Below are 110,354 nucleotides of genomic sequence, written 5' to 3' on the forward strand. Positions count from 1 at the left end.
GGTGTCGTACGTGTTCAGGGCGGTGCGTTCGCCGTTGATGTCGACGACGGCGGTGCCCTTGATGACCATGACGGACTCGGCCACGTTGTGGATGTGGTGTCCGATGGCCGCGCCGGGCTCGAATATGGTCACGCCGTTGAGGTAGGTCGTGCCGCCCCGGGAGGCGGTGACCAGTGGAACCGTCTTCGCCCCTCCTCCACGGTTCTTCGAGGGGAGCTCGTCCGGGCGGAAGACGTGCGTGGGCTGGGAGGTGATGTCGTTCGTAGCGGTCATCGGGTCACTCGCCGATCTTCTCGGCGACCGTCGGAGCCGGGGTCTTCGCCGGTCCGATCCACACCGTCTTGATGTTCACGAACTCGCGCAGCCCGTAGTCGCCGAGCTCGCGGCCGTATCCCGATGCCTTGATGCCACCGAAAGGCAGGCGGGCGTCGGAGGCCACCATGCCGTTGACGAACACGGCGCCGGCGTCGATCTGTCGCGTCAGCTTACGAGCAAGGTCGAGGTCCTGGGTCCACAGCGCCGCGCCCAGACCAAACTCGGTGTCGTTTGCCAGTTCGACGGCGTGGTCCGCGTTCTTCGCGCGGATGATGGCGGCGACGGGGCCGAAGGTCTCCTCTTCGAACGCGGTGTCCCCCGGCTCAACGTAGTCGATGACGGTCGGCGGGTAGAAGTAGCCGGGGCCGTCAAGCGGTGCGCCACCGAGCTTGAGGACGGTGCGTCCGTGCTCGAGTGTGCGCAGAACCTGGTCGTGGAGCTCGTCGCGGAGGTTGCCGCGGGCCATCGGCCCGATGTTGGTGTCATCCTCGAACGGGTCACCGATCTTCAGCGCTGCGGCGTGCTCGACGAATGCTGCCACGAACTCGTCGGCAACAGCGTCCTCGACGATGAAGCGCTTGGCGTTCACGCAGCTCTGTCCGACGTTGGTGAAGCGCGCCTTGACCGCAACCTTCGCAGCCTCGGCGATGTCGGCGCCTTCGAGAACGATGAACGGGTCGGACCCGCCGAGCTCGAGCACCTGCTTCTTCAGGGCCTTGCCCGCCTGGGAGGCGACGATGCGACCGACCTCGGTCGAACCGGTGAGGGTCACGGCGGCGATGCGGTCGTCTTCAATGAGGGCGGCGACGCGGTTCGACTCGATGAGCACCGTGGTGCAGAGGCCCTCAGGCGCGCCGGCTTTGCGCACGATCTCTTCCACGGCGACAGCGGCCGCCGGCACGTTGTTCGCGTGTTTCAGGAACGGTGCGTTACCGGCAGCGAGGGCGGGAGCGGCGAACCGGAAGAACTGCCAGAACGGGTAGTTCCACGGCATGATGGCGAGGACCACACCGAGCGGGTCGAAGACGACCGCGCTCTCAGTGGCGTTCGAGGCGATGCGCTCGTTCGCGAGGAACTTCGGCGCCTGCTCGGCGTAGTAGTCGAGGGTGACGGCGCACTTCTCGACCTCGGCGCGGGCCTCGACGATGGGCTTGCCCATCTCCCGGGTGATGATCTGCGCGTACTCTTCCTTGCCTTCGCGCAGCACCTCTGCGATGCGACGGAGCAGCGCGGTGCGGTCCTCGATGGACGTGCGACGCCAGCTCTTCTGCGCGGCGACGGCCGCGTCGAGCTTCTGCTCGAGCTGCTCGGGCGTGTGAAGCTCGAACGTGGCGACAGTCTCTTCCGTTGCCGGGTTGACCGAACTGATGACCATGATTGTGCCTTTCTTAGAACGAGCGTCAGAACAGGGGGTAAGCGAACAGGCCGCCGACGACGAGCATCACCAGGGCGACGATGGTGCCGCGCCAGATGACCTTCTTGAAGTGCTCGCCGAGGTTGACGTTGGCCAGACCGATGAGAAGAAGGAACGACGCCACCAGGGGGCTCGACTGGTGCAGTGCCTGACCCACCAGAGATGCGCGTGCCATCTCGACCGGCTCAATGCCGAAGTGGGTCGCCGTCTCAGCGAGAATCGGCAGAACACCGAAGTAGTACGCGTCGTTGGTCATGATGAAGGTCAGTGGAATACTGAGGATTCCAGCGATAGTCGCCATGAACGGCCCCAGCGCCGGCGGGATGATGTCAACGAGCCAACCGGCCATCGCCTCGACCATTCCGGTGCCGCTCATGATGCCGGTGAGGACCGAGGCCGCGAACACCATGCCGACGACGGAGATGACCGACGAGGCGTGCGCCTTGAGCTGTGCGGACTGCTCCTGCACACGGGGGAAGTTCACGACCAGCGCGGTTGCCGCGGCAATCATGAAGATGACGACGGGCTCGGTGACATCCATCACGAGGACGGTCATGACTGCAAGGGTGAGGATCAGGTTGAACCAGATCAGACGCGGACGTGCGTTCGGTCGGTCAAGCAGCTGCGTCCCGTCCTCGTTGGTCGGAACGGCGAAGTTGTTGGTCAGCACGACGGACGAGTCCCAGTCGCCACCGTTCGCCGCGGCCTTGCGCGTTGCGCGGTCGGCCGAGGAGTGCTTCAGCTCCACCCCGATATCCGCCTTCTTGAGGAAGCCGGGCGACTCGGTCAGCACGAGCTCGCCGATGCGCTTCGTCTCACGCCGTCCGAGGAAGTAGGCGATGATGATCACCGTTGCGAGACCCGCGATGATGGACGGGATCATCGGAACGAAGATGTCGATGGGCGACACGTTCAGTGCTGCTGCGGCGCGCGCGGTGGATCCACCCCACGGGACGGTGTTGAGGACACCATTGGACATCGCCGCCACCACTGTGAGGATCACCGGGCTCATACCGAGTCGCAGGTAGATCGGCAAGAACGCCGAGGTCACGATGATGAAGGTCGTCGAACCGTCCCCGTCCAGCGACACGATGGAAGTCAGCAGCGCCGTGCCCACAACGAGGCGGGTGGGGTGATTGCCGACGAACTTCAGAATCAGTTTGATGAGCGGGTCGAACAGCCCGACGTCAATCATTGTGCCGAAGAAGATGATGGCGAAGAACAGAAGCCCTGCGGTCGGTGCGAGCTTGAGGAACGACTCGACGATCATGTCGCTGAGGCCGAGGCCAGCTCCCGTGAAGAGGCCAAAGATGATGGGAACCAGGATCAGGGTTGCAACCGGCGTGGCCTTCTTGGCCATCACCAGGTACATGAACACGGCGATCATCAGGAAGCCGAGTATCACGAGCATCGTCGCTCCTTTTGCATAGAGGGGAACCTTGCGCAGTCGAGCGCGTCCATACAGTTATACATGCAGGTATACCTGTTTGTAAACTAGGATGGATTCATGAGCTCCGAGGACAGCGTCTGGCGCGGCAAAGCAGAGCGCGCGTATGCGCAGTTGCGCTCCGACATCGAGACCGGCGTGCTCGCGCCAGGTCAGACGCTGTCGGAGATCGAACTGGTCGCGTACACCGGAGCGTCTCGCACGCCTGTCCGCGAGGCGATCCGGCGCCTCGCCGCTGAGGGGCTCGTGGACCTCGCTCCCCGTCGAGCACCTACGGTGTCCCGCATTTCCCTGCGGAGCGCACGGGCGCTTTTCGACTTCCGTCGCATCGTCGAGCCCATCGCGGTGCGGATGGTCACTCAGAAGGCTGCGGATAACCCCTCGCTCCGAGAGGCCTTCCTCCGCGTGCTCGATGCGTTCGCTTCCATCCGAGGCGTCGAGTACTCCCCCGAGTTCGCGGCGCGTTTCCGCGACGCTGCGGCGGAGTTCGACCGGCTCATCGCGGTGAATACGCCGAACGAGTACCTCGGACGCTCCATCGTGGACCTGCGGCCTCATAGCGCGAGACTGCGATATATCGCGCATGGAGACCTCTCGCGCCTGCAGGAATCCGTCGCCGAGCACATGAATATGTGCCATGCCATCGTCGACGGCAACGCCGACGCCGCGGCTGAGGCGATGACCACTCACCTCAACCACGTCGACCAGGCAATCTTCCGTCAGCTGATGACCGGCGACGCCGGCGAGCTCCTCGTCACCTAGACGGAACAGTCTCCGAGGCGCCGAACAAACGTCGCCCTTCAGTGATGGTCTGAGACCCAGGAACGATGGTCTCAGCGACCGCCTGCTTCCACGCCGCGTAGTGCGCCGCGGACCGGTGCTCGACGACGAACGCGTCCCTGTCGCGGTAGATCTCATAGAAGGCGAACCGCTGCTCGGCTGCGTCGAGCTCGATGACGTCGAAGTAGTAGCAGCCCGGCTCATCGCGGACGGTGGCATCCGCGTTCGCAGCGATTGCAGCACGGAACTCATCGAGCTTCCCCTCGATGACCTGTACTTCCACCCAAACCGAGTGCATGGCAACTCCTCAAACCTCGTGATGCGAACTTTCCGTAGGTAGTGTATACCTGTAGGTGTACACATCTCATCCTGACTGATCGGACGGGCAGACCAATGGACGCTCAGCCTTCCCTCGACGCGGCACCCACTCAGTTGGTGTCCCCGTCTTCGCTTCGGACCTTCGCAACGCGAATCCTCACGTCGCAGGGCGTACCCGATGCCGATGCCGCTTTGGTCGCAGATAGCTTGGTCGCGGCCGACGAGTGGGGCCATCAGTCGCACGGCGTGCTGCGTCTGCCCTGGTATCTCGAGCGATTGCGCACCGGAGCGATGAAGACGGTGACCGCACCGTCCACCGTTATTGACACCGGAGCCCTCGCCATCTACGACGGCCACGACGGCATCGGACAGGTGCTGACCGAGCACGCGCGGATCGAAGCGGTGCGCCGCGCTCGAGAGCACGGCATCGGTGCGGTCGGCGTGCGAAACTCCAACCACTTCGGCACCGCGATGTACTTCACCCGCCGCGCCGCCGCCGACGGCTGCGCAGCGATCCTCACGACGAACGCCTCGCCTGCCATGGCCCCATGGGGCGGTCGCGAGAAGCGTCTGGGCACCAACCCCTGGTCTATCGCAGCGCCCTACGGTGACCGCGTCGTCGCCGTAGACATCGCCAACACCGCTGTGGCGCGCGGGAAGATCTACCTCGCCCGCCAGAAGGGCGAACTCATCCCCGACAGTTGGGCACTCACCGAGGACGGCGCACGGACCACCGATGCGGCCGAGGCAGTCCACGGTGTCATCTTGCCGATGGCCGCGCACAAGGGTTACGCCATCACCTTCATGATGGATGTGCTGTCGGGCGCCCTGACGGGCAGCGCCGTCGGCACCGGAGTGCACGGCCCGTACGAGGCGGACAAGGCCAGCGGCGCCGGCCACCTCTTCCTCGCCATCGACGTGAACGCTACCGGTGACCCCGAGGGATATGCAGAGCGCGTCTCCCACCTCGTCGACGAGGTGAAGAGCACTCCGCTCGCGCAGGACGCGAACGAGATCTTCTACCCCGGCGAAGTGGAGGACCGCTCTGCTGCTCGGGTGGCAGAGGCCGGCGGTCTGCAGCTTCCGGAGCAGACGATCCTGGACCTGCAGCTCATTGCGGACGAGCAGGGAGTGGAGTTCACCCTGTAGTTCTCCGCACCCACACTCGTGGGCCCCTCGCACTCCCTGGCGAGGGGCCCACGTTATGTTCGGAGTGGTCAACGGTGCGACAACGCCTCGACGACATGGCGGGTGAACTCCGCAGTACCGAGTGCTCCGCCGATGTCGCCCGTACGCGTCTGCGGGTTGCTGAGCACACGATCCACAGCGGCCTCAATGGCCCCCGCGGCATCCTGCAGTGCAACCGAGCCGTCCTGTCTGCCGCGCCAGTCCAGAAGCATCGCCGCGGACAGGATGAGCGAAGTCGGGTTGGCGATTCCGCGACCCGCGATATCGGGCGCGGAGCCGTGCTGCGCCTGCGCGACGGCGATGTCGTCGCCCACGTTCAGGGAACCACCCAGGCCCAGGCTGCCGGACAGTTCGGACGCTTCATCCGAGAGAATGTCGCCGAACATGTTCGTCGTCACGATGACGTCGAAGTGGTCGGGCCGCTTGATGAGCGCCGCGGCCGCCGCATCGACGATGAGTTCAGTGAGCTCGACGTCCGGGTACTCCTCAGCGACCTTGCGAACCTCGCGGAGGAACAGCCCGTCGGAGAGCTTCACGACGTTGGCCTTGTGGACGGCCGTGACCTTGTTGTTGCGGCGTTGAGCGATCTCGAACGCCGCACGTGCAACGCGTGACGATGCACGCGCCGTCACCTTCCGGATGCTGAAGGCGCTGTCGGGATCGGGCATGAATTCGCCGGATCCGGCGAACATGTTCCTGTCGGAGTAGAACCCCTCGGTGTTCTCGCGCACGAGGACTAGGTCCATCGGCGTCCGCAGAATGCTCATGTCCGCTCGCGACCGGCACGGCCGGACATTGGCGAACAGATCGAACTGCACGCGGAGTTCCGCCGAGGGGTTGAATCCGCCCTCGTGCTTGGCCGGGTACTCGTAGTGCGATACCGGGCCGAGGATGACTCCGTCCGCTTGGGGAACTCGCTTGAGGACGTCGGCCGGCAACGTCGTGCCGACCTCCGCGAGGCTCTTCAGGCCGATGTCGGCGCTTTCGATCTCGAAGGTCACGTCGTGGGTGCGCTCGACGGCGCGGAGCACTTCGAGGGTGGACTCGGTGATCTCTGGCCCGATGCCGTCTCCGGGCAGTACAAGGATGTGCATGGGGTCCTCTCAGGGGGTGGTCTTGTCGCCGGCGGACGCCTTGGCAGCCACCTTCGCCTCGCGGCGGGCGGTGCGCTTGTCGACGGTGCGAAGCGTGGAGGTGGCGAAGCCCGCGTCGACCTCATCCAGACCGACCTCGGCCGCGGTGCGGCGCTCCCAGCGCTTCAGGAAGAAGGGAACGATGGCGACGAGGATGACGAGCACGTAGCAGGCGATGGAGAACGGCGAGTGGATGAGCGCGAGTGCGTCGCCGTCCGAGATCGCCAATGCACGTCGAAGCTGCTGCTCAGCGACCGGGCCGAGGATCACACCGATGATGAGTGGTGCGATGGGGAAGCCATACTGCCGCATGAAGTAGCCCAGGATGCCGACGACCAAGAGGACGAAGACGTCGAACACGGACCCTTTGAGGCTGTACGCACCGAGCAGGGCGAAGATGATGATCCCCGCGTAGAGGTACGGAGTCGGGATCCGGAGCACCTTCACCCAGAGCCCGACGAGCGGGAGGTTGATGATGAGGAGCATCAGGTTTCCGATGAGGAGCGCTGCGACAAGACCCCAGACGAGCTCGGGCTGCGTCTCCAGCAGTCGCGGCCCCGGCTGGATGCCGTACTGCTGGAACGCAACGAGGATCACCGCGGCCGTGGCTGTTGTCGGCAGCCCGAGCGCGAGCAGCGGCATGAGAGCACCTGCGGCATTGGCATTGTTGGCCGCCTCGGGGCCGGCGACACCCTCGATGGCACCGTGTCCGAACTCCTCCTTGTGCCGGGAAAGGCGCTTCTCTGCCGCGTACGACAGGAAGGTCGGGACCTCGGACCCTCCGACCGGGACTGCGCCGAGGGGCCAGCCGATGAGCGTGCCGCGGAGCCACGCAGGCCAGGAGCGCTTCCAGTCTTCGCGGGTCATCCAGTGCTTGCCCTTGTTGATGGCCATGATCTGCGGCTTGCCCTTGCGCATCTTGGCCGCGAGGTAGACCGCTTCACCGAGCGCGAAGAGTCCGACGATGATGACGATGGAGCTGACGCCATCGAGTAGGCGAGGGATCCCGAAGGTGAACCGTGCGACGCCGCTCTGAGCGTCGAAGCCGATGAGGCCGATGACCAGACCGATGCTGACACTGACAAATCCGCGGGCGGGCGAGGCTCCCAGGAGCGCTCCGACCGTCATGAACGCGACCACGATGAGGGCGAGATAGTCCGCTGGGCCGAGGAGGATCGCGACATCGACGACGTAGGGGGCGACGAACGCGAGCAAAACGGTGGCGATGGTTCCAGCGACGAACGATCCGATGGCGGCAGTCGCGAGGGCTGCTGCCGCGCGCCCGGTCCTTGCCATCTTGTTGCCTTCGACGGCTGTCATCATCGACCCGGACTCGCCTGGAGTGTTCAGGAGGATGGATGTGGTTGAGCCACCGTACATCGCGCCGTAATAGATGCCAGCGAACATGATGAACGCCGCTTCCGGGGCGACCGTATAGGTCAGGGGCAGGAGCAGAGCGATGGTGAGCGCGGGTCCGATGCCGGGGAGAACACCGACGAAGGTTCCCGCGAGGACGCCGAGGAATGCGAAGAGCAGGTTCCCCGGAGTCAGCGCGACGGCGAAGCCGTCGATGAGTCCTTGCAAGCCTTCCATGATGGGACTTTCAGAAGAGGCCTTCGAACGGTCCGAGGGGTAGGTAGATACCCAGCACCTCGGTGAACAGAAGGAAGATGAGCACGGGGAGAACGACGGAGACGACGGTCATGAGCCACCAGCGCCGAGCACCGAAGGTCAGCAGCAGGCCGAACATGCACAGCGGCGCAGCGATGAGGTAGCCGAGCGGGTCCAGCAGGACGCCGAAGGCGATGACCGAGGCGACCAGGAGCGCGACGCGACCGAAGTGGAACTTCTGCGTCGGGTCGGCGAGCTCGGACTCTTCCGGGGACGCGGAGCGGCCACGCAGGATCCCGAGCAGAGTCCAGGCTGCAGCGACCGTGAGCAGGCCGCCGGCGAAGTACGGCATGAACCGGGGGCCGACGTTGCTCGCGGCAACAGGGATCGGAATCGCCGCCGTCTCGATGAGAACGAAGATGCCGAGGACAAGGAGGAGCCCGGCGAACGCGAGCTCCCCCTTGCTCTGAATCGAGAGCTTCATACCAGCCCGAGGTCCGCCAGCAGCTGCTGTGTCTGCTCCTGGACGGACGTCAGCTCGGTACCGAAGTCGTCACTGCCCAGCCACTCGTCGCTCCAGCCGTTGGTCTCGAGGACCTCTTTCCAGCTGTCGGACTTCACGACGTCTTCGAACAGCGCCTCGAGCGTCGCGCGGTCCTCGTCGCTGATCCCAGGAGGGGCGAAGACTCCACGCCAGTTCACAAGGGCGGAGTCGGGGTAACCGGCGTCAGCGATGGTGGGAGCGTCAGGTGCGATCTCCAGCGGCTCGGCGGACGCCGTCGCGAGGATGCGAAGGTCGCCATTCTCGATGGCGTCGGCGAACTCGCCGTAACCGGAGATGCCCGCCGCGACCTGGTTCCCGAGAAGAGCGATGAGCGCTTCCCCGCCACCGGAGAACGTGACGAAGTTCACGTCCGTGGCCTCGAGGCCTGCGTCCTGAGCGAGCATGCCGCCCCACATGTGGTCATACCCGCCCTGGTTGCCGATGGCGATGGGGTTCTTGCCCGGGTCGTCCGCCAGCGCGTCGAAGAAGTCTTGAAGCGTCTCGTGCGGGCTTGCGGCCGGCACGACGATGACGTCGTACTCGCCGATGAGGCGGGCGATGGGCGTCAGCTCTTCGAGCGTGTTCGGGGCGTTGTTCGTGATGGTGGCGCCGACGAGCGACAGTCCGCCGATCATCAGTTCATCCGGATCGGTCTTGGTCACGAACTCCGCCAGTGCCACGGTGCCGCCGGCGCCTTCCGTGTTGGAGACCTGGACGCGGGAGACGAGGTCTTCGCCCTTGAGCGTGGCCTCGATGGCGCGGGCGGTCTGGTCGTAGCCGCTGCCAGGACCGGACGGCGCGTCGATGGATACGCCTTGGCGCAGGATGTCGGGGGCTCCCCCGCCTCCCGCGCCGCCGCTGTTGCTGGCCGAGCAGGCGGTTGCGCCAAGGACGGCGGTAAGGGCGACTGCCGCGAGGGCGAGACGGACACTTCTCTTTCGGGTGAGCATCATCATTGATCTCCGCTGTGTGCGCAGTGCGTGCCGCTACTTTGCGGCGCCGACGCGATCTGCGTTGTCGGAAACGTAGCACTTCGTACATCTGTATACAACTATGCAACTGGTACAAGTATGCTGACGGCGGAGGTGGACATGGCGAACGCAACGATGCGGGGCTCGGGTAGTCATCTGGCGTACTCGGAGCTTCGTCGCAAGGTGCTCACACTCGAATTGCAGCCCGGCTCCCGACTCTCGGAGGAGAGCCTGGCGACGTCTTTGGGGGTGAGTCGCACGCCGCTGCGTGAGGCCGTGAGGCAACTCGTGTCGGAGAGCCTGCTCGAACGCCTCCCCACTGGCGGGCTCGTGGTGCCGCAGCTGAACCAGACCGAGATCTCAGAGCTGTATGACGTTCGCGCATCCCTCGAGTTGTTGATGGCTGGCGAAGCAGCGTCCCGTGCGACGGCTGCCGATATCGAAGAGTTGGAAGGGATCGTTGCCCGTAACGCCGCGATGGTCGATTTTCCGGACGACGCCATGCGATACGGCCAGGCGCTGCACAGTGCCCTTGCCGACATCGCCGGCAATGACTGGGCGGTGCGCCTTCACGCCCAGGTCTCCAGCCAGATGGAGCGTTATCGCCGGTTCACCAACCACAGCGCAGCCCGACGGCAGTCCGCTCTTGAACAGCATCGTGCACTGGTACGGCTTGTAGCTGACGGCGATGTCGAAGGCGCCCGCCGAATGGCCTTCCAGCACGTGATTGACGCGCGGGACGAGGCGCTGCGCGCTATCGGCGCGAATCTGGATTGATGAAGCCGTTCGGGCGTCTGTCGCTCGCGTCGCTTCTGCTGCATTCGGCGCTGATCCAGGCCGCCATCTTCCTCATCCGTCCTACCGCGTCGTATCGAGCGCTGGAGCTGGGGGCGCCGCCAGCGGCGCTCGGCGCGATCGGGGCAGCGTTCGCCGTGCTCCCTCTCCTCTTGGCCGTACCCGCGGGCCTTCTCGCTGACCGCATCGGCTCTCGGCCGATGATCCTCATGGGATCCGTCATCACACTTGGTGCGGCAGTGACATTCCTCTTCTGGGGCGGCGACCTCGTTGGCCTGATAGTCGCGACAGCGGTCCTCGGCGCCGGCCACCTGGCGTGTATCGTCGGCCAGCAGAGCGCGGTTGCCCACACCTCGCGAGGTGGGCGACTGGACTCGATGTTCGGCTACTACACGTTCATGGCTTCGCTTGGTCAGGCCGCCGGACCGTTGCTGATCCCGCTTGTCGGGGGCCACGGGCTTACGCCTTCGACGAACGCCCTGTTCAGCGCGGGAGTGTGCATCGCGGGTGCGCTCGTCGTCTTCGGTGCGCTGATGCGTAACGCGAAGTCCGAGAAGCCCTTGAACCGTGCCACCGACGGCAACACGTGGTCGATCCTCCGAACCCCAGGCGTCGCCCGTGCTATTGGCACGAGCGCGCTCATCGTCGCAGCCGTGGACCTCACCCTGGTCTACATCCCGGCGCTGGGCGTCGAACGGGAGATGACCGCCGCATCCGTCGGCGCGTTGCTCACCATCCGGGCGGTCGCGTCGATGGCGTCCAGACTGTTCCTCGGTCGTGCGGCCGCGCGCATCGGGCGAGCCCGGCTGATGGGGGTAAGCATCGCCATGGCCGCCATCTCGTTCCTGATCCTCGCCACCCCCGTGCCCGAGTGGGCGATCTTCGCCACGATGGTCACCCTCGGCCTCGGCCTCGGGGTCGGACAGCCGCTGACCATGTCCTGGGTGACGGAGCAGGTCCCACCCGGGCGTCGGGGAACAGCCCTTGCGGTGCGCCTCGCCGGGAACCGGTTGAGCCAGGTCGTGCTCCCGTCCGCAGTCGGATCTCTCGGCAGCATCGCGAGCGCCGGCGCCGTGCTGGGAGTGACGGGCTTGCTGTTGGTCGGCACTTTGGTGCTGATCGGGACCGTGCGTTTCGATGAAGACCCCTAGCTCCGCCAGCGTGATGCGTATGCCGCCGGTCAGGGGACGAGGTTGGCCCTCACCCACTCGCGGAGCGTTGTCGTCCTGATTTCCTGACGGGCATTGTAGGTAGTTGCCTTATCCCAGGCAACACCGCGCCCCTGCGCGAAGGCGGCACGATACTTCCGCGTCATATCATGAGGGTCGTCGGCGAGTTCCTCCATGAGCTGAGATTCCGACCACACCCTCAGCGCGAACGGATGTCCGAGCGCGTCCCCGAGCGTCTCGGCGACCTCTCCGTAGGTTACGGTGTCGCCGGCGACGTAGACGATCTCATTCTGAATTCGAGGTTCAGCGAAGAGGATCTCTGCGGTGAGCGCACCGATATCCTCCGGCGTCGTCACGGTGACGGCGGTCTCTGCTGACCCGAGCGCGTTGACGGTACGACTGGGTAGATCAACCATCCCCGAGCCGGGCTCAAAGAGGTAGTTCATGAACATGCCGGTCGAAATGATCACCCACTCGGTCTCTTCCTGCGACCGCAGGAGGTCTCGGACATCGAGCTGCGAGTCGAAGATATCCTGTGGGCTGCCGCGACCGATGACATCGAAGTCCACGCCGAACTGCCAAGGGAAGTACCGGGGTACTTTCGCCGCCAGTGCCGCGCGGGCGACCTTCATGGGAGCGTCAAGGCCCGCGGTGATCCCCGTGCATCCGATGACGGTGTCGTACCGGGTGAAGATGCTCACAAGCTCGTCGATCGTGTTCTGCACGAGGTCGCCGGGAACAATGCCTATCCCCAGATCGCGAATCTCGGCGAGATCGCGCTGCTTCGCCGGTGCCCCGGAATCGATGGTGGCGGAGCGGAGCAGAACGTCCACCGAGGAGCCTGGGACACCCATGGCGCGGCGCATGACGTTCCGCAGCACGGGCATGCCTAGCTCTCCTGCTCCGATTACGAGAATTTTCCTGGACTGGCCGTCCCACTCATGTCCTGACATCAATGCTCCTTTCCTTGCGTCTCGTGTGTCGAGGCGCCTGCATCCACAGAGCGTAAACTTTGACACTAGTGTCAAGGTCAAATCGGGATCGGTAGAGGAGAGTGAGCATGAAGATCAGCGAAGCCGCGGCCAAGGTCGGGGCACCTGCAAGGATGCTCCGGTACTACGAGCAGCAAGGCCTCATCGCGGCCTCGCGCTCAGGGAATGGATATCGCGACTACTCGGAGGAGCAGGTCGAGCATGCCCGCCACGTCCGGGCTCTGGTTGAAGCCGGTCTTTCGACACGCATGATCAAGATCGTCCTGGATATCGAGGCACCGCTCGAACGACAGCAGGCGGTTTCGTGCAGCCGTGCGTCAGCCGAGGACCTGGCCCGGGAGTTGCGTGTGGTCGAGAACCGCATCTCGTGCTTGGAGAAGAGCCGCGATGCCGTGATCCGCTACCTTCGAAGCTCGGAACATTCTGACGTGCTAGCCTCCTTCGCGCGATGAAGGAGATCATCCTGCAGATGCGAGCCGCATGATGCTCTCAGCAGATGTACACCTTGCGCAGGGTCTCGGTGACCGTCCACACGGTGCGTTGCCCTTCGGTCAGATACACGATCGATCCAGGACCGACTTCGATCGCGGTGAGCGGAGGCTCGACGAAGTCGATGCGCGCATGACCGGCCAGCACGACGAAAACTTCGTCGACCTCGATGTCCGATGCCGTGCCGGGCGTCATCTCCCAGATGCCGACCTCGATCTCACCGAGGGCAGCCAGCGCACGCGTGGCGGTCGTCGGCTGACCGAGCACTACCTCGTCGACAGGCAGCGGCTCGTGCACGAGCGGTAGTGCCGCGGCATCCACTCCCGCCCCGGCGGCGAGCAGGCTCACGAGTCGAATCCCATGCCGACGGCGTCGAGCGTCCGGAGGAAGAGGTTGCGCTTTCCCTCGTTGTGATCGGCGCGGTCCATCGCGGCGCGCACGAGGTTGATGCCGATCGCGGCGGCGGGCTCCGGAGGGAACGGGATGGGCTTCTCGCGCACCATCGCCAGCTCCGTGCGTTCGGTCTGCTCTCCCGAGAGTTCGTCGAGCATGACGTCGGCGGCGAACCGGGCGGCGCCGACGCCGAGCCCCGTGAAGCCGGTCGCGTAGGCGACCCGTCCCCGGCGGGCGGTGCCGAAGAAAGCGCAGAACCGGCTCGACGAGTCGATGGCGCCCGCCCAGCGGTGCGTGAAGCGCAGCCCTTCGAGCTGCGGGAACGTCGTGAAGAAGTGCGAGGCGAGTCTGCGGTGGCTCTCCATCCGGTCCTCGTACTCGGGGCGCACCTTGCCGCCGAAGTGGTACACGGCGTCGTAGCCGCCGAAGAGGATCCGGTTGTCGGCGGTGAGGCGGTAGTAGTGGAACTGGTTGGCGCTGTCTGCGAGGCCCTGGCGGTTCGACCAGCCGATCGACGTGAGCTGTTCGTCGCTCAGCGGTTCGCTCATCAGCACGTAGTCGTACACGGGGACGGTCATGAGCCGATTGCGCCTGAGGAGCGACGGGAAGACGTTCGTGGCGAGCGCGACGTCGTCGGCGATCACGCGTCCGCCGTCGCGGGTGACGACGGTCATCGGTCCCGTGCCGTCGCCCTCGATGCCTCGCACGAGCGAGTGCTCGAAGATCTCGACGCCCAGGTCGGCGGCGACCCGCGCGAGCTCGAGGCCGAGCTTCGCGGGATGCACGAGCGCCGTGGCATCGCGGTCCCACGCGCCGGCGAGGAAGGTCGGCGAATGCACTTCGGCCTGCACGGCCTCGCGGTCGAGGAAGCCGTCCTCCTCGCGGAGCCAGTCGACCTGATGAGGTTCGACGGCGAGCGTGATCGCGCCGGTGCGTTCGAAGTCGGCATCCATCCCGTATCGCTCCACGGTCCGGGCGATGCCGTCGAGGTTCTCGAGTCCGAGCTCCTCGAGTCGGTCAATCTCCTGCGGCCAGCGGGTCAGTCCGTTCTCGTGGCCGTGCGTGAGGCTCGCCTCGCAGAAGCCGCCGTTGCGGCCGGAGGCCGCCCACGCGATGCGCGACGCCTCGAGCAGCACGACCCGGCGCTGCGGGTCGCGCTCCTTCGCACGCACCGCGGTCCACAGTCCTGCGTACCCGCCGCCGACGATCACGAGATCGGCGGACACCGGGCCGGTGAGCGCCGGATGCGTCGGCCGCTCGACGTCGTCGAGCCAGAAGACGCTCAGCGCCGTCCCCTGCAGAGACGCGTCGATGACGGCATCCGAGGGGCGCTGGCGTTCGAAGACGGTGGTTCCCATGAATCTCTCCTTGTTTCCGGGCCGCGCGGTCAGCGCGTACCCCAGTTGTAGAGGTCTTTGTAGAGGCCGGCGTAGAGCAGGCTCTCGGTGTGGATGACGCCGGGGATGGTGCGGATGCGGGTGGCGATGAGGTCGAGCAGATGGGCGTCGCTCTCGCACACCGCTTCGACGAGGATGTCGTAGGTGCCGAGGGTCACGACCACGTAGGCGAGTTCGGTGATCTCCGTCAGCTGCTCTGCGACCGCACGGGGGTCGCCGGTGACGCGGATGCCGATCATCGACATGCGCTTGAAGCCGAGCTGCATCGGGTCGGTGACGGCGACGATCTGGATGATGCCCGCCTCCGTCATCCGCTGCACGCGCTGCCGGGCCGCGGCCTCGCTGAGCCCGACCTCGCGGCCGATCTCGGCGTAGGGGCGCCGGCCGTCCTCCTGCAGCAGCTCGACGATCCGCTTCGAGATGTCATCAAGGACTGGCTGTTTCGTTGCGGCACTCATGTGATGATATTGACAGCATCATCCAACATTCGCAACTGATTCCATTGCGTAGCCCCTGTAGAACTTCCGTATTCGCAATATTGTGGCTACTATGACCGTCATGGCCACAGAATCCCTGCAGAACTTCATCGGCGGTCGACGCGTTCCCGTGAACGGCGCAGGGCGGATGCCGCTGATCGACCCGGCGACGGAGGAGACGTACGGCGAGCTGCCCGTGTCGGACGCCTCCGACGTCGACGCCGCGTACGCCGCGGCCGCCGCCGCGTTTCCCGTCTGGCGCGACACGACCCCGGCCGACCGGCAGCTGGCCCTGTTCCGCATCGCCGACGAGATGCAGGCCCGCGCCGAGGAGTTCGCCGACCTGGAGTCGAAGGACACCGGCAAGCCGCGGGCCAGCCTCGTCGCCGACGAGATCCTGCAGTCCATCGACCAGCTGCGGTTCTTCGCCGGCGCCGCCCGCAGCCTCGAGGGCCGCGCCGCCGCCGAGTACCTCGCCGGCCACACCTCGTTCGTGCGCCGCGAGCCCATCGGCGTCATCGGCCAGGTCACGCCGTGGAACTACCCGCTCAACATGGCGGTGTGGAAGATCGCGCCAGCGCTCGCCGCCGGCAACACCGTGGTGCTGAAGCCCGCCGAATCGACCCCGCTGACCACGCTGTTGCTCGCCGAGATCGTGGCCGTGCACACGCCCGTCGGCACTCTGAACGTCGTGCTCGGCGACCGCGACACCGGGGTGGCGCTCGTCGAGCATCCGACGCCGCAGATGGTCGCGATCACCGGGTCGGTGCGGGCGGGCATGGCAGTGGCCCGCTCGGCCGCCGCCGACGTGAAGCGCGTGCACCTCGAACTCGGCGGCAAAGCGCCGGCGATCGTCTTCCCCGACGCCGACCTCGACAGGGCGGCCTCGGGCATCGTCACCGGCGCGTTCTTCAACGCCGGGCAGGACTGCACAGCCGCCACCCGCGTGCTCGTGCACTCCTCTGTGCACGACGAGTTCGTCGCGGCGCTGGTCGAGAAGACGAAAACGGATGCCCGCACCGGTGCACCGCATGAGGAGGGAGTCCTGTACGGGCCCCTCAGCAGCGCGGCCCAGCTCGCCCAGGTGCAGGGCTTCGTCGACCGGCTGCCGCCTCACGCCACGATCGAGACCGGCGGGCGTCACCAGGGAGACGCGGGCTACTTCTTCGAGGCCACCATCGTCTCGGGTCTGCACCAGGACGACGAGGCCGTGCAGAGCGAGATCTTCGGACCGGTGCTCACCGTGCAGGCCTTCGACACCGACGAGGAGGCGCTGGCGATGGCGAACGACGTCCCCTACGCTCTGGCCTCGTCGGTGTGGACGCGTGACCACACCAGGGCGATGCGCTTCTCCCGCGACCTCGACTTCGGGTGCGTGTGGATCAACACCCACATCCCGTTCGTGTCCGACATGCCGCACGGCGGCTTCAAGCACTCGGGCTACGGCAAGGACCTCTCGCAATACGGCTTCGACGACTACACCCGCATCAAGCACGTCATGACCGCGCTCGACTGAGCGCGACCCGCCGCCAGACGATCATGATTCGTTACGAGCCAGCCATCGACCTCGAGACGATCTCCGCGATCGACGTGCATGTGCACATCGAGGTCGACAGACACGGACGCACCTCGCTGCCTGATGACCTCTCGAGTGCCGCATCGGAGTACTTCTCTATTGACGGCCCGCGCCCGGACCTCGACTCGGTTGCGAAGTATTATCGGGAGCGCCGAATGGCAGCGGTCGTGTTCACGGTCGGCGCGACGACGCAGTTGGGACACACAGGCATCTTCAGCGAGGAAATCGCCGAGGGCGCAGCGCACAACAACGACGTCCTCATCCCTTTCGGATCGGTCGATCCACGCCTCGGCGCCGCGGCTGTGGATCGCGCACGCCGTTTGATCGACGACTACGGTGTGCGCGGCTTCAAGTTCCACCCCACTCTGCAGGGATTCGATCCGAGCGACGAAACGCATCACGCGCTTTACAGGCTCCTTGAGGGTGCCGGAGTGATCGCCCTCTTCCACACGGGACAAACCGGCATCGGCGCCGGACTCCGAGGAGGGCGCGGTCTGCGCCTGGGGCTCTCGAACCCGATGCTGCTCGACCCGGTGGCTGCGGACTTCCCCCGACCTACAGATCATCATGGCCCACCCGTCCGTGCCCTGGCAGGACGAGGCGCTGTCTGTAGCGACCCACAAGCCCAACACCTGGATCGACCTGTCCGGTTGGAGCCCCAAGTACTTCCCCGAGAACCTCGTGAGTCATGCCAACTCGCTTCTCCGTTCCCGCATCCTGTTCGGATCGGACTTCCCGCTCCTCACCCCCGAACGCTGGATGAGGGACGCCGAGAAGACCTCGCTCAAGCCCGAGGTGATGCCGGGGATCCTCAAGGACAACGCGGCGCGACTACTCGGTCTCGCAGACTGACACCGTCGGAAGGAGCACCATGACCACCACCGTCGCCTCCTGCTCTCCCTCGTCATCGGATTCCAGGCCTTCATCAAGCTGATGGCGAATTCTTCGACTGGCGATTCCGTCGTCGCCCGCGTACTCCGTGTCTTGGACACGTTCACACCCACTCGCACGGTCCAGACGCGCAGTGAGATCGGCCGTCGAGCGGGCCTCCCGAGCTCGACCGCCCATCGCATCGTGAACGACCTGGTCGAGAGCGGTGTGCTGGAACGCGACGAGCACAACGGCATGCGGGTGGGTGTGCGCCTGTGGGAGCTGGCGACTCGGTCGTCCGACGCGCTCCGTCTGCGTCAAGCTGCGTTGCCCTCGATGGAGCGGGTGCAGGCGCGGATCGGGGAGCACACCCAACTCGCCGTCAGGGAGGCCGACGAGGCGCTGTTCCTGGAACGCCTCAGTAGCCCCGAGTCCGGAGCGAACATCACCAAGATCGCCGGCCGCCTTCCCCTGCACGCATCATCCTCGGGATTGGTTCTGCTCGCGTTTGCAGATCGCGCGACTCGGGAGCGGGTTCTGAGCCTACCGATGAAGCGTCTGACGAAAAGCACGATCACGGAGAGTTCCGACCTGCGGAGGAAGCTCAATGAGGTCCGCAGTGTCGGGTTCAGCATCGCTCCCGGTTACGTCGAAGAGGTCTCCACAGGTGTCGCAGTGCCCATCCGCGGCGAGCGCGGTGTCATCGCTGCGCTTTCGGTGGTCCTGCCCCGCGACTCCCCTACGGAAGGCCCGTTGGTGGCGATCATTCAAGCCGCGCGAGACATCGAACGCGCGCTCGGCGCTCATCGGCAGCGATCGATCGGATCCCCATTGAATGGGAATCTCGGTGGTGTAGCGCCCCGCTGATTGGAGACTGAGACGGGCCCGCAGGCCTCGAGAATCACGTCAGAGGAGACGACATGCCCGCTCCCAGCCGCACCCGGGTCGCCATCATCGGCGCAGGCCCCGCAGGCCTCCTTCTCTCGCACCTGCTCTCGAGCGCCGGGATCGAGTCGATCGTCATCGATTCCCGCACCCGCGAGGAGATCGAGTCGACCATTCGCGCGGGGATCCTCGAGCAGGGCACTGTCGAGCTTTTCGAGCAGACCGGCGCCTCGACGCGGGCGCGCGCCGAGGGGCACCGTCACGAGGGCATCGAGCTCCGCTTCGCGGGCGAAGGACACCGCATCGACTTCGCGGGGCTGACCGGACGTGCCGTATGGCTGTATCCGCAGCACGAGGCACTGAAGGACCTCATCGCCGCGCGCCTCGCCGACGGTCAGGACCTCCGCTTCGGGGTCACGGCGAAGTCGGTGGAGGATGCCGAGGGCGACCGCCCTCGTGTCGTCGCCACGGACGCGGCCGGCGAGCGGTTCGAGATCGAGGCCGATTTCGTCGTGGGCGCGGATGGCTCGCGCAGCGTCGCACGCGCAGCCGTCACCGGCTCGCGCTCGGGCGGATACTTCCGCGAGTACCCGTTCGCCTGGTTCGGCATTCTCTGCGAGGCACCGCCGAGCGCGGACGAGCTGATCTACTCCAACTCCCCCGACGGCTTCGCGCTCATCAGCCAGCGCAGCGACACGGTGCAGCGCATGTACTTCCAGTGCGATCCCGACGACGACCCCATGGCCTACAGCGAAGCGCAGCTGTGGGAGGAGCTGCAGAAGCGGGTGCCCGGCACCACCCTCATCGAGGGCCGCATCTTCCAGCGCGACATCCTGCGGTTCCGCAGCTTCGTGGCACACCACCTGCTGAGGGGGCGCGTCGCCCTCATCGGCGACGCCGCCCACACCGTGCCGCCCAGCGGGGCGAAGGGCATGAACCTCGCGGTCGCCGACGTGGTCATCCTCGCGAAGGCGCTCCGCGCCCTGCTTCTCGAGAACGACTCCCGTCTCATCGAGGCGTTCCCCGAGACCGCGCGACAGCGCATCTGGAAAGCGCAGCAGTTCTCGTGGTGGATGACGAGCCTGCTGCATGTCGCCCCGGACGCGACCGACTTCGACCGCCTGCGCCAACTCGGCGAACTGCGCACGGTCGTGGAGTCCGAGGCCGGACGCACCTACCTCGCCGAGGCGTATACGGGATGGCCGCTCGCCGGTCTCTGAGCGGGTGCCTCTGCTGCGCCGGCCTCGGCCGGCGCAGCAGGCGGCGTCGTCACGAGGCGGATGCCGCGTGGAAGCTGTGCGCGATCGCGATCGCCGAGGCCTCCGGCGAGGCGAAGAACTCGAGGACCGCACGGGCCGCCCCCGGATCATTAGAGCTCCGCGAGACGGCACCCGAGAACACGGTGTCGATCGCGCAGTCGTCGGGGAGCACCCCGGTCACCCGGATGCCCGGCTGGCCCACGAGCTCGCTGAGCTGCTGGAAGCCCAGATCGACAGATCCCTGCGCCAGCAGCTGCGCCACCGGCACGCCGGGGTGGGCCTGCAGGAGCTTGGGGCCGACGGCATCCGTGAGACCCCATGCCCGGATCATCTCGAGCAGCGCCGTACCGCTCGGCCCTGTCGAGTACCCGACCCTCGCCGCTGAGCGCAGCGCGTCGCGCACGCCGGCCGCATCCGCGAAGGCGGCTTCGTCCGGCCGCTCGGCTCGACCGGCGCCGCCTGCGGTCACGGCGACCGCCACCTGCGAGATCACGAGCGGTGTGAGCGAGTCGTCGTCGACATGCCCCTGGGCGGCGAGGGCGGAAAGGGCTCCGGCGGCGAGGAAGACGAGGTCGAATCCCTCGCCCTCGGCGACGCGTCGGGCGGCCTCGACCCCTCCCGTCGACTCGATGTGCACGCGCGGGAGACCCACCTCGGCCGCGGCGACCGTGAGATCGGCGAGCAGATGCCGGGTGGCCATCGACGACACGGCTCTCATGCGGCCTCGAAGGTCTCGGTGTCGACGTCCGCAGCGGGACCCGGCGCGTACCGCGGTCCGGAGACGGTGTCGGTGCCGATGAGCCGTCCCGCCCTGCGCAGGATCTCCGGCGGCACCTCGACGTCGACGGCGGCGAGATCCTCGCGCAGATGCGTCGGATCCGTCGTGCCGGGGATCGCGACGACGTGCTCTCCGCGCGAGAGCACCCACGCGAGGGCGAGCTGCGCGGGAGTGCACCCGGCCTCGTCGGCGAGCGCGTGCCAGTCCGGAAGCAGCGCGGCGTTGATGGGCCAGTGCTCGGGCTGGAAGCGGGGCATGGAGCGACGGATGTCGTTCGACGCCAGGTGCGCCGGGTCCGACACCCCGCGGCTCAGGAAGCCGCGGGCGACGGGCGAGAAGGCGACGAACGCCACGCCGGACTCGCGGGTGGCGTCGAGCATGCCGAGTTCGGGGTTCCGACTCCAGAGCGAGTACTCGTTCTGCACGGCGGCGATCGGAGCAGTCCGCTGCGCCTCTCGAAGACGCGCGACCGACACCTCCGAGAGCCCGATCGCGCCGATCCTGCCGTCATCGACGAGCTCCGCCAGCGCGCCGACGCTCTCGCCGATCGGCACCGAGCGGTCCCAGCGGTGCAGATAGTAGAGGTCGATGCGGTCCACGCCGAGGCGACGCAGCGATTCGTCGACCTGGGTGCGCAGGGTGTCGGGGCGTCCGTCGATCGTGCGCACGCCGTCAACGAGCGCCATCCCGCCCTTGCTCGCGAGCAGCACCTCGTCGCGCCGACCGGCGACCGCCCTCCCGACGAGCTCCTCGTTGCGACCGCCGCCGTACAGGGTCGCGGTGTCGAGCATCCCCACTCCCGCGTCGAGCGCCGCACACAGCAGAGCCAGGCCGTCCGCGTCCGACGGGGGCACTCCGTAGGCGTGGCTCAGCGACATGCAGCCGAGGCCGATGCGGGGCAGGATCACGCGAGCTGCTCCTCCAGCGCGCCGAGCACGCGGTAGCAGTCGATGACCTGACGCAGCGACGAGTTCGGCTCGCGTCCTTCGCGGATCGCGGCGACGAACTCGCGGTCCTGCAGCTCGATGCCGTTGAAGCTCACGGCCACCTGCGACACGTCGATCTGCTGATCCCTGCCGTCGTAGAGGTCGTCGTAGCGGGCGACGTACGTGGCGGTGTCTCCGATGTAGCGGAAGAACGTGCCGAAGGGCCCGTCGTTGTTGAACGACAGCGACAGCGTGCAGATTGCCCCGGTCTCGCTCTTCAGCTGGATCGACATGTCCATCGCGATGCCGAGCTCGGGGTGGATCGGGCCCTGGATCGCGTGCGCCTGCACGATGCGCCCCGCCTGGTAAGCGAAGAGGTCGACGGTGTGGGCCGCGTGATGCCAGAGGAGGTGGTCGGTCCACGAGCGCGCCTCGCCCTTGGCGTTCGTGTTCGTGCGGCGGAAGAAGTACGTCTGCACGTCCATCTGCTGCACGGCGAACTCGCCGGCGGCGATGCGCTCGTGCACCAGCTGGTGGGAGGGGTTGAACCGCCGCGTGTGGCCGACCATTGCGACGCGGTCCGAGGCCTCGGCCACGGCGAGGGTGGCCTCGGCGTCGGCCAGCGAGTCCGCGAGCGGGATCTCGACCTGCACGTGCTTGCCGGCCGCGAGCACCGCCTGGGTCTGTGCGGCGTGCAGTCCGGTGGGAGTCGCGAGGATCACGGCGTCCACGTCGTCGCGCTCGAACACGGCATCCAGCCCCACGACGGCGGTCGCGACGCCGTACTGCGCGGCGACGGCATCCGCCTTCTCCTGCGAAGTCGCGCTGACGACCGTCACCTCCGCGTCCTCGATGTTCGCGAGGCCGTCGAGGTGCTTCATGCCGAAGGCGCCGTTGGCGCCGACAACCGCGATTCGGATCTTGTCTGTCATGCGGGTTTCCTCCCGGGGCTCCGGTTCAGGACGTCAGGCGTTCGACAGCGCTGCCGTCGCCTCGGGCTCGCTCGAGCCCTCGGGCGCGGAGCTGCGCGTCGGCACGGCCGCATCGGCGTCGTCTTCGGCGAGGGCGGGCGTGCGGACCGGGTTCGACAGGACGAGGTGTCCGACCGCGGTGTTCGACGCGGGGACGTGATAGAACCGGTGGCCCACCTCGGGAGCCTCGCCGCCGAACTGGTCGTCCATCGCGCCGCGGGCGATGAGCCAGTCGACGAGCTCGATCCCCTCAGAGCCCGCCTCGTCGACGTACTCCATGTGAGGCCACTCCGTGAGTCCGAGCGGGTCCGCGATCAGGTGGTCGAGGAACGCGTTGTCCCACTCCTTGTTGATGAGTCCGGCGCGCGGCCCCTGCAGCTGGTGGCTCATGCCGCCGGTTCCCCAGATCTGCACGTTCAGCTCTTCGCCGTCCCACTTGTCGATCGCGCGGCGCAGAGCCTTGCCCAGCTCGTAGCAGCGTCGGCCGGACGGCACCGGGTACTGCACGACGTTCACGGCGAGCGGGATGACTCGGACCGGCCACTCCTCGACCTCGCCGTACACGAGGGACAGCGGCACGGTCAGGCCGTGGTCGACGACCATCTCGTTGACGAGGGTGAGGTCGAAGTCGTCCTGGATGATCGACTGCGCGAGGTGCGCGGCGAACTCCGGGTAGCCCTTCACATCCGGAACGGGACGAGGACCATAACCCTCGTCGGCGACCGGGTACTCGTCACCCGTGCCGAGGACGAAGGTGGGGATGATCGAGGCGTCGAAGGCCGTGGCGTGGTCGTTGTACACGAGGATCACGACATCGGGGGTGTTCTCCTTCGCCCATGTGCGGGTCCACCGGTAGCCGTCGAAGACCTTCTTCCAGTACGGCTCCTCCGTCTTGCCGAGATCCATCGCCGCACCGATCGCCGGGACGTGCGACGTGAACAGCGCCGAGGTGTAGCGGGCGGGGGCGTCCGGCCGGACGGCGGTCGCCTTCTCGGTCGACCGGGGCGTCCATCCGTCGAGGTCCTTCAGGCGGTTGCCCTCGGGGCGACGGCCGCCGGCGACCATCATGTCCCGGTACGCGGCCTCCGACATCCCGGTCATCGAGCCCGCCATCTGCTGGAAGCTGAGTCCGTGGGTCGCGCCGATCTTGCTGAGGAAGTAGATGTTCCCTCCCTCGGCGATCATGGTGTTAAGGTCCATGTCGAGCACCGCCTGGCGCTGCACCGGGTTCAGCGGCCACTCGTCGAGGTACGCCTCCTGATCCGCGAGGAACCGCTCCCGGTTCTCGGGCTTCATCAGCGACATCGAGAACTGGTTGAGGTGGTATCCCTTGCGCGCCTGCTCGGCGTCGTAGATCGTCGTGCCGGGGACGTCCTTGTACGGCTTGTCGAGTGCCATGGTCATTCTCCTTCTGGCCAGTACAGCCGCCGCGGGTTGTCGACGAGCAGCTGCCGCTGCAGGTCGGCGGTCGGGGCGATCTGCGGGATGTAGTCGACCAGGAGCCCGTCGTCGGGCATGTGGTCCTTGAGATTGGGGTGGGGCCAGTCGGTGCCCCACAGCACGCGGTCGGGGAACTCCTCGACCACGCGACGGGCGAAGGGCACGACGTCGGTGTACGCGTGCTGCTCGCCGTGCAGAGCGCGTGGACCGTCGATGCTGAGCCGCTCGGGGCACGACACCTTGGTCCACACGCGGGGGTTCTCGCGCAGGAAGCTCAGGAACAGCTCGAACTCCGGGCCGTCCGGATCCTTCGAGACATCGGGGCGACCCATGTGGTCGACGACGATATCCGTCGGGATGCCGGAGAAGAAGTCGTACAGCTCGGGGAGGTCGTCGGCTTCGAAGTAGATCACGACGTGCCAGCCGAGCGGCGCGACCTTCGCGACGATGTCTTCGAGCGAGTCGGTCGGCACCCGGTCGACCAGGCGCTTGACGAAGTTGAAGCGCACGCCGCGCACACCCGCCTCGTGCAGCTCGGCGAGCTCTTCGTCGGTCACATCGCGCCGCACGGTCGCGACGCCCCGGGCGCGGCCCTCGCTGCGGCGGAGGGCATCGAGGAGTGCGCTGTTGTCGGCGCCGTGGCAGGTGGCCTGCACGATCACGTTGCGGTCGAAGCCGAGGTGGTCCCGCAGGGCGAACAGCTGCTCCGCCGACGCATCGCACGGTGTGTACTTGCGTTCCGGCGCGTAGGGGAACTCAGCCCCCGGCCCGAACACATGGCAATGCGCGTCCACCGCACCCTCCGGCACCTGGAACATCGGCGTGCTGGGGCCGTCGTACCAGTCCAGCCATCCGGCGGTCTTCTCGAAGCCGCCGCTCGTGTCTCCGTGCGACACGTCAGTCCTCCCGGTACTCGAGGCCGGCGGCGGCGAGCTTCTCGCGCATGCCGTAGATGTCGAGGCCGAGCATGCCCTCGCGGAACTTCTCGCGCTTGGCCTCTTCGTTGTCCTCGCGTGCGCGGCTCGCGTCGGCGACCGCTCCGACCAGCGCGCGCGGCACCACGACGACGCCGTCGACGTCGGCCACGACGACATCACCCGGGTTGACCAGGGCATTGGCGACCACCACCGGGACGTTCACCGAGCCGAGCGTCGCCTTGACCGTCCCCTTGGAGTGGATCGCCCGCGAGAACACGGGGAAGTTCATCCGCTCAAGGTCGGCGACGTCTCGAACTCCGCCGTCGATCACGAGCCCCTTGCACCCGCGCGCGGTGAGCGAGGTTGCGAGCAGCTCGCCGAAGAAGCCGTCCTCGCTCTCCGTCGTACAGCCCGCGACGAGGACATCACCCGCGCTCACATGCTCCGCCGCGACGTGGAACATCCAGTTGTCACCTGGCTGCAGGAGCACGGTCACCGCGACGCCGCACAGCTTCGCTTCGGGATATACCGGACGGATGTAGGGGCGGAGAAGCCCGACCCTGCCCATCGCCTCATGAATGGTGGCGACGCCGAACTGGGAGATCCGCTCGACGTCGTCAGGATCGGGTCGCTCGATGTTCGTGTGGACGATACCGAGGTCGTTCAGGCGCATGGCGTACCTTTCAGAGCCCGCGGGCGGTCAGTGCTCGGTCGAGCCGCGGGTAGACCCGGCGGGCGTTGCCCTCGAAGACGGCGAAGCGCTCGATATCGGTCAGATTCGGCGTCGCGTCGACATAGCGCCTCGTGTCATCGAAATAATGGCCGGTGCGCGGGTCGATGTCGCGCACGGCACCGATCATCTCGCTGGCAAACAGGATGTTCCTCGTCGGAATGACTTCGGCCAGCAGATCGATCCCCGACTGGTGGTAGACACACGTGTCGAAGAACACGTTGCCCAGAAGATGCTCCTCGAGCTCCGGCTTCCCCAGTGCCATGGCCAGTCCACGAAAGCGACCCCAGTGATACGGGACCGCTCCGCCGCCGTGCGGGATCACGAACTTGAGGTCGGGGAAGTCGCGGAACAGATCGCCTTTGAGTAGTTGCATGAAGGCAGTGGTATCGGCACCGAGATAGTGGTCGCCGGTTGTGTGGAATACCGGCTTGCAAGACGTGCTGACGTGGATCATGGCCGGCAGCTCGTACTCCACGAGCTTCTCGTAGATCGGGTACCAGGATCGATCCGTGAGCGCGGGAGCCGTCCACAGCCCGCCGGCCGGGTCGGGGTTGAGATTGACCGTGACGACGCCGAGCTCTTCGACCGCACGCGTAATCTCGGCGACGCTCGTCGCGGGATCAGCCCCTGGGGATTGCGGGAGCATCGCGCCGGGGAGGAACCGGTCAGGGAAAAGCTCGCTCACCCGGGCGCACAGGTCATTGCAGATGCGCGCCCAGGTCTCGCTCACATTCAGATCGCCGATGTGGTGCGCCATGAAGGACGCGCGAGGGCTGAACAGGGTGAGGTCGCTGCCGCGGTCGTTCATCAGGCGAAGCTGGTTCGCCTCGATCGTCTCGCGGATATCGTCGTCGTCGATGCGGAGAGCAGCCGGATCGGGGGATTCTCCGTCGCCGTTCGTGAATGCGATCTGCAGATCCCGCCACGCACCGAGTTGAGCGGGGGCTGTCGTGTAGTGCCCGTGTACATCGATGATCACGGCGTGTCGTCCTTCTCACTGGAGGTGTGAATACTTCGAACGTAGATCGCCGCCGCTCAGCAGTCCAATAGATGCGTGCCGCCACCCGCATAGATAGGGTCTATTCGTGGACATCGTCGATCTGAACCAGCTACGCACCTTCGTCGTGCTCTACGAAATGCGCAGCGTGACCGCCGCGGCCGCGCGGCTTCATGTGACGCAGCCGACGGTGAGCTATACGCTGCGCCGTCTGCGGGAGCGCTTCGAGGATGACCTCTTCCGACGCGAGGGGCACGACATGGTCCCGACAGCCAGGGCGACAGCCCTCTTCGTGCCGTTGCACGAAGCACTCGCGCAGATCGACTCCGCGGTGGGCGACCCCCGTACGTTCGAGCCCGCAGGCTTTCGCGGAGAGCTCGTCATGGGGCTCACGTCCATCGGCGAACAGACGTTTCTCCCGCCGGTGATGGCCGCCCTGGCTCGACAAGGGTCTCGCCCCCACCTGAAGGTCGAACGACTAGACGCGGACCACGTGGAAGATGGACTCACCCGAGGCAAGATCGACCTCGCCATGACCGTCTCGATGGTCGGCAGCCCACGGCTGTGGCGCACGCACGTGCGCGCCGTGGAGTACGTCGCGCTCTCCTCGACGCGCCACCCCTTACCACCGACTGCTCCTGACATGTTCGACGGCCGACACTTCATCCGAGTGTCCGCCCGCGGGGGTCATGTCTTCCCGCTGCAGGCGTTGATCGAGCACGGACTGATGTCGCAGGTATCGCTCACCGTGGAGGAATACGCCACCGTACCCGCCGTGGTTCAGACGACCGACCTGGTGGTTTTGCTGCCGCGGCACGTCGCCGAGGTCTTCCGCGGATGGTTCCCTGACCTCGACATCACTGACCTCCCGTGGCCAGGACAGAGCACACCGGTTTCGCTGTACACCAGACGGGAGGCAGCACTATCCCCCGCGCAGAAATGGTTCCGGGAGCTCGTACGCGAGGCAGTGAGCACAGAGGAGTATCGACGCGCGCCGGCGGACGCCCTCTAAGGCTGCCGCTTTCGACCCCAACTCGCCTTCGTGGGGGCGAACGGACTCCGCACGTGGATCGACCAGGTCGAGTGCGGGTGTATCGAGAGAATCGCCTGCTCGTACCACGCGCGGGCATCCGGGTCGAGAGCAGCCAGGACGGCGTCCTTATCCACGTCATCCTCTGGTCGTGGTCGAAGCGCCTTCCACACGAGCTGCACCTCGGGAGCACCGGTGGGAACGCCGCCGATGTCGCGGACGGCACGATCCCACGGCAGCTGGAGCCGGGGGTCGCGCTTGTATACCCAAGCACGCTCCCCGCCGTCCTCGACGTTCACCTGGAGCACCCATTCCGTCGAAGAGTCATTCAAGATCTTCACACGATGAACGTCAGCGTCTTCGGGGACATCCCGGAAGAGGAGATGATCACAGTCATCGCCGATCGCCGCCCACGCGCTGAAGCGATCCGGCAGAGCTCGCACCAAAGCGGGCAGATCGTCACGGATAACGCTGATGTCGACGTCACCGCGCTTTCTGATCTCGCGCCCGACCCACCGGTCGAGAGCCACCCCTCCTGACAGCCACCACCGGATTCCCGCCGCGGACAGCAGATCGACGATCTCGCCCGCTGCGAGCGGTCGCCAAGGGGCGTCGGAGTGCGGGGTGGAGTCAGCCATGCGTCGAGAATAGGGCAAGAGCGGTGCCTTGTGATGAGCGGTCGGCGTCTATTCTCGGCAGGTGGTCAGCGACCGGACACCCTGCCGAAGAGCTGCGCGATCCCCGCGATCACCACGGGTCGAGCGGCGACAACGCCACCGCCCATCACCGCGAGCGACGCCAAGAACAGCCCGAGGCCGAGCCAGCTCGCCGAGTCGTCGGCTGCGTAGATGTGGTTGAGGTTGCGCAGAGCCCCTGTCGCGAGGACGAGATCCCCGGGAATGATCTCGATTTCGAGGGCCCGGATCTCGGCGATGTCCTTCTGCTTCGACGACGATGCGGAACCGATGGCGGCTGGACGAAGCAGCACATTCACGGAGGCCCCGGGCACATCAGCCGCCCGGCGGGCGACGTTGCGCAGAACCGGCATCCCCAACTCCCCCGCTCCGATAACGAGGATCTTCCGCGATGATCCTTCCCGGTCTTGCGTGGTCATGTGCGTTCCATCCTCGGCGTCCCGCAGGTCGGTGCCGAGTTCAGATACGAGCGTAAACCTTGACATCATTGTCAAGGTTTAATCTCGTCGATAGAGTGCTTGTGGGGTTCTCGGGAGAGCGACGGCGAACCCCGCGCATCAGCCCGGGTGCAGCTCAGTCACCACTAGCTCCGTAGGCGCAGCGTCACGGTCCCAGAGGCCTGCGAAGGACTCCGCCAGAATGCCTTCGATGCCGGCTAGGGATCTGACGCGGAACACCGCGCCGAACGACCTGACCTCGCCGTGATCATTCAACCCGTGCGCTCGAAGACCATGGTCGACAGCAAGCATCCAGGTCTCCGCTGCCGACTTGAGGGCGGCGTAGTTCGCAGAACCGCCAGTCGGGCGGGAGACGACGACGGAAGAGACGATCGCCGTGCGACCGGCCGAGGACAGTCTCAGATCAGTGTCGAACGCTCGCGACACATGCCTCAGGGCACTGAGACTCGACTCCAACGATCTGTACGCCTCGTCGGTCTGCCCGGCAAGACCACCGCCCCCGCTCCAACCGCCGACGAGATGGAGCACCCCGTCGACCGGCCCCCACGTGTCGAAGACTCGCTTGCGTAGCTCTGCGACCGATTCCTCGTTCGTGAGGTCAGCCCGCTGTACGTGCGCGTGCGGGAGTTCGTCTCGGCATCGAGCCAGCTTCCCCGCATCCCGACCAACGATGATCACTTGTGCGCCGCGGTCGAGAAGCGCCTTCGCGGAGGCGAATCCCGAAGCGGAGGTGCCCCCGGCGAGCAGCACGAGCCTGCCGGAAACGGGATGTTCGAGAGCGGTCTTCATCTGAGTTCCTCGTTCGTTCAATGCGACCCGCTTCTGCGGAGCGTTCTAGGAATCAGCCGCGGCGCCTTGCCGAAGTGCAGGAACCTGTCGAAGCGCAGGAACGCCATCTCCGCTCCGCTCCTGTGCGACCAGCAACGCATCGACCACGAACGCGGCTCCCGTGGCCGGTTCGATGATCAGTGGGTTGAGGTCGCCCGCAGCGAGGGTGTCTTTCAGATCGTCTGCCATCCACGAGAGCTTCACGAGGAGGTTGACGACGGATCCGACGTCAACGACGGGATGAAGGTTCCGGAACCCATCAAGGAGCTGTGAGAGTCGAGTACCGTCGAGTAGTCGGTGCGCTGACTCCGGCGAGAGGGGCGCGATCGCGTACTCCACGTCGTCGAGTAGCTCGACCAGCACTCCGCCTATGCCGATTCCTACAGCCACGCCGATGTCAGGGTCCGAGACGAAGCCGAGGAACGCTTCGATGCCCGCAGGGATCTGTCTCTGCACCTCGATGCCGCGAATATCAGCATCGGGTCGATGGCGATGCACGGATTCGAGAATCGCCGCCCACGCATCGCGCAGTTGCCCCTCGTCCTGCAGGCCCAGCGCCACGCCACCGACATCTGAACGATGGGTGATGTCGGGAGAGTCGATCTTGGCCACGACCGGGTATCCGTTGCGCTCGCACCACCGGACCGCCTCGTCCACATCGCCGAACGAGTGCGAACTGACGGGACTGATCCCGTAGGCACCGAGAACCCGTCGCATGGAGTCCCGGTCGAGCACGCCCGAGGTGCGGGCGAGAGAGTCGCGGATCTCTTCAACGATCGCAATGCTGGGAACCGACGATGGGCGGTCGAGCAGGCGCGGGCCTTGTCCCGAAACCCGAGCGGCTGCGCGGACGGCCGTCAAGGCGTTGCGGAGACCCCGGAGCACCGGGATGCTCGCGTCGGTCGCCGGCACCCGCACTGGATGCACCGTCATCGAGGAGCTGGAGGCGAGGAGCACGGGCACGTCGGCCTCAGCATTCAGAAGCGTGAAGGCGTCGACGATGTCGTCTTCGTACTCCAACTCGATCGCAGACAGGCTCGACTGCGCGTCGATGACGCCGAGTACGACGTCCACGCCATCGTCCTCACTGACGATCTGCAGGGTACGGCGGAACGTCTCGTCGTCCGCGTCCGCGCTCCCCCACGCATCGAGCGGGTTGATCGCGTGCATGTCCGGAAGGACTTCCTCGAGTCGCCGCTGCGTCTCCGGCGAGAACCGCGCCAAAGTCGCGCCCACCTGTTCCGCCAGATCGGCTGCCAGGGCCGCCTGCCCCCCGGAGAGAGTGACAATCGCGGTCCGCCCTGCTCCGATGGCTTGCCAGTCGACGCGGGCGAGCAGATCGATTGCGGCTGCCAACTCGTCATAGTCCGCCAGGAGGGGCACGCCGATCTGCTCCATGTAGGCGTCGATGACCGTTCGGTTGCTGAGCATCGCTCCGGTGTGCGCGAGAGTCGCCGCCCGCCCTGAGTCGGACGAACCCACCTTCAACGCCACGACCGGCTTACCGGCCTCCCGTGCGGCTTCGACGGCCCGCGCCAGGCCGTCGGAGTCGTACACCGACTCCAGGATGAGTGCGATGACGCCTGTTCTGGAGTCCTCTGCGAGATATCGCACGTAGTCGGCGGTGGTCAGGGCCGCTTCGTTTCCGGTCGACACGATGTGGGAGAAGCCGACGCCGCTCGTCGACCGCGCGACGAAGATCGCCCCCGACCCCGACTGCGAGACGATGGCGACGTTTCCGGCGGGAAGGTCAGCCAGGATCCCCTCGTCCGCCCACAGCATCGTACGGTCGTGCACGTTGATCAGTCCCATGCAGTTCGGCCCATGGATGTGCATGCCGGAGTCGCGCGAGAAGTCTTTGATCGCCCGGATCTCGTCGGGGGTGAAGCCCACACTCATCACGAGTCCTGCCGTGACACCGACAGCGGCGAGGTCATGCAACGCAGGGAGCACGGCGCCTGCGCGAAGAGTCACGACGGCGAGGTCGGCGCCGGCCGCCTCGCTCACGTCTGAAAGCGCCTCGATCCCCTCGATCGTGCCACCAGTCCGGCTGAGGACATCGATCCGGCCCGTGAACCCCCCATTACGGAGGTTGCGGAGCACCTGGTTCCCGGTCGCGTCGGTCCGGGTCGAAGACGCGCCGACGACAACGACTCGCCTCGGGGAGACGAGTGTGATCAGCGGGATGAGATCGGCGAGCGACATGAGAACTCCTTTTATGTAGCACTAACTATATAAAAAACGCGAGGACGCGTCCAGCGACGGTGCCAAAGACCGAGCGGTGGTCAGCCCGGCCGCTCCGGGCCGACCACCGCTCAACTCACAGGCGCCTAGTCGGCGCTCCCGATGAAGGACAGTGAAGGAAGGTTGACGTACACCGAAGAGGTGATCACGCCGCCCAGACGATCGCTGACGAAGTTCACCTGGTAGGGATTGACGATGGAGATCGTCGCGGCACGCTCCTCGAAGCGATCCTGGATGTCGAGGGTGATCTCGGTGCGGCGCTTCTCGTCAAGTTCGCCGACGGCCTCACCGAACAGTCCCGCGAGCTTCTCGTCCACGTAGCCATCCCAGTTGTAGAGGCCGTCGGGCAGGTAGTAGTAGCGGATCGAGGCGAGCGGCTCCTGCACGATGTCGCCACTGCTGCTCAGAAGCAGGTCGCTGTCCCCACGCACGGACGGGTCGTACATCGCCTGGGCGTACTCAAGCGGCTGGAGCGCCCTGATCGAGACGCTAAGGCCCGCGGCCTCCGCCTGGGCCTGAACGAGCTGGCCGAGCTGAGAAGCCGTCTCGTCTCCGCTCGCCACGATCAACTCGATCTTCTGCCCCTCGGCTCCGGCCTCCTGCACCAGCCGCTTCGCCTTCTCCGGGTCGTAGCCGCGTTCGTCCGCGATCACGGACGTCCGCTTCTGCGTGCTCTCACGCACGGAGGCCGGCCACGAGTTGGGGCTGATCGCGGTGCTCCACGACCGGGCGGCACCGTGGAAGACCGTCTTCGCGATCGCGTCCCTGTCGATCATCTGTTGGAACGCCTGCCGCAGCGTGGCGTCGGTCGCGAGGATGCTGTCGGGGCTCGCAACACGGAGAGACCAGATCGTCGTGGTGTCGCCGTAGTACAGAGACCCGGTGTCGACGGCCTCCAAGGCAGGGATCGACGACGCGGGAATCTCCCATCCGCCATCGACTTCGCCGGTCGCCATCGCCTGAGTGAGCGCACTCGTATCGGTGATGAAGGTGAGGCGGACGTCGTCCACCTTTGCCGCTCGTTCTTCGTTCCAGTAGTTCTCATTCTTGACGAGCTGGATGTCGGTGCCGACGTTCCACTGGGAGATCTCGAACGGGCCGGAACACATCAAGCCGCCGTCGGGGGTGCCGAGCGCCTCCCCGGCCTTCTCGCTGAACGCCTTCTCCATGACGACACCCCCGACGCCGACCATCGTTGGCAGGAAGGTGGCATCGGGGGCACTGAAGTCGATCGCGACCTCCGTGTCGGAGATGGCCGAGATCGACGCCACGTTGGCGAACGTCGGCGCGAGGTAGGACGGCGGCGACGCCGCCCGGTTGAGGCTGTAAGCGATGTCCTCGGTCGTCAGCGGCGTCCCATCCCAGAACGTCGCGTCCGCACGGAGGGTGAACACCGCCCTCAGCGGGGACTCCTGGGTCACGGACGCGAGGCCGGGCACGATCGCCCCCGACTCGTCCACGGAGAGCAGGGAGTCGCAGACGCTGGTGACGACGGCCATCGCCGAATAGGTCGGGACGTTCGGCGGGTCCAGAGTGGCGGGCTCTCCGGACCCGAGGTTCCAGGTGATCGAGTCGACAGGCCCGTCCCCTCCCGGGGATCTGAGCACCGTCTTCACAGCGGCGTCCGGCGTCGTGTCCGGCGTCACCGCCGTACATCCGACCACCGAGCTCGCGGTCGCGATGCTGACGGCGGCGGCGAGTGCGGCCCTGCGCAGGGTCCGGCGCGATCGGTTCATATCGTGCTTCCTCTCGACGTTCATCGCAGAGCCCTCGGGACGGACTCCGGTTCCGTCATTGAACCGCAGATCGACCTTAATGTGGTGACTTTTATATAACGATCGCTCCGTCACGCGCATCCATGGCAATTTGAAAAATCTTCTTGCAAATGTCCATCTATTGATACACACTGTGACTACTCGTACCAATTATGTGACAGGAGATGTTGTGAACACCATCGTCAGCACTGCAGAGACCACCCTCCTCGAGCGCGTGACCGAGATCTTCCCCCTGGTCCGCGATGCCGAGGAGATCATCGAGAACGAGCGGAGGATGCCTGCAGAGATCACCGACGCCCTCTACGAGTGCGGGATGTACCGCGCGTTCCTCCCGAAAGAGCTGGGTGGGTTGGAAGCGCACCCCGTCGAATGGCTCGAAGCCGTCGAGGCTCTCTCCCACGTGAACGGCTCCGCCGGTTGGCTCTGCATGCTGCACACGGGGCAGACCTGGGCCGGGAAGGATGCGATGCGACGCATCCTCGAGGACGAACGATGGATCATCGCAGGCAACGGAGGCCGCGCCGGCGGGGTTGCGCGCGCCGTGGAAGGAGGCTACTGGGTATCAGGACGCTGGCCGTTCTCGAGTGGTTCCCCGGAAGCTACCCATCTCTTCGGCCTGTGCGTGCTCCACGACGACAACGGCGAGGTCGTGCTCTCTCCGAAGGACGGCACTCCGTGGTTCGTCGTTCCCTACTTCCGCAGGGAGGACGTGACTCTTCACGACACCTGGGACGGTCTGGGTCTGCGCGGAACAGGAAGTGGCGACTTCTCGGTCGACGAAGAGGTCTTCGTTCCCGCCGACATGGTGGACGAGCGCGGCATCTGGGGGATCACCTACGGCACGCCGCATGAGAAGGGGCCATTCATCCAGGCCGCACACTCCGCCCATGCGCTCGGACTGGCAACCGCCGCGCTGGAGGAGCTGATCAAGCAGACACACCTCAAAGCCCGTCGCGGCTCCTACCGTCAGCTTCGCTTCGCGACCGACGAGAACCTGCACATCGCCATCGCCCGGTCGGACGCGCGGATCCGCGCATCGCGGCTGCTGCAGAACGATGTGATCTCCCGCGCGTTCGAGAGTGCACAGAACAACCGCTTCATCGACTACGAGCTCCGCGTGCTCATGGCGGAGATCAACACGTTCATCGTTCACGAGTGCCGAGACATCGTGAACACCCTGTTCGTCGAGAGCGGCGTGGGCGGTGTCGGGGCGAAGTCCCGTCTCGCACGGATCTTCCGCGACATGGCGGTGGCAGCGAACCACATCATCATCGCTCAGAACCAGCTTCCCTCCGTCGGCGCCTACTGGATGACGCGCGACATGGAAGGCGGACCCTTCATCGACAACATCGAGATGTCCGCCATCTACCCCCCTCACCCGCAGTTCGCCGATCGCGCGAACATCCGGGTCGACCTCCCCACCCGGAAGCGGTCGTGATGAGCGCGCCGACACTGTCTGCCCTGCCCCTACTCGATGCGCAGGCACTGCGTGGCGCGTTCTCGCGTTTCGCCACGGGCGTCACGATCGTCGGCTTCGAGGACCAGGACGGCATCCACGGACTCACCGTCAACGCCTTCACCTCTGTGTCACTGGATCCCCCTCTCCTTCTCGTGTCGATCCAGAAGACGTCTCGGTCACACGAGCGGCTCCTGCAGCAGTCGTTCTCTGTGAGCATCCTCGCGGACACGCACGCGGCGGCTGCGCGGTCCTTCGCCTCGAAGGACCGCGCAGGGGCACCGGACTGGGATCGTTCCGGTCGAGTGCCTCGAATCGCTGACGCGATCGGATGGTTCGAATGCGAGCACTGGGCGCAGTACGATGCCGGCGATCACACCCTCGTGATCGGGAAGATCACGGCCTTCGGGACGACCGAAGGAGAGCCGTTGCTATTCTTCAATGGTGCGCTCACCGGACTCAACTGACGACCATGGCTATGCCGGCCTTCTTCGTCATGTCCCGCGGGAAGCGACACGCTGAGTTGGCGACATCCGATTCTTCGACGACCGTGGAGCGGTCGATCGCCCTGCTCTGGGAGCTCTACGCGAATCCAGAGGGGCTCTCCGCATCCGACCTCGCGCGCCGGCTCGACACGCAGCGCACGGCTCTCTACCGTCTCTTGCGACCGTTCCTGCGGACGCAGTTCATCCGCAGGGACGATCGCAAGCGCTACTACCTCGGGTTCGGCATCACGGCGCTTGCTCGAGCGGTCGCCGAGCCCATCGAGAACCTCGTCCGAGATTCGCTCCAGAAGCTCGCTGATGACACGGACTGCTCGGCGATGATCATCGCCGACACGGACGGCATCCTGGTCACCGTCGCGAGCGCCGGACCGCAGCGTCCCGGCATGCATGTCGCCGCGCCGCCAGGATTCGTGCATGAGAACAACGACGTCGCTCTCAGAGCGATCGACGCAGGCAGGGGGGTGGCGGCGACCGAACCGCTCGCGGATGCCGCAGGATTCAGCAATGCGATCGGTGGACTGGCGACGACGATCGCGCTCCCCCTTCACGTGCCGATCATCGGATCGGACGCGTGCATACTACTGGCCTCCGTCACTCCTTTCCGGCTCGACGACGTGCTCCCCCTTCTCTCACGAGCCGTCGAAGAGGTCGCTCGCTCACAGCGTTCCTGATCTCTCTCACCGACGTTTGCGCTGCGGCGGTGTCCAGCCCGGTACCGGCACGGACTCTATGAGCCTGCGGGTATAGGCGGCCTGAGGATCGTCCAGCACCTTGTCGATGGGGCCTTCCTCGACCACGGTTCCGTCCCGCATCACCAGAACGCGATCGCAGATCTGACGGACGACGGCCAGGTCGTGCGAGACGAACAGATACGCCAGCTGAGTCTCCTCGCGGAGGTCACTGAGCAATCTGAGCACCTGCGCCTGGACGCTGACGTCGAGCGCCGACACCGCCTCGTCCAGGATCAGCAGGTGCGGCTGCGGCGCCAAGGCCCGCGCGATCGCGAATCGCTGCCGCTGACCTCCGGACAGATGCCGGGGATAGGAATCGGCGTGGTGCCCCTCCAGCCCGACACGCTCCAGCAGCGTGCGTGCGAACTCGTTCGTCGATTGACCAGCCGGTGTGCCATGGATGGCGAAGATCTCCGCGAGACACGCTCCGAGCTTCTGGCGAGGGTCCAAGGATCCGAACGGGTCCTGGAAGACCATCTGCACTCGTCGGGCCTGGGCGCGGCGAGCGACCGCTGTCCGGGCGGGTCTCGTCTGCTCGCCCCAGAAGGTGATCCGCCCCTCTGTGGTCCGCTCGAGTCCCGCGATCATTCGCGCGGTGGTGGACTTCCCCGAACCCGACTCACCGACGATTCCGACGGATTCACCGGGCATCAGGTCGAAACTCACGTCGTCCACGGCTCGAAACTCACCCCCGGGGGAGGGGAAGACCTTCGTCACGTGTTCCAGTGAGACAAGAGATGCGGTCACTGTGCGGTCCTCTCCAGCAGGGTACGAATCTCTTGAGTCCGCACGCACGCCGACACGCTGTCTTCACCCACCGGCCGCAAGCGCGGTTCGCTCCCGGCGCATTCGGGCTCGACGAAGCGGCATCGATCCGCGAAGGCGCAGCGATCATGCACGGATGATGCGAGCGTCGGGACTCCCGGGATGCTGGCGGGGAGCTCGCGTCTCGTCAGGGAGGGGCGCGCGGCCAGCAACGCCGAGGTGTAGGGGTGGGTCGGAGTGCTCGTCACCGAGCGCGCCGGCCCCGCCTCGATGATGCGCCCCGCGTACATCACCACCAGTCGATCGGTCGTGGCCGCGGCGAGATCGAGATCATGGGTCACGAAGAGGAGCCCGACATCGTGAGCCCGGATCACATCTCCGAAGATAGACATGACCTCCGCCTGAACGGTGACGTCGAGCGCCGTGGTCGGCTCGTCGGCGAGCAGGAGCTGAGGTTCGGGCATCAGGGCGGCGACGATCATCACGCGCTGCAGCAGACCCCCCGAGAGCTGCGCGGGGTACTGCTTCATCTGCCGCGCGGGATCGCGGAATCCCACCTCTTCGAGAAGTCGCGCCGCGCGATCCCGCGCCTCGCGGCGGGACAGGCGGCGATCGGCCACGACCGCCTCCGTAAGGAAGTCGCCGATGGTCCACAGCGGGTTGATGTGCGCTCGAGGGTCCTGGTAGATCATCCCCACCCGACGAGACCGAAACCTCGCGAGGTGCGAAGGTCGCATCGAGAGGATGTCCTCGCCGTCGAACTCGATGCGGCCCTCACTGCTGAACCCCTTGGGCAGTTGTCCCATCACCGCTCGCAACGTCATCGACTTGCCCGAGCCGGACTCGCCGACGACGCCGACGGCTTCGCCAGGGCGCACGTCGAGGTCGACTCCGCTGAGGACCGGGACGAGCTCACGTCCGATCCGATTGCGCACGTGCAGGCCCCGGATCGAGAGCAGTGGCGGCCGAGATGCTTCTGTGTGTGTCATCGACTCGCTCCCAGCATCCTCTGCAGACGTTCCCCCAAGAGAGTGAAAGAGATCACGGTGAGGACGATCATGACTCCGGCCGCGGTCGTCTGTTGGGGGTTCCCCGCGAGGAGCTCGGTACGGCCGGCGATGACCATGGCCCCCCACTCCGCGGTCGGCGGCTGGACTCCAAGTCCGATGAACGACAGCGCACCGAACTCGAGCAGCGCGACACTGAAGCCGAAAGTGGCCTGAGCGAGCACGATCGGCAGGACACCGCGCAGAATATGCGCATTGATTCGCACGGTGGACACTCCGGAGAGCGCAAGCGCCTCGACGTAGGGGCGGTGACGCTCCTGCAGCGCGGTTCCCCTGATCACTCGCGCTACGTAGGGCGAGCTCGCGAATGCCATGGCCAGCACAGGCGCCCAGAATCCGGCACCGAGAACCGTGACCGCGATGATCGCCACGATCATCCCGGGTATGGCGATGAACACGTTGAGAACCGAGGACGTCGCACTGTCCACGAACCCGCCGTACCAGGACGACAGCAGAGCGAGGAAGGTGCCGATGACGACGCTGATGCAGACGATGAGCACCGCTGCCGCGTAGCTGATCTGTGCGCCCCAGAGAATCCGGGAGAGCAGGTCTCGTCCGAGCGAATCCGTGCCGAGGAGGTGCGCCGGACTCGGACCTTGGTTGGCGGCGAGGAGATCAGTGGAATCCGGGGCGTACGGTGCGACCAGCGGCCCGATCGCGGCCATCACGATCAGCGCCCCGCAGAGGACGATGAGGAAGATCGTGTACGGATCCAGGGTACGCAGGCGTGTCCGGCTCCATCGAGGAATGCGCAGAGCTGAGGTGATCCCGGCGAGTGTCATGCTTTCTCCTTTCGGGATCGGAGCGACGGATCCAGGAGCACATGGATCACATCGACCAGTGCCATGACGATCACGTACACGGCGACGACGATGACGGAGACCGCCGCGACCACAGGGACATCCTTGGTCCCCACGCTGCGGACGAGCAGGGATCCGATCCCGTCGAGGGTGAAGGCCGTCTCGACGATCACGCTGCCCGCGACGAGTGCGGCGAGAGTGAGACCTGTCGCTGTGACGATCGGGACCCCGGCATTGCGCAGCACATGCTTCCCGATCACCAGATGCCGCGGCAGTCCCCTGCCGACCGCCGTACGGACATGCTCCTTCGACCGCTGATCGTCGATGGACGCCATCGAGATCTGCGCCATGTAAGCGATCCACGACACCGAGAGCGCGATCGCCGGGAGAGTCAGATGCCAGAGCCGATCCACGCCAGGCGCGCCCGCGCCGAAGCTCGGAAACCACCGCAGGTTCACTGCGAAGAGCCCGAGGAGCGCCGTCGCCGCAACATAGCTCGGTATCGAGATCAACAGGGCGATCAGTCCTGCGATCGCAGGTCTGATGCGCTCGGTGAGCCCGCCGATCAGACCGAGCGCGATACCGAGCAGCACGATCAGGACGGCGGCGTAGAGGACGAGCTGCAGAGTGACCTCTGCGCGAGGCGCGAGCACGGAGATGACAGAGTCCCGGTAGGTGTACGAGGTGCCGAGGTCTCCACGCAGCAGACCTCCGATCCACTCGACATAGCGCACGATCAGCGGCTTGTCCAGGCCCAGCTGCTCTCGCATGGCCGCGCGGGCCTCCTCGGTCGCCTTCCCTCCGAGGATCTGAGCGATCGGGTCTCCCGGCGTGAGGGACAGCGCCGAGAAGACGAGGAACGACGTCACGAGTATCGTCGCCACGGGGAGCACGATCCAGCGCACGAGCCGTTGGCGCACTCTGGTCGCCGCAGAGGCGCGCCTTCCGATCGCCCGCACGCTCACGGTCGATGGCCCCAGATCGATCCCCGCCGTCACTGCCGGAACTCCGGGCGCAGGTGAGCCCACGGTTGCAGAGTCTCCCAGACGGCGGCCATCTGCAGAAGCCGCGCGTCGTGATGCTGAGGCATGTGCAGCTGCATGCCGACGGGCATCCCGTCGGAATCGAACCCCGCCGGCACCGTGATCGCGGGGATCCCGGCATGAGATGCGGGTTCGGTGTACCGATGAAAGTCGATAGCCGGGTGCGCGACGGGCACCCCGTCTATCTCGGTGTTGCCCCCTGCTGCGCCCGGATGCGGGAACGCCGCCACCGGGCTCGTGGGAGTGATGAGCAGATCGAACTCCTCGAACACGCGGTTGTAGGTCCGGGTGATCTCGGCTCGAGTCTCGGAAGCCGTGTGAAGGTATCTCTCCAGCGTGAGACGCTGCGCTGCCTCGCTGACGCTGCGCATGGCGGGATGCGGCAGCGGGGCGTTCGGATCGAGGAAGGCGGGCCCCCAGAAATCGATGAAGTACTCCACCGGGTCCGGCAGAGGCAGCTCGATGAGATTGACCTCGGCTCCTGCACCTGCCAGCACGTCGATGGCCCGACGGACGACGGCGGCCACCTCCGCACTCGGGGCCGCACCGGACGGGCTCTGCGCGTAGGCGATGCGGACACCGGCGAGGTCGGCGGGAAGGGCGCGCACGACGCTGACGAAGTCTCGGGCGGGCAGCGGCGTCGAGAACGGAGCCGATGGGTGATGCCCTGCCGTGACCTCCAGCAGAAGAGCCTGATCGACGACGGTACGGGTGAGCGGACCGTCGGTCACCGCCGAGTCCCAGGGGTGCTCACCCGGGATCCAACGCAGCGAGGCCTTGAGTCCGACCACACCGCAGTAGGACGCGGGGATGCGCACCGACCCGCCGCCGTCTGAGCCCCAGGCGAGCTGTCCCATGCCGGATGCGCTCGCCACTGCTGCACCGCCGCTGGATCCGCCGGCGGTGCGCGACAGCCGCCAAGGGTTGTTGGTGACTCCGGTGAGCGCGCTCTCGGTGACTCCGAGCATCCCGAACTCCGGGGTGGTCGTCTTGCCGATGAGGATAGCCCCAGCGCCTCGAAGACGGCCCACTGCGAGAGAATCCGCATCGGGGACGTGCTCGGCGAACTGCGTGCTGCCGAAGGTCGTTCTGATCCCCGCTGTGGCCGAGAGGTCCTTGACGGTGAGCGGCACGCCGAACAGCGGAGGCAGGTCTGCGGGATCTGCTCGCATCACCTCGTCGTCCGCACGCGCCGCGTGCTCCATGGCCTGCTCTGCGAGAACAGTGACGAAGGCGTTCGTCGCCTCCTCGTGCGCATCGATCTGACGAAGCGCCGCAGCCACCGCTTCGGATGGCTTGACGCTGCGAGAGCGGATGAGGGACGCCACGTCTGCACCGGACATCCAGGCCAGCTCGTCGGAGGGCGGGGTCGTCAGCATCACGCCTCGTCCTCCTCGTCCACGCTCCACAGCGCCTTCCACGTCGCGACCATCGCCGGTCGCTCGGCTCCCTCGAGCTCCATGACGCAGTCGTACGTGACGAGGTAGCCATCGGTCCGCGGCTGCAGCTGCGTGATCTCGCCCGCGACTCGCACACGGTCGGAGCTGGTCACCGGAGAGGTGAATCGAACTCGATCGAGTCCGTAGTTCCACCCCGTCCACGCGTCCGCCTCGACGTAAGACACCTGGCCGACGAGGTGATCCAGGAGCGCGAGCAGATGGAACCCCTCGACCAGGCCTTCCGGATACGCCGCAGGATCGAAAGGGCTCTCGGTGTGATCCAGGTAGGACGCCTTATCGAAATGGGTTCTGGCTTCGTCGGATATCTCGAGCCACTCGCTGACGAACCGTCGTCCTACGAGACTTTCGATCTCGTTCCACGGTGCCACGGCGCTCTCGGCGCCGGATGGGATAGTGCTCACGGTGCTCCTCGGGTACTCGCCCTCAAGGTCGGGTGAAAGCACTCTACGAAAAAACCCGCCGTTTGTATAGAGCTCGTCACAAAATAAAAATCGTCAGCCGTTCGCGCTCTGCGCGCTCACCAAGCCAAGCGCCGCCAAGCCGCGCTCCACTGTCCTTCGCTGACGCTCTTCCGTCCAGTACTGCGGGTGCTCGACCGCGGAGAGCACGGCGCCGTTGACCAGCATGCGAAGGAAATCGACCGCCTCCTCCATCACGTCCTCATCGATCAGACCGTCGAGTCTCGTCCGGAACGCCGAGCGGGCCCTGCCCTCCATCGAGTCGAAGAAGCTCGCGATCGTGCTGTTCTCCGCAGAGTGGACGAGCGCCACCCTGCAGCGCTCGATATCGATCTCCTCAGGTGTCAGCGGAACCATCCACAGCAGGTATGCACGCAGGTCGTCGACGCGATCGCCGGTCAGGGAGAGCGTCGCGAGATCGTCGTCGTAGTTCGTGGACAACTCATCGATGATGCCGGCCAGAAGCGTCTGACGATCCGCATAGAAGTGCGTCACCAACGTGATGGAGCCGTTGAGTTCGCGCGCCAGCGCCCGAAGGGTCAGCCCGTCTGGGCCGCTGCGCGCGAGCACGCGCATCGCCGCCACACTGATCTCGTGCCTGCGCTCCGCGTGGTCGACGATCTTCGGCATGATTACTCCTCTGCGTACGGGCCACCGCCCCGTCAGAGCAGCTGGAAGACGCGGATCCGGATCCGCTCGCCCTCATCGCTTGCCACCCCGATGAACTGATTCTCGGCCAACCATCGGTACGTGGGCGAATCCGTGCGGAAGGTGAAGGCCGTACGGAAATAGTACGAGCCATCCTCGACGGGCCCCCCCGCTTCGAGGAGCTCTTCGACCTCGAGAGTCGCGCGGAAGTAGCCGACGTTGGTCACATCCACCACGACGCCATCGCTCGTCTTGATGAGGTATCGCGCCTCGACGCGCGTCGTGTCCTGGCGCTTCACCGACCAGTCGCCGCCGCCCGGGAGCACCTCGCCGACGAGCCGTGGCCCTTCGAGGCTCCCTCCCGTGATGGGGGTGAACCACAGCTTCTCGTCTTCTCCGACGCCGATGTGCCACCCCTCGGCGATATCCACGAGGAGGTCGAAGGCAAACTCGAAGGTCGGCATGGTCAGGTCGGTCATGGGGGTTCCTTTTGTCGTGGTCCTTCAGGTGTGTTCCTCGGCGGTCATGCGCAGACCCGAGCGGAATCATCGGGGCGCCGGCAGATGTCCCGACACGACCGCCCCCCGGTAGACGACCGCGGACGGACGAACGGCGGCGAGATCCTGACCGGGAGTCGTGAACGGGTCGACGTTGAGCACGACGAGGTTCGCGAGCTTTCCCGGCGACACGTTGCCGTAGTCCTTCTCGATGCGCAGCTGGACCGCGGCATCGATCGTGTATCCCCGGAGCAGCCTGGACAGCGACAGCGACGCTGCGGCGGCAGGGCGCCTGCTCTCGACGAATCGTTCAGCATCCAGCGGCACCTCCGGATCGATCCGGGTGACGGCGATCTGCATGCCGAAGAAGGGCGCCGCCCGGTGCAGTTCAGCGGCCGACACCACATCACTCGAGAACGTGACCCGCGCACCGGCGTCGGCGATCGCGGCCACGTCGTACATACGCTCCCAGCGATGCGTACCGAGATGGCGCGCGGCCTCCTCCCCGAAGTATCCGCCGGACCAATGATTGGTCCAGTTGACGATCACTCCGAGCTCAGCGGGTCGAGCCAGATCGGCCGGATCCACGAGCTCGCAGTGAGCGAATGTGACCTGGACGTTCCATGCGATGCCCTCTGCCTCCACCTGAGACCGTGCACGCTCTACCGCGTCGCACGCCGTGCGGAAGGCCCTGTCGCCGACCATGTGGATGTGAAGGTCCACGGCTGCTCCGTTGCACAGACGCAGGCACTCGACGAGATCGTCGAGCTCCATCTGGATCGCCCCCAGCGGGCCCGCATTGTCTTCGCTGAGCAGCGGATCGATGACGGCCCCGCTGCCGAGTTCGTTCGTGCCGTCGAGGAACAGCTTGACGGTGCGCACCCGCACCTTGCTCGAGTCGGAGTCATCATCGAGCGCAGCCACCATCTCGAGCGCCTCTGGCAGATCGTCCAGGGTGCGGAACCGAATCGCTCCCTCGTAGTGCATGTGGAGGTCTCCGCGGCTGTCGAGCTCTCGCATCGCAGTGATGACCTCCGGCGACTCGATGAGCGCGTCGAACACGGCCACCACTCCGGTGCTCCCGAGGAAGTCCAGGACCGGCCGGATGATCTCCGGCGTCGGCCGCTCCGGCGGTGTCCAGCCCAACGCTTCATACATTCGCGGAAGGAACCCCGCGTGCGCATTCTCGAAGATGTACCCGGTCGGGCGTCCACCGGCATCCCTCGCGAATCGCTCAAGTCCTGGCACAGGGTCCGGAGTGTTCTCGTCGACACCGAGGAGCTCGAGCATCCGGGTGTTGACCCAGCTCGCATGATCGCCGGAGTCCTGTACGAGCACCGGACGATCGGAGATAGCGCTATCGAGCAGCTCCTTCGTCGCGCCGGCTTCGCCGAGGAGCGCAGTCGGGAAGTACTCGAAATACAGGTACGGTGCCTCCTCTTTCGGATGCGCTGCGCCGTGGTCGCGAATGGCATCGAGGACCTCGTCCACACTGTGCGTCTCCGGCAGCTGTACATGCCATCTGCTCATCGCCACGAGGGCGGGGTGGGAGTGGGCATCGATCAGACCGGGGATCACCGTCCTCCCATCGAGATCCACCGTCGGGAGATCGTGATCCACGGGGAGATCGGAGGCACGACCCACCCACTCGAAGCGGCCGTCTCGGATCACGACGGTGTCCGCCACGGGACACTGGTCGTCGGAGGTGTGGATCACCGCATTCGTCAGGATCATGCCGGACATCACCCTTTCGCGGGGCAGGACTCCCCGATTCATTCACCACCACCGGTGCCGCCGAGGTAGGCGACGGAGGGCATCGACATGTACGCGAAAGAAGTGATCGCGCCGCCGAGACGGCTGTTGAGGAACGTCGTGGTGTGCAGGCTCAGCAGCGGGATCGCGGCCGACGTCGCCTCCCCGATCTCCTGCGCCTGGATCACGAGGCGCGCACGGTCCTCCGGATCGACGGCCGCTCGCGCCCGCTCGAGGAGAGTGGCGAGCTCGGGATCGGCGATCTGCGTGTAGTTGTAAGGGGCGCCTTCCGTCAGGGTGAATCCGAGGGGCTCCAGCGGCTCCGCCGTCGCGTTGAAGGACTCGCCGAGCAGCAGGTCCAAGCCGAAGCGCTCCCTGGTCACCGTGTCGTAGGAGGCGGTCGAATAGTCGAGGGGCTGGAGATCCTTGATCTCGATCTGCACACCGACCGTCTCTGCCTGCTGCTGCACCAGCTGCGCCACCCTCGAGAGGGTGGCCTGCCCCGCGGGCACGCCCAGCACCAGCGTCTCGCCGCCATAGCCTGAACCTTCGACGAGCTTCTTCGCGGCCTCGGGATCGAACGTCCGCTCAGCCGCCCACTTCTCATATGCGTCCTGGTACAGTTCGCGCTGCGCGGTCGGCCACGTGCGCGGGGTCACCGTGGCGTAGAGAGGGGCCGCCGCTCCGGAGTAGACGGTCGTCGCGAGCGCTTCTCTGTCGATGGCCTTCTGCAAGCCATCCCGGAGGGCGACGTCGGCCAGCGGCCCGTCCGCCCTGGCCACATACAGCTGCAGGCTCTCCATCGACGGACCGAAGAAGAGCTGCCCGTTCGAGGCTGCCCCGAGAGTAGGCACTGCGGAGGGATCGATGCGGTATGCGCCGTCGATCTCGCCGGTCGACAGCGCCTGGGATGCGGCCGTGCTGTCCGTGATGAAGGTGAACTTCGCGCGCTCGACGAGCAGAGGGAGCTCCTTGTTCCAGTAGTCGGGGTTGCGCTCGATGGTGATGTCGCTTCCCGGGCGCCACTGGTCGAGCGTGTACGGCCCGCTGCACATGATCCCTCCTGCCGCAGTTCCGAACGACGCACCGGCCGTCTCGGCGAAGGAGCGTTCCACGACGGCACCGGCGAAAGTCGCCATCTGCGCGTTGAACATCGCGTCAGGCTGGGCGAACCGAACCGTCACCGTGTCATCATCCGTCTTCTCGACGTCGGCGACGTTCGCGAACAGGAACGCGGTGATCGCAGCCGGGTCCGCGGCACGGTCCAGGCTGTAGACGATGTCGTCGGCGGTCACCGGCTGACCGTCCCAGAATGCCGCCTTCGCTTCGATCGTGTAGACGAGCGTCAGCGGATCCGGCGTCTCGAAGCTGACGAGGTTCGGGTGCAGGTTGTATTCCTCGTCGATCGCCAGGAGCGGGTCGCAGAGGTTCGCGACCACCGTCGCGCTCGAGTACGTCGCGGAGTCCCTGGGATCGAGTGTCGCAGGCTCACCATCGGGGAGGTTCCAGGTGATCTCCGACACCGGCGCTGCACCAGACGGTGCGCGGTCGGTCAGCTCGACCTCGATCTCGGCTGATCCTGTCGAGGGAGAGCATGCGGTCACCGCCAGGAGAGCGACGATGACCCCCGCGGTCATCGAAGCCTTGCGGCGCTGAGGGGACGTGCGTTCTGCCATGGAGTCCTCCAGGTGAGCAACTGTTCAGACTTTTATAGAACAGTTGCTATTAAAAAAGCAAGGAACGATCCGGGAAGAGACCCCCGACTTCGAGAGCACGCGCATCAGCCGCGCGGCGAGAAGGCGACCTCACGCAGAATCTCGGCCAGCCGACCTTGCGCCTCCTCGTCGAGCACCGAGTACAACCGCTCCTCCGCCGCGCGCGCCGCGTGGTGGGCGACCCGGTGCAGGCGCACTCCGGCATCCGTCGCGACGACGACGTTCGCCCGGCGATCTCGAGGGTCAGGCTGCCGCTCGACAAGACCATCGGCCTGCAGTTCGTCGATGAGCGCCACGACCTGACTGGGATCGAGCCGGAGGAAGTCGGCGAGCTCGCGCTGCGACGGACGCTCGCCGGAGACGGCGAGTGCGAGCACCGAATAGGACCTCACACGCAGTCCGTGCGCCGCGAGCGCCACGTTTCCTGCGGCGAGCGACAGCGCGTTCGTCCGGGCGAGCAGGAAACTGAGCTCGTCGGCGAGGTCGCTCTCGCGCAGCCGGTCCACAGCCACGCTCACATCGTCGGTCGGAATCGGGGAGGTCACGACGCAACGATAACAAATGATGAGATAAGACAATGATTGACTTTCTCAATCATTGTGTGATTCGATCATCGTGATTCGAAAGGACATCATGTCGCTCAACGGAAAAGTCGCCATCGTCACCGGCTCCGGCCGCGGACTGGGCCTCGCCTACGCGCAGGAACTCGCACGCCAGGGAGCCTCCGTCGTGATCAACGACGTCGACGCCGCCATCGCCGACTCAGCGGTCGACAGCATCCGCGCCACCGGTGGAGAGGCCGTCGCCGTCGCGGCGCCGGTCGGGTCGTCCGACACCGCGCAGGCTCTGGTCGACGCGGCCGTCTCCAGTTTCGGACGCCTCGACATCCTTGTGACGAATGCGGGAGTCCTGCGCGACACAGTGCTCTGGAAGATGAGCGACGACGACTTCGACACCGTGATCGACGTCCACCTGCGCGGAACGTTCACGACGGTCCGCGCCGCCGCGACCTACATGCGTGAGAACGAGATCGCCGGCCGCATCGTCTGCATCGGATCGCCGACCGGACAGCGCGGCAACTTCGGTCAGACCAACTATGCCGCCGCGAAGGCTGGAATCGTCGGGATGGTGCGCACGTGGGCGCTCGAGCTCCGTCGCGCGGGGATCACTGCCAACGCGGTCATCCCCGTCGCCGCCACCGCCATGACCGCGACGGTGCCGTACTTCGCCGCCGCCGTCGAGGCGGATGCCGCAGGAAAGCCGATGCCCGACTTCTTCCGGCACGACCTCGGCTTCGGCACCGCTGACGACGTCAGCGGGCTCATCGCCTATTTGGCTTCGGACGACGCGTCCGGCGTGACCGGACAGGCGATCGGCATCGGCGGCGACCGCATCCAGCTCTGGTCACACCCCGAGCCCGTGGTCACCGAGTACCGCACAGGCGGTTGGACGACCGCCGACCTCGAGGAGCGCTTCCCCGCTCTCATCGGCGAGAGGTTGCAGGAGGTCGGCGAGAAATTCCCGGCGCTTCCCGCAGAGCTCCAGCGCCCTGCACCCCAGGACCAATGAGCGTGGCACGGTACGAATCGGCCATCGATCTCGCGTCGATCACCGCCATCGACATGCACGTGCACATCGAGGTCGACGAACACGGACACACCTCGTTGCCGTCCGACCTCGCTGACGCCGCCTCCGCCTACTTCTCGACAGAGGGGCCGCGCCCCGATCTCGACTCGGTGGCGGCCTACTATCGCGCTCACCGCATGGCCGCGGTCGTCTTCACGGTCGACGCCTCGACGCAGCTGGGCCACAGGGGCATCGCGAGCGAGGAAGTCGCCGAAGGCGCGGCGCGCAACAACGACGTGCTCATCCCCTTCGGTTCGGTGGACCCGCGCCTCGGGGACGAGGCTGTCGATCGCGCACGGCGCCTCATCGACCGGCACGGCGTTCTCGGGTTCAAGTTCCACCCCACCGTGCAGGGGTTCGATCCCAGCGATCAGACCCACTACCCGCTCTACGAGGTGCTGCAGGATGCCGGGGTGGTCGCGCTCTTCCACACAGGCCAGACGGGCATCGGCGCCGGGCTCCCGGGCGGGCGTGGCCTGCGTCTCGGACTGTCGAACCCGATATTGCTCGACCCGGTGGCCGCGGACTTCCCCGACCTGCAGATCGTCATGGCACACCCGTCGGTGCCCTGGCAGGACGAGGCACTGTCCGTGGCCACCCATAAGCACAACACCTGGATCGACCTGTCGGGCTGGAGCCCGAAGTACTTCCCCGAGAACCTCGTCCGACACGCGAACACGCTCCTCCGATCGCGCGTGCTCTTCGGCTCCGACTTCCCCCTCCTCACCCCCGAACGCTGGATGAGAGACGTCGAAACGACGGCGCTCAAGCCTGAGGTGATGCCAGGCATCCTCAAGGACAACGCCGCACGCCTGCTCGGACTCGCACGCTGAACCCATCGAAAGGAACATCATGACCACCACCGTCGCCTATGCCGACGTCAACGGCCTCGCCGGCACCGATCTCGGCTGGTCCGAGTGGCTCGAGGTCACGCAGGACCGTGTGAACCTCTTCGCCGACGCCACCGACGACCACCAGTGGATCCACACCGACCCCGAGCGCGCGAAGGACGGCCCCTTCGGAGGACCGATCGCGCATGGCTTCCTGTCCCTCTCGCTCGTCATCAAGTTCTGGACCGAGCTGTTCGACGTCGACGGCGTCTCCACCAAAGTCAACTACGGCCTCGACAAGGTCCGCTTCATCTCCCCCGTGACCGTCGGCGCTCAGGTCCGCGGCAATGCCGTGATCGCCGAGGTCACCGAGATCCCCGGTGGCTACCAGCTCGCCGTCGATCACGCCATCGAGATCCAGGGCGCGGCCAAGCCAGCCGTCGCCGCGAGGAGCCTCTATCGCTTCTACGCGTGACACCCCGGCGCCCGGCATCCGCCGGGCGCCGACATCACTTCGGGCGCATCGATGCGCCCCGCCTCAATGAAGAGAATGATGCACACACAAGGACTGGGAGCCTGGCTCCCTCGACGCCGTCTGCGCAACCCCAGCAAGGCGGCGATCGTCTTCGGAGACGGTCAGCAGCTCTCCTATGCGCAGCTCGCACACTCGGCGGAGCGCATGTCCGCGGTTCTCGTCGAACGCGGCGTGCGCCAGGGCGACAGCGTCGCCTACCTCGGCGAGAACAGCCCGGACTTCCTCATCACGCTGTTCGCCACGGCGCGGATCGGCGCCGTGTTCGTCCCCGTCAACACCCGCCTCGCGGTACCCGAGATCGCGCATGTCCTCACGGACAGCGGCGCTCGCATGCTGATCCACGATCCGGATTTCGCCCATCGGCTCGAGCGCATGCTCGCCTCGCCCGGCGCCCCGGCCCTTGCCATCCGCACCGGATCGTCAGGACGCGACGGCTCCCTCGGGCTCACCCGTCTGATCGATCAGGCCACGGACGTCCCGCCATTGCAGGCGGCCGACGACGACACTCCTGCGGCCATCGTCTACACCTCGGGGACCACGGGTCGGGCCAAGGGCGCCGTCCTCACGCACGCGAACCTGACCGCGGTGGCCGTCAACAACCTCATCGACTATGACATCTGCTCCGACGACGTCGCACTGATGATCTCCCCCCTGTTCCACGTCGCGGCTCTGGGCATGGGAGCGCTGCCGGTGCTCCTCAAGGGCGGCACCCTCGTTCTCGAGAGGGGCTTCGATGCCGGCACAGCGCTGGATCTGATCGAACGCCACCGCGTAACCATGCTCTCCGGCGTCCCCACCACATTCCAGCTGCTTGCCGATCACCCGGCGTGGGCTTCGACCGACCTGTCGAGTCTCCGCACACTGACCTGCGGAGGGTCCGCGGTGCCCTCGCGTATCCTTGCAGCCTACGAGGAACGCGGGATGTCGTTCTCCCAGGGGTATGGGATGACCGAAACATCGCCTGGCGCGACCTCGCTATCCCCCGAGATGACCGTGCACAAGCACGGCAGCGTCGGCCTTCCGCACTTCTTCACCGATGTCCGCGTGGCCGATGAGCACGGCAGGGAGGTCACGGCGGGAACCGTCGGCGAGATCCAGATCACGGGGCCCAACGTCTTCGCGGGCTATCACGGCCTTCCCGATGCGACGGCCGCTTCGCTCACTTCGGATGGCTGGTTCCGCTCGGGTGACCTCGGATACGTCGACGACCACGGCTACCTCTACATCGCCGACCGGTTGAAGGACATGATCATCTCCGGCGGGGAGAACATCTATCCCGCCGAGGTCGAATCACTCATCGCGGACATCGACGGGGTGACCGGAGCCGCCGTGATCGGCGTCCCCGACGATCGGTGGGGCGAGGTGCCGATCGCGGTCCTCACGGTTCGAGACGGCTTCGAGATCACGCTCGAAACCGTTCGCGGCGCGCTGGAAGGACGTATCGCCCGCTACAAGCTGCCCACCCGCGTCGAGATCGTCGGCTCACTGCCTCGAACCGCCTCGGGCAAAGTGCGAAAGCACGAACTGCGCGGGCTGTTTCCGCGGTAACGGCAGGGGTCTCAGGGCCCTATTCGTCGACGGCACCCAAGCACGCGGGTCTCAGCCGGACAAGGCGCATCATGTCGGCGATGAGAATCGCCTCATGATCACCCTTCGCCCACCGGAGCGTGAGCACGGAGTCGTCGGCATCGCCGTCTCCTCGTCGGAGAGCAGCCCCGCCACATCCACGACGCCGATTCCATCATGCATGTCGAGCGTCGTGAACTGCTTGCGGGGGCAGATCTCCAGCCAGCTGCGCAACCGATCGGTTCTTCCGGCCATGAGCGCGTGCAACATCAGCATCGGAAGCGCGACACCGTACCCCCAGTGTCCGCGTACGGACATCGCGAGCTGGACGCGGAAGTTCTCGTGGATCTCGGGGAGCATCTGCGTGCCCCGTTCACGGAGCGGCTCCATGCCGATGTCCAACACGTCCCACACATCGGGTTCGATGAAGAAGAAACTCGTTTTCGGGCTTTTGGCGGCGTTTGTGTTCGGCGTTGAGATCGTCGACTTGCTGTCAGCGACCGGACACCTTGCCGAAGAGCTGCGCGATCCCCGCGATCACCACGGGTCGAGCGGCGTGAACGCCACCGCCCATCACCGCGAGCGACGCCAGGAACAGCCCGAGGCCGAGCCAGCTCGCCGAGTCGTCGGCTGCGTAGATGTGGTTGAGGTTGCGCAGAGCCCCTGTCGCGAGGACGAGAACGACGTGGACGAGAATGAACAGCGCGAAGTAGATCATCACGGGGAAGTGCACGGCTCGAGCGAACCTGATGGGGTACACCCGATTCAGCCAGCGGGAACCGCCGGGCCGGAGATGCGACAGTCGGAATCCCGTCAGCGCGGCGAGGGGAGTGCAAACGCTGCGCGCGTCATTCCCCACATCTATTCCGCCGTCACGAGCGCAGCTGCCGCTAGCGCGATGCGATCAGACTGAACTCTCACCCGCAACTTCAACAGTCGTAACCATCCCGCAACAACCCCTGATAGACCCTCGCCGAAAATCTTGGGATCTTCGCCGTCATCTTGGTCGAGCCGCCTCGTCTTTACTGGGTTTGCCCCGAGGCACGGCGTCGTCGATGGCGGCATACGTAGCGATTGAGCCGACCCGGGCGGATCCGCGGCGAGAACCCCACCCTGGCTCGCGTTACTGCTGCGTTACCGCACGCCCCGATCGGAGCAGGACAAAGGCCCCGCATCCCAGTCTTTTCAACGGGATTCGGGGCCTTCGTGGTGGCGGTGACGGTGGGATTTGAACCCACGGTAGGGGGTTACCCTACACAACTTTTCGAGAGTTGCACCTTCGGCCGCTCGGACACGTCACCGCGGACTAGCTTACGACAACGTGCGCCACGGCGCGAATCGAGCGGTCGGAGAAGGCCGTGGCGACCTTTTGTCCGGTCGCGCGCCCGGTCGGCCATCGATCCCGCTGGTTAGGATGGCCTAAGGGATCCGCACGGAGGGGACGCAATGGGCTTCATCACATCAGAGTCGCTGGCCGAGACCGGATACGTCGTGCTCGACGACCACGACCAGGCATCCGACCCCGCCGAGTGGCTCGACCTGGAGTACATCGGCTGGCGCTCGTCGGGCGTCACGCGTTTCGCCCCGCTCGCAAGCTACGCCGGCGCGATCGAGTGCAACGGCTTCTGGAATCACACCCCGCCCCGCACCGACAAGGACGGCGTGTGGGTGCCGTCGCAGGTCGCGATCGCGCCGACCCTGCAGCGCCGTGCCCTCGAGCCCGGCGCCGGCGTCGGCCGCTGCCGCGTGATCGAACTGCAGCCCAACACCTACGCGGACGCTGTCTACAACCTGCACCAGGACGACAACAACCGGCTCAACGACGACGGCACCGGGTGGGTCGTGCGCGGCTACTACAACCTCACCGACGACACAGAGTCGCTGCTGCTCCTGCGCTCCGACCGATTCGATCCGGCGACGGAGATCCGACTGCCGCTGCGCGAGGGATCGCGAATCATCGTCGACACGCAGCGCTTCTGGCACGCGGTCTGGCACCGCGGCACGACTCCTCGCTACGCCCTGATCACGTCATGGACGTCCGGCCCCGAACTCGATGCCTACATCGAGGCGAACCACGGCGACCCGCATCCGGTGACCGTCGATCTCGACCCACGCCTGGTCGACGACGCCCAGGTCGAGCTGCACCGCCGCATCGAAGAGCGCCGTCGCGTCTTCGAGGCCCAGGGCATCGTCATGGAACCGCGCGCCGACCTCAGCGTCTGACCTCGGCCGGCCCGGCGTCAGACCCCCGGTCCGTGCCCCTCGTCGCACTCCCGTCGTCGCTCCTTCGGCGGGAACAACTTCGGAGCCCAGACCCGACACACCGGACGGAACGACGGATGCCACCGCGCGCCGCCCCGGCATCCGAAACTGTGCCCGGGTGCCGGAGGGGCCGGGGGCGCACGACTCTGAACTCCACAGCCGCCGCGCCTACGCCGAGACGGTGCGCCCGTCTTCCAGCCGGACGGCCCGGTCGACGGTTCCGACCGGAGGGGCGACGTGCGAGATCAGCAGCACCGACTGCTCCCCCGCCGCCTGCAGCAGGTCGCGCAGCAGGGCATCGGATGCGTCGGGATCGACCCCCGCGGTCGGCTCGTCGAGCACGAGCACCGGGAAGCCGCGCAGCAGCGCTCGCGCCAGGGCGATGCGCTGCGCCTGACCGCCCGACACGAGTCCTCCACGATCGCCGACGCGGGCGTCGAGTCCGCCGCGGTCGCGCACCCACGTCCCGAGTCCGACCCGGTCGAGCACGGCGAGCAGCTCATCATCGGTCGCATCGTCGCGGGCGAACAACAGGTTCTGCCGGATGTCCTCGTCGAACAGCTGCGGACTCTGCTCGCACAGCCCGATCGTGCGGCGGAGCCCGGGACCCGACAGCGCCGCAGCATCCATGCCGCCCACGGAATACTCGCCGTCGACCCGCAGGAATCCGACGAGCGCGGCAGCCAGAGAGCTCTTGCCCGCCCCGCTCGGCCCCGACACCAGCACGCGCTCGCCGGGATGCAGATCGAGATCCACTCCTCGCAACGCCGGCGCCCCACCGGGCCACCACGCCCGCGCGCCACGCAGTCGCAGAGTCGGAACGCCGACGATCTCGGCATCCTCGCCGTCGTCCGACCGCAGTTCGCCCGGCACCTCGGAGGGCAGCACGTCGACGATGCGCTCGGCACTCGACCGCACGCTCCGCCAGGATGCCGCCGCGATCGGCACCGCGCCGAAGACCTCGAACACGATCATGGGCACCAGCACAGCGACAGCCAACCAGGGCCCGTCGATCACACCGGTCTGCAGACCCGGCGCGGCCACCGCCAGTGCCCACACCGATGCAGCACCCGCCACCGCAGACACGACCCCGGCGGCGATCGCCTGCGCGAGCGAGGCGCGGCTCACCGCGCGCCGCAATTCGGCATCCGCCTGTCGCACGCGCTCGCGGGCCTGCGGCTCTGCTCCGTAGGCGAGCAGCACGTCGAGCGAGCCGAAGTAGTCGGTGAGCGCGGCGGACAGATCTCCGCGGCGACTCGACACGACTGCCTCGGCGCGGGAGCCGAACAACCAGCCGAGACCGATCGCCGCAGCGGCCGCGATGACCAGACATGCCGCGAGGGTGAGAGCCGCGGGCACCGACACGAACGCGAGGAACCCCACCGCGCCGAGCGCCACGAGCCCCGACACCGCGAGCGGCTGCACCACCCGTAGCGGCAGATTCTGCAGATTCTCGACGTCGTCGACCAGAGCCGACAGCACCCGTCCGTGGTCGGTGCGTCCGAGCCCGGCAGGCGACAGCGGAGTCAACCGCCGCACCATGTCGGCACGGGTCGACGCGAGCTGACGCAGGGCCGCATCATGCCCGCTCAGCCGCTCGAGATAGCGGGTGACGGCGCGCGACACCGCGAAGAACCGCACGCCCACCACGGCGATCGACAGAGGTACGAGCGAATCCACGATCGACGCGCTGACGATCAGCCAGCCGCTGACCGCGAGCAGGCTGACCGCGGCACCAGCCGAGAGGAAGCCCCAGATCAGGCCAGGGAGGAAGCGACGAACAGGCGGCTGCGCCAGGCGAAGGATGCCGCGGATGCGAGCGGAGTCGGCGCTCACGCGCTCACCCCCAGCTCCACGACGTGGTCGGAGATGTCTCTCGCCGATCGGCGGTGCGACACGAGCAGCACCGTCGCGCCGGCATCCGCGCGCGCACGCAGCGACGCCCAGAGCCGCGCTTCGGTCTCGGGATCCAGCGCGCTCGACGGCTCGTCGAGCGCCAGCACCTCGTCGGGGCGATCGGCCTGCCGATACAGCGCCCGTGCGACCGCGACACGCTGCGCCTGGCCACCCGACAGCCCGCTGCCCTGCACGCCGAGTTCAAACGTCGGATCCAGTTCCTGCGCGCACGCATCGTCGAGTGCGCGGCGGATGCGGTCAGCATCCGGGTCCGCATCCCCCAGCGCCACGTTCGCCGCGATCGTGCCACGGCTCAGCTGGGGCCGCTGTCCGCTCCACGCCAGCCATGCCGACGGGGCGAGGTCGCGCACATCGACGCCGCCGACCGTGGCAACCCCCTCGAACTCGACCGCCCCGCGCAGGGCCGCGAGCAGACTCGACTTGCCCGCGCCGCTCGGGCCCTCGATCAGGGTGACGGTTCCGGGCGTCGCAGTGAACGAGACCGGCGGCAGATCGCGCACGCGCAGATCCGAGACGACGAGGTCTCGCGCATTCGCCGTTCGCAATTCAGCATGAACACGGCCGAAACCAGCGCTCAGCTCTTCTTCCGGCACCGTGCCACGGTTCCGTGCTGAATTGTGAACGCCGACGACGCGAGCCTCCGCCGCATCCAGCACCTCGAACACGTCCTCCGTCGCCGCGACACCCTCGGACGCGGCGTGGAACTGCACGCCGACCTGTCGGATCGGCAGGAACGCCTCGGGTGCGAGCAGCAGCACGAACAGCCCGACCTCGAGCGACAGGTCGCCCGACAGCAGCCGGAACCCGACCGCCACAGCGATCAGCGCCACCGCGATCGAGGCCAGCAGCTCCATCGCGAAGCCCGAGAGGAACGAGAACCGCAGCACCTTCATGGTCTCGCGGCGGTACTCGTCGGCCGTGGCCTCGATCTGGGCGGCCGCCCGGCGCTCCCGCCCGAACAGACGCAGCGTCGAGAGCCCCTGCACCGTGTCGGCAAACCGGGCCGCGAGGCGCTGCAGCGTCTGCCACTGCGTGCGCTGCACGGTGCGGGTGGCGATGCCGATCAGGATCAGGAACAGCGGGATGAGCGGCAGCGTGATGAGCGCCGTCAGGCCGCTCGGCCAGTCCTGCCACCACATCACCGCGACGAGCACGGGCGTCGCGATGACCGTGAGCACCAGCTGCGGGATGTAGCGGGCGAAGTACGCATCGAGCGCTTCGAGCCCGTGGCCTGCAGTGACAGCGAGCTGCGCCTGGTTGCGCTGCGCGAGCCAGCCCGGCCCGAGGCGGCCGACGGCGGCGATCAGCGCGACACGCAGCTGCATCCCGGTCTTCGCCGCAGCGCGGGTTCCGGCGGCATCGGACGCGGCGATCAGCACCCCGCGAAGGGCTGCGAGACCGAGCAGCCAGAGCAGCGTCGTCGTGACATCGCGTCCGGAGAGAGCGCCGGTGACGGCATCCGTCAGCATCCAGGCGAACGCGATCGTCACCGCCGTCTGCACGACGCCGATCGCACCCGACAGCAGCAGGAATCCGCGCGCGGCGCTCGCGTAGCGCAGCAGACGGATGTCGACCGGCTTCACCGTTCCACCCCCTCAGCCGTGATCAGACAGGTCGCTGCGGTCGCAGTTCGTGCCGCTCCCCGATCAGGAAGGCGGCACGAACTGCGACCGGACCAGAAGCCGTGTCTCACGCGTGCGCCGGAGCCCCCTCGATCGAGCTGCGGGTGACCCGCTTGCGGAAGATCCAGTAGGTCCACGTCTGGTACGCCAGCACGAGCGGCAGGGCGATCAGGGCGGTCCAACTCATGATCGTCAGCGTATACGGCGTGCTCGAGGCGTTCTCGATCGTGAGGCTGAACGCCGGGTCGATCGTCGACGGCATCACGTAGGGGAACAGCGCCGCGAACAGCATCACCACGGCGGATGCCACGGTCACAGCGCCCGCGGTGAAGGCCCGTCCGTCGCGGCCTCGCAGCGAGAACAGCACCGATGCGATGAGAGCGAGCGCGGCGACGAGACCGCAGCCGATCACCATGAGCATCAGTGGAGACTGGCGCCCCCAGGCGATGCCGATGGTCCAGATCACGGTTCCGGCTGCGGCGAGCACCGTGGGCCCTGCGGCGAGCTTCACCAGGCGACGAGCATCCGCGTGCACCTGTCCGTCTGTCTTGAGCGAGACGAACAGCACGCCGTGCAGGAAGAACAGCAGCAGCGTCGTCACGCCGACGAGCAGCGAGTACGGGTTCAGGAGCGCGAAGAAGCCGCCGACGTAGATGTGGCTCTCATCGATCGCCACCCCCTGCACGATGTTGCCGAAGGCGACGCCCCAGAGCAGCGCCGGCACGGCCGATCCGATCACGATCATCCGGTCGAAGCCGCGCTTCCACTTCGCCGACTCGCGCTGGTGCCGGTACTCGAACGACACCCCGCGCAGGATGAGCGCGAGCAGGATCAGCAGCAGCGGCAGATAGAACCCGCTGAACAGCGTCGCGTACCACTCGGGGAACGACGCGAACAGGCACGCGCCGGCGACGATGACCCAGGTCTCGTTGAGATCCCAGATCGGACCGATCGTGTTGATCACCTGACGACGCGAGACGTCGTTCTTGCCGAGGAACGGCAGCGACATGCCCACGCCGAAGTCGAACCCGTCGAGCACGAAGTAGCCGACGAAGAGGAAGGCGACGATCCAGAACCACATGTATTCCATGACTGATCCCTCTCTCAGTACACGACGGACGGCAGCTGGGCCGTCTCCTCGTGGGGCTGCTCTTCGGTGTCAGGGCCCTTCTGGGCCGCTTTGATGATGAGGCGGATCTCGACCACCGCGAGTGCCGCGTAGATGGCAGTGAAGGCGATCAGCGAGATGAGCACCTCGAGCCCGCTGACACCCGGCGAGACGCCGTCTTGAGTCGTCATGAGCCCGAAGACGATCCAGGGCTGCCTGCCCATCTCGGTGAAGACCCAGCCCATGATGTTGGCGGCGAGCGCGAGGGGGAACGACCAGATCGCGAGCTTCCACATCCAGGGCGCCGGGGGCTTCTTGGCGCCCTTGCGGGTCAGCCACAGGCCGACGACCGCGACGAGGGCTGCGGCGATGCCGAGGCCGATCATCCAGCGGAACGCCCAGTACGTGACCCAGAGGATCGGGGCGAACTCGGTGAGTCCGGTGTCGGCGAACGTGGTGCTGTACTCGGCGTTGAGGTCGTTGATGCCGTGCACGCAGGCGTCGAACGAGTGGGTCGACAGCAGCGAGAGCAGATACGGCACCCGGATCGAGAACAGCTCGGAGCTGCCGTCCGGGGTGCCCAGCGTGAAGATGCTGAACGAGGCGTCGTAGCCGCAGACGGTGTTGAACGTGGCTTCCGCCGCCGCCATCTTCATCGGCTGCGCCGCGTACATCGCAAGGCCCAGCTGGTCACCGGTGAGAACGACGCCGGCGGTCGAGATGATCATCGCCCAGAGTCCGAACTTCAGCGAGATGCGCATCGTGTCGAAGTGCTGGCCGCGAGCGAGATGCCAGGCCGACACCGAGATCACGACACCGGCGGCGAACATCAGCGCCCCGAAGATCGTGTGCGGGAAGGCGGCGAGCGCGACGGGGTTCGTCAGCAACGCCCAGAAGTCGGTGAGCTCCGCGCGGTTCGTCTCGGGGTTGTAGACGTACCCGACCGGGTTCTGCATGAACGCGTTCGCGGCGATGATGAAGTACGCCGACAGGATGCTGCCGATCGAGACGCACCAGATCGTGGCGAGATGCAGTTTCTGCGGGAGCTTGTCCCAGCCGAAGATCCAGAGGCCGATGAACGTCGCCTCGAAGAAGAACGCGAGCAGCCCCTCGAAGGCCAGCGGGGCGCCGAAGACGTCGCCGACGAAGCGGGAGTAGTCCGACCAGTTCATGCCGAACTGGAACTCCTGCACGATGCCGGTCACGACACCCATGGCGAAGTTGATCAGGAAGATCTTGCCGAAGAAGCGCGTGAGGTGCAGGTACTGCACCTTGCCGGTGCGCACCCACGCGGTCTGGAAGATCGCGGCGACCAGAGCCATGCCGATCGTCAGCGGCACGAACAGGTAGTGGTAGACGGTCGTCAGACCGAACTGCCATCGAGACAGGACCAGCGGGTCTAGCCATTCCATGAGCCACTCCTTCTTCGTGCCCGTGTTCTTCTGTGCGCCGGGTGCCACGCTAACGACGAGTCCGCTGCCCCCGCGGGGCCGCAGACCGTGAATAAGACAGATGCTCGCCTAGGCGGCGGTCATCTCCGTCAGGCGCAGCTGTACGGTGCAATCCGCCGGGAGGGCGGTGGCGCGCACGGCCTCGGCAGCGAGCGGCCCACCGGCTTCGGTGAGCACCCCCTGCATGAGACCGAGGTGCACGGTGCACAGCATCGGACGGTCTTCGGCGCGACCCGCGGCGTGCGGGCACGGGCTGAGATCGACGGTGAGCTGCTCGTCATCGACGACGGGCTCGAAGCCGCTCTCTTCCAAGTGTTCGATCAGGGCATCCAGCTGGTAGGTCGCCTCACGACCCAGAGCGGATGCGGATGCGGATGCCGGCAGCACGCGGCGCAGCAGGTCGCCGCGTTCGGCTGCGGCCTTGGCCTTGTTGCGGGCGATGGGACTGGATGCGTCTGCGGTGCCGGTCGCGGCGCTGTAGAGCGTGCGCGGACGGCCGCGGGTGGTGCGGTGCTCGCTGGCCTGGATGACGTAGCCGCCCTCGATCAGGCGCTGCAGGTGCTCGCGCACGGTGTTGGGATGCAGTCCCGTGGCGTCGCACAGCTCGCCGATGGTGCGATTCGACCGCGTCTGCACGAGGTGCAGGAGCTGCACCCGTGAGAACGTCGAGATCGGCCCGCAGACGGGCCCGCCATTGGCCATGACTCCAGTATTCCGTGGCCGCTGCGCGACATCGAGCCATTCGGCCGTGAATAATGCCCGAGGCGATAGGGATGTCTGATCCCGGCGATAGCCTGGCTGCATGGCCACCCGAAAACCTGCCCCTCCCGCGTACGTCTGCACCGAATGCGGGTGGACGACGGCGAAGTGGGTGGGTCGCTGCGCCGAATGCCAGCAGTGGGGCACGGTGCAGGAGCAGGGCACGCAGACCGGCATCCTCAGCCGCATCACGCCGCTCGCGCCGACCGCGGCGAAGGCCGCACGGCCGATCACGCAGATCACCACCGAAGATGCTCCCCGCCGCACGAGCGGTGTGGGCGAGTTCGACCGCGTGCTGGGTGGTGGCATCGTGCCGGGGGCTGCGATCCTGCTGAGCGGTGAGCCCGGAGTCGGCAAGTCGACGCTGCTGCTCGAGGTCGCTGCTCAAGCCGCGCGCTCCGGCCGCCGGGTGCTCTACGCCAGTGCCGAGGAGTCCCCCGCCCAGGTGCGTCTGCGTGCCGAGCGCACCGGAGCACTGCACGACGAGCTCTACCTCGCGAGCGAGACCGACCTCGCGACGATCCTCGGGCACATCGACGAGGTGGCCCCGCAGCTCGTGATCGTCGACTCGGTGCAGACCGTGTCGTCATCGCTGATCGACGGCGCGGCGGGCCAGCCGAGCCAGGTCCGCGAGGTCGCGGCGACGCTGATCCGGGTCGCGAAAGACCGCGGGCTCCCCGTCATCCTCGTCGGCCACGTGACGAAAGACGGCACCGTGGCCGGGCCCCGTGTGCTCGAGCACCTGGTCGACGTGGTGTGCCACTTCGAGGGCGACCGGCAGACGTCACTGCGTTTCATCCGCGCTTTGAAGAACCGATTCGGCCCCACCGACGAGGTCGGATGCTTCGAGATGACCGGTGCGGGCATCTCCGAGGTCCCCGACCCCTCTGGCCTCTTCCTGTCGCAGGGCGAGACGGAACCGGGCACGTGCGTCGCCATCTCGCTCGAGGGCCGCAGGGCGCTCCCGGTCGAGGTGCAGGCGCTGACGATCAACACCACCGCACCGAATCCCCGTCGCGTGGTTCACGGACTCGACTCGTCTCGTGTGGCGATGGTGCTGGCGATCCTCGAACGACGGGCGCACATCAAGACGAGCAATCTCGACGTCTACGTGTCGACCGTCGGCGGGGTGCGTTTCACGGAGCCGGCCGCCGACCTCGCGATCGCGATCGCCGTGGCAGGGTCGATCCAGCAGATCTCCGTGCCGCGCACGGTCGCGGCGGTCGGCGAACTCAGCCTCGCCGGTGAGATCCGGCCGGTCACGCAGTCGGCGCAGCGCCGCTCGGAGGCGTCGCGACTCGGTTACGAGCAGGTGGTCGACGACCGTTCGAAGACGCTGCGCGCGGCACTCAACGACGTCCGCTCCCGCAACACGACTCGGCGCAGCGAAGCCGACATCCCGCCGTTCTGAGCAGGCGGCGCAGAGCGCCGGTCCGCATTCAGCCCGGGTCGAGAAGGTGCCCGAAACCCACTGCGCCCTCGAGCGGGGCCAGTTCTGCACCCGGATCGGGCGACGGGGGTGCGAAAGCGACCCCGCACCGGCCGGGGGTGCGAAAGCGACCCCGCACGTCTCCGCGAGCTCAGGCCTCGACCGCCACTGAGCTCAGGCGTCGAGCGCCTTGAGCAGCTCGTCGGGCGAGGCCTGCATCGGATGCGGGCCTGCGATGTCGAGGAAGACGGTGGTGATCGGATGCGCGGCGAGGAACTTGCGCAACCAGTCCGCTGTGTAGATGCCCACCCCCGGCGGAAGGTTGTCGGGTTTGTTCTTCGCGTCGCTGAAGAGCAGAAGCGCCAGGTCACCCGACTTCGGATCGCGGTAGGTCCACACCTCACCGCTGTCGAGCGGGTTGTCGCGGGCGCCGGGCTTCACAAGCGGCACGACCGTGGTGCCGTGTCTCAGCGCCAGCGCGACTGCGGCGATGTCCTGCTTCTCGAGAGCCTGGGCGAGAGCATCCGAGCGGAAGTCCTCGGGCGCGGGCTTGTTCTTCGCGGACTTCGCCTTCTTCGATGCCATGCACCCAGCATATTCAGCCCACGCCGAGGTCTCGCCCGAACGTGGGCGAAGAAAAGGGCCCTCTCGAGTCATCCATTGGGGACTGGGGTACTCGAGAGGGCCCGCGGACCCTCGGGGCGGCATGTCGAAGCGCTGGGGACGCTGTGTTCGACGCCACTGGGGATGGCATGCGCCGCAAGTCTGCGAGGGTCACCCCAATGGTATCCCAAAGAACGAGTGCTGTCAGCATCGAAACTGAGTGCAGGTCTGTATTCAAGACCTTTGGCCAAGGCGGACTCGACCGGCGACGCATCGAGCGACGCACCGAATCTCAGTAGAGCAGGATCTGCTTGGTGGTCGCGCCCTTGAAGCCGCCGATCTCGACGGCCACGTGATACGACGCTCCCCCACCGGGAGCACGCGCGCGGTTCTCCTGAGCACAGGTTTCAACGCTCGACCGCGTACGATCCCAGGTCACCGGAACCTTGCTCGTGACCGTCGCACCGGCGGCCAGCGTGGCGATCATGCTGCTCGGGTTCTCCTGGCAGTCGGTGGAGCGCCACCACACGTCGGATCCGCTTGACACCGTGAGCACCTGGGTCGTCGACCCGACATCGATCGTGCAGTCGGTGGCTCCACGATTCGTCAGCGAGATCGACAGCTGCGGCAGGACTCCTGCCTGATACGTGTCGGCGTCCGTCACGGCTGCGACCTCGACGTCCTGCGCTTCGCACGCCACGATGCCCGGCGTCTCTTCGCTGGACGGCTCGGGGGCGGGAGACTCGGCGGCGGTCGGATCGGGCGTCGTCGACGTCGTGGGGGCCACGGGAGTCGACGACGCCGAGGGCGTCGGTGACGGGGTCGCATCCGTCGCGCTCGCCCACGGCCGGGCCACGAGAAGCCACACAGCCGTCACGATGAACGCGACGAACACGATCAGTGCGACGAGGGTCACCAGTCGCCGACGACGATAGACGGCGGCGGAGTGACGGGGCATGAGTCCAGGTTAGTTGAGCCTTTTCAGCATCCTGGTGTTGCCGAGCGTGTTCGGCTTGACGTGCGCGAGGTCCAGGAACTCCTCGACACCGGCGTCACCGCTGCGCAGCAGCTGCGAGTACACATCGGGGTCGACGACCTGCTCGCCGATCGTCGTGTAGCCCCGGCGCCCGAAGAAGTCGATCTCGAACGTGAGGCAGAACAGTCGGCTGAGCCCGAGCTCGCGAGCCTGCTCCTCGAGGGCACCCACGATCGCGCCGCCGACGCCGTGGTGCAGCCAGTCCCCGCGGACCATGAGGGTGCGCACCTCGCCGAGGTCCTCCCAGAAGACGTGCAGCGCGCCGCATCCGATCAGCTCGCCGTCGGCCTCGGCCACCACGAACTCCTGCACGGCACCGTAGAGCACAGCGAGATCCTTGCCGAGCAGGATGCGCTGCTCGACCATCGGCTGCAGGAGATTCCGGATGCCGATGATGTCGGCGCTGCGCGCCGGCCGGACGATGTACTCGCTCACATCGTCAAGCCTAGAACCCGTCACCTCCCCAGACCCTGAGATCCGGGCACAGAATCGGATCCGACGGCCGACACACCGACGGATGCGCCGCCACGTCTCGCGCGTCGCTCCTGATCTCCGAAGCTGTGCCCGTGACAGAACCAGAGGCGCCCCGGGCACAGAGAAGGGGCGGATGCCTCAGCATCCGCCCCTTCTCCGATCAGGTCACTCTCCGCTGGCGATGGCCAGGTCGGGGGTGCCGGGGATCGCGCCGCCGGTGTTGACGCCGACCGCGACCTGCTCGCCGCGCGGGCCGTGCTCGAAGAGGAACTCGCCGTCCTTCGAGTCGACCTTGACGTGGTCGCCGGGGTTCAGCTCACCGTGAAGGATCTTCTCGGACAGACGGTCCTCGACCTCGTGCTGCATCGCGCGACGCAGCGGTCGGGCACCGAGTGCCGGGTCGAAGCCGATCTCGATGAGGCGCTCCTTGGCGGACTGCGAGAGCTCGATCGTCATGTCGCGGTCGAGCAGACGCTCGCCGAGGCGCTTCGTGAACAGATCGACGATCTGCACGAGCTCGTCCTTCGACAGCTGCGGGAACACGATGATGTCGTCGACACGGTTGAGGAACTCGGGCTTGAAGTTGCGCTTGAGCTCTTCGTTGACCTTGCCCTTCATCCGCTCGTAGTTCGTCGAGTTGACGCCCTCGATCTGGAATCCGACCGGACCACCGGCGATGTCACGAGCACCGAGGTTGGTGGTCATGATGATGACGGTGTTCTTGAAGTCGATCACGCGGCCCTGACCATCGGTCAGACGACCCTCTTCGAGGATCTGCAGCAGCGAGTTGAAGATGTCCGGGTGGGCCTTCTCGATCTCGTCGAACAGCACCACGCTGAACGGCTTGCGACGCACCTTCTCGGTGAGCTGGCCGCCCTCTTCGAATCCGACGAATCCGGGAGGGGCACCGAACAGACGAGACACGGTGTGCTTCTCGCCGAACTCGCTCATGTCGAGCGAGATGAGAGCGGCTTCGTCATCGAACAGGAACTCGGCGAGCGCCTTGGCGAGCTCGGTCTTTCCGACCCCCGTGGGGCCGGCGAAGATGAACGAGCCCGAGGGACGCTTCGGGTCCTTGAGCCCGGCGCGCTGACGACGGATCGTCTTGGAGAGCGCCGCTATGGCCTCTTCCTGACCGATGACGCGCTGGTGCAGCGCCTTCTCCATGAAGACGAGTCGCGAGGACTCCTCTTCCGTCAGCTTGAAGACCGGGATGCCGGTGGCCTGTGCGAGCACCTCGGCGATCAGGCCCTCGTCGACGACCGCCTGGGTCGCGACGTCACCCGAACGCCACTGCTTCTCGAGACGCAGACGCTCTGCGAGGAGGCTCTTCTCCTCGTCGCGCAGCGATGCGGCCTTCTCGAAGTCCTGGTCCTCGGACGCGACCTCTTTCTGCTCGCGGACCTTGGCGATCTTCTCGTCGAATTCGCGCAGCTCGGGCGGGCTCGACAGGATGCTGAGGCGCAGGCGTGCGCCGGCCTCGTCGATCAGGTCGATGGCCTTGTCGGGCAGGAACCGGTCGGAGACGTAGCGGTCGGCGAGGTTCGATGCCGCGACGATCGCGCCGTCGGTGATCTGCACCTTGTGGTGCGCCTCGTACCGGTCGCGCAGTCCCTTGAGGATGTTGATCGTGTGAGGGAGGCTCGGCTCGTTCACCTGGATCGACTGGAAGCGGCGCTCGAGCGCGGCATCCTTCTCGAAGTGCTTGCGGTACTCGTCGAGCGTGGTCGCGCCGATGGTCTGGAGCTCGCCACGAGCGAGGAGGGGCTTCAGGATACTGGCCGCATCGATCGCGCCCTCTGCGGCTCCCGCACCCACGAGGGTGTGGATCTCGTCGATGAAGACGATGATGTCGCCGCGCGTGCGGATCTCCTTGGTGACCTTCTTCAGGCGCTCCTCGAAGTCGCCGCGGTAGCGGGAACCGGCGATGAGAGAGCCGAGGTCGAGCGAGTAGAGCTGCTTGTCCTTCAGCGTCTCGGGCACATCGCCCTTGACGATCGCCTGGGCCAGGCCCTCGACGACGGCGGTCTTGCCGACGCCGGGCTCACCGATCAGCACGGGGTTGTTCTTGGAGCGACGAGACAGGATCTGCATGACCCGCTCGATCTCCTTCTCGCGCCCGATGACCGGGTCGAGCTTGTTGTCGCGTGCGGCCTGCGTCAGGTTGCGGCCGAACTGGTCGAGCACCTGCGAGCCGCCCTGGGCGCTCGGGGTGTCGTTCGACTGCGCGCCGACGGCTGCCGGCTCGCGTCCGGGTGCACCGGACAGGAGCTGGATGACCTGCTGGCGGACCTTGTTCAGGTCGGCGCCGAGCTTGACGAGCACCTGGGCTGCGACACCCTCACCCTCGCGGATGAGGCCGAGCAGGATGTGCTCGGTGCCGATGTAGTTGTGGCCGAGCTGGAGGGCCTCGCGGAGGCTCAGCTCGAGGACCTTCTTGGCGCGCGGCGTGAACGGGATGTGCCCGGTCGGCTGCTGCTGGCCCTGGCCGATGATGTCCTGCACCTGCTCGCGCACGGCGTCGAGCGAGATGCCGAGGCTCTCGAGCGCCTTGGCTGCGACACCCTCACCCTCGTGGATGAGGCCGAGCAGGATGTGCTCGGTGCCGATGTAGTTGTGGTTGAGCATCTTCGCCTCTTCTTGGGCGAGGACGACCACTCGACGGGCTCGGTCCGTGAATCTCTCGAACATGCTGTGACTCCTTATTCGCACGTGTTGTTCGACACTGGCGAAGACGCGTGAAGCGCTTGTACATCGAGAGTAACCACCGCACGGGAGAGGTATGCCCGTGTTCGCCGTCGGCATAGTGCCGTGACGGGCCGTGACACCGCTCTCCTGCCGTGAGGGTTGACGAACATATCGACAGTCGTTATGTTAACGATTATCGGTAATAACGAAGATCGATAAGGAGTGGATGATGACCTCGACGAAGAACCGCACGCTCTCCCGCGGCGACACCGGAGCCCTGATCGGGTTCTGCATCGCCGGGGTCGCGATCGCCGCGTACATCACGGTGTTCTCGATCATCCGGATCGTCGAGCTCGCCCGCGGCGTCGACGTCCCGGTGCTCGCCGAGTTCATCGGATCGAAGACTCCGGTCGACCTGCCACTCACCACGGGCGACAGCATCTCCGTCGGACTCGACAGCGCCGTGATCACGGCACCTCAGCTGCCGACGGTCGCGGCCGTACCCGGCATCATGGGGCAGATCGCGCAGATCCTGACGATCGTCGTCGTGATCGGATGCCTCATCGTGCTGGCCCGCAGCGTTCTCGCCGGCCGCGTCTTCAGCCGCCGCAACACCGCTCTTGCGTCGACCGCGGGCATCACCGGACTCGTCGGCTTCGCCGCCGTCCGCTTCTTCGACAACATGCTCGCCAATGCGACGATCGCCCACATCACCGACAACGGAGTCGAGAACGCCGTCATCAGCGTCGAGCCCTTCACCTTCGTGCTCGCGGCGTTCGTCCTCGCGCTCATCGGCACGGTCTTCGTGGTCGGCGATCGCCTGCAGCGCGACAAGGCCACTCTCGAGGATGAAACACGGGGTCTCGTGTGAGCCCGGCGGAGAACGACGACGAGCTCACCGGCATCCACTGCCGTCTCGACGAACTGCTCGCCGCGCGAGGGATGACGCTGACCGAGCTGAGCGCCCGCGTGGGCGTGAGCATCGTGAATCTGTCGGTGCTGAAGAACGACAGGGCCAGGGCCATCCGGTACTCGACCCTGCGCGCGATCTGCGACGCGCTCGACTGCGAGGTCGGCGACCTGCTCGTACTCGCCTGATCGCCTGATCCCCCGTCAGGCGACCGGAGGCTGCGGCGGCTGAGACTGCGCGACCGGCGCGAGCGGTTCGACCACCACGGCCGTGCCGTAGGCGCAGATCTCGGTGAAGTTCGCGATCGAGCCTGCATCGAAGCGCATCGCCACGATCGCGTTGCCGCCGCGCTGCTGAGCCTCGGCCCACATGCGCTGCATCACGACCTGCCGCGCCTCGTACATGACCTGCGTGAACTCGGGGATCTCACCGCCGCCGAGCGAGCGGAACCCGGCGGTGAACCCCTGCCCGAAGTCGGTCGAGCGCACCGTCAGTCCCATGACCTCCCCCAGCACCTGAGTGATGCGATAACCCGGGATGTCGTTCGTCGTCACCATGAACATGAGGACATCGTGCCATGCCCCGGCACCGATGCGGAGTACCAGCGCGAGACGAATCGGCACAACCCCTTCTATGCATTCGCTGTGAGCCGATAGCGTTGAGCGCATGAAGCTCAACGACCGGAACCTGCGCACCTCCTCCCGCCTCCTCATGGCGCTGCCCATCGCAGCACTCGCCTTCTCGCTCGCCGCGTGCGGTGGATCCACTCGCCCGACCGCCGATATGGTCGCCGACGGGCTCGACGAGTTCTTCACCTCGCAGGGCCAGGAGCTGCCCGACGGCGCCTCCGAGTGCTTCGCCGGCTACCTGGTGGACTCCGAGCTCAGCAACGAGACCCTCACGTTCCTCGCCAACGGCGAGGACAAGCAGTCCAGCGAGGCGGACAAGGCCCTGACGACGAAGATCCTCCAGGACAACCTCCAGGAGTGCGCGGGCTGACCCGCACCATTCCGATCGACGAAGGATGACGGATGCTTCGGCATCCGTCATCCTTCGTCATCTCGGCCTCGGGACTCCGGCACGGCTCATAGCGTGGACGGAAGCGCGCACACGGCGCGCATCGATTCTGGAGTCCCCAATCCAATGAGCACCACCGTCCGCGCCACGAAGGCGCCAGACACCCGCGGACCCGTCCGGAAGCTGCTGACGTCATTCGGCTTCCAGATCCTCGCAGCCCTCGTCCTCGGCATCGCCGCAGGTCTCATCGCCCGCCAGCTGGGCGCCACGGCAGACAGCCCCAACGGCCTCTCGGCCACGCTCGACACGATCGGCAGCTCGTACGTCACGCTGCTGCGCACCGCCGTCGTGCCGCTGATCTTCACCGCGATCGTCGCCAGCATCTCGAACCTGCGACGCGTGCAGAACGCCGCGCGTCTCGCCGGTCAGACCCTGCTCTGGTTCGCCATCACCGCGTTCATCGCCGTGACCATCGGCATCGTCCTGGGCCTCGTCATCCAGCCCGGTTCGCGCGCCGGCGACGGACTCGAGCCGAGCGACCCCTACACGGTGGGCACGTGGTGGAACTTCCTCCTCGGCCTGATCCCGCAGAACTTCCTCGGACTCAGCGTCAGCACCAACCCCGGCGCCGCCGAGGGCACGTTCTCGTCGAGCGTGAACTTCAACATCCTGCAGATCATCGTGATCGCGGTCGCCGTGGGCATCGCGGCGCTCAAGGCCGGCAAGAAGGCCGAGCCGTTCCTCGCGTTCACCGAGTCGCTGCTCAAGGTCATCCAGCGGGTGCTGTGGTGGATCATCCGCATCGCCCCGCTCGGCACCTTCGGCCTGATCGGTGCGGCGGTCGTCAAGTACGGCTGGGAGAAGCTCGCGTCGCTCGGCTGGTTCGCGATCGCCGTCTACATCGGCCTCGCTCTCGTGCTCTTCGTCGTCTACCCGATCCTCGTCAAGACGAACGGCCTCTCGATCACGCAGTACTTCTCGGGCGTGTGGCCCGCCGTGCAGCTGGCCTTCGTCAGCCGCTCGTCGATCGGCACCCTGCCCCTCACCGAGCGCGTCACCGAGCGCAACCTGGGCGTGCCCCGCTCGTACGCCTCGTTCGCCGTGCCGTTCGGCGCGACGACCAAGATGGACGGCTGCGCCGCGATCTACCCTGCCATCGCCGCGATCTTCGTCGCGCAGTTCTTCGGCATCGAGCTGAACCTCGTGCAGTACCTGCTGATCGTGCTCGTCTCGGTCGTCGGCTCCGCCGCCACCGCAGGCACCACGGGCGCGACGGTCATGCTCACGCTGACGCTGTCGACGCTGGGCCTGCCGCTCGAGGGCGTCGGCCTGCTGCTCGCGATCGACCCGATCCTCGACATGGGCCGCACCGCGGTCAACGTCGCGGGCCAGGCGCTCGTGCCGACGATCGTCGCCAAGCGCGAGGGCATCCTCGACGAGGAGCTCTACAACGCCCCGCGCGAGGGCCTGCCCTTCGCCGACGACTCCGACGACGACGAGGCACCCGAGGCGGATGCCTCAGCATCCGAGAAGGAGCCGGCCGGCACTCGCTGACCCTTCGCCGCACAGATCGAGCGCCTCGCCCCACTCGGGGGCGGGGCGCTCGTCTATCTCCCGCTACGCGCGACCCTGCAGACGCGTGGCGGCGCGGGTGTCGAGGGCGAGCTCCTCGGCATCCATCGCGGCCATCAGCTCGCGCATGACCTCCTCGTCGAGGTTGCCGGCGTCTCGCTCTGCGAGGAGGATGTCACGGCGCACCTGCAGCCACCCGCGGGTGAGCGCTGCGAGGTCTTCGTACGAGGGGCGGGTCACCGCCTCCTCGACCTCCTGCGCCTCGTCTGCGGCCTTCTCGACCCGGGTCATGCGCTTGGTGAAGGCATCGAAGACGCCGATGTCGACGCTGCCGTACTTGTCGACCCACTCATCGCGCTTCGCCGCGAGGAAGGCCTTGCCCGCCTCGCGGCTCTTGGCCTTGACATCGGCGATCGCGCGCTCGTCCTCTTCGTCATCGACGTCGCTGGCGATGCCGAGACTGCGGATCAGCAGCGGCAGGGTCAGGCCCTGCAGGAGCAGCGTGCCGAGGGTCACGACGTAGGCGACGACGACGATCGCGTGCGACGGCTCGGTGTCGAGCGCAGCGAGATCGGCTGCGGCGAGCGCGGTCGCCAGCGTCACCACACCGCGCATGCCCGCCCACGAGATGACGGCGTTGTCCTTCCAGGTCAGCTGCAGTCCTGCCATGCGGTCGCGCACGATCTTGGAGCGCAGCTCTTCGGCGCTGTACTGCTTCCAGCGTTTCGAGTCGCGGCGGCGCTCGTCGAAGGCTCCGGACTCGACCGTTCGATCCCAGCGTTCCAACCGTTTGCGGTCTTGGAAGTTCGCCCACCCGTTCGCCGGGTACACGTAGAGCGGCCGTACGAGCAAGACGACGAGCAGCACGACACCCGACAGCATCAGGATGCGACCGACCTCCTCGCCGCCGAGGTCGCTGAGCACGCGCGGGAACTGCAGGCCGATGTAGGCGAACACGAAGCTCTCGAGCAGCAGGTCGGCCGAGAGCCAGAGGGGCGCCTCCTGCTGACGGGTCGTGTAGTCGGTGCGGGGCGAGTTGTATCCGACGTACAGGCCCATCGCGACGACCGCGAGCACGCCCGAGCCGAGCAGGTGCTCGGCGATCGCATATGCGCCGAACGGTGCGAGCAGCCCGAAGGTGCCGATCACGACCGGGTCGCTGATGCGCATGCGCAGCTGGTGCAGCACGATGCCGAAGACGAGTCCGACCGCGACGCCGACGCCGACCGCGAGCAGGAACTGCCAGATGCCGTCCCAGACGGTCAGGGTCGCCCCGGCGATGATCGCCGCGAACACGCGATAGAGGGTCAGCGAGGTCGCATCGTTGATCAGGCTCTCTCCCGACAGCACCGTCATGATGCGGCGCGGAAGCCCGAGCTTGCGGCCGATGGCCGCGGCCGAGACCGCATCGGGCGGTGCCACGATGGCACCGAGCAGCAGCGCGCCCGGCAGGGTCAGCGACGGCAGGATCCACCACGCCACCAGGCCCACGGCGACAGCCGTGAGCAGCACGAGGGTGACGCCGAGGCGCCGGATCTGCGGCAGGCTGCGCTTGAAGCCCACGAACGACACGTCGAGCGCCGCCGAATACAGCAGCGGCGGCAGCACGAGGTTCAGCAGCAGGTGCCCGTCGATCTCGACCTCGGGAACGAACGGCAGGAAGGATGCCGCGAGCGCGACCACCGTGACGAGCAGCGGAGCCGGCCATCCGCGCCATCGGGCGATCGCCGCCACGACGACAGCACCGACGAGCACGTAGAAGATCTCGGCATCCATGCCTTTTAAAGTACTGCCCGTCGGCCCGGGAACGGGGTCGCGGGCGCGGGGTCGCCGGTGCGAGCGTGCGGGGTCGCCGGGTCAGTCCCCGCCGTCGGCGAGTTCGTCGCGGAGCCCGGCGTTCTCGTCCTCGAGATCGAGCACGCGCCGGATGCCGACGATGTTGATCCCCTCGACGCGCAGACCCGTCACACGGCGGATGCGTTCGAGGTCATCGTCGCTGTAGCGACGGGTACCCCCGTCGCTGCGCGCAGGAGTGACGAGACCCTTCGCCTCGAACAGACGCAGGCTGGCCTCGGGGACGCCGCTCAGCTGGGCGGCGACGGCGATGCCGTACACCGGCATGCTCGGATCACGACCAGCCATCGCAGACTTCCTTTCGCAGTGCTTGCATTCTATCCCGACTTGTTCTATAAAAAATCTATAGCAACGGTTGCAGATAATCTGCATCCACAACGCCCACCCGGGCCACACGAAAGGAGACACTCATGGCCATGTCCTTCGATCCGTTCAGTCAGCTCGACCGCTTCGCTGCGAGCGTGCTGGACTCCGTCCGCGCACCGCGTCTCATGCCGGTGGACCTCTACCGCGACGGCGACAGGTACGTCCTGCACGCCGATCTTCCCGGCATCGATCCGGGCTCGATCGACGTCGACCTCGACGGCGGCCAGCTCACCATCCGCGCGCAGCGCACTGCCGACGGCCGCGAAGGCGTCCGCTGGCTCGCCCGCGAGCGTGGATCAGGCTCGTTCCTCCGTCAGTTCTCGCTCGGCGATGGAGTGGACCTCGACGCGATCAGCGCCTCGTATGAGAGCGGCGTGCTCTCGGTGATCATCCCGGTCAGCGAGCGCGCGAAGCCCCGCAAGATCGAGGTCGAGTCGAGCGACAACCGACAGTCGATCGCTGCCTGACAGCACGGGGGCCGGGGCACACCCGGCCCCCACTTCCTCTTCTGGAAAGGACGACCCATGCACAACCCCGCTGCACTCGACCGCTTCCTGCGCGGGATGGAGTACCCGGCGACGCGCGACGACCTGCTGCGCGAAGCAGCCCGTGACGGTCTCGGCTCCGACGATCGAGCGGTGCTCGCTCGGCTTCCCGAGCAGAGCTTCAGCGCGGCCTGGCACATCCGCTACCACCTCGCACGCCACGCTCTGGCCGAGGAGTTCTCGCCGTCGGCATCCTCCTCCCTCGCCGCAGCGTGACGACCCACCGGGCACGATGGGGCGGGCGGGAATGCCCCGCCCGCCCCCGCCGTTGCATTCGGGGATGACTTCCACCGCGCTCTCCGTCCTCGACCTCGTCCCTGTTCGCACCGGCCAGACCAGTGCCGAGGCGATCTCCTCCTCCCTCGATCTCGCCGCGACCGCCGACCGCCTCGGCTATCGCCGCTACTGGTTCGCCGAGCACCACAACATGCCGGCCGTGGCATCCACCACTCCCCCGGTGCTGATCGCCGCCGCCGCGATGCGCACGACGAAGATCCGTCTGGGATCCGGCGGTGTCATGCTGCCCAACCACGCTCCGCTGATCGTCGCCGAGCAGTTCGCCGCGCTCGAGGCGATCGCGCCCGGACGCATCGACCTCGGCCTCGGACGCGCTCCCGGCAGCGACCCGGTCATCACTCAGCTGCTGCGCGGGTCGGGAACGACGAGCGACGTCGAGCAGTTCCCCCGCAACGTCCAGGACATCGCTGCTCTCCTCTCTGGCGACGGCGCGACCGTGCGCTTCACGTCGGGTGGGGAGTACACGGTGAACGCGACGCCCGCCGCCACCGGCAGCCCCGAGGTCTGGCTGCTCGGATCGAGCGACTACTCCGCCCAGCTCGCGGCATCGCACGGGCTGCCCTACGTCTTCGCGAACCACTTCTCGGGCCAGGGCCTCGAGCGCGCGCTCGACCTGTACCGCACCGGCTACCAGCCGAGCGAGGAGCACCCCGAGCCCCGCACCTTCCTGACGGTCAACGTCGTGGCCTCGCCCACCCAGGAGGAGGCCGAGGCCCGCGCGCTCCCCCAGCTGCGCATGATGTCGCGCCTGCGTCTGAACAAGCCACTGACCGCACTCGAGACGGTCGAAGAGGCACTGGCCGCCGAGCCGAATGCCGCGACCGACCAGGTCGTCGAAGCCGCACGCTCCCGCTGGTTCGTCGGAACGGGCGAATCCGTCGCCGAAGAGGTGCGCGCGTTCGCGACGAAGTGGGGCGTCGACGAGGTCATGCTGTCGCCCGTCGCGGGAGCCTACGAATCCGAGCCGCGCGACTCCGCCGCCGGCCGCGCCCAGACGCTGGAGCTCGTCGCCGCGGCGCTCTGATCGACCGCGACGCGTCCCGCCCGCGGGCGTGGATGGTCAAAAGCGCACGCCTGAGGGCCGCGTGGGATGCGTTTTTGACCACGCTCCTCCGCACCGATGCTCTTTCGACCATCCATCGGCGTACGGGCGACGTCGCTGACGCGACGACGACCTGAATCACTCCTCCACCACTGCGGCGGGTGAGACCGACTTATGCACAGCTCCCGGTCCGCAACGCGCAACTCTCCGAATCGCGCTTCCCGGACGCGGATGCTGGGGAGATGCGTCGTCGATCTGTGCTGCCGCCCACACTCGGAGCCACCTTCACCGTTCGAGCGGCAACGGCAGCGGGGGTGGGACGCGGACGTGCGGCAGCCGCCGACCTGCACCGCCCCTTCCACGGTGTGCGATCGCTCACGCCTCAGACGACACCTCTGCACAGAGTGTTCGCGCTCGCCTCGCGACTGAGACCGGGACAGCTGATCGGGGGCGCGACCGCGATGCGCGTCTGGGGCTATCCCGTTCCGGGCTCTTGGAAGGTCACCGACGATATCGACGTCGTCGTGGCGACGGATGCCGTCCGGCCGCGCACGCGGGGTGTGAGGAGTCGAAGGCTCGCAACCGGCAGAGCACAGCTGTGGTGGATCGGCCGCGTCCCCGTCGTCGACCCTATAACCGCACTCTTCCTCTGCGTCGCGTCGTTCACCGACGACGAGCTCGTGGTGGCCCTCGACGCTCTCGTCACGACCGCAGACAACTACCCGGGGCTGCGCGCCGACCGCCCCCTGCACACGGTCGAGGAGATCGATCAACGCCTGCGCCACTGGGGGCGCTTCGCCGGGTGCGCGCGCGTGCGAGCTGCGCTGCCCGCGGTGCGTGCGGCCGTCGAGTCCCCGAAGGAGACCGAGACGCGTCTGCTGCTCGTCGCGGCAGGCCTTCCCGAGCCGGTGGTCCAGCACGAGATCCGTCGCGACGGGGTGATCATCGCGAGAAGCGACCTCGCGTATCCCGAGCTCCGAATCGCCGTCGAATACGAGGGCGACGGACACCGAACCGACCGCGACCAGTGGCGCCGTGACATTCAGCGGCAGCGAGAACTCGAGGACACCGGCTGGATCGTCATCCGAGTGACGCAACTCGACCTCGACGACGGAGGACGGATGCTGCTCGACCGCATCCGCCGTGCGATCGCGTCTCGCTCCTGACATCGCCCCCGCTGCCCCTGCGCCCGTGCCTGCGCCCGTGCCGGCGCCTGCCCGCCGCTCTCCTCACGTGCGCACGACCGCCCCGCACGACCGACGCGCTGAGTGGTCAATAACGCATCCCCACCAGCCCGTAGCCGTGACTTTTCGACCACCCACCGACCGGATGCTGCGCTTGTGACCACGCGCCGCCGCACCGGCGCCCGCGCCCCCAGCGTCAGGGGCTGGTATTCCGGTGCGCCGGGGCGTACCCTCACCAGCAACGGAAGGGGTTCGATGATGAGCACGACCAAGACTCTGTCCCTCTGGGTGGCGTACGGCACGAACGGAGTCGTCGGCAGCATCCGACACGATGACGGGGGATACACCGTCGTCATGGCCGGAGCGGATGCCGCGACGGGCACGTACCCGAACCTGGAATCGGCCAAGGGTGCGCTGCATTCGCACATGCTGCCAGGCAGCGGCTGGCCGATGTTCCGCGAGCACTGACTCGAGAGCGCTGACACCGGAACGGGGAACAAGGGGAAGAGGGGCGACGCGGTCGCGGGGCACCCCCGCGACCGTCGTACGCTGACTGCATGCGCCACGCCACCTCCCTCGCTCCTGCTGCCATGCTGACGGTCGAGGAGCAGCAGGCGAAGGTGTTGGCCGCCACCCGACCGCTCGGCGCAGAGTCGGTGCCGATCGCGCTGGCCGCCGGCCGCACCCTCGCGGACGACGTGCGCGCCCGGGTCGATGTGCCGCTGTTCGACAACTCCGCGATGGACGGATACGTCGTCATCTTCGCCGACGTCGAGGCAGCGACGGCCGAGCACCCCGCCGAATTACGCGTCATCGCCGACCTGCCAGCGGGTTCGTCCGAGGAGCCCGAGCTGCGTCCGGGGCTGGCCGCTCGGATCATGACCGGCGCTCCCGTGCCCCGCACGGCGACCGTCGTCGTGCCCTTCGAACACACCCGTGACGGGCTGCAGACCTGGAACGCCCCGGCCATCGTGACCACGGCCCCTGCCCGCGAGGGCGCTCACATCCGCCGCCGCGGAGAGGAACTGCGCGCCGGTGCAGTCGTCGCTCCGGCGGGCACCGTGCTCGGGCCGCTGCAGCTGACGGCCATCGCGGCCACGGGCATCGACACCGTGCAAGTGCGTCGCCGCCCCCGGGTCGCCGTGATCTCGACGGGCACCGAGCTCGCCGCCCCCGGCGCAGACCTGGCCCGAGGGCAGATCCCCGAGTCGAACTCGGTGCTGCTCGCGTCGATGTGCGCCGAGGCGGGCGCCGACGTCATCTCTGTCGACACGGTGACCGACGAGGATGCCGCCTTCACAGCCCTCGTCGACCGTGCGCTGCGCGCCGGCCGCGTCGATGTCGTGGTCACCTCGGGCGGCGTCAGCGCCGGCGCCCACGAGGTCGTCAAGAACGTGCTGCGCGATCGCATCGAGTTCGTCGCGGTCGCCATGCAGCCCGGCAGACCGCAGGCGTTCGGACGAATAGACGACGCGCTGATCTTCGGCCTGCCGGGCAATCCGGCGAGCGTCGCCGCCTCGTTCGAGGCGTTCGTGCGCCCGGCACTGCTCGCTCTCCAGGGGCGTGAGCCGGTGCAGCGCCCGATGCTGCGTCTCGCGACCACGGCCGGGTGGCGCAGCCCGGCAGGGCGACAGCAGTATGTGCCGGTGACCCTCGACCGATCCGACCCCGCCGCCTGGGCGGTGCACCCGGCAGCCGCCGACGGGTCGTCCGGCGCGCACCTCGCCGCAGGACTCGCCAGAGCGGATGCCTACGCCGTCGTGCCCGCCGAGGTCTCGACGGTGGTCGCCGGTGACCACGTCGACGTGATGCTGCTCTCGTGACCGCAGCAAGCGCCGCAGCAAGCGCCGCAGCAAGCGCCGCAGCAAGCGCCGCAGCAAGCGCCGCCGACGCGAGCGCCGCCGACATGAGCCGCGCAACCGCGGCGATCATCCTCGCGGGCGGGCGGGCGTCTCGACTCGACGGTGCCGCCAAGCCGCTGCTCGAAGTCGGCGGTCGCACGCTGCTCGATCGGGTGGTCGCGGCCGTCACAGGCTGCGACCCCATCATCATCGTCGGTCCGCCGACACCCGTGCACGGCGAAGTCGTCTGGACCCGCGAGACCCCCGAGTTCGGCGGCCCGGTCGCCGGCATCGCGGCCGGACTCGCACGCACCGAGAGCGCTGACGTGTTCGTGCTGGCGGCCGACCTGCCGAACGCCGAAGAGGCGGTCGCGCTGCTGCGTCGGCATCCGCCCCTCGCCAGCGGCGAAGACGGCGTCTGCCTGACCGACGACTCCGGACGGATGCAGTGGCTGATCGGGCTCTATCGCACCGACGCGCTGCGCCGAGCTGTCGCCGCCCTCCCCGACGGCGGCCGAGACGCATCCATCCGTTCGCTGCTCGCGGGCCTCACCATCGTCGCGGTGCCGGCGGGAGGCCTGGCGACGGACGTCGACACGTGGGACGATCTCGAACGAGCCCGCGCCACGGCCCAGGCGCTCACCCGCAACGGCACCGACGCCGACGCAGACGCCGACCACGACAACGGCACCGACGCCCCGCGTGGCAGCGCACCGAACGAGGAGACGACATGACAGACAGCCCGCAGCACCTTCCGGTCGAGGCCCTCGAGGAGTGGACCACCGCTGCCTGCGCAGCCCTCGAGATCGACCGCGAGTCGGTCGACATCGCCCTTCTCCTCGACCTCGCCCGTGACGTCGCGCACGGCGTCGCCCGCCCCGCCGCACCACTCAGCGCCTACCTCGCCGGCCTCGCCGCAGGGCGTGCCGGCGGCAGCCGTGAGGACACCGCCGCAGCAGCCGCAGCGATCACCGCACTCGCCGCGACCTGGCGCGCCGACGACCGGGTTTCCTGAAGTTCTCTCATCCACGACCTTCCCGATGTGATGGAGAAGTAATCGTCCGGTAATCGCATTCGTGCGGCCCTGCAACATCCGCCGCCTACGTTCAGAGCATTCACCTCTCGAACGCAGGAGCCGCGATGTCCCAGATCACCGGAAGAAGCAGCGTCGACACCCACGCCGTGACCCTCACGCGTCGTCCTGGCCGGTGGATCGACGGGTGGAATCCCGAGGATGCGACGTTCTGGGCCGCCGAGGGCAAGGCGATCGCCACACGCAACCTCGGGTGGTCGATCTTCGCCGAGTTCCTCGGCTTCATCATCTGGCAGCTCTGGAGCATCGTCGTCGTGCTGCTTCCCGCCGCCGGCTTCACTCTGAGCACCACGGAATCGTTCTGGCTGATCTCGCTGCCCAGCCTCGTCGGCGCGACGCTGCGGTTCCCGTACACGTTCCTCGTCGCCCGTTTCGGTGGGCGCAACTGGACCATCGTCTCGGCGCTGCTGCTGCTCATCCCGGCGATCCTGCTCGGCGTCGTCGTGCAGGACCCCGAGACCCCGTTCGGCGTGCTGCTCGTGGTGGCGGCACTGGCCGGCTTCGGCGGCGGCAACTTCGCGAGCTCGATGGCGAACATCACCTACTTCTTCCCGCAGAAGGAGAAGGGATGGGCGCTCGGGCTCAACGCCGCCGGCGGAAACCTGGGCACCTCGGTCGCCCAGCTCGCGGTGCCGATCGTCGTCTCGGTCACCGCCGCGTTCACGGTCAACCTCTCGCTCGCGGGCTGGATGTGGGTGCCGCTGATCCTCGTGGCCGTCTGGGGCGCATGGCGCCACATGGACAACCTGTCGTCCGCCAAGGCCGACTTCGCGGGGGCCGCCGCGGCCCTCCGCGAACCCCACCTGTGGGTGCTGTCGCTGCTCTACATCGGCACCTTCGGATCGTTCATCGGCTTCTCCAGCGTCTTCCCGAAGCTCATCGCCGACACGTTCCCCGAGTTCTCGACGTTCCAGATCGGCAGTGCGTCACTGTCGCTCGCGTTCCTCGGCGCTCTGGTCGGCTCGCTCGCCCGCCCCTACGGCGGAAAGCTCGCCGACCGTCTCGGCGGAGCACGGATGACGATCGCCGCGTTCTCGCTCATGATCGTCGGGGCGCTCTCGCTGCTGGTCACCCTGGAGGCGGACAGCTTCGCCCTCTTCCTCGGATGCTTCCTGCTGCTGTTCATCGCGGCGGGCGTCGGCAACGGGGCGACCTACCGGATGATCCCCAACGTCTTCGCAGCCCGGGGCGCCGCGACCGCAGGCGACGCGCTCGCGGTCAGCACCCAGCGCAAAGGCGCGGCCGCCCTCGGTCTGATCTCGGCGATCGGAGCCTACGGCGGATTCGTGATCCCGCAGGTGCTCGCCGCCGCGAAGAGCGGCACGGGCTCGTACGCACCGGCCTTCGGCGGATTCGTCGCCGCCTACGTCGTGCTGCTCCTGATCACGATCTTCGTCTACGTCATTCCGCGGGCTTCCCTCGCCGGACACCGGATCTGACCGTGCCGGAGCGCATCGTCGTCATCGGAGCAGGGCCCGTCGGCATCCGGTTCGCCGAGGAGCTGCTGCCCCTGGTGGCCTCGGGCAGGGCGACGGTGGCCGTGCTGGGCGCCGAGACTGCGCATCCGTACAACCGGGTGCTGATCGCCGAGCTCGCGGTGGGCGAGGTCTCGGCCGACGAGCTCACCCTGGCCACAGCAGCGGGCATCCCGGGCATCGATCTGCGTCTCGGGGCCCGAGCGGTGCGCATCGACCGCGAGGCGCAGCTGGTCGAGCTTGCCGACGGGTCGGCCGTCGACTACGACCGGCTCGTGCTCGCGACCGGAGCGCGCCCGATCATCCCGACGCTCGACGGACTCGAGACCCTCGGCCCCGACGCGACCGGTCTCGACACGAGCCTCACCGCGGGCGTCTGCGTGCTGCGCGACCTCACGGATGCCGAGCAGGTGCGCGCCGTGGTCGAGCGCGGCGGGCGTGTCGTGGTGCTCGGTGCCGGCGTGCTCGGGATCGAGCTCGCCATGCTGCTCGCCGATGCCGGCGCCGTTCCCTCGGTCGCCCACTTCGGTCCGATGCCGATGCCCCGCCAGCTCGATCGCGGCTCGGCGTCGATCCTGTCGACCGCGCTCGCCTCGGCCGGCGTCACGCTCGTTCCGCACACCCGCGCCGAAGGGGTGATCGGCGTCGAGGGCGACGACGGCATCCGGCGGTTCCGGGCCCTCGCCAGCGCCGACGGCAAGCGCATCGAGGGAGACCTGCTGGTGCTCTCGTGCGGGGTGCGGGCGCGCACCGAGCTCGCCGAGGCCGCAGGCCTTCGCGTCGGCAACGGCGTGCTCGTCGACGCCTCGCTGCGGTCATGGTCGGATCCCCTCATCCACGCGATCGGAGACTGCGCGCACATCGCCGACCCCGCCGAGTTCCTGCACGAGCGCCAGGTGCCCGGTGGGGCCGCAGGCCTCGTCGGCCCCGGATGGCGGCAGGCGAGCTGGCTGGCAGCGGCCATCGCGGCCGAGCTGAGCGGCGGTGCAGACGACGACGAGTCCACAAGCGGGTTCGCCGATGAGCATCCCGGTGTCGTCGTGCTCAAGGGCGAGCTGGTCGACATCGCCTCGGCCGGCGACGTCTCGGCCGATCCCTTCGCGCCGACCCCCGTCGGGGAGGACGCCCCGGGCATCGCGGTCTGGGCCGACCCCGAGCACGGCACCTACGTCAAGATGGCGACGCGAGACGGCATCCTCACCGGATTCGTGGCGGTCGGGATGCCGCGGGCCGCCGCCGAACTGAGCGTGCTGTATCTGCGCGGCGGCGAGCTGCCGGCCGACCGGTCGCTGCTGCTTCGGCTCGACGACCCGGATGCCGATACGGTGGCTCCCGCCGGCCGCGACGCGACGCTGTGCATCTGCAACGCGGTGACCGTCGGTCAGGTCGAGGATGCGGTCGACGACGGTTGCACCTCGGTCGCCGCGGTCGGCGACTGCACCCGCGCAGGCACCGGATGCGGGGGATGCCGCGCCCGCATCACCGAACTGCTGCACGCCCGCGCGGAGGCCGTCGCATGACCGACACCCACTGCCCCTACTGCGCGCTGCAGTGCGCGATGACCTTGACCCCCACAGCCGAAGCCGCTCTGCCGGTGACCGTCGCCGGGCGCGACTTCCCCACCAATCGCGGCGGCCTGTGCAAGAAGGGCTGGACCTCCGCCGAGCTGCTCGCCGACACCGGGCGCCTCACCACTCCCCTGGTGCGGGGCGATGACGGCGAACTGCACCCGGCGGAGTGGGACGCCACCCTCGACCTGATCGCCGATCGGCTGCGCAGGATCGCCTCCGACGACGGCCCCGACGCGATCGGGGTCTTCGGCGGCGGCGGGCTCACGAACGAGAAGGCCTACCAGCTCGGCAAGTTCGCCCGCATAGCGCTGCGCACCTCGCGCATCGACTACAACGGACGCTTCTGCATGTCGTCCGCCGCAGCCGCCGCCAACCGCTCCTTCGGGATCGACCGGGGTCTCCCCTTCCCTCTGACCGACCTCGACACCGCCGAGACGGTTCTCCTGCTCGGCTCGAACGTCGGCGACACCATGCCTCCGTTCGTCTCCCATCTGCAGGGCGCCAGGGCTCGCGGCGGTCTCATCGTCGTCGATCCTCGGCGCAGCTCGACCGCACGGCTGTGCGCCGCCGGCGCAGGCATCCATGTGCAGCCTGTGCCGGGCACCGACCTCGCCCTGCTGCTGGCGCTGACCCACGTCGTGATCTCCGAGGAGCTGTACGACTCCGGCTACGTGCGCCAGCGCACCTCGGGCCTCGATGCGCTCCGCCAGTCGGTGTCAGCCTGGTGGCCCGAGCGCGCCGAGACCGTCACCGGAGTGCCCGCGCGCAGCATCCGGGAACTCGCCCGCCGATTGGCGGAGTCCGACTCGACGTACATCCTCACCGGGCGCGGGGTCGAGCAGCACGTCGACGGCACCGACACCGCCACCGCGGCCATCAACCTGGCACTGGTGCTCGGGCTGCCCGGCACTCCGGGGTGCGGCTACGGCACGCTCACCGGCCAGGGCAACGGGCAGGGCGGACGCGAGCACGGACAGAAGGCCGACCAGCTGCCCGGATACCGGTCGATCACCGATCCGGCCGCGCGGGCCTCGGTGGCAGCGGTGTGGGGCGTCGATCCCGACGACCTGCCGGGCCCCGGGGTGCCTGCCGTCGAGCTGCTGCAGAGCGCCGGCCTGCCCGGCGGCGTTCGCGCGCTGCTCGTTCACGGCTCCAACGTCTTCGTGTCTGCGCCGAACGTGCAGACCGTGCGCGACGCCTTGCGCAGGCTCGAGCTGCTCGTCGTCTCGGACTTCTTCCTCTCCGAGACCGCGAAGGCCGCCGACATCGTGCTCCCTGTGCTGCAGTGGGCCGAGGAGGAAGGCACGATGACGAACCTCGAGGGTCGCGTACTGCGGCGTCGGCGAGCCGTCGACGCCCCCGCCGGGGCCCGCAGCGAGCTCTGGGTCATGGCCGAGCTCGCACGCCGCCTCGACGCACCCGGCGCGTGGAGCCTCGACCCGTCGGAGGTGTTCGACGAGCTCGCCCGCGCATCCGCCGGCGGCCGCGCCGACTACTCGGGACTCAGCCACGCACTGCTCGACATGGGCATCGAGGCGCACTGGCCGTTCCCGATCGGAAGCCTCGGCACACCCCGACTGTTCGCCGACCGGTTCGCGCATGCCGACGGGCGCGCGAAGCTCGTGGCCGTGCGGGCTCGCTCGCATCCCGCGGCGAGCGCCGATCGACTGAACCTCGTCACCGGACGACTGCTCGAGCAGTACCAGAGCGGTGCGCAGACCCGCCGCATCCCCGAGCTGACCGAGAAGCGGCCCACGCTCGTCGCCCAGCTGCATCCGGCCACCGCGCGTCGTCACGGGATCGGCGAGGGCGACGGCATCCGCCTCTCCAACTCCCGAGGCACCGTGCAGGCACGCGCCGAGCTGACGCACGACATCCGGCCCGACACGGTGTTCCTGCCGTTCCACTATCCCGATGCCGAGAGCGCGAACCTGCTCACCGACGACCGGGTCGATCCGCACTCGGCCATGCCCGAGTTCAAACGGGCGCTCGTGCAGCTGAGCGCCGTCTGACCCGGGGCGGGTCTCAGTCCTCGGGTTCGCCCGAGAGGATGCCGCGCAGCCAGTCGCGCGCCTCGACGAACACGTCGTCGTCGTAACGGTCGGGATACTGCACGATCTGCCGGTCGGCCCGCGGGTACGACCCGAGGAAGACCACGCGAGGGCTGAAACGACGGATGCCGAGCAGGGCGTCGGCCATGCGCTCGTGCTCGATGTGACCGTCGGCGTCGATCACGAACCGGTAGCGCCCCAGCTCGTCGCCGATCGGTCGCGATTGGATGAGCGAGAGGTTGATGCCTCGGGTCGAGAACTGCTCGAGCATCTCGAGGAGAGACCCGGGGTGATCGTTGGGCAGCTCGACGATCAGCGAGGTCTTGTCGGCACCGGTCGGAGCCGGTGCCGTGGTGGTGCGGGTGACGAGGACGAAGCGAGTGACGGCCTGGGCGTTGTCGCCGATGTCCTCAGCCAGGACGTCGACGTCGAGGTGCTTCACGACCCCGGGAGCGGCGATCGCCGCCTGCGCGGGAAGACCACCGTCGAGCATGCCGATCGCCGAGGCGACGTTGCTCGCCGCGGGCACGTGCGAGTGCGTCGGCAGGTGCTCGCCGAGCCAGCTGTGGCACTGCGCATAGGCGACGGGGTGCGCTGCGATGACCTGCACGTCTGCCAGCGTGGTGCCGCGGGGCGCCACGAGCACGAAGTTCACCGGTACCAGGTACTCGCCGACGATCCGCAGGCCCGGCAGCGTGGCCAAGGCATCCTGTGTCGTCGAGACGCCGCCCTCGACCGAGTTCTCGATCGCGATCATGGCGGCATCGCTGCGGCCCTCGAGCACGTCGGCGAGCGCCTCGCCGACGTTGTGCACGGCGCGCCAGTCCTGTCCGCGCGCCTCGGCGACCTGTTCGAGCGCCGCTTCGGTGAACGTTCCGGCAGGGCCGAGATAGCTGTAAGTGCGGCGTTCAGTCACGCGTTTCACCTTAGGGCAACTCCGAGCGCGCAGAAGATGCGCGGATGCCGAGATGGGGGCAGACTGTCTGCATGACGAGCCGTGCCGGTCTACCAGCCGAAGAATCCGATCTGATCGATGTCGACGAACTGATCGCCGCCTATTACGACCGCGTCCCGGATCCGGAGGTCGCCGCCGAACGCGTCGCCTTCGGAACCAGCGGGCACCGCGGCTCCTCCCTCTCGAACAGCTTCAACGAGAACCACATCCTCGCGACGACCCAGGCGATCGTCGACTATCGGACCGGCCAGGGCATCACCGGCCCGCTGTTCCTCGGTCGCGACACCCACGCCCTGTCGTTGCCGGCCGAGCGCAGCGCCATCGAGGTGCTGGTCGCGAACGGCATCGACGTGCGCGTCGACTCGCGCGACTCGTGGGTTCCGACGCCCGCACTCAGCCACGCCATCCTGACCTTCAACCGCGACCTGGCCCCGGATGCTCCCGGCCGCGCCGACGGCATCGTCGTCACCCCGTCGCACAACCCGCCGCGGGACGGCGGGTTCAAGTACAACCCGCCGCACGGCGGACCGGCCGACACCGACGCGACCGGCTGGATCGCCGACCGCGCCAACGAGCTGATCGCCGGCGGCCTGGTCGATGTGAAGCGCGAGCGCTTCGCCGACGTCGACTGGGACGCGGTTCCCGGCTACGACTTCCGTGATGCCTACGTGCGGGATCTCGCGACCATCATCGACATCGACGCGATCCGCAGCGCCGGCGTGCGCATAGGCGCCGACCCGCTGGGTGGAGCCTCGGTCGAGTACTGGGCGCTCATCAAGGAGGTCTACGACCTCGACCTCACGGTCGTGAATCCCGAGGTCGACCCGACCTGGCGCTTCATGACGCTCGACTGGGACGAGAAGATCCGCATGGATCCGTCATCCCCCTCGGCGATGGCCTCGCTGGTCGCCAAGAAGGGCGACTACGACGTCCTGACGGGCAACGACGCGGATGCCGACCGCCACGGCATCGTCACCCCCGACGCCGGGCTGATGAACCCGAACCACTACCTCGCGGTCGCCATCGACTACCTGTTCTCGCACCGCGCCGAGTGGCCGCGCGACGCCGCGATCGGCAAGACCCTCGTGTCGTCGATGATCATCGACCGCGTCGCCGAGTCGCTCGGACGCCGCCTGCTCGAGGTGCCCGTCGGCTTCAAGTGGTTCGTGCCCGGGCTGCTCGACGGATCCGTGGCTTTCGGCGGCGAGGAGTCGGCCGGAGCATCGTTCCTGCGCAAGGACGGCACCGTCTGGTCGACCGACAAGGACGGCATCCTGCTGTGTCTGCTCGCGGCCGAGATCATCGCCGTGACGGGCAAGACGCCGTCGGAGCGCTACGCCGAGCTGGAGGAGGCCTTCGGTTCGTCGGCCTACCAGCGCGTCGACGCCCCTGCGACGCCGGCGCAGAAGGCGACACTGGGCAAGCTGGCACCGGATGCCGTGTCGGCGACGACCCTCGCCGGCGAGGAGATCACGGCCAAGCTGTCGCACGCGCCCGGAAACGGCGCAGCGATCGGCGGCCTCAAGGTGCAGACCGAGCACGCCTGGTTCGCCGCCCGCCCGTCGGGCACGGAGGACGTCTACAAGCTGTATGCCGAGAGCCTGCGCGGCCCGGAGCACCTCGCCGAGGTGCAGGCCGAGGCTCGCGCCGTGGTGTCGGCCGCGCTCGGCGGCTGAGTCTCGCCGATGCCCGCTCGGTCAGACCGACCGCGCGAGCACCGCCCCCGCCTCGCGCAGCCAGCGGGCGGGTTCGGCGAGCGCGGCATCCGACGACCCCGCGATGTGGGTCAGCGAGGCGGATGCCGCGAACAGCGACGCGTCGGAGTCGGGCGTGATGCGTCCGGCGGCGAGCAGAGCCGTCGCCCCCGCTGACGCGGCGAGGCCCGCGATGAACGAGGGAACCTTGCCGTCGCCGGACTGTCCGTCGTACGAGCCCTCGCCCGTGATGACGATGTCGGCGTCGGCGATCGCCCCCGCGAGTCCGATGAGCTCTGCGACTTCGGCCGCTCCCGGGGCGAGCGTCGCCCCCCAGGCGACCAGCGCCCCGCCGGTGCCCCCGGCGGCGCCGGTGCCGGCGAGAGCGGCGTCGAGTGCGAGCAGGCCGGCGAGGCGCGCGAGCGCGGCATCCACCCGCGTGATGTCGTCGCCGGCGAGGCCTTTCTGCGGGCCGAACACCGCAGCCGCACCGCGGGCGCCGACGAGCGGGTTGGTCACGTCGGTGAGCACCCGCACCTCCGGGGCAGGGCGCAGACCGGTCAGGTCGACCGAGGCGATGTCGGCGAGGCCTCGGGCACCGCGCGCGACCGGGTCGCCCGCGACGTCGAGGAAGCGGGCGCCGAGCGCCGACAGCATCCCGGTGCCGCCGTCGGTCGACGCGCTCGACCCGATGCCGACGACCAGTCGCGAGACGCCGTGGTCGAGGGCTGCGGCGATGGCCTGGCCGAAGCCGGTGGTGTCGGCGTCCCACGGGCGCAGCTCGTCGAGCAGCTCGATGCCCGAGGTCGAGGCCAGATCCACGACGGCGGTACCGCCGGGGGCATCGGCAACAGGAGGAAGCAGCAGCCAGCTCGTCTCGATGCGGGCGCCTGCAGGGCCGTCGACGACCACCGGAACACGGCGAGCGCCGGGCACCGCGGCCTCGAACGCCGCGACGGTGCCTTCCCCTCCGTCAGCCATCGGACGGTGCACGAACGTCGCGGTCGGATCGACCGACGCCCAGCCCTCAGCCAGGGATGCCGCTGCATCCGCCGCAGTAATCGTGCCCTTGAAGCTGTCGGGGGCGAGGACCACCCGGGTCATCGTTCGATGTCAGGTTCGATGCCAGGGGTGCTCGCCCGCACGGCCACCTCGAGCGGCAGTGTCGCCTGCTCCCAGTCGGCGTCGACCGTCGCGCGGAAGGCCTGGTAGCCGACCTCGCTCAGCGGCACGCGCACGGTCGTGAGCGCCGGGGTCACGTCGCTCGACGAGGGGACATCGTCGAAGCCGCACACCGCGATGTCGGTGCCGATCTCGCGCCCTGCATCACGGATCGCCGACATGGCGCCGATCGCGACGACGTCGCTCATCCCGAACACGAGAGTCCCCGGCTCGACCCCGTCGGCGAGTGCGGCGCTCATGGCCTGCACGCCCGATTCGCGGCGGAAGTCGCCGCGGAGCACACGGTCGATCGCGCCGCCGCCGGACTCGAAGCCGGCGCGGAACCCGGCGAGGCGCTCATCGGAGGTCAGCACGCCCTCGGCCGCAGCGATCGCGACGGCCGAGCGGTAGCCGAGCGCCGCCATGCGCCGACCGAGATCCTCGGCCCCGGCTCGGTTGTCGATCTCGACGTGCCGGTTCTCGGCGCTGCCCGCACCGAATGTCACGACGCGTCCGCCGAAGCGGGCGTACTCGGCCAGTTCGCGCACGGTGTCGGAGTCGGTCGGCTCCTTCGTACGGGAGGCGGCGAGAATGAGACCCTGTGGCCGCTGTCCTCTGAGAGCGCGCACGATGCGCGCCTCTCGGGCCGGATCGCGCTCGGTGATCGCGATCGTGACGACGAGTCCCTGCTCGTCGGCTCCGCGAGCGACACCGGCGGCTATCAGACCGAAGTACGGGTCGGCGATGTCGGCGACCAGCAGCGCGATCACGGGAGAGGTGCCGCGGGCCGTCGCCTGCGCCGACACGTTGGCCGTGTACCCCAGTTCGGCTGCCGCCTGCTCGACCTTCTCGCGGAAGGACTCGGCGACCTTGCGCTCGGATCCGTTGAGGACGCGGGATGCCGTGGCGAGCGAGACACCGGCCTCACGGGCGACGTCGTGCAGGGTCGGGGCGGCGCCTCGCGCGTGACGCGGCTGACGCACGCGGGAAGGGCTTTCCGGCTGGTTCATGCCCCGAGCATACTGCGGGAGGACCGCGAGGACGGGGAGTGGAGAGGCATCGCGCAGCGGCGCGTCAGGGCAGACACAGGGCCTCAGATCGACAGGTACGAGCGCAGAGCCGCGGCCTCGCCCCGCAGCAGCGCCGGGTCGTCACCGGGGACGAACTCGAGCAGTGCATCCCGGGGCGGCCGAGAGGATGCCAGCGCCTCGGCGAAGAAACGCGTCCACAGCGCATCCCTCGCCCGCAGCGGCAGGCGCTCCTGCACGGGCCACCAGGAGAAGACGTGCGCGGCGGTGGTGTGCGCGGCGAGGTCGCGATACTCGCCGAGCACGGCGTCGACGGTCGCGGCGACCGTCGGCTGCCAGTAGGTGCTGAGTGCCGGGCTGTTCACGTCGGCGAGCAGTCGCAGCGTGGTCGGCGCCGTGTCGGCGAGCGTGCCCGAGTGGAACTCGAGGGCCAGGCCGATGCCCCGCTCCTCCGCCTCGGCCGCCGCATCGCGCAGACGGGCGACGATGTCGGCCCAGTGCTCGGCCGACGCCTCCGACGAGCCGAGGGGCCCCGCCCAGACGCGCACCCGGTCGACGCCGAGCGCCTCGGCGCTGTCGAGGACGGGCGTGAGCTCTTCATCGGCCCCTGCCCGGAAGTACGACCCGTACGAGCACGACGACAGACCGGCATCCGCCGTCTCGGTGGCCACCTGCGCGGCACGCTCGATATCGCCGACCGGCACATGCACGTCGGCACCCCACTCGATGACCTCGAGCTCGGCTTCTGCCGCGAGCCCGATGACCTCTTCGGGCTCGAGCGAACGGAAGGTCACCGAGCAGAGCCCTGGGCGGATCTTCGTCATGGATTCATCCTCTCAAGGAGCGGCCCGGACGTCTCGGGGGTTGCCTCGTGGCCGATCTCCGCCTAGCGGTGCCGAAGATGCGACGGATGCCGGCGGCACACGGATGCCGGAGGCACCCGGATGACCGGAACGAGCGCATGACCGGGGTCTGACCGGGCGCGGTCCGAGACCGCCGCCCGGTCGACCCCGGCACGCCCGTCAGCGCAGGTGCGGCGAGACCGCGGCCCCGAAGGTCTCGGCCGTGCGCCGCACGACGTTCTCGGGAGCATCCGCCCAGATGTCGGCGTTGAAGATCTCGACCTCGATGTCGCGGTCGTAGCCCGTCTCGATCACGGCGCGCGTGAGCGAGGCGAAGTCGATCACGCCGTCGCCCGTGTAGTGCCGCGACAGCAGCACGTCGGCGGCGAGCGGGGTCTTCCAGTCGCACACCTGATAGGTCGCGATGCGGCCCTCTCGGCCGGCGCGGGCGATCTGCTCGAGCACCTGCGGATCCCACCAGATGTGGAAGGTGTCGACCGCGGCGCCCACCACATCGGCGTCGAAGTCGGCCGCGATGTCGAGCGCCTGGCCGAGGGTCGAGACGACGGCGCGGTCGGAGGCGTACATCGGATGCAGGGGCTCGATCGCGAGCTGCACGCCCGCGGCCTTCGCATCGGCCGCGAGCACGCCGATCGCGTCGCGCACCCGCTCACGCGCGCCGATCAGGTCGCGCGAACCGGCGGGGATACCGCCTGCGACGAGTACGAGCACAGCCGTGGATCCCTCGTCGCCCGCGGCTGCGAGGGTCGCGGTCTCCTCGATCGCGCGGCGGTTGTCGTCGAGTGCGGCGACGCGCTCCGGCCCCTCGGGGAGGGTGAAGAAGCCGCCACGGCAGTGCGTCGTGAACCGCAGACCCGAGTCCGTGAGCATGCGTGCCGCGACGTCGAGGCCGACCTCGTTCACCGGCTCGCGCCACAGACCGATGGCCTGGATTCCGGCATCCGCCGTGACCCGCAGCGCGGTCGCGAGATCGGCGTGCTTGACCGTTGCCTGGTTGATCGACAGGCGAGGGTCGACGGTCATGCGTACACCCTCCCTGAATCGACGCCGTTCAGGCGCAGCATCCCGTGCCAGCGCTCGCGCGCGAGCTCGGGGTTCTCGAGAGCGAGCGAGGCGTTCGCCAGCTCGACGATGCGGCTGAGGTGCGGAAGGCTCCGCGCCGAGTGCAGCCCGCCGACCATCTGGAACGCGGGCTGGTGCCCGTTGAGCCACGCGAGGAAGGCGACGCCCGTCTTGTAGTAGAACGTCGGAGCCGCGAACACCTGACGGCTGAGCTCTTCGGTCGGGCCGAGGATCTCGAGGTAGTGCGCGGGGTCCCCGGCATCCAGCGCCTGGATCGCCGCAGACGCGACCGGGGTGATCGCCGCGAACGCGCCGAGCAGCGCGTCGGAGTGGCCATCGCCCTGGCCCACGGTGTCTCCGCCGATCAGGCCGACGTAGTTGAAGTCGTCGCCGGTGAACATGCGCACACCCTGTGGCAGATGCTCGCGCACCGAGATCTCGGACTCGGCGTTCAAGAGGCTCATCTTCACGCCGGCGACCTTGTCGGGGTTCTCGGCGATCACGTCGAGCAGCACAGCGGATGCCGTCTGCCAGTCGTCCGCGCCGAAGTAGCCGGCGAGCTCGGGGTCGAAGGCCGTGCCGAGCCAGTGCAGCACGACCGGCACCGTGGCCGATGCGAGCACCTCGCGGTACACGCGACGGTAGTCGTCGGCGTTGTCGGCGACGCGGGCCAGATGGCGCGAGGCCATGAGCACAGGACCTGCGCCCTGCTCCTCGGTGAAGTGCAGCTGCTCCTTGTAGGCGTCGATCACCTGGTCGAGCGAGATGTGCGACTCGGCGACGTGATCGGTGTTGACGCCGACCACCACCGAGCCGGCCTCTTCGCGGGCGACCTCGGCACTGCGGGCGATGAGCTCACGCGTCGCCGCGGCATCCAAGCCCATGTTGCGCTGCGCGGTGTCCATGGCGTCGGCGACGCCGAGACCCCACGAGTACACATTGCGGCGGAACGCGAGCGTCGAGTCCCAGTCGATGTCGGCGGGCTGCCCCGGAGTGTTGTCGGCGTGCACCTTCGGCACGACGTGGGCGGCGGCGTAGGCGACGCGACTCTGCAGCGGCGAGGTCGGGCGGGAGTATCCGCCGCCCTCGCGCAGCTCGGCATCCGTCACCGCACCCGCGGCGTCGAGAAGTCGGAGAGTGGTCATGCTCAGTCCAGCGTCAGCGGTTCGAGAGCGACCTTGCGGCCTTCGGCGCTGGAGGTCAGGCCCGCCTCGGCGAACTGCACACCGCGGGCACCCGAGAGCAGGTCGAAGGGATACTTCGTGCCCTCGACGAACGAGACCAGGTACTCCTCCCACTGCTGGCGGAAGCCGTTGATGAAGACATCATTGGTGGGCACCTGCTGCCAGTCGATGTCGTAGTCGTGGCTGTCCTCGAGGTCCGGGTTCCACACCGGCTTCGGCGTCGCGTTGCGCGGCTGGATCTTGGCGCCGAAGAGTCCGACGACGGCCGACCCGTGGGTGCCGTCGACCTGGAACTCCACGAGCTCGTCGCGGTTGACGCGCACGGTCCAGCTGGAGTTGATCTCGGCGACGATGCCGCCCTCGATCTCGAAGATGCCGTACGCGGCATCCTCGGCGGTGGCGGTGTAGTGCTCGCCGTTCTCGTCCCAGCGGTCGGCGATGTGCACGGCAGCCTGCGCGTAGACGCTCGTGACCTCGCCGAACAGGTTCTCGAGCACGTAGTTCCAATGCGGGAACATGTCGACGATGATGCCGCCGCCGTCTTCGGTGCGGTAGTTCCAGCTCGGGCGCTGCGCCGGCTGCCAATCGCCCTCGAACACCCAGTATCCGAACTCGCCGCGCACCGACAGGATGCGGCCGAAGAAGCCCGAGTCGATGAGGCGCTTGAGCTTCTGCAGGCCCGGCAGGTAGAGCTTGTCGTGCACGACGCCGGTCTTGACGCCGGCCTCTTCGGCGAGGCGCGCGAGTTCGAGGGCCTCGTCGAACGACTCGGCGGTCGGCTTCTCGGTGTAGATCGCCTTTCCTGCCGCGATCGCCTTACGAAGGGCCGACGCGCGGGCCTTGGTCACGAGGAAGTCGGCGTAGATCTCCCATTTCGGGTCGGCGAGCGCCGCGTCGAGATCGGTCGTGTAGTCCTCGATGCCGTGCTTCGCGGCGAGCTCGGCGAGCTTGGCCTCGTTGCGTCCGACCAGCAGGGGCTTCACCGTGATGCGGGATCCGTCGGGCAGCTCGATGCCGCCCGCGTCGCGGATCGCGAGGATCGAGCGCACGAGGTGCTGGCGGTAGCCCATGCGCCCGGAGACGCCGTTCATGATGATCCCGATCTCGCGGGTTGTCGCCTGTGACATTGCTGGTCCGTTCTCTTCTCTCAGATCCCGCACGCTCTGCGGGGAAACTCTGGGGGCGTTCATTGCGGGTAAGCGCTTTCCGACAGCATGCCATGCCGCGGCCCGGTGCGCAAGCGGAGGTGGAAAACGCTCTCCTGCAGCTTCTGCGACAGATCTCGTCGGGCTACTCCTCGTGCGGGGTCAATTCCGCATCTGAATCGGCCGTTTCGGATGCGTTTTCGACCCTGCACCGCCGATCGGATGCGTTTTCGACCCCGCACCGCCGATCGGATGCGTTTTTGGCCCCGCACGGACGCTGCGCGCGCTCGAGCCCGCACAGCGGCTCCGGCCGGAAGAGAGACAGACTCAGCGGGTGCTGGAGCGTTCGACCAGGAGCGTCGGCACCACAGCGGATGCTTCGGCTCCCGGCGTGCCCTCGATCTCGGCGACGAGCAGATCGACGGCGCGGTGCGCGAGAGCGGTGAAATCCTGACGGATCGTGGTGAGCGGCGGGCGGTAGTTGGCAGCATCCGGCACGTCGTCGAAACCGATCACGCCGACGTGCTCGGGAACCCGGCGCCCCGCCTCGGCGAGCGCGCGCAGCAGCCCCAACGCCATCTGGTCGTTGGCGCAGAAGACGGCGGATGCAGCAGCCAGCGCCTCGCCCGCGGCGAACCCGGCCTCGGCCGACCAGTCACCACGGACGACCATCGGCGGTTCGACGCCCGCGGCGAGAAGGGTCTCACGCCACCCGCGCTCACGCTCGGCCGCGGCGAACGAATCGGCGGGGCCCGCGAGATGGTGCACGCTCTCGTGTCCGAGGCTCAGCAGGTGCGCGGTCGCTGCGGCGGCGCCGCCGACATGGTCGCTGTGCACCACGGCGAGGTCGGCCGCCCCTGGGGCGTCGACGACCACGAGCCGCAGTCCGGCCGGTCGCTGGGCCGCCGGCACCAGGGCTGAGGCCTCGTTCAGCACGATCGCGCCGTCGACCTCCTGCTCGGCGAGGCGCTCGAACGCGTCGGCGACGTTCTCGCCCGCTGTCACGAGGGTGAGAGCGTAGCCACGCTCGGCGGCCGCCTCGGCCGTTGCCTGCAGCATGCGTGAGTTGCCGACCGTCGCAAGGGTGGTGACCACCAGACCGATGGTCTGCGAGCGCCCGGTGCGCAGCGCGCGCGCCGCGCGATGCGGCCGGTACCCGAGCTCGACCATGGCCTTCTCGACGCGCTCGCGGGTGACGGGGTCGACGCGGGGGCTGTCGTTGACGACGCGCGAGACCGTCTGGCCTGAGACCCCGGCGCGGGAGGCGACCATCGCCATCGACACACGCCCTGATGAGGGTCGCCGGCGCCGAGGCCTGCTGGGCTCGCGCAAGAGGTCGTCATCCACTTCAGGCACCTCCGCTTCGCGCTCACAACTCCGGAATGTTGACGTTACCACGGCGGTATGCGTACCATGTTTACGTGAACACGATCAACGCTGCTGAGATGCGCACCGAGACTCTCTCCGCCGGAATCACGAAGCGCGCGACCACGCTCGCCGACGGCCGCGAGCTGATCTACTTCGACGACCCCGACACGACGCTCGGCGAAGAGCGCGCGGTCGACTCCCGCACCCTCGACCCCCGGGGTGAGACCGCCACGATGCGTCTCGACGTGCTCACCGGTGACTGGATCACGGTCGCCGCGAACCGCCAGAACCGCGTCATGATGCCCAGCGCCGACGCCGACCCGCTGGCCCCGCAGTCGCCGACCAACCCGTCGGAGGTCCCCTCTCTCTACGACGTCGCGGTGTTCGAGAACCGCTCCCCCGCCTTCGGCCCCGCCCTGGCCGAGGCGACCGGCATCGCCCCCGAGGCGAGCAACCCTCCCCGCGGGCTCGACGACCTCTCAGCCCTCGGCCTCGGGCGCACCCGCACGTCGGTCGGCCGCTGCGAGGTCGTGTGCTTCAGCCCCGAGCACACCGGATCCTTCGGCACCCAGTCGGTCACCCGCGCCCGCACGGTCATCGAGGCCTGGGCCGACCGCACAGCCGCCCTCTCGAAGCTCCCCGGCATCGAGCAGATCTTCCCGTTCGAGAACCGCGGCGAGGCCATCGGGGTCACGCTCCCCCACCCGCACGGACAGATCTACGCCTACCCTTACGTGACGCCGCGTACCACCCGCGTGCTCGAGTCGATCGATCGCACGGCGCCCGAGCTCTTCCAGCACATCCTCGAGTCCGAGCAGGCATCCGAGCGCGTCGTGTTCCGCGGCGAGCACTGGACCGCGTTCGTGCCCTTCGCCGCCCGCTGGCCGCTGGAGGTGCACCTCATGCCGCACCGCCACGTGCCCGACTTCGCCGAGACGACGGATGCCGAGCGAGACGAGCTCGCCCCTCTCTACCTGCGCCTGCTGCGCGGCGTCGACGCGCTCTACGACACCCCGACCCCTTACATCGCCGCCTGGCACCAGGCCCCGGTCAACGTCGGTCGTGACAGTGTGCGCCTGCACCTGCAGCTGACGAGCCCGCGCCGTGCCGCCGACAAGCTCAAGTTCCTCGCCGGCTCCGAGGCCGCGATGTGGGCCTGGGCCGCCGAGGTCGCCCCCGAGCAGGGCGCCGCCCGCATCCGCGAAGCCATCGCGAAGGCCGACGCCGCACACGCCCAGAGCGCCGACGCGGCACACGCCACACCGACACACAGCACCGACACCGCAGACGAGGCATCCGCATGACCACCACCGACGACGCCGCGACCGCCCTCTTCACCGAGCTCACCGGCCATGCCCCCGCCGGAGTCTGGTCGGCTCCCGGCCGCGTGAACCTCATCGGCGAGCACACCGACTACAACGACGGATTCGTGCTCCCGTTCGCGATCCCGCACCGCACGGTCGCGGCCGTCGGCCCCCGTGACGACCGCCGCATCCGCGTCGCCTCGACCTTCGCCGACGAGCCGGTCGAGGTCGCCATCGACGAGCTCGCCGAGCTCTTCCCCACGCCCACCGGTCAAGCGCCGGCTGTGCCCGAGTGGGCCGCCTATCCGCTCGGCGTCGCGTGGGCGCTGCGCCAGGCCGAGGGCGCCTCCGACGCGGTCATCACCGGCGCAGGCCTCGACATCGCGATCGCCTCCGACGTGCCCGTCGGCGCGGGGCTCTCATCGTCCGCCGCGATCGAGGGAGCCACGGCATCCGCTCTCAACGAGCTGTGGGAGGCCGGCCTCGACCGCACCGCCCTCGCCCGGGTCGGTCGTCGTGCCGAGAACGAGGCCGTCGGCGCCCCGACCGGCATCATGGACCAGATGGCCTCGATGCTCGGCGAACCCGACTCGGCGATCTTCCTCGACTGCCGCTCTCTCGAAGCCGTGCTCGTGCCCGTCGGCATCGCCGAGGCGGGGCTCGCGATCCTCGTGATGGACACCCGCGTCAAGCACGCGCACTCCACCGGCGGATACGGCGAGCGCCGCGCCGCCTGCGAGCGGGGTGCCGCGATCATGGGCGTGCCGAGCCTGCGCGACGTGTCGGTCAGCGATCTGCAGCGCGCCGAGGAACTCATGGACGACGTGACCTTCCGTCGCGTGCGCCACGTCGTCACCGAGAACCAGCGCGTGCTCGACACCGTGCGCGTGCTGCGTGAGGAGGGAGCCCGCGCGATCGGCGACCTGCTGGTCGCCTCGCATGCCTCCATGCGCGACGACTTCGAGATCTCGGTGCCCGAGCTCGACACCGCGGTCGAGGCTGCTCTCGCCGCCGGGGCGATCGGTGCCCGCATGACCGGCGGCGGTTTCGGCGGCGCCGCCATCGCGCTGATCGAGCAGGATGCCGTGCAGCAGGTGACGGATGCCGTGAACGCGGCGTTCGCGGCATCCGCCTTCACGTCTCCGGTGATCTTCACCGTCACCCCCTCGGCCGGCGCGCACCGCGACGTCTGACGCGCTCAGGCTCAGCGAGCCCGTCCTGAAATACTGAACTCTCCCACCACCTGAGGAGCACCATGTCCTGGATCGTGACCGGCGGCGCCGGATACATCGGCTCGCACGTCGTACGCGCACTGGCGGATGCGGGGCTCACACCCGTCATCCTCGACGACCTCTCGAGCGGCGTCGCGTCGTTCGTGCCCGAGGGCGTGCCGTTCGTGCAGGGATCGATCCTCGACCGCGAGCTCATCGAAAAGACGCTCCGCGACCACGACGCCGAGGGAGTCATCCACGTCGCCGGGTTCAAGTACGCCGGTGTCTCTGTGCAGCGCCCGCTGCACACCTACGCGCAGAACGTCGAAGGCACTCGCGTGATCCTCGAGGCCATGGCGGCCGCGGGCGTCGGCAACATCGTGTTCTCCTCCTCGGCCGCCGTCTTCGGCACCCCTGATGTCGCCCTCGTGGTCGAGGACACCGCCAAGAAGCCCGCGAGCCCGTACGGCGAATCCAAGCTCATCGGCGAATGGCTGCTGCGCGACCAGGCGATCGCGACCGCCGATTCGGCGACTCCGCTGCGCCACACATCGCTGCGCTACTTCAACGTGGTCGGATCCGCCGACCCGACCGTCTACGACGTCAGCCCGCACAACCTCTTCCCGATCGTCTTCGAGGCGCTGATCGCCGGCAAGACCCCGCGCATCAACGGCGACGACTACGACACCGAAGACGGCACGAACGTGCGCGACTACGTGCACGTCGGCGACATCGCCGCCGCCCACGTGGCTGCCGCGAAGCGCCTCGCAGCCGGCGAATCGATCGAAGCGGCCTACAACCTCGGCTCCGGCGACGGGCTCAGCGTGAAGCAGATCATGGATGCCGTGGCACGCGTCACCGGCATCGATTTCACCCCCGAGATCGGTCCCCGCCGCGCCGGCGACCCCGACCGCATCGTCGCCACCGGCGAGCTCGCCGCCCGCGACCTCGACTGGAAGATGCGGTACACGGTCGACGAGATGGTGCGGACGGGCTGGGAGGCGCGTCAGTCCGCCTCCTGACGTCAGAGGTCTCGGGTGCGGATGGGGTACAGCCAGAAGCACACCCAGGCGAGGGCGGCGAAGACCATCGGCACGACCGCGACCATCACGCGGATGCCGCCGTCGACAGCCTCGGGCTGCGCATCGCCCAGCGACGCGTCGAATCCGGATGCCGTCAGCACCACCGCCGCGACGACGGCCTGCAGCACGACCGAGCCGCGCACCACGAAGCCGTTGACCCCGAAATAGGCGCCCTCTCGTCGGTGGCCTGTGCGCCTGGCATCCTCATCGATGATCTGGGCGAGCACCACCTCGAGCAGCTGCAGCAGACCTCCGACGCCCACGCCCACCGCGACGCCGACGAGTGCCGCCGCCAGCACGTTCGAGGGCAGCAGGAGGCCGAGCATCGCGATGCCGAAGACCGCGACGCTCCACAGCAGTGCCGTGCGCGGTGAAGTGCGCCGCACGACGGCGCTCCACAGCACGATCGACGGGATCGCGGTGACGAAGATGGCGCCGAGCAGCAGGCTGCCCTCGCCCTCGGGCGCCCCCAGCGAGTACCGCACGTAGAAGGGGATGGCCGCGAGGATCACGGCGATCGCCGTCTGGATGAACAGCGAGCCGAGCACGTAGGGCACGAACGCCCGGTTCGCGAACGTGTAGGTCAGCTGGTCGCTCCAGCGCATCGCCTCGGAGGCCGCCTCGGGCACCTGGCGCTCGATCATGCCGCCGGAGAACGACCACAGAAGCAGCACCAGGCAGACGGCCGAGAGCGCGATGGCCATGCCCGGCCAGCCGATCGATCCGTACAGTGCGGGCGCCCCCGCGGTGCCCAGCACCATTCCGAGGATCGCGAAGATCTGTCGCGGGACGTTGCCCCGCGCGCGCTCTTCGGTGGTGCGGAAGATCTCGGGGAACAGCGCCGAGATGTTCAGCACCACGACCACGAAAGCGATGTCGTAGACCGCGACGACGACCAGGAACCAGACGATGAGACCTGCGGCGGGCAGCTCCGGGGGCATCCACACCAGCGCGAACGCCACGACGAGCGGCACGATGCCGAGACCGATCCAGGGGATGCGGCGGCCCCACGGAGTGCGGATGCGGTCGGACAGCGCCCCGACCACAGGGTTGAGCACCGCGTTCAGCACGCCGTGCGCGATCATCGCGGCGGCCACCCACGTCGGCTCGACGCCGAGGTGCGTGACGTAGAAGTAGACGACGAACGCCGAGAACGTCTGCGCCATGAGCTGGGTCGGGAATCCGGATGCTCCGAACGCGATGGCCTGCGCCTTCGTCGGCGCGGCATCCAACCGTCGGTCGCGCAGACGCGTCGTCAGCGAACTCATACGCTCTCTCTCCGCTGCAGGTCGCGCAGGTCGCGCCACCCCAGCCTGAACAGTCCCTCGTCGGCGATCGCCTGCAGCACCGAAGGGTCCGAGAGCAGGCGCAGCTCGTGTCCTCGCTTGACGGCGGCGTAGTCGACGGCCGCGCGCAGCTCGTCGTCGTCGACCATCGGATGCAGGTAGATCTCGGTCACCCCGGCGGGCACGGCGCGCAGCAGCGCGATGAAGCCGTCGCGCACCTGCTCGTACGACTCGCCGGGCACCTCCTCGAACGGATGGCTCCACAGGCGGTCGATGATGACGACGCCGAAGGCATCCGCCGCCGCGGAGGCCTCGGTGAGCTTCGACTGCAGGGCGGCGTCGTCGCCGGTGCCCTCGATGCTCCGCGGGAGTCGGAACGGCAGTCCGTGGCGCGCGGCGAGCTCGAACACGGGCCCCAGGAAGTCGCGCCCCGTCAGCAGCCCGTAGACCGACCCCATGTGGTTGTCGAGGTGCGTGACATCGACCCCGGCATCCAGCGCCGCCTGCAGCTGGGCAGCGATCTCGGCGGCGACATCGCCGGTCGACGCATGCTCTTCGACCTCCAGCGCGCCCGCCGGAAAGTAACCGGCCGTGTCGACCAGGCTCGTGCCGGTGCCGGTGAGCGGGCGCCACCGATAGTCGGTCCACTCGCTCGTGAGCACGAGGTGCACGCCGACGTCGAGGTCGGTGCGCGAGGCGGCGAACGCGAGCGCCTCCGGCGCCCAGGCGCACGGCACCATCACCGTCGTGGAGTCGATGCGCCCGGCCTCCAGCAGCTGCACGATCGCGGTGTTGGCCGCGTGGCACATGCCGAAGTCATCCGCGTTGATGATCACGGCTCGCGCCCCGGGCGGGAGTCCGAGCCGGTCGGCCAGGTCGGAGATCATCTGGCGCTCCTTTCCGATTTCGGGAGAAGGCGCGAGAAGACGGTCGCACGAAGGGCGGATGCCGCCTCGCCCGCGGCCCCCACCAGCGGCGCCTCGGGCCCGAAGGACGACGCCACGAATCGCAACGGCAACCGGGGAGCCAGGTTCTCGGCGTAGTAGTCGGCGACCGCGTCGAGCATCGCGGGGTGCGCGGCGGATCCGCTGAGGATGAACGCCTCGGGGTCGAGCACGAGGGCGATGCTGCCGGCGATCAGCGTGAGGCGGCGCCCCATCTCGGCGGCCATCGCGATCGCGGCCGGATCGCCGGCGGCCGCAGCGTCGAGGTGCTGATCGATCGTGAGCTCGGGATCACGGCCGTTTCCGAGGGCGAGGTCGCGCACCACGTCATCGCCGAGCACCGGGGCGCCGATGGGCAGAGGCGTCTGCGGGAGGTACATGACCTCGCCGGCGACCCCCGAGAACCCGCGGTGCAGGACGCCGTCGATCACGATGCCCGCTCCGAGGCCGTCATCGAGCAGCAGCAGCGCGAAGCTCGCGAGATCTGCGCCGGTGCCCGCGGTCAGCTCGGCGAGAGCCGCGAGATTGACGTCGTTCTCGACGCGCACCGGGCAGGCGAGACGCTCCGAGAGCGCGTTCTTGAACGCACCCCCGTCTGGGCCCTGATCGTCGCGGATGCCGCCGTCTGCCGAGACGATGCCCGGGATGCCGACCACCACGAGCTCTAGTGGCCCGGCGACCACTCGCCGGCAGGCGCTGACGAGATCGACGATGTGCTCCACCCGATCTCCCCGCACCGGGAACGCCGCGTGATGCTCCGCACGCACCGCGCCGGTCGGGTCGACGAGAACGACATGGGCGGCGTGTCCGTCGACGTGCACGGCGGCAGCGAGTCCGAGCTGCGGATGCAGGGCCACGCGTCCGGCGGCGGGCCCACGCGTCTCGCGATCGACGCCGGCCGGGGCCACGGCCGACGCGCTCTCGAGCATCCGCAGCACCTGCGTCACGGCGGTGCGGGAGAGCCCGGTCTCGGTGACGAGCTCGTTCCGCGTGAGCGGCCCTCGACGAGCGAGCGTCTCGAGGATCGCCCGGCCGTTGAGGGTGCGCAAGAGGGTCTGCGGGCCCGCCAGTGGTCTTGCCATGATGATCCCCCCGGATTCGACGTGCGCCCAGCATGACACATCGTGTCTCACCGGTCGAGTGGTTCTGACATGCATTCGAACGCGCTTCTAGAGTGGTCGGATGACGACACTGCTGATCCGCGACGGAGTGATCGAGGATGCCGATCAGGTTGCCGGCGTGCACGTCCGCTCCTGGCAGGCGGCGTATCGCGGGCTCATCGATCAGGAGGTCCTCGACGGCCTCTCGATCTCCGACCGCGCCGAGGGCTGGCGTCGTATCTTCGTGAATCCGCTGCCTACCAGCCTCGGCATCCTGGTCGCCGAACGCGACGGCGAGATCGCCGGCTGGACGTCCTTCGGCTCGGGCCGCGAGGAGGAGGGAGCGGGCGACGGCGAGGTCTACGGGATCTACGCCGACCCCGCCGAGTGGTCGACCGGTGTCGGACGCGCGCTGCTCGACGCCGCCGAGCAGCGCATCCTGAGCGCAGGGCACACGCGCGCGTATCTGTGGGTGCTCGACGGCAATGAACGCGCCGACGCGTTCTACGCGCGCCGCGGCTGGGAGGCCGACGGCGCGAGCAAGGTCGAGGAGCGGCCCGGCATGAGCCTGCGGGAGCACCGCAGGGTCAAGCTTCTCGCCGCCTCCTGACCCCCGGCTTTCAGTCGAGAGCCGACATGACGTGCTTGATGCGCGTGTAGTCGTCGAAGCCGTACTGCGAGAGATCCTTGCCGTAGCCGGAGTGCTTGAACCCCCCGTGCGGCATGTCCGAGACGAACGGGATGTGCGTGTTGATCCACACGCAGCCGAAGTCGAGATCGCGCGAGAAGCGCATCGCCCTGGCGTGATCGGTCGTCCACACCGACGAGGCGAGTGCGTAGGGCACATCGTTCGCCATCTCGAGCGCCTGCTCGTCGGTGTCGAACGACTGCACCGTGAGCACCGGGCCGAAGATCTCGCCCTGCACGGCCTCGTCGTCCTGATGCAGACCCGAGACGATTGTCGCCTCGAAGAAATAGCCCTTCTCCCCCTGGCGCGCACCGCCGGTCTCGACCTTCGCGTGCGCGGGCAGGCGGTCGACGAAGCCCTGCACCTGGGCGAGCTGGGCCGCGCTGCTGAGGGGGCCGTAGAGCACTCCCTCCTCGTGCGGGCCGCCCGTGCGGGCATCCGTCTTCGTCTTCTCGACCAGCGACGCGACGAACTCGTCGTGCACCGACGAGTGCACCAGCACTCGCGTGGCTGCCGTGCAGTCCTGCCCCGCGTTGAAGAACGCTCCGGTGACGATGCCGGATGCCGCCTTGTCGAGGTTCGCGTCGGGGTAGACGATCGCCGGCGCCTTGCCGCCGAGCTCGAGGTGCACGCGCTTGACGTCGTTCGCCGCCGAGCGGGCCACCGCCATGCCGGCACGGACGGATCCCGTGATCGCGACCATCTGCGGCGTCGGATGCTCGACCAGGGCGACCCCCGTGTCGCGGTCGCCGAGCACGACGTTGAGCGTGCCGGCGGGAGTGTGCAGTGCGACGATCTCGGCGAGCAGCAGGGTGGTCAGGGGCGTCGACTCCGCAGGCTTCAGCACCACCGTGTTGCCCGCGGCGAGCGCGGGGGCGATCTTCCACACCGCCATGTTGAGCGGATAGTTCCAGGGCGTGACCTGACCGATCACGCCGATCGGCTCGCGGCGCACGAACGACGTGTGACCGGCGAGGTACTCCCCCGCCGCTCGGCCTTCGAGGCTGCGCGCCGCACCGGCGAAGAACCGCAACTGGTCGATCGACTGCAGGATCTCGTCGGTCACGAGGCTGGCCCGGGGTTTGCCGGTGTCCTGCGACTCGAGGTCGGCGAACTCCTCGGCGCGCTCCTGCATCTCGTCGGCGATGCGGAACAGCGCCAGCTGCCGGTCGGCCGGCGTCGTGTCGCGCCAGATCGGGAACGCGGCGGATGCGGCGGCGTAGGCGGCATCGACGTCCGATGCATCGGAGACGGGCAGCTCCCCGTAGGTCTCCTCCGTCACGGGATCGATGAGCGGCATGCGCCCCCGCCCGCTCACGGGAACGTACTGCCCGCCGATGAAGTTCTGAAGGAGTTCTGTGGCCATGACGGCCATGTTAGCGACCGGATTGCGAATACAGAAGAGTGTAGTGATCCAAACGATGGAATCAGTTGCTTCGTGCGCACGATCCTGTCAATATCGACACATGAACGCCACAGCGAAGCAGCCCGTGCTCGACGACATCTCGAAGCGGATCGTCGAGCTGCTGCAGGAGGACGGCCGCCGGCCCTATGCCGAGATCGGCCGGGAGGTCGGGCTCAGCGAGGCGGCGGCGCGTCAGCGCGTGCAGCGGATGACCGAGGCGGGCATCATCCAGATCGTCGCGGTGACCGATCCGATGCAGCTCGGCTTCAACCGCATGTCGATGATCGGCATCCGTGTCACCGGCGACCCGCGGCTCATCGCCGAAGAGCTGACGAAGATCACCGAGCTCGCCTATGTCGTCGTGACGCTCGGCACCTTCGACATCCTCGTCGAGGCCGTGTGCGAGAGCGACACCCACCTGCTCGATCTGATCGCGACCCGAATCCGCACGATTCCGGGCATCACGCACACCGAGAGCCTGCTCTACGCCGGCCTCTACAAAGACCTCTACAACTGGGGCACGCGCTGAGGCGCGGGCCCGGAAACCCGGAGTGATCATGGGAACCACGGTCTTCGAACGTCGCCGCCCCGCGGATGCCGTGATCGACGCCTCGCTGCGCGACACCGACTTCAGCGTGTTCTGGCTCGACGACGTCGAGCGCGTCTCGCACCCGGCCCTCACCGAGAGCATCACGGCCGACCTCGCCATCGTCGGCGGTGGGTATGCCGGTCTCTGGACCGCCGTGCGCGCCAAGGAGCGCGACCCCGAGCGTCGTGTGGTGCTGCTCGAGGCATCTCGCATCGCCTGGGCGGCCTCGGGCCGCAACGGAGGGTTCTGCGAGGCGAGCCTCACGCACGGACACGAGAACGGCCTCACCCGCTGGCCCGACGAGATCGACCGTCTGGAGGAGCTCGGCCTCGAGAACCTCGACGGCATCGAACGCACCGTCAAGCGCTACGCCATGGACGTCGACTTCGAGCGCACCGGACAGCTGGCCGTGGCCGTCGAGCAGCACCAGGTGGAGTGGTTGCGCGAAGAGGAGGGCTTCCTCGACCGCGAGGCCGTGCAGGCCGAGGTGCACTCCGACACGTTCCTCGCGGGGGCGTGGGAACGCGACGCGTGTGCCCTCGTGCACCCCGCGAAGCTCGGTCTCGAGCTGGCCCGTGTCGCGGTCGAGCTCGGGGTCGAGATCTACGAGCAGTCGCTCGTGCGCGAGGTGATCGGCGACGGATCGAGTGCGATCACGCTCGTCACCCGCGACGGCGGACAGGTCAGAGCGGATGCCGTCGCACTCGCCACCAACGTCTTCCCCTCGCTGCTCAAGCGCAACCGCCTGATGACCGTTCCCGTCTACGACTACGTGCTGATGACCGAGCCGCTGACCGACGAGCAGCTCGCCTCGATCGGATGGTCGAACCGTCAGGGCCTGGCCGACAGCGCCAACCAGTTCCACTACTACCGGCTCACGGCCGACAACCGCATCCTGTTCGGTGGATACGACGCGGTCTATCACTTCGGCGGCAAGGTGCGCCCCGAGTACGAAGACCGCGCCGAGAGCCACCGCAAGCTCGCCTCGCACTTCTTCACGACGTTCCCGCAGCTCGAAGGGCTGCGCTTCACACACCGCTGGGCCGGGGCGATCGATTCGTCGAGCCGCTTCTGCGCGTTCTTCGGCACCGCGCGCAAGGGACGCGTGACCTACGCCACCGGGTTCACCGGTCTCGGCGTCGGCGCCGCGCGCTTCGCCGCCGACGTGATGCTCGACAAGCTGTCGGGCGAGCCGACCGAGCGCACCGAGCTCGCGATGGTGCGTGAGAAGCCGATCCCGTTCCCGCCCGAGCCCATCGCCTCGATCGGCGTCAACCTCGTGCGTGCCGCGATGAACCAGGCCGACCACAACGAGGGCAAGCGCAACCTGTTCCTCAAGACTCTGGATGCCGTCGGCATGGGATTCGACTCGTGAGCGAGCTCGCGCCCGGAACCGGAGTCGATGCGGTGGCACTGCCGCTCGTGCACGAGCCGCTGCCGGGCGACGACGTGCTCCTCGGACAGCCGACGACCGCCACGCATGCGTTGGCGATGCTCGGCGAGGTCGAGGTCGGCATCTGGGAGATGACGCCGGGCACGGCATCCGACACCGAGGTCGACGAGGTGTTCGTCGTGCTCTCAGGTCACGCCCGGATCGAGTTCGTCGAGCCGGCGCTGCCCGCGATCGAGGTCGACGCCGGGTCGGTCGTGCGCCTGGGCGCGGGCCAGCGCACCGTGTGGACCGTCACCGAGACGCTTCGCAAGATCTACATCGCATGAGGGGTGAAAAGTTTCGACGACGCTCACGTCTCTATCCGCGACATCGTGCAGGGTCATCTCGGCTCACTCTCGCCAAAGTGCGAGCGCGCTCCAGCCATGGGGAGCGCCCAGAGACTCGACAGTGAGGGCGTCTGACGCTGGGAAGCCTCGAAGCAGAGTCGCGACGCGCGACACCCACCCGGTGTCAGGATCGATAAGCGGAAGAAGATAGGCGATGACAGCCAGCGCGCTATAGGTGCCGTAGACCTGCTTAGGATGCTCAGACCCGCGCAGATGGTCGAGTACAGGAATCTGGCCGATCTTGGGCCTCGACGGCGCATTCTGGAGCTTGCGATTGAAAAGCCGTGCGTGGTGGGCTGCGGCATTCCGGACGTAGTTGAGGCTGGCGAGCCAGCTGGCCATCAACTTCTTCGTCGGGACCCCGAAAGCGAACGCGACCTCTTCCGCATCGACCTGATTCATGCCGCGGTAAAGAACCGAGAGGTGACCGAGCTCGAGGATCTCTGTGAGCGCCCATATGGGCATCTTGTCGTCGTATTTCTCTCGGAAGTGCTCGACGAACTTCTCATCGGAGCTAGCTTGGCGTGCGCTGACGCGTTGCAGCCACTGCACGTGCCTGCTCGGCTTCGGGCTGCGAATGTCCGTGCCATTCGCGGTGAATGTCTCGATGAATCGATTCGGCTCCTCATACGCATAGGCAGACGCCCTTCCCAGCACGTACCCGATGCGCATGCGGACGGCCACCTCTATGCGCTCCACTCCGTCTAGAACGAGTAGCCGGAGTCGGCGATCGAAATCGATGATCTCTTCGGCATGATCAAGCCGCGTGCCCAGTCGAAAGTCGCTGTGCACCCGCACCTGCTGCCGATCCGCATCATCGACGTACTCCTCCGAGATCCGGAACGGGTACAGATAGCCGGTGAGACGGTAGTAGCCGATCGCGGCCAGGACCTTCGCGGCCCGAGCGTCATCCGGCACCTGCAGGCCGTGCTCCCTCAGTCGCTCGACCTGGTCCTCCAAGGACAACCACTCTTTGGCGTACTCGACCATGCATCCCCCAAAAGAAAATCAGCCCGCGCCTTTCGGCAACGGGCTGATCATGATGCATTCACTATAACGCAGGAACGTTGGCCGAGCCAGTATTCAACACCTGCAATGCCCCACCACCCAAAGGGTAGCGGGCAGGGTCTCGACAGCGTGGCATGGGCCCGAGATATCAAGTCCCCTCGACGACCCTGCGCACCTTGCCCTCAGTGTCGCGCGGCGGCTGCGGCCCTCGCTGCGGCCACCGGCTTCTCATCGGCGCCCTTGATCACCCAGTAGACGACGGCGACAGCGAGGATGCCGATCACCGGGCTCAGGAACGCGGCCCACGCCGTGCCGAGCGGCGCGAACCCGACCGCGAACACCGAGACGTCCCAGAGGCCGTGCAAGGCCATCGCCCAGATGAGCGACCCGGTCACTCGACGCACGATGTAGAAGCAGGTGCCCGACATCGCGGCGAGCACGACCTGACCGAGCGTGGGCCCGACGGGGGCGCCCAGCGCGGCATTGATGATGTGCATCCCGCCGAAGAGCAGGGAGGTGAGCAGCCACACCCACACCTCGGAGAGGCGCGAGCGGAGGGCCGTCAGCAGGAGTCCTCGCGACATCAGCTCTTCGCAGAATCCGACGGCGAGACCGAGGGCGAGCAGCGACAACAGGAACGATGCGTCGAACTTCGACCAGTCGGTGTTGAACAGGTTCACGACAGCGACGACGAGCATGATCGCGGGCACGAAGATCGGCCACTTGTGGTGCGAGCGATCGCGCTCGAACAGCGCGGGCTTCCACCACCCCAGAAGCCATGTGGTGATGGCGAGCAGCACGGCGCCGACTGCGAGGTCGAGTACCGCTCCTCGCCAGGTGAACTCGGCCGAGGTCCCGATCTCGGTGTACGCCACCCCGCTCAGTTTCGACACGACGAAGATGACTGCGACATAGCCGACGTAGATCGCGAGGCCGATCCAGACCCGAGGGGTGACGCGCATGAGGTTGTGCCTTCCGTCGGCGAGGGGATTCCGATCACCCAACATATCGGTGGGTAGCGGCGTGGGTAGACGCAAGCCGGGATGGCACCCGACCGGGCAGACGCCGTCAGGCGCGATTCCAGGGCGGGAGCGGATACTCGCTGGCGGGTTCCGGCCAGCCGATCGAGACGACGCACGCCACGACGACGACGCCGATGCTCAGTGCGACGAGGACGGACGATGTGACCCTGGCGGTCTTCGACGGGGCCTGCTCTCCACCGCGAATCGTGAGAGCCGACAACCCGAGCAGGACGAGCCAGCCCACGAGACCGAAGATCGAGAACCCCACTCCGATCTCGCTCTCGACGTCTTCCCAGAAGCTCCGCTTGATGAACCCGTTCGCCCATCCCAGTCCTGAACCGCTGAATCCTGCTGCCGAGACCAGGCCCAGAAGGGTGGCGATGACCCACAGGAGGATTCCGCCCAGCATGCGCATGCTGTGAACCCTATCCGCACGCCCCTCGGTCGCGTGCGCCATACTCGGGTGATGCCCGCAGCGGAGGAAGAGCGTCTCGGTGAGCGCACCCTCGCGGCAACCCGGCACCGGCGGATGCTGCAGATCGCGGCGACAGTGGCAGTGGCCGCAGCGACGACCGCCGTGATCGGCGTGGCGCTGGTCGATTCCGCATCCGAAGGCACTGCGCAGCTTCTCCTCGCCGGGTTGCCGTCACGACATATCGTCGGAGTGGCAACGATCCTCGCGTTCCTCTCGATCAGCTACATGCTCTGCACCGTCTCGGCACCCTCCGGATGGCTCGCACCGGTCGTGATCGGCCGAGTGCTGTCGATCGGCGGAACCCTCGCGGCAGTGTTCTGGGGGTTTCTGACCACGCCGTGGCCCGTCATCCCCTTGCTGGTCGACGGATGCGAAACCGGATACGTCGTCGAAGAACGCTCCTTCCTCTTCCTCTCATCGATAGACGTGCTTGAGCAGGATGGACTGATCGCCATCCCTGTCCTGCACACGAGCGCAGATGACGGGCATCAACCGTTCACCGCTGGAGACTACGGCGCGCGCGTCGAGGACGAGCGTATCGAGGGCTGGTTCGCCCTCGAGCCTGGATCGGCTGCGCGGCTGACCAGGTTCGAGCTCCCGCTGCTGCAGTCGCCGAACTGCCGCTAGCTTCGCGCTGCTGACGAGTCAGCCTTCGGGTGCCGACATCAGACGAATCTCGTTGACGACTTCTTCTATCGCATTGCAGGAGAGCAAGTCGGCGGCATCGATACGCACAGCGCCCTCATCTTCCGGAGGCTCGAAAGTGCGTCGATGTTCCGCCATCACTTCATCGACGACATCGTGTCTCTGACCTGAGGCCCGATTCGCCGCTAGGCGCTCACTCTGAAGCACTTCGTCCACGTCTACCCAGATGATCCGCATCGGTGCATTCGCTCGGTCCGCGACCTCGCGCCAGGCGTCGCGTATGAAGCGGGGCGAGCCTGTGTCGTCGACGATCGCTATCTGGCGTGCCGCCAGATGCCGGGCGACACGCTCCTGAGCGATGCGATGTGTGGCAGCCCACTGGTCGCCGGTCATGCCCAGACCACCACGAAGCCCACGTTCCGCGTTGATTTCGTCCAGGCTGACGATCGACGCGTTCAGGCGAGACGCGAGGAACTTCGCCAGCGTGCTCTTCCCGCTGAACGACATCCCGCACATCAGGATGAGTACTGCATCGCTCATCTACGAGCCCCCGATCTTCTCGAATCAGGCGTGGCATCTCGCCAGATCCAGCGGAGTGCGTCCGGCAGCAGGACACCGCCGTGGTTAGCACTGTGGCCGCCGTCTCCGAGCACCAACCGGAAGTCGTAACCCGCCTTCGCAAGACCCGCGGCAACCTCGAGATTCTCGGCGAGCCAGTTCATCTCGGGCTGGTTCCAGCCGTCGTCACGATGCGCCGCCTGCATGAAGATCGTCAGTGGCCTGCGGGGTTCAGACATCAGGAGCCGGGGGTAAGGGTTTCCGTCGGGCATCTGCGAGAAGCTCGACAGGTACGCGATCACGCGCCTGAAGGCGTCTGGCCGTTCCCAGGCCGCGGTGAAGGCCGCGTTTCCTCCTGAGCTTCCTCCGCAGATTCCTCGCATTCGGGGATCGGTCGAGACGCGGAACCGGGCGGTGACGACCGGAAGAACTTCGGTGAGCAGGAACGACGCATAGCGGTCGTCGAATGCGTCGTACTCCGCGTTCCGATTCTTCGGGTTGTCAGCGCCTGGGAAGACACCCGGATCGACGAACACACTGACGGTGACCGGCATCTCACCGCTGTGAACGAGGTTGTCGAGAACGATGCCACCGCGAACGTCACCCTCAGGATCCAGGTACCACCAGCCGTCGTTGAACACCATCAGCGCCGCTTCGCTCTCCGCGTCATAAGCTGCGGGCACGTGGATCCAGCACCGTCGGGTGGTGCCGGGATAGACGACGCTGTCATCGATCGTGAATTCCGTGATCTCTCCCGGTGTCACACCGGCTTGACGCTCGGAGTCCGGGCCGAACAGGTAGGTCACGTCATCGAGCTCGACGGGCAGTTCGCGGTACGGGATCTCGGTGGCCATCCACGACACCATAGCGACTCAGGCATACTCGGGGAATGCCTGAAGTCCGCGACCCCACAGAGCCGTCGTGCATCATCGTGACCGGTATGCCCGGTGCCGGGAAGTCCACCGTCACCGAACTCATTGCGAAGAGCCTGCCCCGAGCAGCGCGACTCAGCGGCGACGAGGTATCCGGCATGATTCGCTCCGGACGCGTATGGGCTCTCGGCAGCCCCCGTGATGAAGCCGAGCGACAGATCCAGCTGATGCTCCGCAATGTGGCCGCTCTGGCGAACAACATGACGGCGGCACGTTTCACCGCGGTTGTCGACGTGGTGCTCGAGTCGCCTGCAGAGCTCGCAACTCTGACGGATGCACTCGAGTGCACCTGGGATCTCATTGTCCTCGCACCGGGCGCCGAGGCATGTCGCGCTCGCAACGCTGCGCGCAACATCGGCGATCGATGGGACTTCACCGGCTACGACCGGCTCGACGTGAAGATGCGCGAGAGCTTCAGCGACAACAGCCA

At 67.6% G+C, this 110,354-nt stretch carries 110 protein-coding genes, 1 tRNA gene and 1 pseudogene (2 of these 112 only partly in view); 45 read left to right on the top strand and 67 right to left on the bottom strand.

Annotation, left to right across the window (positions count from 1 at the left end; all coding sequences use genetic code 11):
• The 3 genes in view from MRBLWH13_RS12740 to MRBLWH13_RS12750 are tightly spaced (at most 25 nt apart) and all read right to left on the bottom strand, a layout consistent with a single transcriptional unit that may run on beyond the window.
• Window positions 1–273: the start of a cupin domain-containing protein gene (locus tag MRBLWH13_RS12740; RefSeq protein ID WP_341933426.1), read on the bottom strand. It extends 471 nt beyond the left edge of the window; the window shows 273 of its 744 coding nt (coding positions 1–273); it begins with the start codon at window positions 271–273; its stop codon lies off the left edge, out of view.
• A 4-nt stretch (window positions 274–277) separates the two neighbouring features.
• Entirely contained in the window at window positions 278–1,690 is a 1,413-nt protein-coding gene (locus tag MRBLWH13_RS12745; RefSeq protein WP_341933425.1) for an NAD-dependent succinate-semialdehyde dehydrogenase, read from the bottom strand.
• A 25-nt stretch (window positions 1,691–1,715) separates the two neighbouring features.
• Window positions 1,716–3,140, bottom strand: a complete 1,425-nt coding sequence (locus MRBLWH13_RS12750) for an SLC13 family permease (RefSeq protein ID WP_341933424.1) — start codon at window positions 3,138–3,140, stop codon at window positions 1,716–1,718.
• A gap of 96 nt (window positions 3,141–3,236) precedes the next feature.
• Here MRBLWH13_RS12750 and MRBLWH13_RS12755 point away from each other — a divergent pair, with 96 nt between their 5' ends.
• Entirely contained in the window at window positions 3,237–3,938 is a 702-nt protein-coding gene (locus tag MRBLWH13_RS12755) for a GntR family transcriptional regulator (RefSeq protein ID WP_341933423.1), read from the top strand.
• Here the strand turns inward: MRBLWH13_RS12755 and MRBLWH13_RS12760 are convergent.
• Window positions 3,931–4,254 (bottom strand): antibiotic biosynthesis monooxygenase, encoded by a 324-nt coding sequence (locus MRBLWH13_RS12760; protein WP_341933422.1) that lies wholly within the window; start codon window positions 4,252–4,254, stop codon window positions 3,931–3,933. The two genes, MRBLWH13_RS12755 and MRBLWH13_RS12760, sit on opposite strands and share 8 nt — an antisense overlap.
• A gap of 95 nt (window positions 4,255–4,349) precedes the next feature.
• On the opposite strand from MRBLWH13_RS12760, the gene MRBLWH13_RS12765 reads away from it, so the two are divergent.
• Complete coding sequence (locus MRBLWH13_RS12765) at window positions 4,350–5,423, top strand: Ldh family oxidoreductase (protein WP_341933421.1); 1,074 nt, start codon at window positions 4,350–4,352, stop codon at window positions 5,421–5,423.
• 68 nt (window positions 5,424–5,491) lie between these two features.
• Here the strand turns inward: MRBLWH13_RS12765 and MRBLWH13_RS12770 are convergent, their stop codons facing one another.
• The 4 genes from MRBLWH13_RS12770 to MRBLWH13_RS12785 are packed head-to-tail and all read right to left on the bottom strand — an operon-like array spanning window position 5,492 to window position 9,703.
• Window positions 5,492–6,556: an isocitrate/isopropylmalate dehydrogenase family protein gene (locus MRBLWH13_RS12770; RefSeq protein ID WP_341933420.1), complete on the bottom strand. Its 1,065-nt coding sequence runs from the start codon at window positions 6,554–6,556 to the stop codon at window positions 5,492–5,494.
• A gap of 9 nt (window positions 6,557–6,565) precedes the next feature.
• A complete protein-coding gene (locus MRBLWH13_RS12775) occupies window positions 6,566–8,188 on the bottom strand; it encodes a tripartite tricarboxylate transporter permease (protein WP_341933419.1) in 1,623 nt (540 codons plus the stop codon).
• Between the two features lie 10 nt (window positions 8,189–8,198).
• Window positions 8,199–8,690, bottom strand: coding sequence for a tripartite tricarboxylate transporter TctB family protein (locus MRBLWH13_RS12780; protein ID WP_341955359.1), 492 nt, complete (start codon window positions 8,688–8,690; stop codon window positions 8,199–8,201).
• Complete coding sequence (locus MRBLWH13_RS12785) at window positions 8,687–9,703, bottom strand: tripartite tricarboxylate transporter substrate binding protein (RefSeq protein WP_341933417.1); 1,017 nt, start codon at window positions 9,701–9,703, stop codon at window positions 8,687–8,689. Before MRBLWH13_RS12785 ends, MRBLWH13_RS12780 begins: the two co-directional genes overlap by 4 nt.
• Window positions 9,704–9,841: 138 nt before the next feature.
• Between MRBLWH13_RS12785 and MRBLWH13_RS12790 the strand changes: the two genes are divergently transcribed.
• Both MRBLWH13_RS12790 and MRBLWH13_RS12795 read left to right on the top strand, forming a co-directional pair.
• The gene (locus tag MRBLWH13_RS12790) at window positions 9,842–10,498 is read left to right on the top strand and encodes a GntR family transcriptional regulator (protein ID WP_341933416.1); all 657 of its coding nucleotides are present in this window, start codon (window positions 9,842–9,844) and stop codon (window positions 10,496–10,498) included.
• Window positions 10,498–11,667, top strand: a complete 1,170-nt coding sequence (locus MRBLWH13_RS12795; protein WP_341933415.1) for an MFS transporter — start codon at window positions 10,498–10,500, stop codon at window positions 11,665–11,667. Before MRBLWH13_RS12790 ends, MRBLWH13_RS12795 begins: the two co-directional genes overlap by 1 nt.
• A 29-nt stretch (window positions 11,668–11,696) precedes the next feature.
• Here the strand turns inward: MRBLWH13_RS12795 and MRBLWH13_RS12800 are convergent, their stop codons facing one another.
• Window positions 11,697–12,638: an aromatic alcohol reductase gene (locus MRBLWH13_RS12800; protein WP_341933414.1), complete on the bottom strand. Its 942-nt coding sequence runs from the start codon at window positions 12,636–12,638 to the stop codon at window positions 11,697–11,699.
• 107 nt (window positions 12,639–12,745) lie between these two features.
• On the opposite strand from MRBLWH13_RS12800, the gene MRBLWH13_RS12805 reads away from it, so the two are divergent.
• Complete coding sequence (locus tag MRBLWH13_RS12805; RefSeq protein WP_341933413.1) at window positions 12,746–13,129, top strand: MerR family transcriptional regulator; 384 nt, start codon at window positions 12,746–12,748, stop codon at window positions 13,127–13,129.
• Window positions 13,130–13,166: 37 nt separating this feature from the next.
• Here the strand turns inward: MRBLWH13_RS12805 and MRBLWH13_RS12810 are convergent, their stop codons facing one another.
• The 3 genes from MRBLWH13_RS12810 to MRBLWH13_RS12820 are packed head-to-tail and all read right to left on the bottom strand — an operon-like array spanning window position 13,167 to window position 15,414.
• Complete coding sequence (locus tag MRBLWH13_RS12810) at window positions 13,167–13,514, bottom strand: cupin domain-containing protein (RefSeq protein ID WP_341933412.1); 348 nt, start codon at window positions 13,512–13,514, stop codon at window positions 13,167–13,169.
• Window positions 13,511–14,917, bottom strand: coding sequence for an FAD-dependent oxidoreductase (locus MRBLWH13_RS12815; RefSeq protein WP_341933411.1), 1,407 nt, complete (start codon window positions 14,915–14,917; stop codon window positions 13,511–13,513). Before MRBLWH13_RS12815 ends, MRBLWH13_RS12810 begins: the two co-directional genes overlap by 4 nt.
• A gap of 29 nt (window positions 14,918–14,946) precedes the next feature.
• The gene (locus MRBLWH13_RS12820; protein WP_341933410.1) at window positions 14,947–15,414 is read right to left on the bottom strand and encodes an Lrp/AsnC family transcriptional regulator; all 468 of its coding nucleotides are present in this window, start codon (window positions 15,412–15,414) and stop codon (window positions 14,947–14,949) included.
• A gap of 100 nt (window positions 15,415–15,514) precedes the next feature.
• Here MRBLWH13_RS12820 and MRBLWH13_RS12825 point away from each other — a divergent pair, with 100 nt between their 5' ends.
• From MRBLWH13_RS12825 to MRBLWH13_RS12840, 4 genes and pseudogenes are all read left to right on the top strand, one after another.
• Window positions 15,515–16,948, top strand: a complete 1,434-nt coding sequence (locus MRBLWH13_RS12825) for a gamma-aminobutyraldehyde dehydrogenase (protein ID WP_341933409.1) — start codon at window positions 15,515–15,517, stop codon at window positions 16,946–16,948.
• Window positions 16,949–16,971: 23 nt separating this feature from the next.
• Window positions 16,972–17,860: pseudogene (locus MRBLWH13_RS12830) on the top strand (amidohydrolase family protein).
• 81 nt (window positions 17,861–17,941) lie between these two features.
• On the top strand, window positions 17,942–18,745 hold the full coding sequence (locus MRBLWH13_RS12835) for an IclR family transcriptional regulator (protein ID WP_341933408.1): 804 nt from the start codon (window positions 17,942–17,944) through the stop codon (window positions 18,743–18,745).
• A gap of 53 nt (window positions 18,746–18,798) precedes the next feature.
• Window positions 18,799–19,983 (top strand): 4-hydroxybenzoate 3-monooxygenase, encoded by a 1,185-nt coding sequence (locus MRBLWH13_RS12840; protein ID WP_341933407.1) that lies wholly within the window; start codon window positions 18,799–18,801, stop codon window positions 19,981–19,983.
• A 49-nt stretch (window positions 19,984–20,032) separates the two neighbouring features.
• On the opposite strand, the gene MRBLWH13_RS12845 is transcribed toward MRBLWH13_RS12840, so the two are convergent.
• Genes MRBLWH13_RS12845 through MRBLWH13_RS12875 form a run of 7 tightly spaced genes read right to left on the bottom strand, consistent with a single transcriptional unit; the run spans window position 20,033 to window position 26,766 of the window.
• Entirely contained in the window at window positions 20,033–20,740 is a 708-nt protein-coding gene (locus tag MRBLWH13_RS12845; protein WP_341933406.1) for a substrate-binding domain-containing protein, read from the bottom strand.
• On the bottom strand, window positions 20,737–21,708 hold the full coding sequence (locus MRBLWH13_RS12850; protein ID WP_341933405.1) for an aldo/keto reductase: 972 nt from the start codon (window positions 21,706–21,708) through the stop codon (window positions 20,737–20,739). Before MRBLWH13_RS12850 ends, MRBLWH13_RS12845 begins: the two co-directional genes overlap by 4 nt.
• Window positions 21,705–22,658 carry a Gfo/Idh/MocA family oxidoreductase gene (locus MRBLWH13_RS12855; protein ID WP_341933404.1) on the bottom strand — a complete coding sequence of 318 codons (954 nt, stop codon included), beginning with the start codon at window positions 22,656–22,658 and terminating at the stop codon, window positions 21,705–21,707. Before MRBLWH13_RS12855 ends, MRBLWH13_RS12850 begins: the two co-directional genes overlap by 4 nt.
• 33 nt (window positions 22,659–22,691) lie before the next feature.
• Window positions 22,692–24,095: a protocatechuate 4,5-dioxygenase subunit alpha/beta gene (locus MRBLWH13_RS12860; RefSeq protein ID WP_341933403.1), complete on the bottom strand. Its 1,404-nt coding sequence runs from the start codon at window positions 24,093–24,095 to the stop codon at window positions 22,692–22,694.
• A 2-nt stretch (window positions 24,096–24,097) separates the two neighbouring features.
• Window positions 24,098–25,033 carry an amidohydrolase family protein gene (locus MRBLWH13_RS12865; protein ID WP_341933402.1) on the bottom strand — a complete coding sequence of 312 codons (936 nt, stop codon included), beginning with the start codon at window positions 25,031–25,033 and terminating at the stop codon, window positions 24,098–24,100.
• Between the two features lies 1 nt (window position 25,034).
• On the bottom strand, window positions 25,035–25,727 hold the full coding sequence (gene ligK / locus MRBLWH13_RS12870) for a 4-carboxy-4-hydroxy-2-oxoadipate aldolase/oxaloacetate decarboxylase (protein ID WP_341933401.1): 693 nt from the start codon (window positions 25,725–25,727) through the stop codon (window positions 25,035–25,037).
• 10 nt (window positions 25,728–25,737) lie between these two features.
• On the bottom strand, window positions 25,738–26,766 hold the full coding sequence (locus tag MRBLWH13_RS12875; RefSeq protein WP_341933400.1) for an amidohydrolase family protein: 1,029 nt from the start codon (window positions 26,764–26,766) through the stop codon (window positions 25,738–25,740).
• Window positions 26,767–26,872: 106 nt separating this feature from the next.
• Between MRBLWH13_RS12875 and MRBLWH13_RS12880 the strand changes: the two genes are divergently transcribed.
• Window positions 26,873–27,796 (top strand): LysR family transcriptional regulator, encoded by a 924-nt coding sequence (locus tag MRBLWH13_RS12880; protein ID WP_341933399.1) that lies wholly within the window; start codon window positions 26,873–26,875, stop codon window positions 27,794–27,796.
• Here the strand turns inward: MRBLWH13_RS12880 and MRBLWH13_RS12885 are convergent.
• Window positions 27,793–28,146 carry a hypothetical protein gene (locus MRBLWH13_RS12885; RefSeq protein ID WP_341955360.1) on the bottom strand — a complete coding sequence of 118 codons (354 nt, stop codon included), beginning with the start codon at window positions 28,144–28,146 and terminating at the stop codon, window positions 27,793–27,795. The genes MRBLWH13_RS12880 and MRBLWH13_RS12885 overlap by 4 nt on opposite strands.
• 12 nt (window positions 28,147–28,158) lie before the next feature.
• Between MRBLWH13_RS12885 and MRBLWH13_RS12890 the strand changes: the two genes are divergently transcribed.
• Window positions 28,159–28,353 carry a hypothetical protein gene (locus tag MRBLWH13_RS12890; RefSeq protein ID WP_341955361.1) on the top strand — a complete coding sequence of 65 codons (195 nt, stop codon included), beginning with the start codon at window positions 28,159–28,161 and terminating at the stop codon, window positions 28,351–28,353.
• Window positions 28,354–28,517: 164 nt separating this feature from the next.
• On the opposite strand, the gene MRBLWH13_RS12895 is transcribed toward MRBLWH13_RS12890, so the two are convergent.
• The 4 genes from MRBLWH13_RS12895 to MRBLWH13_RS12910 all read right to left on the bottom strand — a co-directional run bounded on the left by MRBLWH13_RS12895 (window position 28,518) and on the right by MRBLWH13_RS12910 (window position 33,775).
• Window positions 28,518–28,928 (bottom strand): hypothetical protein, encoded by a 411-nt coding sequence (locus tag MRBLWH13_RS12895; protein ID WP_341955362.1) that lies wholly within the window; start codon window positions 28,926–28,928, stop codon window positions 28,518–28,520.
• Between the two features lie 138 nt (window positions 28,929–29,066).
• On the bottom strand, window positions 29,067–29,756 hold the full coding sequence (locus tag MRBLWH13_RS12900) for an SDR family NAD(P)-dependent oxidoreductase (RefSeq protein ID WP_341955363.1): 690 nt from the start codon (window positions 29,754–29,756) through the stop codon (window positions 29,067–29,069).
• Between the two features lie 45 nt (window positions 29,757–29,801).
• Entirely contained in the window at window positions 29,802–32,000 is a 2,199-nt protein-coding gene (locus MRBLWH13_RS12905; protein WP_341955364.1) for an acetate--CoA ligase family protein, read from the bottom strand.
• A 125-nt stretch (window positions 32,001–32,125) separates the two neighbouring features.
• Window positions 32,126–33,775 carry an ABC transporter substrate-binding protein gene (locus MRBLWH13_RS12910; protein ID WP_341955365.1) on the bottom strand — a complete coding sequence of 550 codons (1,650 nt, stop codon included), beginning with the start codon at window positions 33,773–33,775 and terminating at the stop codon, window positions 32,126–32,128.
• Window positions 33,776–33,947: 172 nt separating this feature from the next.
• On the opposite strand from MRBLWH13_RS12910, the gene MRBLWH13_RS12915 reads away from it, so the two are divergent.
• The 3 genes from MRBLWH13_RS12915 to MRBLWH13_RS12925 all read left to right on the top strand — a co-directional run bounded on the left by MRBLWH13_RS12915 (window position 33,948) and on the right by MRBLWH13_RS12925 (window position 36,447).
• Window positions 33,948–35,252, top strand: coding sequence for an acyl-CoA dehydrogenase family protein (locus MRBLWH13_RS12915; RefSeq protein ID WP_341955366.1), 1,305 nt, complete (start codon window positions 33,948–33,950; stop codon window positions 35,250–35,252).
• Window positions 35,252–35,737, top strand: coding sequence for a flavin reductase family protein (locus tag MRBLWH13_RS12920; RefSeq protein ID WP_341955367.1), 486 nt, complete (start codon window positions 35,252–35,254; stop codon window positions 35,735–35,737). The genes MRBLWH13_RS12915 and MRBLWH13_RS12920 overlap by 1 nt, the downstream gene beginning before the upstream one ends.
• Before the next feature lie 83 nt (window positions 35,738–35,820).
• Window positions 35,821–36,447: a helix-turn-helix domain-containing protein gene (locus tag MRBLWH13_RS12925; protein WP_341955368.1), complete on the top strand. Its 627-nt coding sequence runs from the start codon at window positions 35,821–35,823 to the stop codon at window positions 36,445–36,447.
• Between the two features lie 6 nt (window positions 36,448–36,453).
• Here MRBLWH13_RS12925 and MRBLWH13_RS12930 read toward each other — a convergent pair whose 3' ends face one another.
• The 11 genes from MRBLWH13_RS12930 to MRBLWH13_RS12980 all read right to left on the bottom strand — a co-directional run bounded on the left by MRBLWH13_RS12930 (window position 36,454) and on the right by MRBLWH13_RS12980 (window position 47,257).
• Window positions 36,454–37,158: an ATP-binding cassette domain-containing protein gene (locus MRBLWH13_RS12930; RefSeq protein WP_341958311.1), complete on the bottom strand. Its 705-nt coding sequence runs from the start codon at window positions 37,156–37,158 to the stop codon at window positions 36,454–36,456.
• Between the two features lie 92 nt (window positions 37,159–37,250).
• Complete coding sequence (locus MRBLWH13_RS12935; protein ID WP_341955369.1) at window positions 37,251–38,261, bottom strand: ABC transporter ATP-binding protein; 1,011 nt, start codon at window positions 38,259–38,261, stop codon at window positions 37,251–37,253.
• Window positions 38,258–39,121: an ABC transporter permease gene (locus tag MRBLWH13_RS12940; protein WP_341955370.1), complete on the bottom strand. Its 864-nt coding sequence runs from the start codon at window positions 39,119–39,121 to the stop codon at window positions 38,258–38,260. Before MRBLWH13_RS12940 ends, MRBLWH13_RS12935 begins: the two co-directional genes overlap by 4 nt.
• Window positions 39,118–40,167, bottom strand: a complete 1,050-nt coding sequence (locus MRBLWH13_RS12945) for an ABC transporter permease (RefSeq protein ID WP_341955371.1) — start codon at window positions 40,165–40,167, stop codon at window positions 39,118–39,120. Before MRBLWH13_RS12945 ends, MRBLWH13_RS12940 begins: the two co-directional genes overlap by 4 nt.
• On the bottom strand, window positions 40,134–41,561 hold the full coding sequence (locus MRBLWH13_RS12950) for an amidase (protein WP_341958313.1): 1,428 nt from the start codon (window positions 41,559–41,561) through the stop codon (window positions 40,134–40,136). The genes MRBLWH13_RS12945 and MRBLWH13_RS12950 overlap by 34 nt, the downstream gene beginning before the upstream one ends.
• Window positions 41,561–42,043: a hypothetical protein gene (locus MRBLWH13_RS12955; protein ID WP_341955372.1), complete on the bottom strand. Its 483-nt coding sequence runs from the start codon at window positions 42,041–42,043 to the stop codon at window positions 41,561–41,563. The genes MRBLWH13_RS12950 and MRBLWH13_RS12955 overlap by 1 nt, the downstream gene beginning before the upstream one ends.
• Before the next feature lie 93 nt (window positions 42,044–42,136).
• Entirely contained in the window at window positions 42,137–42,730 is a 594-nt protein-coding gene (locus tag MRBLWH13_RS12960) for a hypothetical protein (protein ID WP_341955373.1), read from the bottom strand.
• Window positions 42,731–42,762: 32 nt separating this feature from the next.
• The gene (locus MRBLWH13_RS12965; protein WP_341955374.1) at window positions 42,763–43,227 is read right to left on the bottom strand and encodes a DUF3237 domain-containing protein; all 465 of its coding nucleotides are present in this window, start codon (window positions 43,225–43,227) and stop codon (window positions 42,763–42,765) included.
• Between the two features lie 66 nt (window positions 43,228–43,293).
• The gene (locus tag MRBLWH13_RS12970; RefSeq protein ID WP_341955375.1) at window positions 43,294–44,979 is read right to left on the bottom strand and encodes an amidohydrolase family protein; all 1,686 of its coding nucleotides are present in this window, start codon (window positions 44,977–44,979) and stop codon (window positions 43,294–43,296) included.
• A 38-nt stretch (window positions 44,980–45,017) separates the two neighbouring features.
• Window positions 45,018–46,673, bottom strand: a complete 1,656-nt coding sequence (locus MRBLWH13_RS12975) for an ABC transporter substrate-binding protein (RefSeq protein WP_341955376.1) — start codon at window positions 46,671–46,673, stop codon at window positions 45,018–45,020.
• A 104-nt stretch (window positions 46,674–46,777) separates the two neighbouring features.
• Window positions 46,778–47,257 carry a MarR family winged helix-turn-helix transcriptional regulator gene (locus tag MRBLWH13_RS12980; protein ID WP_341955377.1) on the bottom strand — a complete coding sequence of 160 codons (480 nt, stop codon included), beginning with the start codon at window positions 47,255–47,257 and terminating at the stop codon, window positions 46,778–46,780.
• A gap of 88 nt (window positions 47,258–47,345) precedes the next feature.
• Between MRBLWH13_RS12980 and MRBLWH13_RS12985 the strand changes: the two genes are divergently transcribed.
• The 4 genes from MRBLWH13_RS12985 to MRBLWH13_RS13000 all read left to right on the top strand — a co-directional run bounded on the left by MRBLWH13_RS12985 (window position 47,346) and on the right by MRBLWH13_RS13000 (window position 51,251).
• Window positions 47,346–48,281 carry an SDR family NAD(P)-dependent oxidoreductase gene (locus tag MRBLWH13_RS12985; protein ID WP_341955378.1) on the top strand — a complete coding sequence of 312 codons (936 nt, stop codon included), beginning with the start codon at window positions 47,346–47,348 and terminating at the stop codon, window positions 48,279–48,281.
• Complete coding sequence (locus tag MRBLWH13_RS12990) at window positions 48,278–49,171, top strand: amidohydrolase family protein (RefSeq protein WP_341955379.1); 894 nt, start codon at window positions 48,278–48,280, stop codon at window positions 49,169–49,171. The genes MRBLWH13_RS12985 and MRBLWH13_RS12990 overlap by 4 nt, the downstream gene beginning before the upstream one ends.
• A 19-nt stretch (window positions 49,172–49,190) precedes the next feature.
• Window positions 49,191–49,643 carry a MaoC family dehydratase gene (locus MRBLWH13_RS12995; RefSeq protein WP_341955380.1) on the top strand — a complete coding sequence of 151 codons (453 nt, stop codon included), beginning with the start codon at window positions 49,191–49,193 and terminating at the stop codon, window positions 49,641–49,643.
• Window positions 49,644–49,718: 75 nt separating this feature from the next.
• Complete coding sequence (locus MRBLWH13_RS13000; protein ID WP_341955381.1) at window positions 49,719–51,251, top strand: long-chain fatty acid--CoA ligase; 1,533 nt, start codon at window positions 49,719–49,721, stop codon at window positions 51,249–51,251.
• Window positions 51,252–51,320: 69 nt separating this feature from the next.
• Here the strand turns inward: MRBLWH13_RS13000 and MRBLWH13_RS13005 are convergent, their stop codons facing one another.
• From MRBLWH13_RS13005 to MRBLWH13_RS13015, 3 genes are all read right to left on the bottom strand, one after another.
• Window positions 51,321–51,674, bottom strand: coding sequence for a hypothetical protein (locus MRBLWH13_RS13005; protein WP_341955382.1), 354 nt, complete (start codon window positions 51,672–51,674; stop codon window positions 51,321–51,323).
• 88 nt (window positions 51,675–51,762) lie between these two features.
• Window positions 51,763–52,002: a hypothetical protein gene (locus tag MRBLWH13_RS13010; protein ID WP_341933378.1), complete on the bottom strand. Its 240-nt coding sequence runs from the start codon at window positions 52,000–52,002 to the stop codon at window positions 51,763–51,765.
• 477 nt (window positions 52,003–52,479) lie between these two features.
• Window positions 52,480–52,570: transfer RNA gene (locus MRBLWH13_RS13015), tRNA-Ser, on the bottom strand.
• 145 nt (window positions 52,571–52,715) lie between these two features.
• On the opposite strand from MRBLWH13_RS13015, the gene MRBLWH13_RS13020 reads away from it, so the two are divergent.
• Window positions 52,716–53,492: a hypothetical protein gene (locus MRBLWH13_RS13020; protein WP_341955383.1), complete on the top strand. Its 777-nt coding sequence runs from the start codon at window positions 52,716–52,718 to the stop codon at window positions 53,490–53,492.
• 207 nt (window positions 53,493–53,699) lie between these two features.
• On the opposite strand, the gene cydC is transcribed toward MRBLWH13_RS13020, so the two are convergent.
• The 5 genes from cydC to MRBLWH13_RS13045 form a co-directional block, all read right to left on the bottom strand.
• Complete coding sequence (gene cydC, locus MRBLWH13_RS13025; protein ID WP_341955384.1) at window positions 53,700–55,367, bottom strand: thiol reductant ABC exporter subunit CydC; 1,668 nt, start codon at window positions 55,365–55,367, stop codon at window positions 53,700–53,702.
• The gene (gene cydD / locus MRBLWH13_RS13030) at window positions 55,364–57,031 is read right to left on the bottom strand and encodes a thiol reductant ABC exporter subunit CydD (protein ID WP_341955385.1); all 1,668 of its coding nucleotides are present in this window, start codon (window positions 57,029–57,031) and stop codon (window positions 55,364–55,366) included. The genes cydC and cydD overlap by 4 nt, the downstream gene beginning before the upstream one ends.
• A gap of 106 nt (window positions 57,032–57,137) precedes the next feature.
• Window positions 57,138–58,160 (bottom strand): cytochrome d ubiquinol oxidase subunit II, encoded by a 1,023-nt coding sequence (cydB, locus tag MRBLWH13_RS13035; protein ID WP_341955386.1) that lies wholly within the window; start codon window positions 58,158–58,160, stop codon window positions 57,138–57,140.
• 14 nt (window positions 58,161–58,174) lie between these two features.
• Window positions 58,175–59,590: a cytochrome ubiquinol oxidase subunit I gene (locus MRBLWH13_RS13040; protein ID WP_341955387.1), complete on the bottom strand. Its 1,416-nt coding sequence runs from the start codon at window positions 59,588–59,590 to the stop codon at window positions 58,175–58,177.
• 108 nt (window positions 59,591–59,698) lie between these two features.
• Window positions 59,699–60,331, bottom strand: a complete 633-nt coding sequence (locus tag MRBLWH13_RS13045; protein WP_341955388.1) for an ArsR family transcriptional regulator — start codon at window positions 60,329–60,331, stop codon at window positions 59,699–59,701.
• 100 nt (window positions 60,332–60,431) lie between these two features.
• Between MRBLWH13_RS13045 and radA the strand changes: the two genes are divergently transcribed.
• Window positions 60,432–61,799: a DNA repair protein RadA gene (gene radA, locus MRBLWH13_RS13050; protein ID WP_341955389.1), complete on the top strand. Its 1,368-nt coding sequence runs from the start codon at window positions 60,432–60,434 to the stop codon at window positions 61,797–61,799.
• 192 nt (window positions 61,800–61,991) lie between these two features.
• Here the strand turns inward: radA and MRBLWH13_RS13055 are convergent, their stop codons facing one another.
• From MRBLWH13_RS13055 to MRBLWH13_RS13070, 4 genes are all read right to left on the bottom strand, one after another.
• Complete coding sequence (locus MRBLWH13_RS13055; protein ID WP_341955390.1) at window positions 61,992–62,402, bottom strand: dehydrogenase; 411 nt, start codon at window positions 62,400–62,402, stop codon at window positions 61,992–61,994.
• A gap of 310 nt (window positions 62,403–62,712) precedes the next feature.
• Entirely contained in the window at window positions 62,713–63,378 is a 666-nt protein-coding gene (locus MRBLWH13_RS13060) for a hypothetical protein (protein WP_341955391.1), read from the bottom strand.
• 9 nt (window positions 63,379–63,387) lie between these two features.
• Window positions 63,388–63,891, bottom strand: coding sequence for an amino-acid N-acetyltransferase (locus MRBLWH13_RS13065; RefSeq protein ID WP_341955392.1), 504 nt, complete (start codon window positions 63,889–63,891; stop codon window positions 63,388–63,390).
• A gap of 204 nt (window positions 63,892–64,095) precedes the next feature.
• The gene (locus MRBLWH13_RS13070; protein ID WP_056313341.1) at window positions 64,096–66,621 is read right to left on the bottom strand and encodes an ATP-dependent Clp protease ATP-binding subunit; all 2,526 of its coding nucleotides are present in this window, start codon (window positions 66,619–66,621) and stop codon (window positions 64,096–64,098) included.
• A gap of 226 nt (window positions 66,622–66,847) precedes the next feature.
• On the opposite strand from MRBLWH13_RS13070, the gene MRBLWH13_RS13075 reads away from it, so the two are divergent.
• Together MRBLWH13_RS13075 and MRBLWH13_RS13080 are read left to right on the top strand one after the other, a co-directional pair.
• On the top strand, window positions 66,848–67,489 hold the full coding sequence (locus MRBLWH13_RS13075) for a hypothetical protein (RefSeq protein WP_341955393.1): 642 nt from the start codon (window positions 66,848–66,850) through the stop codon (window positions 67,487–67,489).
• Entirely contained in the window at window positions 67,486–67,716 is a 231-nt protein-coding gene (locus MRBLWH13_RS13080) for a helix-turn-helix transcriptional regulator (protein ID WP_341955394.1), read from the top strand. Before MRBLWH13_RS13075 ends, MRBLWH13_RS13080 begins: the two co-directional genes overlap by 4 nt.
• A 15-nt stretch (window positions 67,717–67,731) precedes the next feature.
• Here MRBLWH13_RS13080 and MRBLWH13_RS13085 read toward each other — a convergent pair whose 3' ends face one another.
• Entirely contained in the window at window positions 67,732–68,151 is a 420-nt protein-coding gene (locus MRBLWH13_RS13085) for a YbjQ family protein (protein ID WP_341955395.1), read from the bottom strand.
• Window positions 68,152–68,194: 43 nt separating this feature from the next.
• On the opposite strand from MRBLWH13_RS13085, the gene MRBLWH13_RS13090 reads away from it, so the two are divergent.
• Both MRBLWH13_RS13090 and MRBLWH13_RS13095 read left to right on the top strand, forming a co-directional pair.
• Window positions 68,195–68,527: a hypothetical protein gene (locus MRBLWH13_RS13090; protein ID WP_056313351.1), complete on the top strand. Its 333-nt coding sequence runs from the start codon at window positions 68,195–68,197 to the stop codon at window positions 68,525–68,527.
• Window positions 68,528–68,671: 144 nt separating this feature from the next.
• Window positions 68,672–70,099 (top strand): dicarboxylate/amino acid:cation symporter, encoded by a 1,428-nt coding sequence (locus MRBLWH13_RS13095; protein WP_341955396.1) that lies wholly within the window; start codon window positions 68,672–68,674, stop codon window positions 70,097–70,099.
• A gap of 63 nt (window positions 70,100–70,162) precedes the next feature.
• On the opposite strand, the gene MRBLWH13_RS13100 is transcribed toward MRBLWH13_RS13095, so the two are convergent.
• Together MRBLWH13_RS13100 and MRBLWH13_RS13105 are read right to left on the bottom strand one after the other, a co-directional pair.
• The gene (locus MRBLWH13_RS13100) at window positions 70,163–71,893 is read right to left on the bottom strand and encodes a cation:proton antiporter (protein ID WP_341955397.1); all 1,731 of its coding nucleotides are present in this window, start codon (window positions 71,891–71,893) and stop codon (window positions 70,163–70,165) included.
• Between the two features lie 81 nt (window positions 71,894–71,974).
• Complete coding sequence (locus tag MRBLWH13_RS13105; RefSeq protein WP_341955398.1) at window positions 71,975–72,259, bottom strand: MerR family transcriptional regulator; 285 nt, start codon at window positions 72,257–72,259, stop codon at window positions 71,975–71,977.
• A gap of 122 nt (window positions 72,260–72,381) precedes the next feature.
• On the opposite strand from MRBLWH13_RS13105, the gene MRBLWH13_RS13110 reads away from it, so the two are divergent.
• The 11 genes from MRBLWH13_RS13110 to MRBLWH13_RS13160 all read left to right on the top strand — a co-directional run bounded on the left by MRBLWH13_RS13110 (window position 72,382) and on the right by MRBLWH13_RS13160 (window position 83,397).
• On the top strand, window positions 72,382–72,804 hold the full coding sequence (locus MRBLWH13_RS13110) for an Hsp20/alpha crystallin family protein (RefSeq protein ID WP_341955399.1): 423 nt from the start codon (window positions 72,382–72,384) through the stop codon (window positions 72,802–72,804).
• Between the two features lie 57 nt (window positions 72,805–72,861).
• Window positions 72,862–73,098, top strand: coding sequence for a DUF2795 domain-containing protein (locus MRBLWH13_RS13115; protein WP_341955400.1), 237 nt, complete (start codon window positions 72,862–72,864; stop codon window positions 73,096–73,098).
• Between the two features lie 64 nt (window positions 73,099–73,162).
• Window positions 73,163–74,203 carry an LLM class flavin-dependent oxidoreductase gene (locus MRBLWH13_RS13120; RefSeq protein ID WP_341955401.1) on the top strand — a complete coding sequence of 347 codons (1,041 nt, stop codon included), beginning with the start codon at window positions 73,163–73,165 and terminating at the stop codon, window positions 74,201–74,203.
• 260 nt (window positions 74,204–74,463) lie between these two features.
• The gene (locus MRBLWH13_RS13125) at window positions 74,464–75,387 is read left to right on the top strand and encodes a hypothetical protein (protein WP_341955402.1); all 924 of its coding nucleotides are present in this window, start codon (window positions 74,464–74,466) and stop codon (window positions 75,385–75,387) included.
• Window positions 75,388–75,663: 276 nt separating this feature from the next.
• On the top strand, window positions 75,664–75,873 hold the full coding sequence (locus MRBLWH13_RS13130; protein ID WP_341955403.1) for a methyltransferase: 210 nt from the start codon (window positions 75,664–75,666) through the stop codon (window positions 75,871–75,873).
• A gap of 89 nt (window positions 75,874–75,962) precedes the next feature.
• Window positions 75,963–77,228: a gephyrin-like molybdotransferase Glp gene (glp, locus tag MRBLWH13_RS13135; protein ID WP_341955404.1), complete on the top strand. Its 1,266-nt coding sequence runs from the start codon at window positions 75,963–75,965 to the stop codon at window positions 77,226–77,228.
• Complete coding sequence (locus tag MRBLWH13_RS13140) at window positions 77,225–77,980, top strand: molybdenum cofactor guanylyltransferase (protein WP_341955405.1); 756 nt, start codon at window positions 77,225–77,227, stop codon at window positions 77,978–77,980. The genes glp and MRBLWH13_RS13140 overlap by 4 nt, the downstream gene beginning before the upstream one ends.
• A complete protein-coding gene (locus tag MRBLWH13_RS13145; RefSeq protein WP_341955406.1) occupies window positions 77,977–78,261 on the top strand; it encodes a DUF6457 domain-containing protein in 285 nt (94 codons plus the stop codon). The genes MRBLWH13_RS13140 and MRBLWH13_RS13145 overlap by 4 nt, the downstream gene beginning before the upstream one ends.
• A gap of 125 nt (window positions 78,262–78,386) precedes the next feature.
• On the top strand, window positions 78,387–79,778 hold the full coding sequence (locus MRBLWH13_RS13150; RefSeq protein ID WP_341955407.1) for an MFS transporter: 1,392 nt from the start codon (window positions 78,387–78,389) through the stop codon (window positions 79,776–79,778).
• A gap of 2 nt (window positions 79,779–79,780) precedes the next feature.
• Window positions 79,781–81,334, top strand: coding sequence for an FAD-dependent oxidoreductase (locus MRBLWH13_RS13155; RefSeq protein WP_341955408.1), 1,554 nt, complete (start codon window positions 79,781–79,783; stop codon window positions 81,332–81,334).
• On the top strand, window positions 81,331–83,397 hold the full coding sequence (locus tag MRBLWH13_RS13160) for a molybdopterin oxidoreductase family protein (RefSeq protein WP_341955409.1): 2,067 nt from the start codon (window positions 81,331–81,333) through the stop codon (window positions 83,395–83,397). The genes MRBLWH13_RS13155 and MRBLWH13_RS13160 overlap by 4 nt, the downstream gene beginning before the upstream one ends.
• A 13-nt stretch (window positions 83,398–83,410) precedes the next feature.
• Here the strand turns inward: MRBLWH13_RS13160 and pheA are convergent, their stop codons facing one another.
• Window positions 83,411–84,361, bottom strand: a complete 951-nt coding sequence (pheA, locus tag MRBLWH13_RS13165; RefSeq protein WP_341955410.1) for a prephenate dehydratase — start codon at window positions 84,359–84,361, stop codon at window positions 83,411–83,413.
• Between the two features lie 62 nt (window positions 84,362–84,423).
• Here pheA and pgm point away from each other — a divergent pair, with 62 nt between their 5' ends.
• Window positions 84,424–86,067, top strand: a complete 1,644-nt coding sequence (gene pgm, locus MRBLWH13_RS13170) for a phosphoglucomutase (alpha-D-glucose-1,6-bisphosphate-dependent) (protein ID WP_341955411.1) — start codon at window positions 84,424–84,426, stop codon at window positions 86,065–86,067.
• A 21-nt stretch (window positions 86,068–86,088) separates the two neighbouring features.
• Here the strand turns inward: pgm and MRBLWH13_RS13175 are convergent, their stop codons facing one another.
• The 7 genes from MRBLWH13_RS13175 to MRBLWH13_RS13205 form a co-directional block, all read right to left on the bottom strand.
• A complete protein-coding gene (locus tag MRBLWH13_RS13175) occupies window positions 86,089–87,189 on the bottom strand; it encodes a glycerate kinase (protein WP_341955412.1) in 1,101 nt (366 codons plus the stop codon).
• Window positions 87,186–88,256, bottom strand: coding sequence for a LacI family DNA-binding transcriptional regulator (locus MRBLWH13_RS13180; RefSeq protein WP_341955413.1), 1,071 nt, complete (start codon window positions 88,254–88,256; stop codon window positions 87,186–87,188). Before MRBLWH13_RS13180 ends, MRBLWH13_RS13175 begins: the two co-directional genes overlap by 4 nt.
• Before the next feature lie 83 nt (window positions 88,257–88,339).
• Window positions 88,340–89,098, bottom strand: a complete 759-nt coding sequence (locus MRBLWH13_RS13185) for a sugar phosphate isomerase/epimerase (protein ID WP_341955414.1) — start codon at window positions 89,096–89,098, stop codon at window positions 88,340–88,342.
• A gap of 198 nt (window positions 89,099–89,296) precedes the next feature.
• Window positions 89,297–90,160, bottom strand: a complete 864-nt coding sequence (locus MRBLWH13_RS13190) for a sugar phosphate isomerase/epimerase family protein (protein WP_341955415.1) — start codon at window positions 90,158–90,160, stop codon at window positions 89,297–89,299.
• Window positions 90,157–91,344 carry a dihydrodipicolinate synthase family protein gene (locus MRBLWH13_RS13195; protein WP_341955416.1) on the bottom strand — a complete coding sequence of 396 codons (1,188 nt, stop codon included), beginning with the start codon at window positions 91,342–91,344 and terminating at the stop codon, window positions 90,157–90,159. Before MRBLWH13_RS13195 ends, MRBLWH13_RS13190 begins: the two co-directional genes overlap by 4 nt.
• A gap of 2 nt (window positions 91,345–91,346) precedes the next feature.
• Entirely contained in the window at window positions 91,347–92,510 is a 1,164-nt protein-coding gene (locus MRBLWH13_RS13200; protein WP_341955417.1) for a Gfo/Idh/MocA family oxidoreductase, read from the bottom strand.
• Between the two features lie 345 nt (window positions 92,511–92,855).
• Window positions 92,856–93,806 (bottom strand): LacI family DNA-binding transcriptional regulator, encoded by a 951-nt coding sequence (locus tag MRBLWH13_RS13205; protein WP_341955418.1) that lies wholly within the window; start codon window positions 93,804–93,806, stop codon window positions 92,856–92,858.
• Between the two features lie 167 nt (window positions 93,807–93,973).
• On the opposite strand from MRBLWH13_RS13205, the gene galT reads away from it, so the two are divergent.
• From galT to galE, 3 genes are all read left to right on the top strand, one after another.
• Complete coding sequence (gene galT, locus MRBLWH13_RS13210) at window positions 93,974–95,200, top strand: galactose-1-phosphate uridylyltransferase (protein WP_341958315.1); 1,227 nt, start codon at window positions 93,974–93,976, stop codon at window positions 95,198–95,200.
• Window positions 95,197–96,393: a galactokinase gene (gene galK / locus MRBLWH13_RS13215; protein WP_341955419.1), complete on the top strand. Its 1,197-nt coding sequence runs from the start codon at window positions 95,197–95,199 to the stop codon at window positions 96,391–96,393. The genes galT and galK overlap by 4 nt, the downstream gene beginning before the upstream one ends.
• 62 nt (window positions 96,394–96,455) lie before the next feature.
• On the top strand, window positions 96,456–97,433 hold the full coding sequence (gene galE / locus MRBLWH13_RS13220) for a UDP-glucose 4-epimerase GalE (RefSeq protein WP_341955420.1): 978 nt from the start codon (window positions 96,456–96,458) through the stop codon (window positions 97,431–97,433).
• A gap of 2 nt (window positions 97,434–97,435) precedes the next feature.
• Here galE and MRBLWH13_RS13225 read toward each other — a convergent pair whose 3' ends face one another.
• The 3 genes from MRBLWH13_RS13225 to MRBLWH13_RS13235 are packed head-to-tail and all read right to left on the bottom strand — an operon-like array spanning window position 97,436 to window position 100,805.
• On the bottom strand, window positions 97,436–98,761 hold the full coding sequence (locus tag MRBLWH13_RS13225) for an MFS transporter (RefSeq protein ID WP_341955421.1): 1,326 nt from the start codon (window positions 98,759–98,761) through the stop codon (window positions 97,436–97,438).
• On the bottom strand, window positions 98,758–99,666 hold the full coding sequence (locus tag MRBLWH13_RS13230; protein ID WP_341955422.1) for a polysaccharide deacetylase family protein: 909 nt from the start codon (window positions 99,664–99,666) through the stop codon (window positions 98,758–98,760). The genes MRBLWH13_RS13225 and MRBLWH13_RS13230 overlap by 4 nt, the downstream gene beginning before the upstream one ends.
• Complete coding sequence (locus tag MRBLWH13_RS13235; protein ID WP_341955423.1) at window positions 99,663–100,805, bottom strand: ROK family transcriptional regulator; 1,143 nt, start codon at window positions 100,803–100,805, stop codon at window positions 99,663–99,665. The genes MRBLWH13_RS13230 and MRBLWH13_RS13235 overlap by 4 nt, the downstream gene beginning before the upstream one ends.
• Window positions 100,806–100,905: 100 nt before the next feature.
• Between MRBLWH13_RS13235 and MRBLWH13_RS13240 the strand changes: the two genes are divergently transcribed.
• Complete coding sequence (locus MRBLWH13_RS13240; protein ID WP_341955424.1) at window positions 100,906–101,433, top strand: GNAT family N-acetyltransferase; 528 nt, start codon at window positions 100,906–100,908, stop codon at window positions 101,431–101,433.
• 10 nt (window positions 101,434–101,443) lie between these two features.
• Here MRBLWH13_RS13240 and MRBLWH13_RS13245 read toward each other — a convergent pair whose 3' ends face one another.
• A complete protein-coding gene (locus MRBLWH13_RS13245; RefSeq protein WP_341955425.1) occupies window positions 101,444–102,877 on the bottom strand; it encodes a gamma-aminobutyraldehyde dehydrogenase in 1,434 nt (477 codons plus the stop codon).
• Window positions 102,878–102,977: 100 nt separating this feature from the next.
• Between MRBLWH13_RS13245 and MRBLWH13_RS13250 the strand changes: the two genes are divergently transcribed.
• From MRBLWH13_RS13250 to MRBLWH13_RS13260, 3 genes are read left to right on the top strand one after another with little or no spacing between them, the layout of a single operon-like run.
• Window positions 102,978–103,445, top strand: coding sequence for an Lrp/AsnC family transcriptional regulator (locus tag MRBLWH13_RS13250; RefSeq protein WP_341955426.1), 468 nt, complete (start codon window positions 102,978–102,980; stop codon window positions 103,443–103,445).
• A 28-nt stretch (window positions 103,446–103,473) separates the two neighbouring features.
• Window positions 103,474–104,880 (top strand): FAD-dependent oxidoreductase, encoded by a 1,407-nt coding sequence (locus MRBLWH13_RS13255; RefSeq protein WP_341955427.1) that lies wholly within the window; start codon window positions 103,474–103,476, stop codon window positions 104,878–104,880.
• On the top strand, window positions 104,877–105,224 hold the full coding sequence (locus MRBLWH13_RS13260; protein WP_341955428.1) for a cupin domain-containing protein: 348 nt from the start codon (window positions 104,877–104,879) through the stop codon (window positions 105,222–105,224). The genes MRBLWH13_RS13255 and MRBLWH13_RS13260 overlap by 4 nt, the downstream gene beginning before the upstream one ends.
• 63 nt (window positions 105,225–105,287) lie before the next feature.
• On the opposite strand, the gene MRBLWH13_RS13265 is transcribed toward MRBLWH13_RS13260, so the two are convergent.
• From MRBLWH13_RS13265 to MRBLWH13_RS13275, 3 genes are all read right to left on the bottom strand, one after another.
• Complete coding sequence (locus tag MRBLWH13_RS13265; protein WP_341955429.1) at window positions 105,288–106,274, bottom strand: Abi family protein; 987 nt, start codon at window positions 106,272–106,274, stop codon at window positions 105,288–105,290.
• A 200-nt stretch (window positions 106,275–106,474) separates the two neighbouring features.
• Window positions 106,475–107,254 carry a CPBP family intramembrane glutamic endopeptidase gene (locus tag MRBLWH13_RS13270; protein WP_341955430.1) on the bottom strand — a complete coding sequence of 260 codons (780 nt, stop codon included), beginning with the start codon at window positions 107,252–107,254 and terminating at the stop codon, window positions 106,475–106,477.
• Between the two features lie 106 nt (window positions 107,255–107,360).
• Window positions 107,361–107,729 (bottom strand): hypothetical protein, encoded by a 369-nt coding sequence (locus MRBLWH13_RS13275; protein WP_341955431.1) that lies wholly within the window; start codon window positions 107,727–107,729, stop codon window positions 107,361–107,363.
• A gap of 51 nt (window positions 107,730–107,780) precedes the next feature.
• Between MRBLWH13_RS13275 and MRBLWH13_RS13280 the strand changes: the two genes are divergently transcribed.
• Complete coding sequence (locus tag MRBLWH13_RS13280) at window positions 107,781–108,416, top strand: hypothetical protein (RefSeq protein WP_341955432.1); 636 nt, start codon at window positions 107,781–107,783, stop codon at window positions 108,414–108,416.
• Between the two features lie 18 nt (window positions 108,417–108,434).
• Here the strand turns inward: MRBLWH13_RS13280 and MRBLWH13_RS13285 are convergent, their stop codons facing one another.
• Together MRBLWH13_RS13285 and MRBLWH13_RS13290 are read right to left on the bottom strand one after the other, a co-directional pair.
• A complete protein-coding gene (locus MRBLWH13_RS13285) occupies window positions 108,435–108,974 on the bottom strand; it encodes an ATP-binding protein (protein ID WP_341955433.1) in 540 nt (179 codons plus the stop codon).
• Window positions 108,971–109,846 carry an alpha/beta hydrolase-fold protein gene (locus tag MRBLWH13_RS13290; RefSeq protein ID WP_341955434.1) on the bottom strand — a complete coding sequence of 292 codons (876 nt, stop codon included), beginning with the start codon at window positions 109,844–109,846 and terminating at the stop codon, window positions 108,971–108,973. Before MRBLWH13_RS13290 ends, MRBLWH13_RS13285 begins: the two co-directional genes overlap by 4 nt.
• A gap of 35 nt (window positions 109,847–109,881) precedes the next feature.
• Between MRBLWH13_RS13290 and MRBLWH13_RS13295 the strand changes: the two genes are divergently transcribed.
• A protein-coding gene (locus MRBLWH13_RS13295; protein ID WP_341955435.1) for an AAA family ATPase crosses the window boundary here: on the top strand, window positions 109,882–110,354 show its 5' portion. Its footprint extends 76 nt past the window's final position; the window shows 473 of its 549 coding nt (coding positions 1–473); the start codon lies at window positions 109,882–109,884; its stop codon lies off the right edge, out of view.

This window comes from Microbacterium sp. LWH13-1.2, from assembly GCF_038397735.1.
Lineage (GTDB): Bacteria > Actinomycetota > Actinomycetes > Actinomycetales > Microbacteriaceae > Microbacterium.

What these genes read in the sequence shown, in the direction of transcription:
- MRBLWH13_RS13190 (WP_341955415.1), bottom strand. Translation starts at nt 90,160, where the DNA reads ATGACCGTCGACCCTCGCCTGTCGATCAACCAGGCAACGGTCAAGCAC.
- MRBLWH13_RS13125 (WP_341955402.1), top strand. Translation starts at nt 74,464, where the DNA reads ATGCGTCGTCGATCTGTGCTGCCGCCCACACTCGGAGCCACCTTCACC.
- MRBLWH13_RS12975 (WP_341955376.1), bottom strand. Translation starts at nt 46,673, where the DNA reads ATGGCAGAACGCACGTCCCCTCAGCGCCGCAAGGCTTCGATGACCGCG.
- glp (WP_341955404.1), top strand. Translation starts at nt 75,963, where the DNA reads ATGCGCCACGCCACCTCCCTCGCTCCTGCTGCCATGCTGACGGTCGAG.
- MRBLWH13_RS12800 (WP_341933414.1), bottom strand. Translation starts at nt 12,638, where the DNA reads ATGTCAGGACATGAGTGGGACGGCCAGTCCAGGAAAATTCTCGTAATC.
- MRBLWH13_RS13280 (WP_341955432.1), top strand. Translation starts at nt 107,781, where the DNA reads ATGCCCGCAGCGGAGGAAGAGCGTCTCGGTGAGCGCACCCTCGCGGCA.
- MRBLWH13_RS12760 (WP_341933422.1), bottom strand. Translation starts at nt 4,254, where the DNA reads ATGCACTCGGTTTGGGTGGAAGTACAGGTCATCGAGGGGAAGCTCGAT.
- MRBLWH13_RS12930 (WP_341958311.1), bottom strand. Translation starts at nt 37,158, where the DNA reads ATGCCCGGTGAATCCGTCGGAATCGTCGGTGAGTCGGGTTCGGGGAAG.
- MRBLWH13_RS13200 (WP_341955417.1), bottom strand. Translation starts at nt 92,510, where the DNA reads ATGTCACAGGCGACAACCCGCGAGATCGGGATCATCATGAACGGCGTC.
- MRBLWH13_RS13185 (WP_341955414.1), bottom strand. Translation starts at nt 89,098, where the DNA reads ATGACGAAGATCCGCCCAGGGCTCTGCTCGGTGACCTTCCGTTCGCTC.
- MRBLWH13_RS12920 (WP_341955367.1), top strand. Translation starts at nt 35,252, where the DNA reads ATGAGCGCGCCGACACTGTCTGCCCTGCCCCTACTCGATGCGCAGGCA.
- MRBLWH13_RS13090 (WP_056313351.1), top strand. Translation starts at nt 68,195, where the DNA reads ATGAAGCTCAACGACCGGAACCTGCGCACCTCCTCCCGCCTCCTCATG.
- MRBLWH13_RS12770 (WP_341933420.1), bottom strand. Translation starts at nt 6,556, where the DNA reads ATGCACATCCTTGTACTGCCCGGAGACGGCATCGGGCCAGAGATCACC.
- MRBLWH13_RS13095 (WP_341955396.1), top strand. Translation starts at nt 68,672, where the DNA reads ATGAGCACCACCGTCCGCGCCACGAAGGCGCCAGACACCCGCGGACCC.
- MRBLWH13_RS12995 (WP_341955380.1), top strand. Translation starts at nt 49,191, where the DNA reads ATGACCACCACCGTCGCCTATGCCGACGTCAACGGCCTCGCCGGCACC.
- MRBLWH13_RS12750 (WP_341933424.1), bottom strand. Translation starts at nt 3,140, where the DNA reads ATGCTCGTGATACTCGGCTTCCTGATGATCGCCGTGTTCATGTACCTG.
- MRBLWH13_RS13110 (WP_341955399.1), top strand. Translation starts at nt 72,382, where the DNA reads ATGGCCATGTCCTTCGATCCGTTCAGTCAGCTCGACCGCTTCGCTGCG.
- MRBLWH13_RS12890 (WP_341955361.1), top strand. Translation starts at nt 28,159, where the DNA reads ATGAACGTCAGCGTCTTCGGGGACATCCCGGAAGAGGAGATGATCACA.
- MRBLWH13_RS13120 (WP_341955401.1), top strand. Translation starts at nt 73,163, where the DNA reads ATGACTTCCACCGCGCTCTCCGTCCTCGACCTCGTCCCTGTTCGCACC.
- MRBLWH13_RS12780 (WP_341955359.1), bottom strand. Translation starts at nt 8,690, where the DNA reads ATGAAGCTCTCGATTCAGAGCAAGGGGGAGCTCGCGTTCGCCGGGCTC.
- MRBLWH13_RS13225 (WP_341955421.1), bottom strand. Translation starts at nt 98,761, where the DNA reads ATGAGTTCGCTGACGACGCGTCTGCGCGACCGACGGTTGGATGCCGCG.
- MRBLWH13_RS13270 (WP_341955430.1), bottom strand. Translation starts at nt 107,254, where the DNA reads ATGCGCGTCACCCCTCGGGTCTGGATCGGCCTCGCGATCTACGTCGGC.
- MRBLWH13_RS13240 (WP_341955424.1), top strand. Translation starts at nt 100,906, where the DNA reads ATGACGACACTGCTGATCCGCGACGGAGTGATCGAGGATGCCGATCAG.
- galE (WP_341955420.1), top strand. Translation starts at nt 96,456, where the DNA reads ATGTCCTGGATCGTGACCGGCGGCGCCGGATACATCGGCTCGCACGTC.
- MRBLWH13_RS12970 (WP_341955375.1), bottom strand. Translation starts at nt 44,979, where the DNA reads ATGATCCTGACGAATGCGGTGATCCACACCTCCGACGACCAGTGTCCC.
- MRBLWH13_RS13055 (WP_341955390.1), bottom strand. Translation starts at nt 62,402, where the DNA reads ATGGCATCGAAGAAGGCGAAGTCCGCGAAGAACAAGCCCGCGCCCGAG.
- MRBLWH13_RS13285 (WP_341955433.1), bottom strand. Translation starts at nt 108,974, where the DNA reads ATGAGCGATGCAGTACTCATCCTGATGTGCGGGATGTCGTTCAGCGGG.
- radA (WP_341955389.1), top strand. Translation starts at nt 60,432, where the DNA reads ATGGCCACCCGAAAACCTGCCCCTCCCGCGTACGTCTGCACCGAATGC.
- MRBLWH13_RS13160 (WP_341955409.1), top strand. Translation starts at nt 81,331, where the DNA reads ATGACCGACACCCACTGCCCCTACTGCGCGCTGCAGTGCGCGATGACC.
- MRBLWH13_RS12940 (WP_341955370.1), bottom strand. Translation starts at nt 39,121, where the DNA reads ATGACACTCGCCGGGATCACCTCAGCTCTGCGCATTCCTCGATGGAGC.
- MRBLWH13_RS13175 (WP_341955412.1), bottom strand. Translation starts at nt 87,189, where the DNA reads ATGACCCGGGTGGTCCTCGCCCCCGACAGCTTCAAGGGCACGATTACT.
- galT (WP_341958315.1), top strand. Translation starts at nt 93,974, where the DNA reads ATGCGCACCGAGACTCTCTCCGCCGGAATCACGAAGCGCGCGACCACG.
- MRBLWH13_RS12790 (WP_341933416.1), top strand. Translation starts at nt 9,842, where the DNA reads ATGGCGAACGCAACGATGCGGGGCTCGGGTAGTCATCTGGCGTACTCG.
- pgm (WP_341955411.1), top strand. Translation starts at nt 84,424, where the DNA reads ATGACGAGCCGTGCCGGTCTACCAGCCGAAGAATCCGATCTGATCGAT.
- MRBLWH13_RS13195 (WP_341955416.1), bottom strand. Translation starts at nt 91,344, where the DNA reads ATGACCACTCTCCGACTTCTCGACGCCGCGGGTGCGGTGACGGATGCC.
- MRBLWH13_RS12855 (WP_341933404.1), bottom strand. Translation starts at nt 22,658, where the DNA reads ATGACAGACAAGATCCGAATCGCGGTTGTCGGCGCCAACGGCGCCTTC.
- MRBLWH13_RS13070 (WP_056313341.1), bottom strand. Translation starts at nt 66,621, where the DNA reads ATGTTCGAGAGATTCACGGACCGAGCCCGTCGAGTGGTCGTCCTCGCC.
- MRBLWH13_RS12745 (WP_341933425.1), bottom strand. Translation starts at nt 1,690, where the DNA reads ATGGTCATCAGTTCGGTCAACCCGGCAACGGAAGAGACTGTCGCCACG.
- MRBLWH13_RS13060 (WP_341955391.1), bottom strand. Translation starts at nt 63,378, where the DNA reads ATGCCCCGTCACTCCGCCGCCGTCTATCGTCGTCGGCGACTGGTGACC.
- MRBLWH13_RS13075 (WP_341955393.1), top strand. Translation starts at nt 66,848, where the DNA reads ATGACCTCGACGAAGAACCGCACGCTCTCCCGCGGCGACACCGGAGCC.
- MRBLWH13_RS12905 (WP_341955364.1), bottom strand. Translation starts at nt 32,000, where the DNA reads ATGTCGCTCGCCGATCTCATCCCGCTGATCACACTCGTCTCCCCGAGG.
- MRBLWH13_RS13265 (WP_341955429.1), bottom strand. Translation starts at nt 106,274, where the DNA reads ATGGTCGAGTACGCCAAAGAGTGGTTGTCCTTGGAGGACCAGGTCGAG.
- ligK (WP_341933401.1), bottom strand. Translation starts at nt 25,727, where the DNA reads ATGCGCCTGAACGACCTCGGTATCGTCCACACGAACATCGAGCGACCC.
- MRBLWH13_RS13255 (WP_341955427.1), top strand. Translation starts at nt 103,474, where the DNA reads ATGGGAACCACGGTCTTCGAACGTCGCCGCCCCGCGGATGCCGTGATC.
- MRBLWH13_RS13105 (WP_341955398.1), bottom strand. Translation starts at nt 72,259, where the DNA reads ATGGCTGGTCGTGATCCGAGCATGCCGGTGTACGGCATCGCCGTCGCC.
- MRBLWH13_RS12825 (WP_341933409.1), top strand. Translation starts at nt 15,515, where the DNA reads ATGGCCACAGAATCCCTGCAGAACTTCATCGGCGGTCGACGCGTTCCC.
- MRBLWH13_RS13290 (WP_341955434.1), bottom strand. Translation starts at nt 109,846, where the DNA reads ATGGCCACCGAGATCCCGTACCGCGAACTGCCCGTCGAGCTCGATGAC.
- MRBLWH13_RS13230 (WP_341955422.1), bottom strand. Translation starts at nt 99,666, where the DNA reads ATGATCTCCGACCTGGCCGACCGGCTCGGACTCCCGCCCGGGGCGCGA.
- MRBLWH13_RS12845 (WP_341933406.1), bottom strand. Translation starts at nt 20,740, where the DNA reads ATGAGAGCCGTGTCGTCGATGGCCACCCGGCATCTGCTCGCCGATCTC.
- MRBLWH13_RS12755 (WP_341933423.1), top strand. Translation starts at nt 3,237, where the DNA reads ATGAGCTCCGAGGACAGCGTCTGGCGCGGCAAAGCAGAGCGCGCGTAT.
- cydB (WP_341955386.1), bottom strand. Translation starts at nt 58,160, where the DNA reads ATGGAATACATGTGGTTCTGGATCGTCGCCTTCCTCTTCGTCGGCTAC.
- MRBLWH13_RS12935 (WP_341955369.1), bottom strand. Translation starts at nt 38,261, where the DNA reads ATGACACACACAGAAGCATCTCGGCCGCCACTGCTCTCGATCCGGGGC.
- MRBLWH13_RS13250 (WP_341955426.1), top strand. Translation starts at nt 102,978, where the DNA reads ATGAACGCCACAGCGAAGCAGCCCGTGCTCGACGACATCTCGAAGCGG.
- MRBLWH13_RS12950 (WP_341958313.1), bottom strand. Translation starts at nt 41,561, where the DNA reads ATGCTGACGACCCCGCCCTCCGACGAGCTGGCCTGGATGTCCGGTGCA.
- MRBLWH13_RS13100 (WP_341955397.1), bottom strand. Translation starts at nt 71,893, where the DNA reads ATGGATGCCGAGATCTTCTACGTGCTCGTCGGTGCTGTCGTCGTGGCG.
- MRBLWH13_RS12985 (WP_341955378.1), top strand. Translation starts at nt 47,346, where the DNA reads ATGTCGCTCAACGGAAAAGTCGCCATCGTCACCGGCTCCGGCCGCGGA.
- MRBLWH13_RS13000 (WP_341955381.1), top strand. Translation starts at nt 49,719, where the DNA reads ATGATGCACACACAAGGACTGGGAGCCTGGCTCCCTCGACGCCGTCTG.
- MRBLWH13_RS12775 (WP_341933419.1), bottom strand. Translation starts at nt 8,188, where the DNA reads ATGGAAGGCTTGCAAGGACTCATCGACGGCTTCGCCGTCGCGCTGACT.
- MRBLWH13_RS13020 (WP_341955383.1), top strand. Translation starts at nt 52,716, where the DNA reads ATGGGCTTCATCACATCAGAGTCGCTGGCCGAGACCGGATACGTCGTG.
- MRBLWH13_RS13205 (WP_341955418.1), bottom strand. Translation starts at nt 93,806, where the DNA reads ATGGCGATGGTCGCCTCCCGCGCCGGGGTCTCAGGCCAGACGGTCTCG.
- MRBLWH13_RS12860 (WP_341933403.1), bottom strand. Translation starts at nt 24,095, where the DNA reads ATGGCACTCGACAAGCCGTACAAGGACGTCCCCGGCACGACGATCTAC.
- MRBLWH13_RS12815 (WP_341933411.1), bottom strand. Translation starts at nt 14,917, where the DNA reads ATGGGAACCACCGTCTTCGAACGCCAGCGCCCCTCGGATGCCGTCATC.
- galK (WP_341955419.1), top strand. Translation starts at nt 95,197, where the DNA reads ATGACCACCACCGACGACGCCGCGACCGCCCTCTTCACCGAGCTCACC.
- MRBLWH13_RS13245 (WP_341955425.1), bottom strand. Translation starts at nt 102,877, where the DNA reads ATGGCCACAGAACTCCTTCAGAACTTCATCGGCGGGCAGTACGTTCCC.
- MRBLWH13_RS13040 (WP_341955387.1), bottom strand. Translation starts at nt 59,590, where the DNA reads ATGGAATGGCTAGACCCGCTGGTCCTGTCTCGATGGCAGTTCGGTCTG.
- MRBLWH13_RS13115 (WP_341955400.1), top strand. Translation starts at nt 72,862, where the DNA reads ATGCACAACCCCGCTGCACTCGACCGCTTCCTGCGCGGGATGGAGTAC.
- MRBLWH13_RS13045 (WP_341955388.1), bottom strand. Translation starts at nt 60,331, where the DNA reads ATGGCCAATGGCGGGCCCGTCTGCGGGCCGATCTCGACGTTCTCACGG.
- MRBLWH13_RS13130 (WP_341955403.1), top strand. Translation starts at nt 75,664, where the DNA reads ATGAGCACGACCAAGACTCTGTCCCTCTGGGTGGCGTACGGCACGAAC.
- MRBLWH13_RS12785 (WP_341933417.1), bottom strand. Translation starts at nt 9,703, where the DNA reads ATGATGCTCACCCGAAAGAGAAGTGTCCGTCTCGCCCTCGCGGCAGTC.
- MRBLWH13_RS12900 (WP_341955363.1), bottom strand. Translation starts at nt 29,756, where the DNA reads ATGAAGACCGCTCTCGAACATCCCGTTTCCGGCAGGCTCGTGCTGCTC.
- MRBLWH13_RS13180 (WP_341955413.1), bottom strand. Translation starts at nt 88,256, where the DNA reads ATGAACCAGCCGGAAAGCCCTTCCCGCGTGCGTCAGCCGCGTCACGCG.
- MRBLWH13_RS12965 (WP_341955374.1), bottom strand. Translation starts at nt 43,227, where the DNA reads ATGACCGACCTGACCATGCCGACCTTCGAGTTTGCCTTCGACCTCCTC.
- MRBLWH13_RS12990 (WP_341955379.1), top strand. Translation starts at nt 48,278, where the DNA reads ATGAGCGTGGCACGGTACGAATCGGCCATCGATCTCGCGTCGATCACC.
- MRBLWH13_RS13275 (WP_341955431.1), bottom strand. Translation starts at nt 107,729, where the DNA reads ATGCGCATGCTGGGCGGAATCCTCCTGTGGGTCATCGCCACCCTTCTG.
- MRBLWH13_RS12840 (WP_341933407.1), top strand. Translation starts at nt 18,799, where the DNA reads ATGCCCGCTCCCAGCCGCACCCGGGTCGCCATCATCGGCGCAGGCCCC.
- MRBLWH13_RS12835 (WP_341933408.1), top strand. Translation starts at nt 17,942, where the DNA reads ATGGCGAATTCTTCGACTGGCGATTCCGTCGTCGCCCGCGTACTCCGT.
- MRBLWH13_RS12960 (WP_341955373.1), bottom strand. Translation starts at nt 42,730, where the DNA reads ATGCCGAAGATCGTCGACCACGCGGAGCGCAGGCACGAGATCAGTGTG.
- MRBLWH13_RS12820 (WP_341933410.1), bottom strand. Translation starts at nt 15,414, where the DNA reads ATGAGTGCCGCAACGAAACAGCCAGTCCTTGATGACATCTCGAAGCGG.
- MRBLWH13_RS13145 (WP_341955406.1), top strand. Translation starts at nt 77,977, where the DNA reads ATGACAGACAGCCCGCAGCACCTTCCGGTCGAGGCCCTCGAGGAGTGG.
- MRBLWH13_RS12895 (WP_341955362.1), bottom strand. Translation starts at nt 28,928, where the DNA reads ATGACCACGCAAGACCGGGAAGGATCATCGCGGAAGATCCTCGTTATC.
- MRBLWH13_RS12795 (WP_341933415.1), top strand. Translation starts at nt 10,498, where the DNA reads ATGAAGCCGTTCGGGCGTCTGTCGCTCGCGTCGCTTCTGCTGCATTCG.
- MRBLWH13_RS13150 (WP_341955407.1), top strand. Translation starts at nt 78,387, where the DNA reads ATGTCCCAGATCACCGGAAGAAGCAGCGTCGACACCCACGCCGTGACC.
- MRBLWH13_RS12805 (WP_341933413.1), top strand. Translation starts at nt 12,746, where the DNA reads ATGAAGATCAGCGAAGCCGCGGCCAAGGTCGGGGCACCTGCAAGGATG.
- MRBLWH13_RS12765 (WP_341933421.1), top strand. Translation starts at nt 4,350, where the DNA reads ATGGACGCTCAGCCTTCCCTCGACGCGGCACCCACTCAGTTGGTGTCC.
- MRBLWH13_RS13235 (WP_341955423.1), bottom strand. Translation starts at nt 100,805, where the DNA reads ATGGCAAGACCACTGGCGGGCCCGCAGACCCTCTTGCGCACCCTCAAC.
- MRBLWH13_RS12910 (WP_341955365.1), bottom strand. Translation starts at nt 33,775, where the DNA reads ATGAACCGATCGCGCCGGACCCTGCGCAGGGCCGCACTCGCCGCCGCC.